The organism is Helicobacter mustelae, from assembly GCF_900476215.1.
In the GTDB taxonomy this organism is placed as follows: Bacteria; Campylobacterota; Campylobacteria; order Campylobacterales; family Helicobacteraceae; genus Helicobacter_H; species Helicobacter_H mustelae.
In genome coordinates, this window is record NZ_LS483446.1 from 692,055 (window position 1) to 807,397 (window position 115,343).

Consider the following 115,343-nt stretch of genomic DNA (forward strand, 5'->3'; position numbering starts at 1 on the left):
CTATCAAAGACATCGCTGACCAAACCAACCTCCTAGCACTCAATGCCGCCATCGAGGCAGCACGTGCAGGCGAGCATGGCAGGGGTTTTGCAGTGGTCGCTGATGAGGTGAGAAAGCTCGCAGAGCGCACAGGCAAATCTATCACAGAAATCACCACTACGATTAATTCTATCAGAGATGTGACATCTCAAGTCGTAGAATCCATCAACGTTTCCATCAGCGAAGTGGAGGATAGCGTGAAGCTTGCAAGTGAAGCAAAGGAATTCATGGATAAGATTCGTGCAAGCTCTGAAGAAGTCGCTGGCGCAATTGCAATGCAGTAGTAAAATCTGAAGAAGTCGCTGGCGCAAGCTCTAAAGAGGTCGCCAGTGTAAATAGATAAAAACAAAAAGTCCTCCAACAATCCCCATAAAGACAGGGATAGAAAGTTTACTAGTCATTTCTTTAGGTAATAAGAGATGCAAGAAGTGTGTAGAGCAGCAGGGCTTAAAACTTCGTGTGGTGTAGCAACAATTCCCTTTTATTCTCCCAGCTTATTGATAGAGTCCTAGCAGACCTGCTTTTTTGGCCTTTCCCAAAATGGCTTTTGAGATTTTTGAAGCCTATGGGTTTTTAAAATTTTTCGCCATTTTTGTGAAGAGGGTTCTTTCTGGTGACTTTTTTGAGCAAAATTTTTGGGTGTGGATTTCCAAGGCAAAAGTATTTTTTTTTGAGTTTTTTCTAGCCATGGTTAATAGGAGTGAGATTGCAAAAAACCTGGCACCAAATTCCTGGCCAAGTTCTAGTTAAAAAACTCATAGGCTTGGCCAAAAAACTAGCCCAAGTCGCGCGTTAAAAATTTGGAGCAAAGCCCAGGACAAAAATTCTGGTTTGATGCTAGCTATGAGGCTGCAAAAAACAACAAAACCCATCAATTAAGGAGAAAAACTCTCTAAATGTTGCACAATGTTTACGAATCTTGTGCAACATTTAGAGAGTTGTGTAAACAGCAGGGACATCTATAAGTAAGGAGTAAAGCGTGTTAGATCGAGTGATATATAAGATGTATGAAGAGGATTTTGAAGAAGATGAGGCTTTGTATGATGGCGATTTTGAAGATGAAGAAGATGGGAATTATTACAATGGCTATGATGATGATGACTATCAAAATCCTGATTTTGATTATGAAGAGGAATGATGAAGGTTGCGCTTATCCAACATGCTTTTCAAGGTAGCCGCGAAAAAACCTGCGAGTATCTTGCTAGACAGATTTCACAGGCCTCTAAAAATGCAGATCTCATTGTTTTGCAGGAGCTGCATAATACGCAGTATTTTTGTCAGAGTGAGGAAGTGGATGCTTTTGAATTGGGTGCCTTTTTTGAGGAGGATATAGAGTTTTATAGTGCCATTGCAAAGAGGCAGGGAGTCGTGCTTGTGACTTCTCTTTTTGAGCGGCGGACTGCTGGACTTTATCACAATACTGCGGTGGTATTTGATAAGGATGGCTTGGTTGCTGGAAAATATCGCAAAATGCATATTCCAGAGGATCCAAACTTTTATGAAAAATTTTATTTTACTCCTGGAGATTTGGGTTTTGCTCCCATTCAGACGACTATAGGAAAGCTTGGCGTGCTTGTGTGCTGGGATCAGTGGTATCCTGAAGCTGCACGCATTATGGCGTTAAAGGGGGCAGAGATTTTGATCTATCCCACTGCCATCGGTTGGTTTGAAGGAGACTCAAAAGCAGAAAAACAAAGGCAGCTTGAGGCCTGGATTGCTGTGCAGAGAGGGCATGCCATTGCCAATGGTCTACCTGTTGTTGCTGTCAATCGCGTAGGATTTGAAAAGGATACAAGTGGTGTGAGCGATGGGATTTTGTTTTGGGGATCTTCTTTTGTCTTTGGTCCTCAGGGCGAACTTTTAGCACAGGCCAGCCCTCAAGAAGAGATGATTTTGTATGCAGAGATTGATTTGTCGCGCTGTGAGTATGTGCGCAGAATTTGGCCTTTTTTGCGAGATCGACGTATCGATTCCTATGCAGAAATTCTCAAAAGATTTTGTGATTCATGATTGCACTTTTGACTAATCCTATGGCAGTTGCCATTTTTATCATGATGGTTTTGTGTCTTCTGCGCTTTAATGTCTTCCTTTCCATCGTTGTGGCTGCACTTGTTGGTGGATTGATGTCGCATATGAATATTTTAGAGACCCTCAAACTCATGATTCATGGCATGAATGGCAATATGGAAACAGCGCTAAGCTATGTGTTTTTGGGGATCTTGGCTGTGGCAGTGAGTAGGGGCAATCTTACAAAAATCCTCGTTTACAAAGTCATGCTGCTCGTGCAGCAAAAAAAGACCTTTTTTGTTCTCTTTATTGCCTTTATCGCCTGTTTTTCCCAAAACCTCATCCCCATTCACATTGCCTTCATTCCCATCCTTATCCCTCCCTTGCTTTCCTTGATGAATCTTATGAAAATCGACAGACGTGCTGTGGCCTGTGCGCTCGCCTTTGGCCTAGAGGCACCCTACATCTGCATCCCTGTGGGCTTTGGTCTTATCTACCAGACTATTTTGCGCGATCAAATGCTAGCAAATCATATCAATGTGAGCATCAAAGACATTGCGAGTGTGATGTGGATTGGCGGACTGGCGATGCTCGTGGGGCTTTTGGTCGCAGTGTTTTTGCTCTATCGCAGGCCTAGGGAATATGAGGGTGATTGCCTAGAGGAGAAAATTAAGCATCTCAAAAATGCAAAATTAGAGCGCAGTGATTATTTTGCATTATGTGGCGCGTTGCTTGCTTTTGGCGTGCAGATTCTAAGCAATTCCCTTCCCCTTGGTGCGTTTGTGGGCGTGATTTTTTTGGTGTTTTCTGGCGTGATTCCATGGAAGAAAATGGATGCTGTGGTGGATGAGGGGATCAAATCCATGGCATTCATTGCCTTTGTAATGCTGCTTGCCTCAGGATTTGCTGAAGTGATCAAAGCTGGTAATGGAGTCAAAGATTTAGTAGAGATCACCATGGGCCTTGTAGGGGGCAAATTTGGTGCCATTGTTTTGATGCTTTCTGCAGGGCTTTTGGTCACGCTTGGAATTGGTACTTCCTTTGGGACCATCCCCGTGATTGCGACTTTTTATTGTCCGCTGTCTCTTGCACTTGGTTTTAGCATACCTGCGACCATCTTGCTTTTGGGGATTGCTGGGGCACTGGGAGATGCGGGATCGCCTGCATCAGATACCACCATCGGTCCCACTATGGGGCTCAATGCCGATGGATTGCATGATCATATTCGGGATACTTGCATCCCGACCTTTTTGGTCTACAATACTTCCCTGCTAGTTTTTGGTCTTTTTGGCGCCCTGATTCTCTGCTAGATTGTTGTATTTTTCTTGGAATTTTTTAAGCTGTGCAAAGATGATGGCTACCGCCTCAAAAAGCTCGCGAGGAATGGGTTCTTCGAGATCGACTTGCTTATAAAGCGCGCGTGCAAGCTTGGGATTTTCCACAATCTCGATTTCATTCTCTCTAGCGATACCTTTGATGCGAATGGCTAGATGATCGATCCCTTTGGCCACTACGATTGGAGCAGGGTCATTTGGCGCAAAGCGCAAGGCAATGGCATAGTGGGTGGGATTTGTCACCACCACATCAGCATTTGGAATTGCTTGCATCATTTTTCCCATGGTATTTTTCATCATGATTTGGCGGATTTTTGCCTTGACTTCAGGATTTCCCTCTTGTTGTTTGTATTCATCCTTAAGCTCTTGCTTGCTCATTCTTAGGGATTTTGTGTATTGAAATTTCTTGATGAGAAAATCTATGATTGCCATGACAAAAAAAAGCACCAATAAGCTTGCGATGAGGATGAGTGCCTTGTCTCGCACCCAAATGGCTTGAGAAAAGACATTGAGCATGGCCACATTAGGGATTTGGCGCAAAAAATGAATCAAAATCGCTCCACCCAAAAGAAACGCGACAAAAACCTTGAGTGTGATGAGTAGACCCTCTAGCAATTTTTTGAAGGAAAAGAGGTTTTTTAGGCCCGCTATAGGATTGAGCTTGCCAAGCTTTGGCTGTAATACCTTTGGGGCTAGCAAAAATCCTACTTGGATGATGTTGCCAAAGACTCCAGCAAAGAGCAATGCGCCCAAAACTGGAAGAATAATGAGTAATGTCTGCCACAATAACTTCAAAAATAAATCAAAAAAATTCCCCAGGCTAAATTCCATAGAAAAAAATTGCAAACAGGTGATGTAGATGCCCTTGATGTTTTGCAACCAAAAGGGAAAGATGCCAAAAACTGCAAAAATGCCTATCACAAAACTGACAAATGCCACCAGTTCAGGGCTCTTTGCGACATTTCCCTCCTCGCGAGCTTTTTGGATTTTGCGCGCAGAGGGGGCTTCTTGTTTTTCTTGCTCATCAGCCATTCTATCCCCTTAGGATGCTTTCATATTCTTCTGGAGTATTGAGATTGCTAAAATCTTTTTCGTTATTGTAGGATAAAACTTGACTTTTGCAGGCATGGATAAGATTTTTGAGTGCAAACTCTTGAGAGTTTAGAGCATTTTCTATTGCTTTTAATGTGCTTTTGTCCCAGATGGAGGTGAGATAATGATTTTTTTGTGGAGTTTGTATATAGGTGATTTGTGCGGTTGTTTGTAGGGAAAGCTCCAAAAGAGAATCTATGACTTCTAGGGGTATAAGTGGCGTATCTACGCAAATGAAAAAAACTTTTTGGCAGGGTAGCTTTTGGAGGGCATTTTGTATGCCAATGAGTGGAGTGAAGAGATGGGATTCATCAAGCAAGGTAGGGAGGCCATGATAGGGGGTCTTGCTTGCAAGATAAACATGAGAGAAAATTTTTTGCATTTTTTGGAATTGAAATTCCACAAGACTTTTGCCACAAAAGGGTAGCAGCGCCTTGTCCCTTCCCATTCTCAAGCTCTTTCCGCCACAGAGTATTACGCAATAGATATGGGTTATTCTCTTCATAGCACCCCTTTTTGAAATTAAAAAACAATTGTATGATTACGGAGTTTAAAACAGCATTAAGTTGAAAATCTAGGGGTCATAAATGTTGAGGGATACTTTTGGAAGGAAGATTGACACCATCCGCGTCTCTGTCACCAAGCAATGCAATTTCCGCTGCCAATATTGTATGCCAAATACCCCATTTGATATGCCAGATAAAGAAGAATATGTGCCACTAGAAAATGTCCTAGAGTTCTTGAAAGTAGGGATTAATCAAGGAATCAAGAAAATTCGCATCACAGGTGGTGAACCCTTGTTGCGCCAGGATTTGCCAGACTTCATCGCAGCTTTGAGGGCATATTCCAAAGAGGTGGAGCTTGCACTCACTACCAATGCCTTTTTGCTCGCTAAAAGTGCAAAGACTCTCAAAGAAGCAGGGTTAGATCGCATCAATATTTCCCTAGATTCTCTAAAGCAAGAAAGGGTGATGCAGATTTCTAAAAGAGATGGCTTGCATAATGTTGTGCATGGCATTGATGAAGCTATTGCCTGTGGGTTTAGGGTGAAAATCAATAGCGTGATCCTAAGGGGGGTGAATGATGGAGAAATATTGGATTTATTAGAATATGCAAAAAACAAAGGGATTTCTATCCGCTATATCGAATACATGGAAAATGTCCATGCTAATGCCCAAATCGCAGGAATTTCAGAAAAAGAGATTTTGGAGCGCATTGCCAAAAAATACCCCTTCACTCCATTGCAAGAGCAAATCATTGGCCCTGCCAAGCTCTATCAATGCCAGGATGGCTATGTTTTTGGGATCATTGCGCCTCATAATGATGATTTTTGTAAGTCCTGCAATCGCATTCGCCTCACTGCAGATGGGATCCTTTGCCCCTGCTTGTATTACCAAGATAGCGTGGATGCCAAAGAGGCGCTGCTCTCAAAAAATCCGAAGAAAATGCAAAAAATATTAGAACAAGCCATATATAATAAGCCGGAAAAAAATCAATGGGATGGCAGGATGGAGGAGGATAAGATTTCTCCTCGAGCTTTTTATCACACAGGAGGTTAGGAATGGATTTGTTGCAAAAGGCCTTGAATAAAGAGAATCTAAGCCCTAGGGAATTGAGCGGCTTGTATGATTATGATATTTTTACGCTGGGTGGGGCAGCAGATGAAATCCGCAAGAAATATTATGGCAGCAAGGTTTTTTTCAATGTCAATCGCCATATCAATCCCACAAATATCTGCGCGGATGTTTGCAGATTTTGTGCATTTTCGGCAAGTCGCAAAAATCCCAACCCCTATGAAATGAGCATTGATGAGATTGTCTCCCAGGTGATTGCTTGCAGCAATCGTGGTGTGAAGGAAGTGCATATTGTCTCAGCCCATAGTCCCAATTATTCCTATGAGTGGTATTTGGATATGTTTAGCGCGGTAAAAAAGGCAGTTCCACAAATTCATCTCAAAGCCATGACCGCTGCAGAGGTGGATTATCTAGATAGGAAGTTTGGCAAGGGTTATCAGAGGGTGCTAGAAGACATGGTGAAATACGGGGTAGATTCGATGCCAGGCGGGGGTGCGGAGATTTTTGATGAAAAGATTCGCCAATACATTTGCAAGGGCAAGGTTTCCTCACAGAGGTGGCTAGAGATCCATCATTATTGGCACCAACTTGGAAAAATGAGCAATGCCACCATGCTATTTGGTCATGTGGAAAATCGCGAGCACAGGATTGATCATATGCTGCGCCTGCGAGATATACAGCAGGATAGAAATATCATAGAACGCAAGCAAGGAGGCTTTAATGCCTTCATCCCGCTGCTCTATCAAAATCAAAATAATTTTCTCAATATCAAAAACACATTAAGCGGCCAGGAGGTGCTAAAGACAATTAGCATCGCTAGGATCCTGCTAGAGAATATCCCTCATATCAAGGCGTATTGGGCGAGTTTGTCGCTCAATCTTGCATTGGTTGCGCAGGAATTTGGCGCGGATGACATCGATGGAACGATTGAAAAAGAATCCATCCAGTCTGCTGGAGGTGCTGGGAGCAAGGATGGCATCGACAAGGAAATGATGATTTTCCAGATTCAAGATGCGGGTTTTAGGGCCATTGAGCGCGATGCCCTCTATAATGAATTGCAAGAATATCACAAGGAGACAAAATGAAGCATTTTAGAAAGATTCGAGATTTTGCCATGATCGGGGGGATGAGCGCGATGGTTGTGTTTGCGCTGCAGGGTTGTGATAATAGCAGCAATCAAAATCACCAAGCTGCCCAAAGCATCAAAAAAGGTGCATTTGTACTCTTAGAAGAGCAAAAGGATGGGACTTACAAGATCTTGGAAGAATATCCCAGCGGCACCACGCATGTGGTCGTGCGAGATAAAAATGGTGTGGAGCGAGTGCTAAGTCAAGAGGAGATTGACAAACTTCTCAAAGAAGAGGAAAGAAAGATTGATAACAATACCAGCGCATTGACCTCTGCAAATGGTGGCGGCCTGGGCCTAGGAGGGGCGCTACTAGCAAGCGCTGCGGGGGCGATTTTGGGCAGCTATATTGGCAATAAACTTTTCAACAATCCCACCTATCAGCAAAATCAACAGCGTAGCTACAAATCCCCCCAAGCCTACGAGCGCAGCCAAAATAGTTTTAAAAATACCCCTGTGACATCTGGCACAAAAACTCCCAGCAATGCTAGGAGTGGATTTTTTGGAAACAATTCCAGTCAAAGCCTGGGAGGCTGATTCTCTCTCCCGTGGTTTTGTGATTGATTTTGCCTGATATGTTTTTATTAGCACGCTGCTTGAATTGATACTAGGATCTGCAGCAAGGTGTTAGAAATCAAGCAAATGTTCAGTCAATGTGATAAAGGCCAATCCACCAAGACAATACTCAAACCCATGATTGATACCAAACCAAGGAGATAGAATGCAAATACAAAAACTCAAACCCCTAGATGAAAAGACTTTGGAGCAAATTGGCTTGCAGTGGCATAGCGATGAGGATCAAACTCCCTATATTTCTGATGAATTGATTGTGGTGAGTGAGGAAGAGGCAGAGGCGTTTTATGAGGCAGGCAATACGCTCTATGATATGTTTGTGGAAGCAGCAGAGTATGTGATTGAAAAAGAGCTTTTTTTTGAGCTAGATATCCCCAATTCCATCATCCCCATGATAAAGCAGAGTTTTGAGGAGGAGATTCATTGGCATTTGTATGGGCGCTTTGATTTTGCAGGGGGGCTAGATGGCAAGCCTATCAAGCTTTTGGAATTCAATGCTGATACTCCCACCATGCTTTATGAGAGCGCGCTTGTGCAATGGGCTTTGCTGAAGGCAAATGGCCTAGATGAAAACAAGCAATTCAATAATATCCATGAGGCCATCGGGGAGAATTTCAAGCGCATGATTACCCTTGGCGGGGATACTGCTGCATTTTCTGAACTCTATGAGGGTTGGAAGATTTTGTTTTCTAGTGTGCGTGGGAATATCGAAGAGGAGCGCACGACTAGATTTTTGCAAGAAATTGCCCAAAGCGTGGGATTTGCCACAGCCTATGCGCCCATGGATGCAGTGCAGTTTTCTGCAGAAGAGGGGGTGTTTTTTGAGGAGGAGAATTATGAATTTCTCTTCAAGCTCATTCCCTGGGAAAATATCGCCATCGATGAGCCAGAGTTAGCGCTTATCATGCAATCCATGATGGAAAATAAAAACACCATTTTCCTCAATCCCGCCTATACCTTGCTTTTTCAAAGCAAGCGCATGCTAAAGATTTTGTGGGATCTTTTCCCCAATCACCCGCTGTTATTAGAGAGTTCTTTCACGCCGTTAAAATCCAAAAAACAGGTGAAAAAAACTGCCTTTGGCAGAGAGGGGGCGAATGTGGAGATTTTGGATGCCTTGGGTGGGGTGATTGCCAAAAATGATGGGATCTATGCCAACCACAAGCCTATTTTTCAGGAATTTTATGAACTCAATCATCAAGATGGATTTTATTATCAACCCAATGTATTTTTTGCTTATGAGTCCTGTGCGCTGGGATTTCGCAAGGGAGGGCTTGTGATTGATAATTATTCCAAATTTGTAAGCCACTGCCTAGCCTAAAGCTTAGGATTTGTAGGCTACCCTAGCTTGTACTTGAGCTATCAAGCTATGCATTTGCAATCTTTTTTGGATTAAGACCTAAAGCCAACCCAAGCTTGTCCATCAAAGCGCTCTTAAGCAGCTCTTTCCTATTGCTGCTTAAGCCTCTTTGCAAAAGACACAAAAAGCATATCTTTGAAACATAAGCTTAATTCTAAGCATTAGGATTTTCAACATATTTGCTACTTGCAATGATCTTGATTTTATGTAAGAGTATTTTAATCTATAGTATTTTATTTCGTATCCCAGTTTATACATAGCAAGCCTTGTAATCATGCTTTTAAAAAAACTATGCAAATAGGATTTGAGATCTTGATTGCTTAGAAATTTTGATAGAGTCTCAATTACCGCGCTGTGTTCTTGTAGATATTTTTCTATCTTTGTTATATCATTTGTTCCCAGTGAGCTGGAATCATTGTGGCAGTAATGATAGATATGTTTTGAACTGGTGATGATTTTTGAAGAATGCAAAACTAGGAAAAAATAAATCAGAGCATCTTCTGCCATGGTCAAATGCCTATCTTTTTCAATGGAAGAAAAAGCCTTCAAATAAGTGCTTTTCTTGATGATTTTAGAGCAAAGATTCCAGGGGCATTTCCCCAGGGCCAAAACATGCTTGCAGTATTCAAAATTGCTAAAGTTTTGATCTCGCAAAAAATCATCTTTCATTATCTCCCCTGAGATGTGATGTAAAAAACCAAACCAGATAAAATCCCCCTCCCCCTCTTTATGTAAAATTCTCACACATTCTTCACAAGCTTGAGGCTCTAAAAAATCATCAGGATCTAAAAAGAGTATGTACTTGCCTTGGCTATGCCTTACCCCCTGGTATCTAGCCATCAAAAGGCCTAAATTGTGTGTATTGTGGATGATTTTTATCCTCTCATCTTTTTTGGCAAATTCTTTTGCTATTTTTATGCTCTCATCGCTGCCACAGTCATCCACAATGATGATTTCAATATCCCTAAAGCTCTGATCAATACAGCTTTGCAAAGCCCTTGCTATGTAGTTTTGTACATTGTAGGTGGGTAAAACAATGGAGATTAAAGAATTTTTCAAATCACACCTGGCGCAAGTTTTAAAAGCTGCAATTATAATTTGGAAAAATTAATGAGAATTTTTCTTATAAGCCATTGATAGGACAGTGGTGGTGGCGTATATAAGGGCTAGAAAATTTGAGACTTGTTACCCCATCTAGATAATCCAGGGCTTAGCAATTCGTATATGCCATATCTATCCAGTAAGTGCAGCTACAATCGCTGGATATTCTTGTGTTTTTTGCTCCTCCAACGCAGGGCGTTGCAGATCCCACGCATCCATTCATCCGCACAAAATCCAATCCAAACCCCCAAAATCCCTAATCCAAAATAAAAGCATAGGATATAACCCACGGGCAGAGATACGCCAAACATGAAGATGCACCCGCTAAAAAATGGGAATTTCGCATCCCCACTGGCGCGCAGAGCGCTCACCATGACGATATTAAAAGTTCTCCCCGTCTCTAGCACAAGAGAGAGGGCAAAAAGTGGAAGCATGATGGCTTCAAAATTGCTAGTGGCATGCAATTTCTCCAGCGTAAAATCTCTGTACAAGAAATTCACAAGGGCTACAATGAAGCTAGAAAAAACACTGATGTATAGCGCAATCCAAGTGTGCTTATAAGCGACTTTGAAGGCATTTGCCCCTATCAATTTTCCCACAATAATTTCATTTGCCATGCTGATTGCTTGCCCGATGAGCATGATAAGAAGCGAAATTTGAAAATAAATGGTTTGCACGCTTGTGTGCGTGGGGCCAAGCTCATTAACAAAAGAAAAAGCAATGGTGTATTGCACGATCCACAAGAGATTTTCTCCAGCGCTAAATCCTCCGATGTTGAGGATTTTTTTGAGGATTTGGCCCTGAAAATAGAAGAGTTTTTTGAGATTTAGCAGGATTTTTGTTTGATAAAACAATACCCACAGAAGCAGGGCAAGAAACACGATGCGGCCAATGATGGTAGCCACCCCGATGCCTAGGAGTTCAAGACTTGTATGATAGAGGACAAAATAATTGAGCAAAATCTGCAAAAGATTCATCAAAAGTGAGGTTAGACTCACAAGATAGGCCTGATTGTATACGCGCAGCACAGAGGCTAGGATGATGCCAGTGGATTCCAAAAAAATGCAAATAGCAAGGGATTTGAGATAGATTGAAGCTTGGGAAAAAAGCTCTTGGGAAGTGTGTAGTGCTAATAAAAGCTCACTAGCAAAAAAATAGATAACCCCACCACAAACTGCCCCTACCAAGAAATTAAGCCCTAGGCTTTGATGTAGCGCGCTATTTGCAAGATTTAAGTCTCTAGCGCCGATGCTTTGAGCGATGAATACGCTGCAGCCAATGGAGAGGAAATTGAAAATCGTGATAAAGAGATCAAAGATTTGATTTCCCACCCCCATGGAACCTACTAAAAAATTGGAATGCCCCGCCACCATGTAGGTATTAATCATCAAGGAGGCGTAATGCAGGAAAATTTCCAAAAAAATGGGAATGGATAGGGCTTTGAGAGAGAGTTTTTTCATGGATTCCTTTAGGGCTAAGCTATTTTGGAAGATTATTATATAGAAATTAAAAAAAGGATTGAGAATCCAAACATAACTCCTTGCTAGAATCTTTTTCTTTAGCGCAGGGGTTTAGTGGGATTTTGGCGGGGAGGCTTTAAAAAGGACGGGGTTTTAAGAGAGGTGGGGTTGTCTAAAAAAGCGCAGGCAAGGATTGGCATCGATGGGTCATAAAGAGGGTAAATGAAGAGGAAAAATGGATGCAAAAGTGTGATTGATATGTCATTGATTCAAAAAACTGTAACAAAATGGTGCATTTTTGGCAAAAAGAGAGTATTTTTGATATTTTTTCAGATTTGAATTGGTATTTTTTAAGAAAAGAAAGGATTTTATAGTGTCAGATCGATATTTTTTGGGGCAGCCAAAGCCCCTTTTTAGTTTGTCATGGGTGGAGCTTTGGGAGAGGTTTTCTTTTTATGGTATTCGCCCTTTGTTGATTTTGTTTATGATTGCCACGATTCAAAATGGCGGGCTTGCATTTGATAGGGCAGATGCTGCTGCGATTGTGGGGATCTTTGCGGGATTCATCTATTTGGTGGCGCTGCCTGGAGGATGGTTGGCAGATTGTTGGCTGGGTCAAAAAAATGCAATTTTATTTGGTGCTCTAATCATGTCTCTTGGGCATCTATTCATCGGGTTATCAGTCTTTTGGCATTTTATGTTTTTCTTGGGACTTGTATTCATTGTGCTGGGATCTGGACTTTTTAAGACCTGTGCATCGGTTATGGTGGGCATGCTCTATAAAGATGGGGATGCTAGAAGAGATTCAGGATTTATTATTTTTTATATGGGGATTAATTTGGGTGCATTTGTCGCTCCTTTGCTCTGTGGTCTTGTGCAAAAGCAATATGGCTGGCACTGGGGTTTTGGGATTGGCGGGCTTGGAATGTTGATTTCTTTGATTATTTTTTATTTCAAGGCGATCCCAGATTTTAATGATTTTGATAGAAAATTTGGCCTAGATAAAAGTTGGTCAAGTCCAAATACCAAGGTCAAAAACATAGGCCTTTATGTGGGTATTGCACTTGCGCTTTTATTCGCATTTATTTTTGCCTGTGGTGTGGGTTGGGTCAAAATTAATCCTGTTTGGGTTGCCAAGAACATGGTTTTTTTGATTAGTGCCTGCGCCATTTTATATTTTATCTATTTGTATTTTTTCAATACCCACATCCAAAAGCATGAGAAAAAAAATCTCATTGTTTTTGTTGTTTGTTTTGTGGCTGCAGTCTTTTTCTGGTCAAACCTGGAGCAGAGCCCCACATCCTTCAATCTCTTTGCTGCAGATTTCACTAATCGCATGGTTTTTGGTTGGGAGATTCCTATAACTTGGTTCCAATCCCTAAACCCACTTTTTATTATCATCTTTGCTCCCATAATCAGCATGATCTGGATTTTTTTGGCAAACAAAGGATGGGAGATCCATAGCCTTAGCAAATTCACTCTAGGCATGATTGGGGCAGGGATTGGTTTTGGCGTAATGTTTTTTGCCGCAAGGCTTGTCATTTCTGCGGGCATGGTTTCTCCTTGGTGGCTTGTGGTGGGTATTTGGTTTATGACCATGGGAGAGCTTTGCCTAAGTCCTGTAGGGCTTTCTATCATGACACAGATTGCACCAAAGGCAATCAAAGGACAGGTCATGGGTCTTTGGTTTGTCGCATCATCTTTGGGAAATGTAGTTGCTGGGCTTATTGGAGGTGGTGTGAAGGTGGATAAAATTGAGGCATTGCCTGATCTTTTTGCTCAATGCGCATATATGCTTTTTGGAATCGCCTTGCTTTTATTCCTAATCAAAGGGCCTATTATTAGAATGCTAAAAAATTCCTAGGCACTCTAAAATCTTTTAGATTCCCTGGCATTTCTCAAATTTTTCGAGCATCTGGTGTGAGAATTTTTCCAGGCTTGAAAGAGGCTTGAAGGATGGGAAAGTTTATAAAAACCAAAGAGGCAAGAGCGCAGCTCTTCTTGCTTGGTCTGCCCTCCTTTCTGGGATTTTCCCTTAAATTTCGCCCCTAATTTTTTAATTTATTTTAAGAAAAAAGAATTAAAATGTTGCGAGATTTTGTGAAATAACAGAGGAAACTACAAGGAGAGAAGAATGGAAGTTTTGGCACAAAGATTGCAACAACAAATTGAAAAAATACAAGATCATGGGGAAATCTTCCATAAAGAAGTGAACAGGGGCTTTGTGGAAGCTTTTATGAAGGCTTTTAAGCTACCTGCGAACTTTTTAGATCCCATTACTAAATTTTTGTCTCTCAAAAAACCAACAAGCATTATATGGCTTAGCCTTTCAGAATGCACGGGTTGCACAGAGAGTTTTTTACGCAATGAAATCCCTGGTATTGATTCCTTGCTTTTGGAGCAGATTAGCCTAGATTATCATGAGGTTTTAATGGGAGGGGCGGGTTTTGAGGCAAGAAAAAATCTGCAAAATCTTGATAAGGGGAAATATATCTTGGTGGTGGAGGGGAGTGTGTGTATAAAAGAGCCTTTTTTTGCGACATTTGGCATAGAGGGAGTGAGTGGCGCAGAAGAGCTTAGGCATTTGGCAGAAAATGCATTGATGGTTTTTGGTGTAGGGACTTGTGCGAGTTTTGGAGGTGTGCAAGCAGCAAATCCCAATCCCACAAATACACAAAGCATTCATGAACTAATTTCTAGACAAGTAGTAAACATCCCTGGGTGTCCGCCCAGTGATATTAATATTGTTTATTCTCTGATGTATGGGATTTTATTTGGTGAAGCACCCAGCATGGATTCTCTCAATCGTCCCCTGTGGGCATATGGCAAAACCGTGCATGAAGCTTGCGAGCGCAAGGCAAAATTTGAATCAGGGGATTTTGTCCAGAGCTTTGATGAGGAAAGTATGAAGATGGGTTATTGCCTTTATAAAGTTGGATGCAAGGGGCCCTATGCCTATAATAATTGCCCGAAAGTGAAATTCAATAGCAAAACAAGCTGGCCCATCCAAGCAGGGCATGGCTGCATCGCCTGCAGTGAGCCTAATTTTTGGGATGACTTTGGTGTATTTGAGACCCCGATGCTAAAAGACCACCGCTCTTTTGCTAGCAAAGAATGGATTACAAAAGAAGAGTCCTGCCAAAATCTGCAAGATTTTCGCACTAGCATTGAGGAGGATTGTATCGGGATTTTTTTGGATTCGCAAAATACCCAAATCCTATGGAAGGGGCAGAATATCTTGGAGGGAAACTTGGAGGTAAATCCTAGGGTATTTTTGCAGACACTCGCTAATAAAAGCAAGCTAACCGCAAGGTTGGTGGAGAATTATAAGAACTATTTTTCTGCCCTGTATCAAAAAAACATGCAAGAATCTGAAGAGAGCTTGATTTCTAAGAATATCGCTGATGTGCTCAAGCTTATGCATTTTTTACTTAGTTTAGAGAGGGAGAAGAATTTCCATCATTATGCCCTAGATGAGGCGATGAGCTTTGCATTTAAAAAAATTAGTGATATGGATTTTGGCGTAAAAATCGCGGGAGATAAAATCCTCATTGATGCCAATAAGGGCATGCGTTTGGTACTCTGCTATGCATTAGGGGGACTAGAATATGATGGAATTGCTTATGGAATGATGGCAAGCTTATGCAGGGCATTGCGTGAGGGCGTAGGGAAATTTATGGAATCTCAAGAGAGGAGTTTCTCTGTGCTTGTGGGTGGAGATTTGGTCCAAAATTCCTTAGTGAAGCGATGGATTTTGAGGGATGAATAAAAGGGCTGTAGTCATTGCTGGTAATGGTCCATCACTGGCACAAATAGATTATTCTCTTTTGCCTAGGGATTTTGATGTTTTTCGTTGTAATCAATTTTATTTTGAAGATAAATATTTTTTAGGAAAAAAGATTCAGGCGGTATTCTTTAATCCTGGTGTATTTTTTGAACAGTATTATACGCTTAAGCAATTAGAGGAGCGTGGAGAGTATTGCTATGAGGAAGTCTATAGTAGCATGATGCATTGGGCAGGAGAGAGGGATTATGAGGAACTGGATTTCAAGAGACTCTATCCAGAAGTAAAGATTGCTCATGATGAGGCGCTCAAATGCCCTAGGCTTGCATCACATTTCAAATACCAAGATATGTATTTCAAAAAACGCATCACAAGTGGAATGTTGATGTTATTTGTGGCTGCAATCAAGGGCTATAGAGAAATTTACCTTGCAGGGATTGATTTTTATGAAACAGGGAATTATGCATTTGAGCACAAAAGCACCAATGCAAATTCCTTAATTGGTTATGAGGAGGGTGTTGTGACAGAGCAGCATTCCAAAGAAGTTGATTTAGAAGCATTGGATTTGATTAGAGATTTTTTTGATTTGCACATCTATGCATTATGCCCCCAAAGTCCCATTGCTTCTTATTTGTCTATTCCTTTTCCTTCTCCTGCAAACTTTTTTCCACCAAAGAAAAAGGAGGGTTATATCTGTGATATTCTAATTCCCCAAGTGCGCAATCCTTTGTTAAAGGAAATCCCTCCTGGAATTGCTAGAAGAATTTTAAACAGATTGCAGAGGTATTTTGGCTTTCTTTTCCCATTTGTAACAAAAAAATAAATCCCGTGTTTTTTGCTTTTCTTTGTTTTTTACACTTTGAGTCCTTTTGTTTTTGGCATCTCTGTTTTAAGCGCATCTCGCTCTTATTTTATTTGGTGTTGTGCCATCTCCCTCGCGCTATACACCTCCTTGTCTCACCTCTATTTGCGCTACCAACCCAGCACCCCACCCTTTTATTGAGGCGTTTTCCCACTCCCTCCACATCATCTACATTCTTTTGTGTTATTCCACTTTTTAGATGTTTTGCATAAAGCCCGAAACTTCAAACCAAGCAAGCCTCAAGCGCACAAAAGGCTTAGACCCCCCCCTCTTGTTTTCAAATCAACATCTGCCAATGCAGGAAAAAATCTGCCTCACCCTCTCATCCATTTCACATCCTAAATCTCTGTACCCATACGCCACACCCCACCTATTTTTTTTCCACCTCTCGCACTAGTCTTTTTCCTCAAAATCTTTTATGCAATCAATATCTAAAGAATCTTTTTGCTCCATGACATAGCCGATGGGATTATCATTGAAGCTGGTTTCAAGACTAAGCATAGAAATAGGGTTGATGTAGATTGCTCCATTGATGCGATAGATTTTTGGAAGATCTTGGCGGGGGATTGTGCTATTTGTCTTTAGGATGGGAGAGAGTGCATCATTTTGCATTTCCCGCATAAAAATAGGATGTTCTTTTATCTCACACACGCTTGCTACGGCTTTTTTGTGTTTGAGATAGAGGGCATAGGCTTCCTCTATGTGCTTTGCTGTGCGGAGAGGGGAGGTGGGTTGCAAAAGAATTAGGGTTGTGAAGCTTTTGCCAAGGGATTGGTAGTTTTTTAAAGCTTCCAAAACGCATTCGATGGTTTTGCTAGAATCCTGCGCAGTGGCCATAGAGCGTAAAAATGGCACATTGGCTCCAAATTTTTGTGCGATATATGCATAATCCTTGCTGTCTGTGCACACAAAGATTTCTTTGCAGATTCCACTTTGCTTTGCAGCATGGATGCTATGAGCAAGCAGGGGCAAGCCTCTAAAATCTCTGATATTTTTGTCTTTTACCCCCTTGCTTCCGCTCCTAGCAGGGATGAGCGCAATCACTCCCACAAAATCACCCTCATGAGAGATCTATAAACTTTTTTTGGAGTTTTGTTTTCCAAATTTTTTTGTCTTTTAGGATTTGGAGGAAGAGCTTTGCGCTATCCCCCCTGCCAAAATCAAGCTTTGGAGGAAATCTAGGGAGATTTTGCACATCCTGGATGGCGCGCAAAATCTCTTCTTTTTGCGCAGGAACTGAGAAAATATGAGGAGTGTTTTTGTCATATCTGCCTTCTTGTCTTGTACCAATATTGATTGCAGGGACCCCATAGATGGGGGCCTCGCGGATCCCAGCAGAACTATTGCCAATGAGGAATTTTGCATGTTTTAGCAGTGTCAAGAAACATTCAAATTTGATGGAGGGAAATACCGCAAATTGCTCTGGATCCTGCAGGGTATGAATGTGCTTGATGATGGTTTGGGATCCTGGGTCATTGTTGGGGTAGATGATGATATAGGGGATTTTGGAGGCCTTTAGTGCTTGCAGGCAGGAAGAGATGTCAGATTCAAGATTTTCTAGTTCTGTGGTCACGGAGTGGTAGAGAAAGATCCCATATCCCTCTCCTTTGAGCTGCTTAATCTGGTAGTAATGTTCCTTGATGGATTCCAGGCTGGGGAGATTTTTGCTAAGCATGGTATCGATGTCTGGAGAGCCGATGACAAAAATGTGATTTTCTTTCTCTCCGAGCTGCAAGAGGCGTGTTTTTGCTTCTTCTTTGGCGACAAAATGCAGATGCGCGATTTTGCTAATGCTATGGCGCAGGGATTCATCCACGCTCCCGCTGACTTCCCCTCCCTCGATATGAGAAACGATGATATTTTGAAATGCCCCCACGATGCTCCCAGCCAGCGCCTCCAAGCGATCGCCATGTACCACGATCATATCAGGTTTGTAGTTTTGCACGAAGGTGGAGAAATGCTCAATTGTATGAGAAAGTGCCAGATCCATGGCCTTAGCATTCGTATAGGGCTTGCCAAGTACCACAGATTCAAAGCCATCTTTGAAAATCTCTAGATACGTATTGCCATAGGATTCTAGCAGATGCATGCCGCAGGCAAAGATTTTGTACTCAAAAAGTAGAGAATTCTTCACTTCTTGGATGAGGCTTTTGATTTTGCCCCAGTCAGCGCGAGTTCCAGTGAGAAAGACGATTTTTTTCTTCACTCCTACTCCCATGCTCGTTTCTCTCTCTCTCTCTTTGCCCTCAATCATCTCCCATGTGAGATGTGTATCACTGGGGATGTCACAGATTGCAGTCTTGCCTAAGATCTCCTCAAAATCTCTGGCTTTGATCTCCCCAATGCCAGGGCGCTTGACCCAGAGATTTTGCATGCTAAATTTCTCTCCTTTTTTGATTGGCGCGATGCTCACACAAGTTGCAAAGGCAAAGTCCATGGTTACTTGCTCTTCTTTGGCAGGCTCTTTTTCCCCGCCACGCATGGCAAAAATCTCTTTGGCACTGATGATGAGATCTCTTGCTTCTTCCTCATCCATCGAGCAGGGGATATCAGGACCGGTGCGATTTTTGTGATCCGTGAAATGGCGCTCGATGATGCATGCACCAAGAGCGATGGCACTTTTGCACGCATTGTTATTTTGTGTATGATCACTTAGACCAATGGGGATGTCAGGAAAGGCTTGCATGAGGCTTTGCATCGCGCCTAAGCGGACTAAATGAGGAGGAGTGGGATAGAGATTGGTGGTATGCAGAAGCGCAAAGCTCACACCACTTTCTTTCAAAATTGCTACGGTTTTTTTTACGCTTTTGAGATCATTCATGCCTGTGGATACAATCATAGGCTTGCCAAAACTTGCGATATGCTTAATCAAGGGAGTGTTATTCATCTCTCCAGAGCCGATCTTATAGGCACTTACTCCCATTTTTTCCAGGCGGTCGGCACCCGCACGCGAAAAGGGAGTGGAGAGGAAAATCATGCCTTGGGATTCTATGTATTCTTTCAGCGCAATTTCATCTTTTTCACTTAGAGCACAAGATCGCATAATCTCATAAATGCTTTTGTCACTATTGCCTGGAATGACATGTTTTGCCAGAGAGCTCATTTCATCTTGGATGATATGGGTTTGATGCTTGATAAGCTCCACTCCTGCTCTTTTTGCAGCATCTACCATTTGCTTTGCAATCTCTAAACTGCCATTGTGATTAATTCCAAGTTCTGCAATCACAAGTGGTGGAAAGTCTTTACCAATTTTTCGGTGTTGTATTTTGAGGGTTTGCATGGTTATAGAATTCTTTGTGGTTTGGATGAATTGTAGCAAAAAATTTTTATCATTTATAGCTGCAAAATAGCGCCACCCCACCGCTTATGCTGCAATTGTGCCAGAGAGTTTAGGGGCTGTAAAATTCACACAAACAAACGAGACCCAACACGCGCTATTCACGCAGGACAAAGTGGCATTCCTCTGGTAAAATTGCAAAAATCCAAGCGCTGCAAAAAGCAAAAAGCAAATGAGTGGATTAGCATCTTTGTGCGACCAGATAAATAGGGTGGTAGGTGAGGGTGTTGTGGTATTTGTTTTCTAGATCTTGGAGGGTTTTTTTGGTGATTTTGGCATCTTTTGCCAGGGCATTGGTGCCAGTGCTCTGTAAATGAGAAAAGACCTCTAGCGCCCTGCCAAAAGAAAGACACACGCGCTCTTCAAAAAGATGCAGAATCTTCCAGTTTTGTTTTAAAAATTTCTCATAGCAAGCAAGTTCCAAATAAGGCAGGCCAAAGCCCGTGAGCTCCCTGATTTCATAGAGATTTTCTTTGCCAAAGCAAGTGATGGCCAGGATGCTGTCTTTTTTGCTAAAAAGATCCAAATTCTTAAAAAATAATTCTTGATTTAGCCACTGCATGCAGGCATTGGAGAGAATCAGATCAAAGGTTTTTGAAGCAAGATGGAGATTTGCCTCATTCATATCAAAAGAGAAAAATTCTATCTGGGGGGGGAAATGATGGGCATAATCAATGATGTCATTGCATAAAAATCGTTCATATTGCAAGCAATGAGTGATTTTTTGAGTGAAGCCCCCAGTCCCAGCACCAAATTCAAAAATGCTATCAAAAGATTTTTTGGGCAGCAAGGAGAGGAGTTTGTCTTGCATCTGATTTTGGATGATGGCATGGGCATTGTAGCTATGCTCTGCGCGCAAAAATCGCTTTTTAATCAAATCTTTCATACATCCTAACCTCATTTTTTGTGTCTGATTGCTTTTTTGCTTGAGTGAAATTTTGCGCCAAATTCTACCCGACTTTTCCTCAAATTTGCATCAATTTTTTATCCGCATCTAGGCTAGATTTTTCACCCAAAACGCTCGCCCAAAACCCCAGTGCTAATTTTGCATCATGCCTCAAAAAAATCCTCCCATCTTTGCACATCAAAAAATACAAAATGTGGCGCTTGCAGGATTTTATAATGCTCCCAAGTACTTTTTTGGATCTTGCTTGCAAAGATTGCATCCTCCTGACTGATATACACATCATCCCATGCAAAGGAGCGCGGTGGAATGGTGCATAGGGTATGATAGAGCCAGGATAGCTCCTCTGTGAGATTTGTGGGAAAGGTGAAATCTCTAGCCTTTGGGAAATGCCATCCAAATACCCCCTGGTAGAAATCCAGGGGAGAGAAATGCTTGATGGTATGGGCAAAGATTCTAGGCGGAATGCCAAATGTTTTGTGGATGCCATAATCTGTGCCATTGATGGCAATGGATTTTTTTATGTGGAGTGTGGGAGGAGTGAAGCGATTGGCCATTGCCACGCCCATAGACCAGGCGAGCAAAAAAATCTCTTTTCCCTCCAAAAAATCTAGATTCAAAGCATCCTCGCGATAATCATAAACCAACACGACACCACATTGTGCATGCAAGTGCTTAAAAAAGTTAGGGTCTGTGCCAAAGCCTCCAAAGCAGAGAGTCACTCTTTTGGTAGTGATGGGATGGAGGATTGTTACTTGCATAATGCCTGGGCGATTTGTGTAATTTCTTCTTTGTCTAGTCCTGCGTGCAGGGAGATTCGGATCCTTGCTTGATTGCTTGGCACTGTTGGGGGGCGAATGGCAGGGGCATAGAATCCTCTTTCTTCTAGTCTTTGGGAGAGCTCTAGGGTTTTTTGATTGTCATGGGTCATGATGCAAAAAATCTGTGCCCTTCCAAGGAAATGGATTCCAGAATCTTGGAGATGAGATTTTAGCAATGCGCAGAGTTTTTGCAAATGCTTTTGGCGAGATTTGAGTTTGGAAAGATTTTCAAAGACATAGAGGGTAAAAGCGATGTTGATTGGCGGGAGCATGGTGGAATAAATCAGGCTTCTGGCCTTGTTGATGAAATATTGCTTAAAAGTTGGGGAGCATAAAACACATCCCCCCACAGAGCCTATGGCCTTGCCAAAGGCAAGTACGACAAAATCAATGGACTCTAACAGGGCAAACTCTTTTGCAAGGCCTAGCATCTCCTGCCCACACACACCCAAAGAATGCGCTTCATCCAGATAGATGGAGAGATTTTTATAAAGGCTTTTGAATCGCACAAACTCCACAAGCGGGGCAAAATCCCCATCCATGCTAAAAATCCCCTCGCTTACAAGGATGACATGCTCATATTTGTGGGCATGGGTTTGGAGGATTTTCTCTACTTCTTCTAGATGATTATGCTTGAAGCGGAGAAATCTAGCGCGCGAGATTTTGATCCCATCAAAGATGCTAGCATGCGCAGCACTATCAATGACAAAGAGCACGCCTCCAAGCTGATGGAGTGAGTCAATGCAGCCAATATTGGCATGATAGCCGCTATTAAAAAGCAGCGCAGATTTGGGTGCATAAAGCAAGGAGAGCAGGGACTCTAGGCGGGCAAAAATCTCAAAATTCCCACTTAAGATACGAGAAGAAGAGCTAGAAAAAGGAGTGAGTGCAGGGTCATGTTGGGCTAGAAATTCTCCTTGCAAGGAGGGGTCTTGCGCGATCCCTAGATAATCATTTGTTGCAAGATTGAGCAGGGGTTTTTCTCCCTTGTAGAGTAGTTTTCCCTGGTGGGAGAGGGGAGAAAGTGCTCGAAAGTTTGTATTTTCCCTCAAAGCATCCAAAATTTTTTGTGCCTTATGTTGCATTGGGTATTCCTAGGTGGTTATAATCAAATTTTATCAAAATTCCTAGGAGAAGCCATGCAGAGTTTAATCAGCCAGGACCTGGCACATATTTGGCATCCTTGCACGCAGATGCAGGATCATGAAAAAATCCCCCTCATCCCTATCCAAAGAGGCGAGGGGGTGTTTTTATTTGATTTTGAGGGGAGGGCTTATATTGATGGGATTAGTAGCTGGTGGGTCAATCTTTTTGGGCATTGCAATCCAACCATCAATCAAAAACTCAAAGAGCAGATTGATAGTCTTGAGCATGTGCTTTTAGCAGGCTTTACTCATGAACCAATTATTACGCTATCTAGGCGATTGTGTGCTCTTTTGCCAAAATCTTTGCAGAAATGCTTTTATGCGGATAATGGCTCTTCAGCTATTGAAGTGGCATTAAAAATGAGCTTCCACAAACATAGGCTAGAAGGGCGGATGAAGACAAAATTTCTCGCCCTAACCCATAGCTATCATGGCGAGACTCTTGGTGCTTTAAGTGTGGGAAATGTGGCGCTCTACAAAGAGACCTATGGCCCATTGCTGCTAGATTGCATGTTTGCTCCCTCCCCTGTGGGGGAGGATTTTGCCAAAGAGCTTGAGATTTTTCAATCCCTTATCAAAAACCATCACAAGGAGCTCTGCGCATTTATCTTGGAGCCTTTGGTGCAGTGCGCGGGAAATATGAATATGTATAGCAGGGATTTTGTGCACGAGGCTTGCAAATTTGCCCAAAGCTATGGGGTCAGCGTGATTTTTGATGAGATTGCTGTGGGATTTGGGCGAGTGGGCAGTATGTTTGCTCTCTTGCAATGCGGGGTGGTGCCAGATTTTCTCTGTCTTTCAAAAGGCATCACAGGTGGGTATTTGCCCCTATCTGTGGTGGTGACTAGTGATGAGGTGTATCAGAGTTTTTATGCACCCTATGAGGAGGGTAGGGCGTTTTTGCATTCCCATAGCTATACGGGCAATCCACTGGCCTGTGCGTGTGCTAATGCGGTGTTAGATCTTTTTGAAAAGCAGAACGTGATTGAGAAAAATCAAGAGCTTGCTAGCTATATTTTGCAGCGCTTTATCTCTTTTGGTGCGTTTAAAAATGTCACAAATATCCGCTCATGTGGTATGATCTTTGCCTTTGATCTTATTAGCAATCAAAAGCGCGCAGGCCTAGTGTTTTTTACCAAGGCTCTGCAATGGGGGATGATCTTGCGTCCGCTTGGCAATACGATTTATTTCATGCCGCCCTATGTGATCACAAAAGAGCAGGTGGATTTTGTCTGTGATGGGATTGAGGGAATCTTAAAAGAATTTAAGTGATTTTTTGAGGGGGTGGAATCGCCATGTTTGGGAATTGTTGTGTGTTTGATGGGATTTTTGGGATGTGCAGAAGTCTGTGCTGCCCAAAGCACACAAGTAGGGAAAAAGCATACAAAAACCAAGCTAAACACGCAAAAGCGCAAGGATTTAGAGAGAGTGCAAATGTATTAGCGGCTTGAATTGCGCGTGAAAAATCTCTTGTGCAATTGCAAAATTCTCTCTGTCAAAAAAAGGCAGATGCAAGAGGGGGAGATTTGTATGTGCCCTCACAAAAGAGCTGATGCTTAAATCCTCCTCCCCACACAGCAAAATCCCTAAAATCTGAATTTTTCGCTTTTGCAATGCCTCTAGACTCAAAAAAAGATGACTGATTGCACCAAGATAATATTTCCCCACCAAAAAGGTGGGTAGCTTGTGGTGAGCGAGAAAATCTATGACGAAATTTTGCTCATCTAGTGGGCAGAAGAGCCCGCCTGGAGTTTCGATGATGAGGTTTTTTGCAGAGGGGATGGGGAGGGAGAGGCCATGGTATTTTGCATTTTCTTTTTGTTTGCCGATGTGGGGGGAGGCGGGGGTTTTTAGGAAGTAGCCTTCTTTGTGGATGGTGGTTTGTGGGGAAAACTGCAAGATTTTTTGACTGTCTTTTGGATTGCCTGCTTGAATGAGTTTGTAATAATCATATTTTAGGATTTTGCAGAGCATGGCACTGGCATGGGTTTTGCCTGTGTTGGTGTGGATTCCGCTGATGCAAATTTGCATTTTTTCTCCTTTGTGAGATTTGCCTCTCATTTTATGGGATTTTTGCAGAATTTTATAGGTTGTTGGAATGCTTTGGGCTTTTGAGAGATTTTATGAGATTTTGAGTGGGTTTTGAGGGGCTTTTGAGAGAGCATCATATCTCATTATCACAAAGAGTCCCAAAAGCTCTCAAGGGGTGCTACAAAACACACCGCCACAAAGAAAAAACCCCATGGGTGTTCCAAAGATCCAAGACTCCAAAGCTTTGTGAGACAAAGATCTAAAAATCCCAAAGACCCCTCAAGGGAGTTTATTTTTTGTAGGCCTTGATTGCAGCATCTAGGATTTCTTTGGCTTTTTCTTTGCCTTCATATTCCTTTACCTTCACCCATTTGTTGGGCTCTAGCATTTTGTAAGTTTCAAAGAAATTTTTGATGCGTGCCAATGTGATTTTGGGAAGATCCTCATAGCTTTTGATCCCATCAAAGCGCGGATCGATCTTGCTGATGGGCACAGCGAGTAGCTTTTCATCCATCCCGCTCTCATCCTCCATGAGCAGCGCGCCAATGAGGCGGCATTTGATGAGACTGCCTGCTTGCAGGGGGTATTTGTTAAGCACAAGCACATCTACTGGATCTCCATCATCGCTCAATGTATTGGGGATAAAGCCATAATTTGCTGGATAAAACATCGCGCTATACATGACGCGATCTACTTCTATGGCGCCGCTTTCTTTGTCAATCTCATATTTGATGTTGGACATGTAGGGAACTTCGATTACTACATTGACTTTTTCTGGATTTTCTCCCACGGGGATTTTTTCTAATTGCATTTTTACTCCTTTGTTTGAATATTAAATTTTTGACTGAATAAATTCCTGCATTTCTTTGACAATTTCCTCAATACTGCGCTCACCATTGATTTTTTTCAGAATGTCTTGATAAAAGTTTTGGATTGCAGGAAGGGGTTCTAGAAAAACCTTCATGCGATTATGAAATACCTCTGCATTATCATCCTCCCCCCTAGCTCTTCCTAACACCCTATCCCTTGCGGTTTCTTGGCTTACCTCTACCTCAATTACGCTCTCTAGCTTGACCTTATCCTGAGCCTTTAGCACCGCATCAAATGCCTCCATTTGCTCAACACTTCTGGGGTATCCATCAATCAAAATCACATCTCTTGGTGCGTGAGTGATGGCATTTAAGATGGTGTCTACCACGATCTCTAGGGGCACCAGATTACCCTTTGAGGTGAAGCCCTCAATAATCCTTCCTCTCTCTGTGCCCTTGGCAGTCTCTGCGCGCAGCAAATCTCCTGTGGAATAATGTACGATTTTGTCACTATGATTTTTTGCAATCCATTCTGCATCTGTGGTTTTGCCGCTGCCAGGAGCGCCGATGATTAAAAATAACTTCTTCATTCCTTTTCCTTATTTGGTATTTCTCAAACGAATGTGCAATTCCCTAAGCTGCTGCTCGCTGATAGCACTTGGTGCATCTGTGAGTGGGCAGGTGGCTTTTTGAGTTTTGGGGAATGCGATGACATCGCGGATGCTAGGAGAATGGGTAAGTAGCATCACAAGCCTATCTAACCCAATGGCAAAACCCCCATGAGGAGGCGCACCAAAGCTCAAGGCCTCTAGCAAGAAGCCAAATTTCTCCTCTGCTTCTTCCTTGCTGATCCCCAAAATCTCAAAGACTTTTTGCTGAATCTCTTCTTTGTGGATCCTAATGCTCCCCCCGCCTAGCTCCACGCCATTGAGCACGATGTCATAGGCAATGGATTTGATGGTCTCAATGTCTGGATTGTCGATGTCTTTTGGCATGGTAAAGGGATGGTGGAGTGCGGAGAATTTCCCTTCTGTCTTCTCAAACATAGGAAAATCCACCACCCATAAAAATTCATAGCGATCGCTTTGTATCAGCCCCATATCCTGAGCGATTTTGAGTCGTAGTCTGCCCATATAATCCCATACTAGAGACTTCTCTCCCGCACCAAAAAATATAATATCCCCGCTGCTAGCTCCAACGCGCTCTAGTATTTTTCCTAGATTTTCCTGGCTGATGAATTTCACCAATGGCCCCTTGGGACCTTCTTCTTTGATTTGTAGATAGGCAAGTCCTTGGGCTCCAAATTTGCGCACAAATTCCTCTGCCTCCCCCAGGGTTTTGCGTGTAAAAAAATGATCCCCATTTTTGACCACAAGGGCTTTGAAGCGGTTTTTTTTGACATCTTTTGCGATGCTTTGAAAGATCGCATTGCTGGAGTCTTGCATCAGATCTGAGATTTCAAAAAGTGGCATTTCAAAGCGCAAATCTGGCTTATCTGAGCCGTATTTTTCCATGGCTTCTTGATAATCCATGCGCCTAAAGGGAGTCTGTACTTCAATATTTTTGCTTCGAAAAATATTTTTTATTAAAATCTCTGCTACTTCCATCACATCTTCTTGTGTGCAAAAACTCATCTCCACATCAATCTGACTAAATTCTGGCTGCCTATCTGCACGCAAATCCTCATCTCTAAAACATTTGGCAATCTGAAAATAGCGATCCAATCCACTCACCATCAAGAGCTGCTTGAAGATCTGAGGGCTTTGGGGCAGGGCGAAAAATTCTCCATCATGCACGCGGCTGGGTACAACATAATCGCGCGCACCCTCTGGAGTGGCTTTGGTAAGGATGGGGGTTTCTACTTCGATGAAATCAAGCGCATGGAGGGTGTCTCTGATAAGCTTGCAAACCTCAGAGCGCATCTTAAAAATCTCAAAAGACTTGGCAGAGCGCAGATCTAAATAGCGATATTTGAGCTTGAGCTCCTCGCTTACACCTTCATCTCCGATGCTAATTGGCGGCGTTTTGCTAGGATTTTCGATGATGAGAGAATCCACCACCACCTCGATGTTTCCAGTCTTTAGCTTGGGATTTTGCAATCCTTCTCCTCTGGCTCGCACTTTGCCAGAGATGAGCAAGACGTATTCATCTCGAATGCTTGAGGCTAGAGAATAGGCCTTTGAGCTAGGATCACAAACTAGCTGAATTAAGCCGCTTTTGTCACGCAAATCAATGAAAACCACCCCACCATGATCCCGATAGGTATTGCACCAGCCAGCTAGTCTAACTTCCTCTCCGATGTTTGTTTCATCAAGATTGGCGCATAAATGTGTTCTTAACATTTCACTCCTTTTTATATTTTTAGGATTCTTCTAAAATCAAATGCAGATATTTGTAGATTTCGCTGGGTTCAGATTTGGTGATGAAGGCAAATGCTCCAAAATCCCTCGCTGCATCCACATTGGCATCATTATGCATGGAGGAATTCACAATGACAGGCAGCGCGTGGAAAACTTCACTGTTTTTGATTTGCTTGAGGACTTCAAAGCCAGAGGTAACTGGCATCTCAAGATCTGTGATCACTGCGCCAATGCTCTCTGGAAATTCGCAGTTTTTTAGGTATTGTAAAAGCAAATCCCCATTGCCAAAGCAGATGCATTTTAGCCCCATGCGCTCAAGGATGATTTCTAGAGATTTTGTGGCGCTTTTAGAATCTTCTGCGATGAGGATGAGTTTGTTGCTGCGGATGGTTTTGAGCCCCTGCATTTGAAATTCATTTCTCTCGTTAAAAAGAGAAAACGCATTGTAGAGCATCTTTTCTGCATCTAAAATATGCACGATAGAATCATCATCATAGCGTGTGGTAGCAATGATTTTGTCATCTTCTTTTATGCCATTTTCACTGCCTGCTTGTACCTGCTCCCAATTGCGCTGGATGATATGCTTGACATGCGCGATTTTTAGTCCCACAGTGCAGCGTGAAAAGCTACACACCACCACAAGGCTTTTGGGGACATTGATGGAGAAGGGGCGCAGATCTCTTTCGATCTCTTGGGAATTGTAGTGCAGCCATCTGCCCACATCAATGATGGGAATGATTTCATTTCTGATGGTGAGGGATCCTAGGATAATGCTATTTTCTAAGCCCTCAGTGAGTGTGAGAGGATCTTCTTGATAGATGACTTCACGAATTTTAAATACATTGATGCCATAGAGTTGCGCACCAGGCTCATCTTCATCTACCAAAAAACATAAAAACTGCGCTTCATTTTTTGTATGAAGCATGGTCTCAATTTCTGCCATTCTCCCTTAAGTCCTTTTTCCTTGCAAATTTTGCTTTCATTGCGAAATTATAAAACCTCGATTCTACCAAAAATTTAAAAAATTTAAAATGCAAAAGACTTTATTTTTTCTGAGATTTTTTGATCCTTAGGCTATTGCCAATGACAAGCAAGGAGCTAAGGCTCATGCTTAGTGCAGCAAAAAGCGGGATGATAAAACCACACACCGCCAGCGGGATGAGCGCGAGATTGTAGCAAATGCTAAGGGCGAGATTTTGGCGAATGGTTTTGTAGGTTTTTTTTGCGATGTAAAAGGTGTTTTCTAGATTTTCTAGGCTGGGATTAAGCAAAATAATATCTGAGGTGAGGGAGATGAAATGATTTTGACTATGAAATGCAATCCCTACATTGCTTTGCTGCAGGGCAGCTGCATCATTGAAACCATCTCCTACCATAATGATGATTTGATCCTGGTGCTTTTTTATGAATTCTGCTTTTTGCAGAGGCAAAAGATTGGCATAAAACTCCTTGATTCCTAGCATCTCTGCTGTGAGAGCCACGCTTTTTTGATGATCCCCGCTTAGCAGCACGATGCGGGGGATTTGGGTTTGCATCCGCGCAATAAATTCCCTTGCATGCTCCTTTGGCTCATCTTGCAAGAAAAACACCCCACAAAGATTTCCATTAATGCTATATCCAAATGCAATGGGATTTCCTAGGCCAATTTCCTTGGTATCTACCTGATTTTCCTGCAAAAATGCCAGGCTCCCCCCTAGGATTTTTCTACCCCTTGCATCCACTGCACTCATCCCCTTTCCTAGGAATTCTTGAAAATCTTCCAGCCTGCCTGCTTGCAAAAAAGGTGAATTTTCTTGCAAATAGGATTTGATGCTTTGGGCTATTACATGTTTGCTTGGATCTAGGAGGGAGATGAGGATTTGAGGATCGTGGTTTTGGAATGTTTTGGCCTCTAGTACTTTGGGTTTTCCCTTCGTGAGGGTGCCGGTTTTATCTAGGCAGAGTATGTTTGCGCGCGCGATGGTTTCTAGGAATTTGGTTTCTTTGAAGATGATTTTTTGCTTCAATGCCTCAGAGATGCCGACAATGGAGGCAATGGGCGTGGCAAGGGCCAGCGCACAGGGGCAGGAGATGATGATCACAGAAATGGCTATCATGAGGCTGTACTCAAAGCTTGCATGTTCCAAAAAATGCCAATAAAAAAAGCTAAGACCTGCGATGAGAAGAACACATTTGGAAAAAATTTGGGAGAGGGAATTGGCTAGATTTTGGATCTGAGGTTTTTGGGAGAGGGAATTCTCTAGGATATTTACAAGTCTAAAGAGAAGGGAGTCACAAAAGGCCTTGGTGGTCTGATAGCGCAATGTGCTTTGGGTGTTGATGCTTCCAGATAGCAGCTCATCGCCAGTATGTTTGAGGATGGGGAAGGATTCCCCGCTGATATTTTGGGTATTTAATAGGGCTTCTTTGCAGGTTAGGATGCCATCAATAGCTAGGATTTCATTGGGCAGGACTTCAATGATGCTACCAATCTCCACCTCATGGGGTGAGCGCATCACGCGCATTCCCTCTTCTATCACACCAACTTGCGTGGGGAGCATGTTGCTTAGGCTATCAAGATTATCCCCAGCATTTTTTTTGGCCTGCACTTCCAAAAACTTCCCCACAAACACAAAGGTGATAATCATGCTTACAGCCTCAAAATATGTCTCACCCTGTTTGCTTAGTGCTGCATAAATGGAATAAAAATAGGTCAAAAACGCCCCCGTACTCACTAGCAAATCCATGCCAATGATGCGATTTTTGAGCTGATGATAAGCACTCACATAAAAAAACTTCCCCGTCCAAAAAAGCACGGGTGTGGCCAGCAGGAAAGAAGCGAGATTTAGCACATTTTTCATTGTGGGGGAAATATCTGAGAAATACCCTGCATATTGTGCCACTGCAATCCACATGATATTCATAGTGCAAAAAATGGCAATCATCATGGCAAAATAATAACTCTGCCTTTGTTTTGTGTGTGTGTTTTCTGAGATTTTTGGATCATAGACCTTGGCATCATAGCCAAGGATTTGGATGATTTTTATGATCTCTTTAAGCGTGATTTCCTCGGGATTGTAGGTGATTTTTAGTTTGTTGTTGGTGTAATTGAGAGAGAGGGTGTGGATGCCATTTTGGTTTTGTAGGCTTTGTTCAATAAGCCAGGTGCAAGCAAGGCAGTGAATCCCTTCTAGCACCAAGGAGATGTGGTATCTGCCCTCTGCATCTTTGTGGGCATAGCGCGAAAGAAAGCTTGGCGTATCAAAAATTGCCAGTGCCTCGCTATCTGGGGTTTTTGGAGGGGTTAGGGTCTGGGATTTGAGTTTGCCATAAAAACTCTCTAGATTCTTTTCATGCAGCAAAAAATAAACATTTTCACAGCCCTTGCAGCAAAAATGCAAGAGCCTTCCTTGATAGGAGATGTCATGCAGCGCAGAGTCTGGATATTCTAGCCTGCAGTGATCGCACTTTGTCATGGATTTGCCTGTGGGATTTTGGTGATTTTTGGATGAGCGACTTCTGTGATATCACTAGCATAGACCTTGATGCTGTGGGTGCGACAAAGCGCATAAATTTCGCCCACTTCCTTGGTGTGATCGATCTGCCTTGTGCTATTGTGGGTGATGAGAGGGGGCAGGATTTTGAGGCTGTTTTTGGTATGGATTTTAGCCTGCAAAAGCAAGAGGCTTGCGTTTTTGTCAATCCTGGGATAGACAAAGCGGCAAATCTCAGCATTAAAGCCGCAATTTTGCAAAGTCTGAAAGATATGATGAGATTCCTTGGCATCATAGCAAAAGATAAAATTTCCCTTCGGAGATAAAAGCTGCTTTGCTTTTTTGCACAATGCCTCAAAGGGCAGAAATCTCGCATTTCTAGCTGTTTGGATTCTCTTATTTTGAGAATCCAAAATCTCACTGCGATAAAAGGGAGGATTGCTAAGGATCACATCATAGCGCTCTGATGAGCAAAAATCCAAAAAATCCCCCTGATAAACCTCTGCTTCTAGTTGATTGGTGGCAGCATTTTGCTGGGCTAAGAAGGCATTATGAGCATCTTTTTCTACCAATGTAGCAGAGATGGCAAAATCCCTTGCGCACAAAAGGCCCAAAATCCCGCTACCAGCACCAACGTCTAATAGGCTGAATTTTTTGCGCAAAAAATTCCTTGCAAAGGCATAGAGGAAGAGACTATCGCTGTTGTAGCAATATCCATCCTGGAGTTGATAGATTCTTAGGAGTTTTTGATCCAAAGCAGTGCGTCCTCGCCCAATTTTTGTGTATGCAATAATTCCCCGCTAAAGTCTTCCATTCCCTGCAAAAGCCCCTGCTCTGAAAATGGAGGGTTTTTGGCTGATAGGGTGGGGGAGATATGCACTAAAAGCATATCAATTTGATCTCTAAGTGCAAGAAAAAGCTTCCACCCCCCCTCAATGATATTAAATCCCTTGGGAAGGGATTTCTTTGTAGAATAAAAATCCACCTCCCTTTTGTGGGAAAAAATGCGCGCATCTGCATCAAGGGTTTTGGGATTGCGGCTAAAGATGCCTACATCTGGAGCGCCAAAGACAAAGGGTTCTTGGCAAAATCTTGCATCTAGCAGGGGATTATCATTTCTTAGGGTATTTTGACTCACAAAGATTTTGTCACAGACGCTGCGCTGATTGTGCGTAAAAATTTTGGCTTCAGAGCAGGAAATGCTCCCGCTTTTATAATCCCCATCCAGGCGTGTGGCGAGTTTAAAAAGACTAAAGCGCTGCTTTTTTTGGTAGCAAAGAAAGGGCAGTAGCAAATCTTGGCATTCTTTTTCTAGTATCCTGGCAGTGACTCTAGCCCCGCTTTTTTCTAGCATCTCTTTGCCGCCTTGATTCTTTGTGGATTCTAGTGCACCAATAATCACGGATTTTATCCCTATGCTTTGCAAAATCTCTGCGCAGGGTGGGGTTTTGCCATAGCAGGTACAGGGTTCAAGAGTGACATAAATACTGCAGTCTTTAAAGAGGTTTTGGTGATGATTGCGCAGGATTTGGTGGAGTTCCTGAGAATTTGTGATGTTTTTGATGTTCTCGTCTTTGGTGAGTTTGTAATAGGCCTCTTTGAGTGAGAGGACTTCAGCATGGGGGGCACCGCTTTTTTGATGTGCACAGAGGGACAAAATCTCGCCCTCCCCACTGACTACCATCGCTGCGACTGCAGGATTTGGGAGGGTGAGGGTTTGGAATTCCCATGCTTTTTTGATGCAAAGAGACATGAGGAGTTGGTGGCTTAGCATTTCATCCCCTTTTTGTTTGGTGCATTATAATGTGTTTTTGATGGATTTCCACAGGCTCATCTGCATCAAAGCGATATTATGATAGAATTACGCGATTTTTGAAAGCTGGGGTTTGGAAATGATGAAAAAAATACTATTGTGTTTAGGGTTATTTGCTTTTGTGGTAGCACAGGATGCGCAGGCCTTAAGTGATGCGAATGACCAAGGTCAGGGGGTAAAAACAGGAGAAAAAAAGAGATTTTATCCTGCTGAGGTGCAGGGTCATAGCTATGGGGTTTTTAGTGTGGGCTATGCCTATCAGTACCAGAGTGCTGGTCAAATCACCAATACACACACTGGCAACACAATCCGCTATAAGGGGTCATTTAATAATGTCTATTTCAGCATCGAGCGGGGCTGGATTGGAGGAAAGAACAATATGTTCATGCTAGGGGGGTATTTGGATGGTGTTGCGGGGCAGACATTTTTTATCTCTGTTGGAGTTAAGGGGGGTCTACGTCTGCTAAATGGCTGGGTGATTCCTCATTTTGCTGTTGGTTATCAACTTGAGCATCTTCAATTTCCCAAAGACATCAGGCGATACAACATGCAGGGGGCAGTTTTTAGTATTGGGACTTTTGTGAATGTCACCAAGGGCTTTGGGATTGACTTCACCCTGCGGGCTGGGACACCTTTTCATATGCTCAATCGCAATCATGCAAAGACTTATGGCAACAAAGGCATCAATAATGTCGGTATCATGCTAAGCTTCACATTCTATGATTTTTCTATCTAAAAATCTCCCCTTTCAAACTCTTGGTGTAATTCTCTTCTCTCAGATGCTGGCATTTGCCTGTAGTGGAGATTGTGCCAGCTGCCACTATAGACTTGATTATGAAAATGACAAGCGCCACTCCCCCATGCTAGAATGCAAAAAATGTCACACCAAAGAAAAGATGGAAAAAATTAACATGGGCCCCACTTGTGGGCAGGATTGTTTTGTCTGCCATGATGTAAACAAGCTTAATGACAAGAAGCATGCTGCTGCCCACCGCGTGATTATGGAGTCTTGTATGTCCTGTCACAAAGATCTGGCAAAAGAAACCCTCCAAAAAAGCATCTTCAATCAAGGTGTCATCCAGCATAATTTTTTTCATCCTAAAGAAAAAAATAAACGCATCGAAAAAGGCCAGAGGGATTGATTTTTTGCTTGGAGGGGGTTTGAGCAGTGCGCAGAGTGAAGGGGTTGGTGGGTTTGAGAAATGCTGCAAATCTTGGAATTTGGAAGGAAATTGCGCGCGGGGTTTCTTTGGAATTTCTTTGGAGTGTGGTGGATTTTTGGGATTTGGCCGGAGGGCAGAAGAATCGAACTCCTCAATGACTAAACACCTAGCCATTCTGTGGGTTTGAAGCCCAAGGTGCCCACCAGGGACACTTGCCCCCCAAGAAGGGAATTATAATCAAATTTTGGCATTTTCACCCCAAAGAAAATCCTCCTCTGATCTGATTGCACAGAGGATGCTATAATGACGCGCAATTTTTCTCAAAAATCCAAGGAGAGTTGAATGTCTATTGTGCAAACCCTCAAAGAGTCTCTATTTTCCTCCATGAATCATTGTCAAAATCTCGCCACAAATCCTGCGCAAAAACTCCAAAATCTATGCTTTCTGTACTTAGATTGTCTGAAGAGAGTTTTCTCCTGCCCCCCCCCTGGCAGCTTTTTTCTCAATCTCGCTATCTTGGCTCTCTAGTTTTGCTTGGAGGGCTATATGTTTAGCAAATTCAGAAGACTTGCATACTATGGGAGGATGTTCCTTGAGAATGTCAGGGCCCAAAAAAAGCAGATGCGCCATGCAGAGAGTCGCTTCCTCTATGAAGCCAATCGCAGGATTTTAACTACCGATTATCAGAGCGAGGAGATTGAGCAAAATGACATCATCATTAGTTTTACCACGCATAGGGAGCGTATCCACTATGTGCATTATGTGCTAGATTCTCTTTTTTTCCAGACAATTAGACCCCAAGAAGTGCGCCTTTATCTCACGCAGGGAGAATACCAAAGTCTCCCCAAGGTGCTCAAAAAATTTGGCTCTTGGCTTAAGATTATTGAAGTAGAAGACCTAGGGACATTCAAAAAATTCATCCCTGCCCTGCAAGATGTCTCACGCCATCAGACTCTAATTAGCCTAGATGATGATCTCATCTATCCCCCAGACTTTGTACAAAAGCTAGTAGATCTCAAAGCAAGGCATAGGAATGCGATGGTGAGCTTTATTTCTTCTAGGGATAAAAAGACAGGTCGCTTTGGTGGAGTGAGTGGTTGTGGTGTTTTATGGAATCTAGAGATCTTTAATCCAAAATCTTTGCCTTATTTTTTTAAAAAAGAATGCTTTATTGATGCAATGGGTATTCGTAATAATGATGATTCTTGGATATCGAATTCTTGCCTAGAGTTAGGAGTGCCCATAGAGGCAGTTTATGAAAATTTTTTGGATGCATTTAGGGAGGGACTCATCTCCTTGCCTAGTGGAAAAATCCATGCAGTCACCTCAGCCCCTTCAGAATTTAACATCACGGGTGCACGCATCAAAAACGAACATGTGCGAAAGATCATCAGAGATGCGCTGCAAGAGCGCTCCCTCAAAGAATTAAAATCCCAAGGGCAGTAGAATGTTGTATTTGTGTATCTCCTTTGTTTTTTGGCTGTTTTTTAGTTTTTTGGTGATTTTTTCAATTTTCCTAGCATTGTCAAGCCATGGGGTTGCCACTTAGAGGCGAGTGCAGCGTGTCTATCAAGAGCTAGGGGTGTTTTGATAGAGAAGAGTGGGGGGGTGAGTAGCTTGAGCCACAGGGAATTTTTATGAGAATTTTGATGAGTGATGTTTTTCTGAAGATGCTGCAGATTTTGGTGAGCAACATAAGAAACCTAGCTGCAGAAATGCAAAAATATGGGAACAAATTTGTGAATGTGTGAATAAATTTGTGAGAGAAGAGAGAAAAAGATGGGAAAAAGACTATGAGTGAAACTTCCCTACAAGTTAGGTCGGGGAGACCATTCCTCTTTTGGGATTTTAGAAGGAGGGTGTAAAAATGTGTGAAAAAAACATAAAAGAAAGATAGGAAAAAGAGCAGGGTGCAGGCTCTTTTTCGGAGGAATTAGATTTTTGGCTTGAGTTATTGCATCTTGGTGTGGATTTTTAGGATGGTTTCATAGCCCTGATTGATGGCGATGGCGATGGAAGCACCATTTTTGGACAAAATGTCTCCGATGGCAAAAATATTTTCCACAGAGGTTTCATAGTCTTTGGTGATGGGGAGATCGTTTGAGTCGAGCTCTAGCCCGCATTTTTTGAGGAAATCCACGGGCGTGGATCCGCCGATGGCATAGACAATCTTGTCAAATGCCTCACTGGTGCCATCATCAAAAAATGCCACTGCCCTGCCTTCTTTTTCTTCGAGTTTTTCGATGTTGAGGCCAAGTTTGGTTTTGAGATTTTTGCTCATGGAATCTTTCAGATTCTTGGCGTTGATTTCATTGATTCGATTGAATTCTTTGCGTCGATAGTTGAGCGTGGTGTCTGTGATATCAGCCAAGGCTGTGGCATATTCCACTGCTGAATTTCCGCCCCCGACTACTAGCACCTTTTCTCCCTCAGCGATACTATTGACATTGTAGGTGACTTTTTTGAGCAAGGTTGGCGGGATTTTGTAATCTGGCTTATTGGGTTGGCCCATTTTTCCAATCGCAATGATGACAAATTTGGCCAAAAATGTCTCGTTGCCAGTAGAGGTGAGCTCAAAATACTGGTCTTTTTTCACAACTTTTTCGATGTCTGTACCATATTTGGGAGCGATGGAATATTGCTCTAGCAGCGCATCAAATAACCCAAGAGAGCTTTCCTTATCCCCATCGCCAAATGCAATGGAGCCTTTGAGATCTACGACTTGACCTTTATAATCTTTGTCCACCCTCTTGCCATCTTTGTAAAATTTTCGGATTGTGGCAGAATGCTCATGGGTTTTTTCAAATAAAATGATATTTTCAATGCCCAGTACCTTAGCCTCGATGCTCGCAGCAATCCCACCAGGACCTGCGCCAATAATTGCAATATCATAAATTTTTTCCATTTTTTTCCTTTCCGTTTTTATTTTTTTGCTCTTGTTTTATGGCTTGATTGAGATCCTCTGTGCTATCAAAAAGCACAATTCCCTGGAGCATTTTTTTTTCATCATCAAACTGCCCGGTTTTGAGTCCCCATAAAAATACAAGAAACCCAAGCAGACCAATTAACAAAGACACAAAAAGCATAACGATTAAAAGTGTTGTGTTCATATTATCTCAAAAAAAGGTAAAAATTTCTCTACGCTTAGACCCATTGCTGTGGAGAGCAGGCCATTTTGCTTCAAGATATATTTTTTGTGAAATCCCTCTACCATCACACCTCCTGCCTTGCCATTCCACAATCCAGAATCTAGGTATTTTTGTAGGTCTTTTTCTTTAAAATCCCCTAGCCAAAGCCTTGTCTTAGAGACATCGCAAACCTCCAAATTTTTGGATTTGAGGATCTGGGCTGTGATGATGGTAATCTCCCTGCCACTTTGAAGCTCTAGCATGGCTTTTGCCTGCTCTTTTGTCTGTGCTTTGCGCTGGAGTTTCCCCTCTACCTCAATCACGCTATCTGCCACCAGGATGGCATTTTGTTTGAGTTCTTTGATTTCCTTGAGTACGCTCTCTAGCTTGAGTCTGCAGGCTTGATAGGCAAAGGATTTAGGCGTGATGGTAGAAATTTTTTCTTCTTCAAATGCTAGGGGATACTGCTCAAATACCACACCAAAATCCTCTAGCAAGGTCTTGCGGGTGGGAGAGCTTGATGCAAGCAGCAGCATTTAGAGCTTTTCCTTGGCATAAAGGATTGCACTCTGCAGCGCTGCTTTTATCTTGCTATGCTCCTTCCCGCCAGCAGTGGCAAAATCATCCCTCCCTCCGCCATTTCCTCCAAGGATTTGGGCTGTCTTTTTCACCCAGTCATCCGCTTTGATGTTGGTGTTTTTGCTTCCCGCAGCAATCGCTAGATTTTTCTCATTGATGAGCAGAATCGCCACCTTGTCATAATGATTTTTTGCCTCATCAATGAGTTTCTTAATCTCTGTGCTTTCTGTGATTTGCACGATGAGGGAGATACCATTGATTTGCTGGACTTGCAAGGAGGTGTCTTTTTTTGGGTTTTGCAGCTGCTTTTCCAGGGTTTTGATTTTTTCTTTGAGTTTTGCAACGCCTAGCATCATGTCTTGATTTTTTAGGATTTCTTTGATTTGCTGATTGTGCAGCAGGGATTCCTTGGCATGGAGGTATCCTGCATTTCCGCACACCGCCTCGATGCGACGCACTCCACTAGAAACGCCATTCTCTTTGGTGATGTAAAAATTCCCAATGAATCCTGTGTTTTGGACATGGATCCCACCACAAAGCTCGCAACTCTCTTCTCCAAAGCTCACCACTCGCACATTCTCTCCATATTTTTCTCCAAATAATGCGATAGCTCCCCGCGTCTTTGCTTGCCCTATCTCCATATGCTCCACCCTTGCAGGCAGATTCTTGGCAATGAGTGCATTGACGCTATCTTGGATTTCTAATAATTCCTCTTTGGTGATGGGGCGAGGGAAGCTAAAATCAAAACGCAGGCGATTTGCCTCTACCAAACTTCCTGCTTGGGCCACCTGTGAGCCAAATTTTTCGCGCAAAATAGCATGCAAAAGATGTGTGGCAGAGTGATGTTTTGCGATTTCTTGGCGACTATGATCTACTAGCACTTCATAGATTTCCCCAACTTTGAGGGGTTTTTTTGGAGAAATTTGACTAATATTTAGTCCAAAATATTTTTTTGTATCCAAGATTTTAGCGATGCATTCCCCATTCTCAAGCAAGACTCCCCTATCTCCGATAGCCCCGCCACTCTCTGGATAGAGTGGAGTGGTGTCTAAGAGGATGTAACCCTCTTTTTGCAGGATTTCTTGACGCTCTAAATTCTCATCAAAAAGCGCTAAAATCTTGCTGTGATGTCGGTCATGTGTGTAGCCATTAAAAATATTGCTACCAAATTCCTGCAGGACTTGTTTAAAATCTCCTTTGATGAGAGGATCTCCACTGCCCTTCCAAGAGCTTTTTGCGAGTTGTTTTTGTTTTTGCATGCTGGATTCAAAGCCAGCAAGATCAAGCTCTAGATTTTCTTCTTTGAGCATGTCTTGGGTGAGATCTAGTGGGAAACCAAAGGTATCATAGAGCCTAAAGGCTATATTGCCATCAAATACTTTCTCTCCCATTTCTCGCATGCGCTCTAGCTCTTTTTTGAAAAGATGGATGCCCTGCTCAATGGTCTCAAAAAATCTTTCTTCTTCCATCTTTGTTTGCATGCTAATGAAGTTTTTTTGCTCTAACAAATAAGTATAAAATCCTCCCATTTCCTCGCAGACTTTTTCCACAATACGATAAAAAAATGCCCCCTCAAATCCTAGTAAATACCCATGTCGAACGGCACGACGCAAGATCCTGCGTAGGACATATCCGCGCCCCTCTTTGTCAAAATTGCTGCCTTGAGCAAGTAAAAATGCCACAGCCCTGGCGTGATCGGCGATCACGCGGTAACTCGCTCCACTCTCATAATGATAGGGTTTGCCGCAGAGTTTTTCGACTTCTTTGATGAGCGGCATGAATAAATGCGAATCAAAATTGCTCTCCTTCCCCTCTAGCAGCGCACTCACACGCTCAAGCCCCATGCCTGTGTCGATGCTGGGTTTTGGCAGTGGGATGAGTGTGCCATCGCTCTTGCGCTCATATTGCATGAAGACAAGATTCCAGATTTCCAAAAATCTATCTCCATCCCCTCCAAAATAATCTTCAGAGCTAGCAAAACTAGAGCCTTGATCTACAAAAATCTCGCTGCATGGTCCACATGCCCCAGTATCACCCATTTGCCAAAAATTATCCTTATCACCCATGCGTTTGATTCTATCTGGATTTACATATTTGCTCCAGATCTCAAAAGCCTCATCATCACTCTCATGGATGCTGATATAAAGTACCTCTTTGTCAAAGCCTAACACCTCTGTGACAAATTCCCAGGCATAGGCGATTGCTTCTTTTTTGAAATAATCTCCAAAGGAAAAATTTCCAAGCATCTCAAAAAGTGTGTGATGGCGGCGTGTAAAGCCAACATTTTCTAGATCATTATGCTTGCCTCCAGCACGGATGCACAGCTGCGAGCTTGTGGCACGCGGGATGCTTGGAGTGGGGATTTTGCCCGTAAAAATATCCTTGAATTGCACCATACCCGCATTGGTAAAAAGCAGGCTTGCATCCTCTGGCACAAGGGGCATGCTTGCATAGACTTGATGACCTTTGCTCTGAAAAAAATCCAAAAATTTTTTACGAATATCTAACATAAAAACTCCATTGCTATTGGTCTAGAAAAATCGCTTAATTATATAGAAAAACTGCCAAAAAGTCCCCAAAAACCTGCGTGATTTTAGACTGGCAGCAAGACTTTGGTAAATGCAGAATTTCTGAATATTAAAAAGAAAATTCGCATTTTCTGCTAGAATTTGCCAAAATCAAACAAGGGAGGAAGGATGTTTCCTTTTGGAGATGAGGAATTGCAAAAACCCGTTGAAATGAGTATAGAAAAAACTCGCCCCCATCTTTTGGCTGATGGCGGGGATATTGCGATTTTGGGGATTCGTGGCCCTTGTGTGTATGTGCGATTAAAGGGTGCATGTGTGGGTTGTGCGCATTCTCATATCACGCTTAAAAATGCCATTGAACGTCAGCTCAAAATCGACATCCATCCAGACATGAAGGTTGTGCATGTGCCAGATGGTCGGGATTGGAAGGAATTTATTCAGAATTAAAGGAAGTATTTTGGCAATCAATAATCCCAAAAAGCGCATTTTACTCCGCAAGGGTTTCACGTTTTTTGAAACCAGGAACTACAAGGATGCTATGTCTTACTTCACTGAGGCGCTAGAGCTTGACAAGGAGGATCTAGAGGCAAGGATTGGGGTTTTGCTCACGGATCTGGCAGCAGATTTCCCTAATGAGGCGCATGGGTTTTATGAGCTCTATCAGACCATGCTAAGCAGCAATCCTCGTAGTCTGAGAGAAAAAATCCAGCAAAATATTTTGGATGGGATCAAGTCTTTTGACAATGGGTTAGAGAAGCTCTCAGCGGTATTTTTTGATGCACAAAAAGATCTTAAAGCAGAGCAGATTGATGGGATCTTATACAAGGATTTCAAAGAAATGTATGAATGCAAGGGCTTCAAAGAGACTTTTGAGAACTTGCTCTTTAGCACCAAAATTGTTTTTACCAACAAGGAAGATTTTTATGAATTTTTAAACACGCTGCTAGATTATGGATATTCGGAATTTTGTTTGCAATATATCGAAAGCATGCGCAGTGCAATCTTTTATGATGCGTATTTGGAGCAGATTTTAAGACGATTGGCGGAGGGGGTATGAAGATAGAGCGCAGCATAGAATTTCGAGGCAAAAAATATGCATTTTTGAGTGATGATAGCAGGGAAGCGCAAAGCGATGAAGCAGTGTTGTTTGTGGAAACAAGCAGGAATGCTTTTTTTGCAGAGCAGATGCGCAAAGAGGGTAGGGATATTTTGCATTATAGGGACTTGAAGGAATATTTCACCTTCCCTGCCCAAATCATTGGTATCACTGGAACCAATGGTAAAACCACTACTGCAAATTTGATTTATCATGTTTTGCTAAAAAATGGCAAAAAATGCGCAATGCTGGGCACCCAGGGGCTGTTTTTTGGAGGCAAGCAGATAAAACCCAAGGGCCTTACCACCCCTGGCATTTTGGAATTGTATGAAGATTTAGCACTGCTTCATGAACTAGGTTGTGAGGTTTTGGTCATGGAGGTGAGCTCGCATGCCATTTCTCAAGATCGCATTTTTGGGCTAGATTTTGCAGCAAAAATTCTCACAAATATTACAAGCGATCATCTGGATTATCACAAGACTTTAGCGTCTTATATCGCAACGAAAAATGCATTTTTGAGTGATGGTGGGCTAAAAATCATTAACAAAGATGAAGAGAATGCCAATTTTTCTCCAAAAAATACCAAGAGTTATGGGGTGAAAAACCCTTGTGATTTACAGGCAAAAAATTTTGATAAAAATCACGCGACCTTGCAATATCAGGGCAGGGAATATATGCTAAAAATGCCCCTATATGGTCTACACAATCTCTACAATATCATGGCTTGTGTGCTTTGTGTGCGCGAGCTTTTTGGGCTAGAGATGGAGCAAATCCTCTCGTCTTTGCAAGATTTTGGTGGCGTGAGTGGTCGCATGGAAGTGGTCTGTCAAAATCCCATGGTGATCGTGGATTTTGCCCATACACATGATGGAATCGAGAAAATTTTGCAGGGGTTTTTAGGGCAGAGTCTGAGCGTGGTTTTTGGTGCAGGAGGGGATAGAGATAGGAGCAAGCGTCCGTTAATGGGTGGAGTGGTGAGAAAATATGCCAAAAAGATCTATGTCACTAGTGACAATCCTCGCAGCGAAGATCCTATGAGCATCATCAGGGATATTTTGGAAGGCATTGAGGATAGGGAGGGTGTGGTGGTGCTGCCTGATAGATATGAGGCCATAAAAAAAGCATTAGATCATCAAGAGCCTGGGGAGATTTTGTTTGTACTTGGAAAGGGGGATGAGACTCATCAGATCCTAGCAGATCGGGTGGTGGATTTTGATGATCGGATGGTGATTAGGGAGTTGTTATCTTGTAGATTGGTTTGAATCCTAGTTTGACATGGTGTTGTGATTGGGTTTTTTCAAGGGGGATTTGATGTGGGGTTTGCACGGGATTGTATGAGTGATTTTTTCTGTGCATTGAATTCTTGTTGCGCTTTTTAGACGTAGTTTTTTTTGCGATTAGGATGCTCAGTGCACACGTTTGTGTGGAATCCTGTCTGGTTGAATTTAGGGCTTATGGGATCTGTTGCGTTTGGATTGTTGATTGAATAAAAAATGACTTTTTATCAAAGCTTGATTGATAAGAAGCTGAATTTTCCAAGAAAGCGGACGGTTTGAGTATGAAGCCTTTGGGAAAGTAGGCCCGCTAGAATTCTTCTGGGGATTTGTGGTTTTTAAGGGGGGAATCTTTGGGACTCAATCCCAAAGATTCCCTTGGTTTTTATTTCTTAGGCGGAATGCCCACTTCAAATTTGAATGTATGGGTGTCTGATCCCACTTGCACTCTCAACTGCAAGGGAGATTCGTTTGTAAGCTTTCGAAGGGCCACTGCGACAAATCCACTAGTGAAGCCTGTTTTATGTAGTGTGCTCTTTCTGAAATAATGTGCTGCCAAGATTCTTCTGCTGTATTCAGCCTCGCGATAATAGTTTCCATTCATATTGAAACCACCACCATAAAACCCTCCAAGAGGAGCCATGAAAGGTGAATATGTGAAGAATATCGGGTAGGGATTGGGGAAATATTGAGGATTGTTCATTGGCGGCATACTGATGTTGAAATTCTGTAGGAGTGCCTGGAAATCGTAGTTGCTTGCAATCACTTCCTTGCTGGTTAGCACATGGAATGTTTGCACATTTTGGAAAAATTGAAGATTTGCAACATCAAAGATGATGGGTTCATCTGACTTGACCTGCACATAGAACAACAATGGCACACTGCTATTGAAATCGATTTGACCAAGCTTGATCTGCACTGTGGAGTGCTCCTTCTTAGATGTGAGAATTTTTTCCCCATCGTTGAAGTGGTATTTTGCTTCCGGAGTAATCTCATAAACGGTACCGCATCCCACGAAGAGAAAGGTTAGCAATAACAAAAAGCGTTTCATTTTGGTATCCTCATATTTTTTTATAATACAATTACACTACAATACTACCATAAAAAATCAAAATTGATTGAAAAAAGTGAAAGATGAGGTGGCTATGCAAACCATTCAGTTATCCCATGGTAGTGGAGGGGCTCAGACAAATGAGCTGATTGAGCGAGTGTTTCAAAAATACTTGAGGGAATTTCTGTGCGATGTCGGGGAAGATGCAGGGGTGTTTGGAGCAGCCAGTGAATGCAAATATGCCACAAGCACGGATTCCTATGTCATCAGTCCTTTGTTTTTCAGTGGTGGAGATATTGGCAAGCTTAGCATCTGTGGCAGTAGCAATGACGTGGCTATGCGTGGTGCTAAGCCCAAGTATTTCAACATTGGCTTTATTTTGGAGGAGGGGTTAGAGATTGGAGTGCTTGAGGGGATTCTAGCATCCATGGCCAAAGAACTCAAAAAAACAGATCTCAAAATTTTATCCGCAGATACCAAGGTCGTAGGACGCGGGCATGTGGACAAAATCTTTGTTAACACTACTGCAATTGGCGAGGTCATCCGGGATGTTGGTATCAAGCAATTGAGGGAGGGTGATGTGATTTTACTCAGCGGAGGTATTGGCGCACATCATGGTGTGATTTTTTGTGCACGTAATGAAATTAGTCTGCATTCTAGCCTCCAAAGTGATTGCAAGCAGCTCTATCCCCTGCTAGAGCCTTTGTTTCGCAGCGAGATTCCTCTGCATACGCTGCGGGATGCCACGCGCGGGGGCATTGCTTCTGTGCTAAATGAATGGGCCCAGAGTGCAGATCTTGATATCTTGATAGAGGAGGAAAAAATTCCTATCTGCCAGGAGGTGCAGGGGATTTGCGAGATGCTGGGGTTAGATGTGTATGCGCTGGCCAATGAGGGTGCTTGCGTGCTAGCAGTGCCAAAAGATTTTGCCATGCAGGCTTTAGATCTTTTGCGTAGGCATGAGGATGGCAAAGATGCAAGCATCATTGGTGAGGTGCGTGCTAAGTCTGGTAGCATCGCGCGTGTGGTGCTGCAAAATGCCTGGGGAAGCAAGAGGTTTTTGGACTATCCCCAGGGGGAATTACTGCCAAGGATTTGCTAGTATTTCCTTTATGCTGGCATGGGTTTTTCTAAGTTTTGTTTTTCTGTGATTTTTTGAAAATTTGTCAGTGTGGCTTGCATTTGCGAAGTTCTTCCTGCGTCGCACAAACCCGCTCAAAACTAACCAAAGCAAACAAGATTGGTAAGCAAAGAAGCGCCAAGTAAATCCAGCTAGGTTTTATTTTTCTATCTTTTGCATGTCATAAATAGCACATGAATCTTCTTTATATGAGTCTAGTTAGCCACTTGTGATTGATTTATCCATAGCTCCGCCAAGCTTTTGTCTCTTATACCCTACTCCATGGGAGGGATTTCTCTGCGTGTAGAGGGATGATTTCCCCATCCTTTGTTTTGACTGCTTTGGGGATGGTGCAGGGAGTTTTTTGAAAATCAAAAATTCTCTCCTTTTCCAAAGTGATTTGATAATTTTTGATGGCATTATCACTCACAAAGGCCTGCAGATTTTCCAGTGCGCCATGCTCTTCAAAGAGTGTGATGAGAGATTCTAAAAGACAGGGAGCAGAAAAAATCCCCGCCGCACCATTTTGTAGTTTGCTTTGGAGCAAATGAGGTGCGCTATCTGAGCCAAAGCAAACCTTTGGATGTGCGCTTAAGGCGAGCTCTAGGAGTTTTTCTTTGTCTTTTTTGGTTTTGAGGATGGGTTTGCAAAAATGATGGGGGGAGAGATTTTTTCCCAAGAGATCATCTAAATCCATCGTGATATGATGCAGCGTCAATGTCGCAAAAATATTTTCAAAATCTTCCAAAAGTCTGATGCTGCGATGATCGCTCATGTGTTCTATGATGATTTTTAGCTTCGGATAGCACTTGGCCAGTGTTGTAAAAACGCTTGCAAATTCATATTCCCGATCCATGCTAAAGCCATTGCTTTCCCCATGGATGCTGAGGATGAAGCCTAGTTCCTGGGCGATTTCTAATACCTCCAAAACCTGTGCATCTAGAATGTTTTGGATCCCATCACTAGAATTTGTGGTCGCACCCTTGGGATAGAGCTTTAAGATTTTATAGCTTGAGGCTCTGGCAACTTCGAGCTCTTTTGCATGTAGGCCTTGGGTGATATAAAGTGTCATGAGTGGCTGAAAATCTGGGGCTAGTGCGCGGATTTGGGATTCATAATTTTTTGCATCCTTTGTCGTGCACACAGGAGTTTTGAGGTTTGGCATGATGACTCCTGCGGCAAAACTCTTTGAAGTGTAGGGGAGCACGCTTGCTAGCATATCGCCCTCTCGCAGGTGCAAATGCATATCCAGGGGATTTTTGAGAGAAAAATTTTGCATGAAATTCCTTTTTTGCCTTTTTGTTATTATAGTGCAAGCTTTGCAATTTTTCTAATTCCAAGCAATGCAGATGTGGGAGGAATTCGGTCAAAATCGCACGCTCAAAGTAAAAACGAGGTACCCACAAAAAATGCACCAAAAATGTGGAGGAGGAGAGGTGAAATGTGAGAGGGGTTAGGGATTGAGATTAGAGTGTAAAAAGGCAAAAATAGCCTGCAATTCTGTATCAGTGAGATGATATTTTGGCATGACGCCCTTATCCATAAGTGTTCTTTTTTTGAAGGTTTCAAAATCCAGCACAGTGATGTCTGGGGCTTTGAGGATTTTGGGGATATTTTTATGCTTATAGCTTGCAATCACCCCACCACGTCCATCGCTGCCATGACAGTGGATGCAGCCGATTCCACGGGGGTTTTTGTAGAGTTCTTTGCCATACTCTTCGATGGTAATGAAGCTTTCTTCTTTTGCAAAAAGCGCTGCAAAAAACAAAACCCCAAGAGTTTTTTTCTTCATTTGGTTGCCACCTTTTTCTTCTTTGCTATAACTTTTATTCTTGCTATAATTATAGTAAAAATATCCTAAAGGGAAAGAATGATTTTATTGGATGGAAGGGCGGTGGCAGAGGAAAAAGAAAAAGAGCTGATGCAAGAAGTAGAGGAGCTGCATCAAAAAAATATTATTCCCACATTGGCTGTGATTTTGGTAGGCAATGACTCTGCGAGTGCCTCCTATGTGAATATGAAGACAAGGGCATGTCACCGCATCGGGATTGATTCTGTGACGCAAAAATATCATACAAATATCACGCAGCACCAAGTGCTTGATGCCATTAAGAAGCTCAATGATGACTTCAATGTTGATGGGATTTTGGTGCAGCTGCCCTTGCCAGGACATATCAACACTCAAGAGATTTTAGAGGCCATTGATCCTGCTAAGGATGTAGATGGATTCCATCCTTATAACATTGGCAGGATGCACGCAGGGATTCCTGCATTTGTGCCTGCCACTCCTATGGGCGTCATGCAATTGCTCAAATATTATAAGATTGAGATTTTGGGCAAAAATGTCGTCATCATTGGGGCTAGCAATATCGTGGGCAAACCCCTGGCTGCCTTGATGCTCCAAGAGGGCGCTACCATTAGCCTGTGCCACATCCACACCAAAGACATTGCATTGCATGCAAAAGAGGCAGATATTGTGTGCGTGGGAGTGGGTAAGGCAGGGCTACTCAAAAAAGAGATGATTAAAGAGGGTGCAGTGGTTATAGATATTGGCATCAATCGCCTAGAAGATGGGAGATTGGTGGGGGATGTGGATGCGCTTGTTGCCAAAAAAAGCTCTTATTTTACCCCTGTTCCTGGCGGTGTAGGACCCATGACAATTTCTGCGCTTTTGCAAAATACAATCCAAGCTGCAAAAAATAGAAAAGGAAAATAATGAAAAATTTTTTTAGTAAGTTGAGTGCTTTTTCATCAAGCTGGATAGGGACGATCATCATTGTCTTGTTTGTCATATTTTTCATTGCGCAGGCTTTTGTAATCCCTTCGCGATCCATGGTGGGCACACTCTATGAGGGTGACATGCTATTGGTAAAAAAATACGCCTATGGCATCCCTCTGCCGCGCCTGCCCTGGGTGAATTGGGTGATATTCCCAGATTTTTCTAATAATGGGCATTTGATAGCAGGGGAACATCCTAAGCGAGGAGATATTGTGATTTTTGTCCCTCCGCATGAGAAAAAAACCTATTATGTGAAGCGCAATTTTGCAATCGGTGGGGATGAGATTCTTTTCACAAAAGAGGGCTTGTATCTGCATTGCAAGGAAGGCAATGACTTCATAAAAGAGCATTATGCTGATAAAAAAAGCTTAGAGTTTGCTGGAAAAATTTTTGTGCTCAATCCCTATATGAGCGAGCATAGAGGCATTCATTATGCCAAAAATAATGAGACTTTTTATTTTATGCAGATGCTTGCAAGTGGTAAAATTATCTCTCAAGATCCTAGCATGCAAAAGATTTCCATGCAGCCCATTGTTTTGGATGGAGAGCTGGTGTTTTATAAGCAGATTCCTGAGAATGAATTTTTTATGATTGGAGATAATCGCGACAATAGTAATGATTCTAGGTTTTGGGGAAGCGTTCCTTATGCAGATATTGTAGGCAAACCTTGGGTGATTTGGCTGAGTGTAAATCTGCGCAATAGCCAAGAGGCTGATGTAATCAATCATCCTAAAAAATTCTTTAGCATTCGCTGGAATAGGATGTTTAAAAGTATGCATACTTTGGAATCAGAAATCAAGTAGGAAATATGGATTTTGATTCTACGAGTGTTTTAAAAGTTTCCCTCTCAATTCTGGCGTTTTTGTGTGCCATTATTGGGCATGAGATCATGCATGGATATGTCGCCAAGCATTATGGCGATCCCACTGCTAGCATGGCAGGGAGGCTTAGCATCAATCCCATCAAACACATCGATTTGATGGGCTCCATCATCGTGCCATTGATGCTGCTTTTTGCTCAAGCTCCCTTTATGTTTGGATGGGCTAAGCCCGTGCCCATTGATATCCGATCTATCATCGCTAGACATGGCTTCATGCCTGCAGTATATGTGAGCTTGGCTGGGATTTTTTATAATCTCTCCATCGCTCTTGTAGTCAGCACGGCCTTAAAATATGGTTTTTCTCTGGATGGAAAAAACATTCTAGAGGAGATTTTTGTATTTTTCTGCCTGCAACTTGTCGTCTATAATGTGATTTTGGGGGTGTTTAATCTCTTCCCCATCCCTCCGCTTGATGGCTCCCAGGCTTTGATGTTCCTTTGCCTGCATTTTGGATATGAGACTCTACCTCGATGGTTTATGAAAATCCAGGGCTATGGGTTTATCATTATTTTGGTGATTTTGGCTACCCCATTATCCAAAATCCTTTTTCAACCAGTAGAATTTTTGATAAAATTTCTGCTGTCTTGAGGACCCAAAAAGACCAAGAAAAAGATTGTAGGACTAACAAAACACAGCGGACAAAAGTCTATAAATCCAAAAAATCCCGAGGAAAAATGAAAAACAAAAACACAAAAGAAGAAAAACAAGGACGGATGAAATATTTTCTAGGCGCAGATCATGCGGGATTGAAGCTTGGGGAATTTGTGAGAAATTTTTTGCAAATTCATGGATATGAGGTGCAGTGCTTTTTCCCTACAGAATCCAAGGTGGATTATCCTGATTATGCCAAGAAAGTTTGCTGTGCAGTGCTCAAAAATCCTCCTAGTAGAGGGATTCTTATCTGTGGAACTGGGATTGGGATGAGTATGAGTGCCAATCGCTTTCAGGGCATCCGTGCAGCCATTTGCACGGATGCTTATATGGCAAAAATGACACGCATGCATAATGATTGCAATGTCTTGTGCCTGGGCGCTCGCCTCTTAGGAGAGGGCGTGGTGGAATCGATTTTGGAGGTGTTTTTGCAGACAGAATTTGAAGGAGGGCGGCATATAGCGCGTATAGAGAAGATGGATAAGGATTGCTATGTGGGACAATAATTTGATTCAATGGTTTCTCATCACTGTTTTTTTGATTTTTGTATTGTTTGTGGTCATTCGGGCGTTTTTTTATAAATCCATCGCAGAGCGTGAAGAGCGTAATTCTGCATCCATGAAGCTGACTTTGCGCGAGGCAGAGATCTTGATTCAAAAGCATCAATTGCAATTACAGAGGGCGCTTGGGAACATCGACTTGCTCACCCAAGAACTCAACAATCTCAAAAATGAATTAAAAATTGTCAAACAGCGCAATACTCAATATCGCATGGAAACAGATAAATACAAGGCACGTATCAAGGATTTGGAACAAAAAATCGAGGCATTGTTATGAGTGATTTTTGTTTTGATAGGGCATTTCAAGAAGCTCTCTTGCAGGAAATTAAGATTGTTAGAGACTATCCAAAAAAAGGAATTTTATTTCGTGATATCACCTCTTTGCTAAGTCATGGAAAATTGTTTTGTGAGCTGATTGCAGGACTTGCCAAGCGCTATGAAAAAAAAGAGATTGAGTTTGTAGCTGGCATTGAATCTAGAGGTTTTATTTTTGGTTCTGCACTTGCTTGTGCTTTGCATGCGGGATTTGTTCCCATTCGCAAAAAGGGAAAATTGCCGCGAGAAGTTTATCAGAGGGAATATCTTTTGGAATATGGGAGTGATGTGGTGGAGATTCACAAGGATGCATTTTGTGGCAGGCAAAATGCAAAAGTGCTTTTGATTGATGATATTATCGCCACAGGTGGGACAGCGCGCGCGAGTGTGGAACTCATCGCAGAGGCAGGTGGGGAATGCCTTGAGGCTTGTTTCTTGATAAATTTTAAGGAATTGAATTCGCAGGCAAATTTACAGACAAAAATTTTTAGTGTTTTGGAGCTTTGAATGAAGAAGAAACTATTGCTATTTGGAGTTTCAGTCATTGTCTTGGTAGTGCTATTTTTTTTGTATGTGAAGGATGTGGATTTTTCTTTGGAAAAGACCATTATCCAGTTGTGGGATAAATATGTCGCGACTTGGGGATATTTGATTTTGTTTTTGTGGAGTGTTTTGGAGGGCGAGCTGGGGCTCATTTTTGCGGGAATTGCTGCGCACATGGGGCATTTGAATGTGTGGTTAGCAATTTTTATTGCGGGCCTTGGTGGATTTGCAGGAGATCAGATTTATTTTTACATTGGGCGCTACAACAAGGCCTATATCCAAAAAAAGCTCGTTTCTCAGCGTAGAAAACTAGCACTCGCGCACTTATTGCTACAAAAATATGGTTGGATGATTATTTTTATCCAGCGCTATATGTATGGAATGAGGACAATCATTCCTATTAGCATTGGTCTTACTCGCTATAGTGCTTTGAAATTTGCGCTTATCAATCTCATTAGTGCCTGGATTTGGTCTGCCATTACCATTTTGCTTGCCTGGGTATTAGGAGATCAAATTTTGGAAATTTTGAAATTATTCAAACAAAATCCCTTTATTATTGTAATTTTTGCAGTAATATTTTTTGGAGGCGTGATTTGGTATTTCAATCGTCACACCAAGAGGCTCAAAAGCCAAGAAGTTGAGGTAATGAGTCAAAATATTCAAGAAAGACTGGAGAAAGAGGAAGGAATATGAATATTTTATTAAAGGATGAAAAATTTGGTAAGAATAAGGCAGAAGCAAGGGTTGTTTTTGTCGTCAATAAGGAGCTCAAACACCCCTGGAATCCAGAGAAAAAATTCAAAGAATTCCACTATAAAGGTGAGGGAAATTTTTTTGATCAAGAGAGCAAGACGCTCTATCTTGGCATCCCAAAGCTCGATAGCGATTCCCTACGCGAGGGGGGATATAATGCGGTGCGTTTTTTTGAAAATTATGGCTTTGAAAGCCTAGAGGTTGGTGCATATGGTAATCAAGAAAACATGTATGCGCTGGTGCTAGGAATGCTTTTTGGTGTGTATCGTTTTGATGCCTACAAAAGCAACAAAAAGCAAAATCCTATCAAAGAGGTTTTTATTGCAAATGAGGGGTATGAGGGGGATTTTTCCCTACCAGGGAGTGCAGAGATCAAAAAAGCAAAGATTATTACAGAGGCAGTGTTTGCTGTGCGAGATAAGATTAACACCTGCCCTGCAGACGCGACTCCAGAAGATCTGGCCAAATGGGCTAGGGAAGTGGCAAATGCGCATAGACTTGAATGCGTGATTTTGGATGAAAAAGATTTGGAAAAAGAAAAAATGGGTGCATTTTTGGCTGTGAATCGCGCTTCCATACATCCCCCCCGTCTCATCCATCTTTCCTACAAACATAAAAATCCTAAGGCAAAAATCGTGATTGTGGGCAAAGGTTTGACCTATGATTGCGGAGGACTGTCTTTGAAACCCTCAGATTTCATGGTGACCATGAAGGCGGATAAAAGTGGCGGATGCGCGGCGATTGGGATCATGCAGGTGGTGGCCAGCCTTGAGTTGGAAGTGGAATTGCACACAATCGTGGGTGCCACAGAAAATATGATCGGGGGTGATGCTTATAAGCCTGATGATGTTTTGCGTTCCCGCGAGGGTAAAAGCATTGAAGTTCGCAACACTGATGCTGAGGGGCGCTTGGTGTTGGCAGATTGCTTGAGCTATGCGCAGGATTTGAAGCCAGATTTTTTGCTAGATTTTGCGACCTTGACGGGCGCTTGTGTTTTAGGTTTGGGGGAATATACAAGCGGAATCATGGGATACAATGAAGCGCTCAAGGCACGCTTTGAAGAACAGGCGCTTAAGAGCGGGGAACTCATGGCGCGACTGCCCTTCAATCGGCATCTAGAAAAACTCATTGAATCCAAAGTAGCAGATATTTGCAACATCTCTTCCTCCCGCTATGGTGGCGCGATTACTGCTGGTCTCTTCCTTGGGGCATTCATCCGCGAGGAATACAAAGATAAGTGGCTGCATATTGATATCGCCGGGCCTGCTTATGTCGAAAAAGACTGGGACATCAATCCCCATGGGGGTAGCGGGGCTGGTGTGCGCGCATGTGTGGAATTTCTTTGTGACATTATTAAAAAGGCTTAAGAATGGGATTATCAATTGGAATCGTGGGGCTGCCAAATGTGGGGAAGTCTAGCACCTTTAATGCATTGACAAAGACGCAAAATGCACAATCTGCTAACTATCCCTTTTGCACGATCGAGCCCAACAAAGCTATCGTGGAGGTGCCAGATTCTCGGTTGAAAAATCTTGCTAAGATTATAAATCCAGAGAGGGTGCTGCATTCTATGGTGGAATTTGTGGACATCGCGGGGCTTGTGAGGGGGGCTAATAAGGGCGAGGGTCTGGGTAATCAGTTTTTGGCAAATATCAAAGAAACTGACGTGATTTTGCATTTGGTGCGCTGCTTTGAGGATGAGAATATCACCCATGTGGAGGGGAGCGTCGACCCTCTGCGCGATATTGAGGTCATTGATTTGGAATTGATTTTAGCAGATCTTGCAAGCTTGCAAAAGCGTATTGAAAAACTCACAAGACAGGCCAAAGCAGATAAGGATGCAAAATCCATGCTCGATTTGAGTTTGGAGCTTTGCAAGCATTTAGAAGAGGGAAATCCCGCTAGAACTTTCGCACAAAAAGATCATCAGGATTTTCTTATGCTCAATAGAGAACTGCGATTTTTGAGCAACAAAGAGGTGATTTTTGGGGCAAATGTCGCTGAGGAAGATTTGAGTCAAGACAATATGCATGTGAAAAATCTTAGACAATACGCTCAGAAACATGGTTGTGAGATGATTAAGCTTTGTGCCAAACTTGAAGAAGACATGGTGGGCATGGAGGATGAGGAAAAAAGTGAATTTTTAGAGAGTTTAGGAAGCAAGGAAAGCGGGCTAGAGCAAATCATTCGCACGGGATTTTATAAACTTGGTTTGATTAGCTACTTCACTGCAGGTATCAAAGAGGTGCGCTCCTGGACTATTAGGCGCGGAGATAGCGCGCCAGTGGCTGCTGGTGTGATTCACAAAGATTTTGAAAAAGGCTTCATTCGTGCAGAAACCATTAGCTATGAAGATTTTGTAAAATATGGTGGTGAAGCAAAATGCAAGGAGGCTGGTGTGCTGCGTGTAGAGGGAAGGGACTACATCGTGCAAGATGGCGATGTCATGCATTTTCGCTTCAATGTTTGATTGTGTTTTAGCGTTTTTTCATCTCGCCTGGATAAAGATTCATCGATTCACTCGCGTTAAAATCATAGCCACGACTTTAATCTAGTCAAATTCATTTAGGCCTTGTGCTAGAAGCATCGCTTGTAAAATCTTCGCATTCTTGATGCAAAGTTTTTAAAGATTCTCCAAAATCACTTCTTTCACATCTTTGGGCGTGATTTCATGGATATTTAGTGTACTTTGTTGCAAAAAGTTAGAAAAAATGGCATAGGCATTAGGATTTTTTCGGATGATAGGATGGTAAATTCCATAGTATTCCCCCCCTAGACCTTTGGGATAGGGGGTAAATCTATGGAAGTGATTGCCATTGTACACGACAAATATCTTGTCGTGTCCAATGGCCTTAGCAATGTGGACACAAGATGTTTCATTGCTAAGCAAGTGATTGCCATTGTACACGATTTTGGCAACTTCACAGAGTGAAGTTGCTCCACAAAGATTATAGGCTTTGGAATGTTGTAAATTGTGAGTGATAAAATCTGCATTGGCTTTATCTTCCATTCCTCCACAAACTACAATATTGAATCCTTGTTTTGATAAAAATTCTGCAATTTCCAAGAAAGATTCCTTACTCCATTTGCGATACGTTGTCGATGCACCGATGAAAAGAACAGCATAGGGAGTTTGTATGTTGAATTTTTCCAACACATCTTGAGGATTTTTGAGCTGCATTTCCAGCATGGTATCAAGTTTTTTTTCCAAAAGATTTTCAAAAAATTCCAAGTTTCTAAAAAATTCAAATAGGATCTTTGGATTTGAAGGTAGGATTTTCGTGTAATAAGAATTGAAATAACTTTCCAATCTTGAAGAAAGATTGGAAACATCTCCTTCACAGGTAATTTTTTGTGTAGCAATTGCAAACCGTGCGATTTGTTCGCTAACAAGATCCCGACTAAAAAGTGGATTGATAAGCAAGGCATAACTTTTTTGGCGGATTTTTTTCAAAAAAGTGAAATGATAGAAGGGGTTATTTAGAAAAGCTTTTCTTTGTAAGGGGATAAAGGTATCAATATATGGCATATCAAAGCTTTCTATCAAGTCTTTATTTGCAATATTTGCCACAAGAGTGATCTTGCCATAGTGCTCATAAAGGGGTTTGAGAAAATTTCGAAATAGCACATAATCCCCGATAGCATCTGTCCTGATGACCAAAATTCCCTGTGGACGTGTTGGAGTTTTGCGGAAAAATAGGATAAGCAATCGATCCAAAAATTCCAAGCTTATAAAACGCAAACTTTTCATAAGAAATTTGATCAGGGATTGTGAAGGAGGGTCATAAAAAAGAATTTTGTGCTTTTTACAGAGAATTTTTTCTTGTTGATTTGGCAAAAAGACAAAATCAGAATGCAAGAGAGTTGCTTGTCTGCTATCTAAGATATAGGGAATATTTTGCATAGCAAAATAAGAGATAAAAGATTTTTTTGTGCCAATAAATTTTAGTGGAGTGTCGCCAAGTTTTTGCAATAAATTTTGCAGGGCTTTTTTATTTGTCTTTGCACCAAGATAAATTTGCATTAAGAAGCCTTGAGAAAATTACTAGGATAGAGGTTTTTCTTTTTGGCTCTGTTATGTTGTGGAGTTTTGTGCTGGGGTCTTTGGCGGGGCTTATCGACCCTGAAGTGCCAAGTATCAAGGATTTTAAGACACTGGGCTCTAGGATATTGGATCTGCGGGTTTGAACAACGCACAAGTACTATCATCTCGCCCCCCCCCCATTATTTTTGTATACATCAAAAGATATTCTTTGGCAACCCTTGGTGCAGCAAATCTCTCCACGCTTTTTCTGGCATTTTGGCTTAAATCCTTTCGGCCTTGCACAAATAAAATCCCATTTTTGAGATCAGAAACATCTTTGGCAAGATAGCCATTATATTTGTGAGTGATCATATCTCCATTTCCTCCGATGGCAAAGGCTACCACAGGTGTTCCGCAGGCAAGAGACTCCATGATGGTGTTGCTGAGATTTTCTTCAAGGCTTGAGGTGATGTAGAGATCGAGGCAATTATAGAGTAGGGTGAGGCTCACATCATCAAAAAGATGGCCTAAGAAATGCGTTTGCAAGCCAGGGATGGCCTTCCCGCTGCTTGCACCAAAAACTACTAGTAAATAGCGCTCTTTATTTTCCAAGAGAGAAAGAGCGGCAATTAGCTCTTGATATCCCTTTCTTGGGACGCTGGTGGCCTCTTTTGCACCAAAGCCAATGAGGATTTTTTCTTGAGAAAATCCAAAAATCTCCCGCGCGGTTTTTTTTGCAATGGGATGAAAGATTTTTGTGTCAATGGGATTGGGTAAATTGATAATGGGGGCATTTTTCAGCAGGGCGGAATGTTTTGCCTGCGCGGCAATCCAGGTAGAAAGCCCATTGATTGTGAGATTGAGCTTTGGGTAGATTTTTTGCTTTTGTTTGAAGGTTTTGTAACTGAGATCCCTTTTGGAATCTGAGCCAAGTTTTGGGCAAGATTGACACTGCGTCTGAAAATTTTTGCATCCCATTGTATAGTGGCAGCCCCCAGTGTAGGGATTTTCATCATGCAGACTCCATAGAATTGGCTTTTTTAGAGCTAAAAGATCTTTGAGATGGAGAAATCCTGCATTGATCCAGTGCAGATGGATGATATCAGGATTTAGGGCTTTGATTTTTTTTATCAAAGAGGGATTGCGCAATGCAAAATGCGAGGAAAATACATCTTTTTGGCGATTTTTATAAAAAAAACTAGGAAGCTGTGCATAGCCTTTGCGAACAAAGGATGTTAGCATTTGGAATTTGCTAGAATCCACATTTTGCACGCTAGAAAGGTCAGAAGTCTTATGTAAAGTAAAGATATAAGAGTGAATGTTTTGTTCTAACAAGGCTTTATGAAGCCGCAGGGTAGCCCTTCCCGCGCCCCCACTATCCTGCGTGGTGAGGTGAAGAATCTTCATAAATCATCCCTTTTTGTTTTTCCTAATTTTTCTGGTGTTTTTCATGCTTTCCCATGCCTGCTGTTGTATGGGGAATTATAACGGATTTTCTTAGCAATCGCATATGCCACACAGATCTATGGAGGCGTAGTCATCGCGCATCTGTGCAAATTATCATTATGTTTTTGTGCTAAATCTTTGTGGAATTTAAGTCATAGAGGGTTCTTTGAGTTTGACGCAGAGTTCTGGGTAATGTTTGATGACATTGTTAAACTGGATTTGCCCCTTTCCCAATGTTCCATTTTGTTCGCTGAGAGTGGGGGTTTCGTGGTGGAGAATGGAGGGATTTTCGTGTCGTTTTCTGGCATTTTCTACAAGCAAAGTAGGTGTGTCAACTAGCACTGCCATTGCCCAAAAATACAAATCATCATCAATGGGCGCGAGAGAGAAGATCTTTTCTAAATCAAAAATATCAGGATGCAAACAATTTGGTGGATAAAGCACCCCCGCAGATCCAATGGCAAAATTACAAAGTCTAGGTGCGCAGGACTCTTCTGTCTCCTTCCAGGTATTTCTAGGTTTTAGACTTGCGACATAGCTCCAGTGCGTGCAGATGGCATTAGGGTAGAGGAGATGACCCTGCCAAAGCTCTAAAAGCCAAGTAGGGTGGTAGTACATATCATCATCAGCAATCACGATGGTCTCATCAGGATAGCGCTTTAGTGTAGGGAGAAGTTTTTTGTAGGATTTGATGTCCTCGCACCATGTAATCTCAAAATTTTCAAATCTTGTGAGTTTTTGCAGTGATTTTGGGATCTTTTTGCCGGGGAATTGGGATTCTGCCAGATAGAGAATGATCTTTTTTGGAGGGGATTTTTGGAGCAAAAGAGAAAAGATTGTAAATTTCACAAAAGGAATCCTTTGGGGAAAAGAAGTCAGCGAAACGATGCAGGGCAGGGGAGTTGTGCAGAGATGCTTGGCGCGATAGGAAAAATGTAGAGTCCAAAAAAGCCGCTTGAAAAACATTGAATTTCCATAGCGGATAAGGCGATAGGGCTTGGTGATTATGGGATAGTTTCTTAGTTTTTTTCGAAGTTTTGTTAGCAAGTGATTCCTTTTTGTGAATTTTTTAACCTCTTTGGTTTTTTCTTTTTTTTAATCCTTTTGTTTTTCTGCTTTTATCTGGCCAAATTTCTCAAGTTTTTTTTGGGTCATCCTTTCATGGAATTTCTTTGTTTTTGTTTATTTGTCCTAACACTCTTTTTTGTTGTTTGGTTTTGAGTTTTTTGATGGGAAGTAGTGTGGATTTTACTAAGCAAGAGGAGTGGAAAAAATATTCATCAAAGGAACAGGGGAATTTGGCTAGCAATTTGCATGGGACACAGATGTGGGTATTTGAAAAAAGGAGGTTTTGAAAGAGTTTAGAGAATTTTGCTCCTGCCCCCCCCCCCTAGTAGCTTTTTAGAATTTTTTATGAACTCTATGCCAGGGTTGCAAGGATTTTGTAGCCTGGAGGGGCTTTGCAAAAATCTTTGGTAAGTCTGCAATACTCTAGGGGCCTTTTGCACCAAAATCCTTTTGATTTTTCTGGGGATTATAGCAGTTTTTAAACAATCAAAATGGCTGCTGCCTTAGATGTGGCTTTGTTGTGAGAGCGTGTTTTTTCTATGCGGGCGTTGTGATTGAATGTATTCATGCTGTGCTAGTGCAAGAGACTCTGTGATCGTGTCTTATGCGGGGGATTCTCTTTGGATTGAAATTCCCTCATGGGATGGGCCCATTTGGATGGGCCCCAGGCGATGGTTGGGGGTTATTCTACTTCTGCATCGATGATGTCATCATCTTTTTTGGCCTGAGTGTTGTCCTGACTTGGATTGTTATTTTTGGCATACATTGCTTCAGCAAGTTTATGACTGACTTCTGTAAGCTTTTTGATTTTTTCATCGATTTGCTCTTTGCTGGCATTTTCTTCTTTCAATATTGCCTTGAGATCCTCAATAGCTTCTTCTATTTTTGTCACCTCTGTGCTATCGAGCTTATCTTTGAATTCACCCAGAGATTTTTCTGTTTGATAGATAAGATTATCTGCCGTGTTTCTAGACTCTATGGCTGCTTTTCTTTTGGAATCTTCTTCTTTGTGAAGTTCTGCATCTTTTACCATTTTTTCAATTTCACTATCACTTAAACCACTAGATCCGCTAATTTTGATTTCTTGAGATTTACCACTAGCTTTGTCTTGTGCGCTAACAGTTAGGATACCATTGGCATCAATATCAAAGGTAACTTCAATTTGTGGGATGCCTCTTGGTGCTGGTGGAATTCCTTGCAAATCAAATCTTCCTAGGGATTTATTGTCTTTTGCCATTTCTCTTTCTCCCTGTAGTACAGAAATGGAGACTGCTGGTTGATTATCCTCAGCGGTAGAAAAGGTTTGTGTTTTTTTGGCTGGGATGGTAGTGCCTCTATCAATCACTTTTGTCATTACCCCACCAAGAGTCTCAATCCCTAAACTCAATGGTGTGACATCAAGCAATAAGACATCTTTTACATCCCCCTTTAGCACTCCTCCTTGAATTGCAGCACCAATTGCCACGACTTCATCAGGGTTTACGGATTTATTTAAATCTTTCCCGATAAAATCTTTCACTCTCTCTTGCACGCGCGGGATTCTTGTGGAGCCACCTACCATCACCACTTCGCTAATATCGCTTTTGCTAAGACCTGCATCTTTGATGACAAAATCAATTTTTTTAATGGTTTCTTCAATGAGATCATTGATCAGACTTTCAAATTTTGCACGGGTGAGTTTTTTTACCAAGTGCTTGGGGCCACTTGCATCAGCTGTGATAAAGGGCAGATTGATCTCAGTTTCTTGCGCACTGGAGAGTTCTTTTTTTGCATTTTCTGCAGCGTCTTTGATTCTCTGGAGTGCCATCACATCTTTTTTGATATCAATGCCTGTTTCATCTTTGAATTCTTGGGCGACCCAGTCAATGATTTTATTATCAAAGTCATCCCCACCCAAGAAAGCATCTCCGCCAGTTGCCAAAACTTCTACGACATTATCTCCAGTTTCTAGCACGGTGACATCAAATGTTCCTCCACCAAGATCATAGACCATGATCTTTTCTGATTCTTTTTTATCAAGCCCATAGGCGAGCGCTGCAGAAGTGGGCTCATTGATGATTCTAAGTACATTGAGACCTGCAATGGTTCCTGCTTCTTTTGTTGCCTTTCTTTGTGCATCATTGAAATATGCAGGGACGGTGATCACAGCCTCTGTGACTTCGCTTCCAAGATAGCTTTCTGCATCTTCTTTGATTTTCATCAAGATTTTTGCTGAGATCTCTTGAGGTGTATAGACTTTATCAGCGATCTCGATGGCACAAGCCCCATTTCTATCTACGATTTTATAGGGTAGTCTTTTTTCTGCTTCCTTTGCCTTATCTTCATTGAACATCAATCCCATGATTCTTTTAATAGAATAGATTGTTTTTTGTGGATTGGTGATAGCTTGGCGCTTTGCAGGCTCACCTACTAAGATCTCTCCCTTATCTGTGAAAGCCACGATAGAGGGGGTAGTATTTTTCCCTTCTTTATTTGCAATGATTTTTGCCTCATTGCCTTCATATACTGCCATTGCAGAGTTGGTTGTTCCTAAGTCAATTCCGATTACTTTTCCCATTTTTTATCCTTTTTTACGAGATGAATTTAGTTTTTTACAATTGCTACCATTGCAGGTCGCAGAGTTCTTTCTTTGTATTTATAGCCTTTTTGCATGACTTGTGCGATCGCTCCCTCATCTAGTTCTGCGTGTGGCACTTGCATAATACAATCATGGAAGTTTGGATCAAAATCTCCATCTGTGGGGATCTCCTCGATCCCGTATTTGGCAAGCGTTTTGATGAGATTTTCTACCACAAAGATAATCCCCTCTAAGATGGCAGGATTCTCTTTGGATACTTCTTTGGCATTATGCAATGCATCCAAAATTGGTAATAAATCTTTTGCAAACTTCTCATATGCATATTCCAGCGCCTGGACTTTATCTTTTTCCAAGCGTTTTTTGCTATTTTCAAAGTCTGCAAATACTCTTAGATATTCATTTTTTAGTTCATTATACTTTTGTTCATAATCCTCCTGTTGTTGGGTTTCTTGCACAGGATCGCTGCTATTTTGCTGGTCTTTGTGTTCATGGGAATGTTCCAACCCTTCCAGTGCCAAAGAAACTTTTTCATATTCCTCTTTCTTTTTTTCGTACTCTTGTTTTGCAAGCTCAAGCTCTGCTAAGAGTTCTTCTTTTGTGAGTTCACTCATTTCTTACTCCTTTTTTGAGATTTAAGCAGCAATTTGCTCATAAAAGTTTTGATAATCCACCATCAAGGTGCCGATGCAAAGCATCTTGTATTCTTGGCGATTTTGGATGACATTTTGCAAAATCCCCATGTAGCCCTCTGGAAAAATAGGATCAAACAAAATGCTACTCTGTACCTTGTCAAAGATCCTTCCTTCCAAAATCTCAAAAAACAATTCATGATAATGCGGGGATTGGATGAGAAAATCGATATTTTCTAGTCCAAAATAGCGCAATTCCTCATTTTGCAAATGATTCATCTTTTTTAGCGCGCCATGTGCCATTACCTGGTAGGCGATGTTTTTAATTTCATCGATATCCAGCCCGATGAGTTCAGAGAGAAAGCGCTCTAGCCTTGAATTATAGGGGAGCAAAATCTCGCCTTTTTCAAAAATGAGGATGAGGTATCTATCTTGCACATTTTGGATTTCTGTGAGCTTTTGAGAAATCTTTTTTTTGAATAGCAAAAACACTTCATGCTGTTTGCAAATCTGCATGATAGTCTCATCATCATCATGGATGACAAGGATTTGAGATTTGAAATCTATCCTTTGTCGCCAGTAATTCTTCATCGCAAAATGCGTAGGGATTCTCCCCCCACTAATATGAGGTTGCACCAAAATCCCTTCTTCCATGAGCAATTTGAAATAATTACGGATGGTTGCTGAGCTTATCTTTAGTGACAATGTGTTTTTTAGCATTTCAGAACCGATGGGCTCCTTGAGCCGTAAATATTCTTGTATGACTTGTTCTAACAACATTGTTTTATTGTAACCCATACACATCCTTTGCTTAGATTGCTTGGCATTATGCCTCAAAAAAGTAAATAATTTTAGCATTCTAATAAAAATATTGCTAAAAATTATAAATTTTTAGCCTAATGATATAAAGTAATATTAGCTCATATCACTAAATGTATTTGAAACAATCCCTGACTTTTGCCGCCAAATGTTGCAAAATCCCCGCATCGTGGTGCTAAAGCATTGTGATGGGATTGCTTTTTGGGAGGCGGGAGCTATTGTGGGTGATCGCGGCGCGGGAGCTAAAACCACCCCTTTATCCCAAGATTGAACCCTAACCCCATCGCGGTGCGGGAGGGGGAAGCATGTTTGAAAATCCCAGCGGACTACCACCGCTTGCGAAAAAACAATAAAAAAGCACTGAGATCGGGGTAGGGGGTTTGAGGGGTGAGTGTGTTTGAAATCTATACAGAATAGAACCTGACCGGGGTGGGGGATCTATAAGGCGTGCAAGCGCGTATGCGGTGCTAGGATGCGACTTTGCGCACGAGCGAATCTCTTGCCCACACTTGCACATATAAGCCCCTCCCCCTTTATGAAAAGAAAAAGAGGGGCCCCTCGAGCGAACGAGAGAACTGCCCTAGTTATGGAGAAAGAAACAAAGTATTTTGGAGTTATGATTAAAAACGCGACTTGAAAATAAAAAAAGAGACTCCAAAAAAATACAACCTAAAAACTGAGAAATGTGGAATCTTAAAAATGGAAAGAATCAAAATGGAGTAAAAATGAAGATTTTATGTGGCTCCGGATGTAGGATTCGAACCTACGACCAAGCGGTTAACAGCCGCCTACTCTACCGCTGAGCTAATCCGGAATATGCTTAAAAAAGCGGTGTAATTATAGACAAAAAAATCATCGTGTGTCAAGGGATTTCTAAAGTTTATAGAGATTTTTGGTTTTTTTCTTCAGGACTCCTTTGATGTCAAAAATGAAGCCATTTTCAGCAAGATGCCCTGCATAATCAAAATCTAAAAATTCCTCATGAGGAATCGCGATGATCAATGCCTCATATTTTCCTTGCAGTTTGTCAAGTTTCTGCACCTCTATGCCATAGTGGCTTTGGGCCTCTTTCACATCGATTAAAGAATCAAAGATTTCCACACATACACCATATTCCTTGAGTTCTTTATAAACCTCAAATACCTTTGCGTTGCGAATATCTTTGCAATTCTCTTTGAAGCTCGCGCCAAAAATGCCTATCTTTGCACTTAGGGGATTAGATTTGTGTTGGGTCAGGAGCTTGATGGTTTTTTGTGCGATGAAGCTTGGGATCGCATCATTGATGAGACGCCCTGAAGTGATGATTTTGGGATGGTAGCCATATTCATGGGCGATGTGCATGAGATAATAGGGATCCACGCTGATACAGTGCCCCCCCACAAGCCCCGGGGTAAAGGGCAGAAAATTCCATTTGGTTTTTGCAGCATTTAGCACTTCTTGGGTATCAACGCCAATTTTGTCAAAAATCAGACTCAATTCATTGACAAAAGCGATGTTGAGATCCCTTTGTGCATTCTCGATGGCTTTAGCAGCCTCTGCGATCTCGATACTTGGGGCTAGATAGGTATCTTGCACGATGCTTTGATAAAGAGTATTGATTTTTTTTGCAGATTCCTTGGTGCTGCCAGAGGTGATTTTGGTGATATTTTCTAGCGTATGGAGACTGTCTCCTGGGTTGATCCGCTCTGGAGAATATCCCACGAAAAAGTCCTCATTGAAGACAAGCCCACTTGCATCCTCCAAAACTGGCACACATTGCTTTTTTGTGCAAGTGGGGTAGGTGGTGGATTCATAGATCACGATGTCTCCTTTTTGCAAGAATTCTCCTACCAGCCTTGAGGCTCCTAGCAGCAGCGAGATGTCTGGTCTTTTGTGCGCATCAATAGGCGTGGGTACAGTGATGATGTAGATATTGCAATCTTTGAGAGAGTCCCTATCCTTGCAAAATGAAAGCTTTTTTGATGAGGCAAAATCCTCCACTTGTCCATTTCTATCAAAATTTTCCTGCAGTTCCTTGATGCGAGTCTCATTGATGTCATAGCCGATGGTGGGGTAGTGTCTCCCAAATGCGATGGCAAGGGGTAGTCCCACATAGCCCAGTCCAATAATTGCGATTTTATCCATAAAATTCCTTGATGCTTTGGCAGATAGTGAGAATCTGCGTGGGGGTGAGATAGGGATGGAGGGGTAGGCTTAAAATCTCTCTGGCACATTGTTCTGCAAAGGGTGCTTTTGTGCTGGGAAGATAGCCAAAGGCTTTTTGTTGATGCAGGGCGATGGGATAATGCACAGCCGTAGGGATGGCTCTTTTTTGCAAAAATTCTCTGAGACTCTCTCTAAGCTTACACAAAATGCTAAATTGTGCAAAAGAGCTTTTTGCCTTTCTATCAATAAAGGGCAGGGTGATTTTGGCATCCTTGAGATGTTTGCAATAAAGCCTGGCATTTTCCTGTCTCTTTGCTAGATTTTGTTCATAATAGCCAAGCTTTGTTTGCAAGATCGCTGCTTGCAAGCTATCTAGACGCGCATTCATTCCGATGATTTCATGCTGATAGCGCATGCTTTGTCCATGTGTGCGCAAAAGCTTGAGTTTGTGATAAATCCCCTCATCATTACAAAATATTGCACCTCCATCACCAAAGCAGCCTAGCGGCTTTGCGGGGAAAAAACTTGTCGTGCTGACATGCGCAATAGACCCGCTTTTTTTGCCCTCATAGCTAGCGCCAAAGCTCTGGGCTCCATCTTCAATCAGCCATAAATTCTCCTGCTTTGCTAGCTCTAGCAAGGCAGGGAGATTCCCCATCTGCCCAAAGAGACTCACTGCAAGGATGGCCCTAGTCTTTTTGGTGATGAGGGGTCTAATTTTTGAAATATCTAGGTTATAGCTCTCATCAATATCTACAAAAACCGGTCTAGCTCCCACTATCGCGATAGCTTCCGCACTCGCAAAAAAGCTAAAACTTGAGGTGATGACCTCATCATCTTTGCCTATGCCTAGGGCTAGGAGGCAGAGGATGAGTGCACTTGTGCCACTTGAGCAGGAGAGTGCATGCCTTACCCCGACAAATTTAGAAAGCTTTTTTTCTAGTGCCTCTATTTCTTCTCCCATGATGAATTGCCCGCTTGCAATCACGCGCGCAATGGCAGCATCGATCTCTTTTTGGTGCGCTTGATAATCTTGCTTGATCCCAGAAAAATCAATCATTGCCACACTTCACTCTTCCATCTTGCAAAAAATATGCACATCCCTCCTCTTGACTCCATGCCCTTCCTTGGGTGAAATTTAGCCTTTGTGCAGTTTTGTCCACCCAGCCAATGATGCGCGCAGGATTGCCCACCACAAGCGCGTAATCTGGCACATCCCTGCTCACCACCGCACCCGCGCCAATGAGTGCATATTTTCCGATGCTATGCCCACAGATAATCGTGGCATTGGCTCCGATGGAGCAGCCTTTTTTGAGCAATGTGGGGAGGAATTCGCCTCTACGATTGATAAAGGCACGGGGATTGATGACATTGCTAAAAACTACAGAGGGCCCGATGAAGACATCCTCCTCGCAGCTCACTCCCTCATAAATGCTGACATTATTTTGCACCTTGCATCCATTGCCGATGAAGACACCCGGACCAATGACGCAATTTTGTCCAAAGGAGCAGCGCGCGCCAATGTGGGTATGTGGCAGGATATGACAAAAATGCCAGATTTTGGTGCCCTCTCCGATCTTGCAGGGCTGCTCGATGATGCTTGTGGGATGTACAAAGAAATTTACCCCATCCTGCAAGCTATTTTGCGCTTCATTTTGCGCTCTGGGTTGGGGTGTTGGTTGCATCCCATTTTGCGAAGGATTTTGTAAGCTGGGCTGCAGGGCTTGTGGCGCGAGAATTTCGCAAGTTTCTAGAGCATTTCCACGGGCTTTTAGGGTATTTTTTTTCATATATCCTCCATGCTTATTTTGGGTTTGATGCGCGGGCTTTTTTCCACGAGTTTTCATAGCATTTTTTGCAGGGATTTTTTTCATATATCCTCCACTTGCATGCACATAGGGTGATACTCCCCTCTGATCCCTAGCACGGGAGCATTGCGAATCTGATGCACAAGAGAGATGGATGGGCTTGCTTCTTTGAGGCCAAAGCCCCTGCCTTTTAGGATTTCCTCATAGCTTTTGGTATGCAGATTTTCAAATCCATCGCTAAATTCGATTTCTTCATTTTCTACGAGGATGGAGCGATATGTGCGCATTTTTGGGTTGGGGAGGTATTTGGCATTGATGGAGAGGAACCAGTGGACATCTGCATGTTCTAGCTGCAGGTTGCCACTAGCAGTGTCAGGTGTCTGGACATGTACCTGCAGGGCTTTATTTGCTCCAAAAATATACTGGAGCATATCAAAAAAATGCACCCCGATATTTGTAGCGATCCCCCCACTTTTGTTGAGATCTCCCTTCCAAGAGGCAAAATACCAATTCCCCCGTGCAGTGATATAAGTGAGATTCACACTAAAGCGCTTTTTTGGGTTTTGCTGCAAGTTTTGCTCTATTGTATGTTTGAGCTTGATGATGCTGGGATGCAGGCGTAGTTGCAGGATGTTATAGACTTTTTTGTTTCCTTTTTTTTCGAGTTCTTGCAAGGCCTCTAGATTCCAGGGGTTGAGGACGAGGGGTTTTTCACAAATCGCATCGGCATTATTTTTGAGTGCATAGCGGATGTGACTATCATGAAGATAATTGGGTGAGCAAATGCTAATAAAATCTATGTTTATATTTTTGTTTTGGAGTTTATTGATATGGCGATCAAAGCGTTCAAATTCCGTGAAAAAATGTGTTTGTGGAAAAGTTGAGTCCAAAATTCCTACAGAATCTTTTGGGTCCAATGCACATAAAAGTGTATTTTGCGTATCTGCAATAGCGCGTAGATGACGTGGGGCGATATAGCCTGCCACACCAATGATGGCAAAATTTTTCATAAATACTCCTTTAACACTGATAAGATTTGCATGGCACAATCTCCATTGCCATAAAAATTCTCACCAAAATCCCCTGATGCTTGGCTTGCAATGTGAACAAAACTTTGCAGAATTTTGTGTGCGTTGTTCCCTGCTAGGACATTATAATGAGAGTCCACGAGCTCCATCCACTCGCTATTTTCTCGCAATACAATGCAGGGTTTTTGAAAGAAATACGATTCTTTTTGCAGCCCCCCGCTATCTGTGATGACTAGTTTTGAATGCCCCAGCACATAGAGCATCTCTAGATAGCTTAGTGGCTCGCAGAACAAAATCCCAGGGTAGTCTTTGGGGTGGATAAATCTCGCTGTACTTGGGTGGAGGGGCAAAAGCAGCGGCAGGGATTTGGCGATCTCACAGAGTGCGGCAAAAATCTCACTCAAAGCCTCTTTGGTGAGATTTTCTTGGCGGTGGATGGTGCAGAGCCCAAAGGATTTGGGCAGTGTGAGGTCTGGGGCCTTTGCATATTTTGCAAAAAGCAAGCTTGCATCTTTCATGATGTCTCCAACCTGATAGATTTTATATTGGGGTGCCATGATTCCTTCATTGTGCAAGTTGTTTACTGCGATTTGTGAGGGAGCAAAGAGCAGGCTTGAGAGGCGATCGGCTAGGACTCGGTTTTGCTCTTCTGGCATAGAGAGTTGGAAGCTGCGTAAGCCTGCTTCTACATGGATGAGTGGGATTTGTAGCTTGGCGCTGGCAAGTGCACCTGCAAGGCTAGAGGTCGTATCCCCAAAGACAAGCACAAAATCTGGCTGCTCAGATAATAGGATGGATTCTAGACTTTTGAGCATATCTGCGAGCATGCAAAGCTGCGTCTTGCCGCCGTGAGGGAGCTTGTAGGAAGGAGGGGAGAGCTTGAGTGTGTCAAAAAACACTGCACTCATCTTAGGATCATAATGCTGCCCTGTGTGGACTAGAATTTGTTTGATGGGGGAGTTGTTGAGTGCGAGTTGCAGGGGAGCGAGTTTGATGAATTGGGGTCTTGCTCCTACAATAATCAGGAGTTTTAGCATGTTTGTGATCTTTTGGCGTATTGTTTTTGATACGTAGCTTCAAAAGCATGAATCATGGTCTGCAGTTGGAAATTTTCTAGATAGCGTTTTTTTGCATTGCTGCTATAAAAATCATAGTTTTTCTCTATCTCTAGGATGGCTTTTGCGATGGCCTTGGGATCCTTTGGCTCTATTACTAGGCCTGTGCTTTGGTGTTGATTGATAAAATCACTGCCAGAAGGCTTAAGCTTGGTAGAGACACAGGGAAGCCCAAAACTTAGCGCTTCTACCAAAACAATGCCATAGGATTCCTGCAAAGAGGGCAGGACGAAATACTTTGATTTGGCATAAAATTCTAACAACTCCTCTTTTTTCTTTGGTCCCACCAAAAAGACGCGATGCTCTAGCTGCAGGCTTTGGATGAGGTTTTGTAGCTTGGCTTTGTAGCGCTCATCCCCACCCCCAGCGATATGGATCTCAAAATCCTCTGGCAAAAACTGCGCGCTTGCAATGAGGCTCTCAAAGCCCTTGATGGGCACAAGCCTGCCCACAGAGCAAATGATATTTTGATTTTTGGATGTGTCAATATCACTTTTTGGCATGTCCACACCGATAGGAATGGCGATGCATTTTTGTGCAAAATCGCGCAGATAGGGAGATTCGTTGATATATTTTTGGCTGGTTGTGATAATGAGATCTGAGCGCTTGAGGATGGCTTTTTGCAAAGGTGCAAAGGGGCCAAAGTAAAATCTATTTTTAAAAATATCGGAGTGATAATGCGTAAGGATGATTTTGTCACTAGGAGTGAGGAGAAGTGCGAGTACCGCGATGGGATCGGGGTAGTGCAGATGGATAATGTCATAGTTTTTGATGATTTCTCTCAATTTAAAAATCATTTGCGGGGTGATGGAAGTGGATGCAAGGATCCCAAGGCTGGCTGTGCGGAAAATCCTGCCACCATAGGGAGTGATGTTTTCTTGATAGGCTAGGGATTTGTTGGATACCAGACAATCACATAGGATGCCCCTTTTGTTCATTCCATCACAAATATCTTGCATGACAGTCTCAATCCCTCCCAAATGCGGAGGATAAAATTTACCAAGTTGCAGAATTTTCATCCAGGAAACTTTCTCTAAGATTTTTGCAATTTTAGCAGATTGATGCAAAATCCCTAGCCCTATTATTTGGCAAAATCTACATGATAGCCCACTTGGATTTTTGTGCAGGATGCCGCTCCTTCTTGGCTCTGCTTGGCTTCCTGAGAGTAGCCCCGCAAGAGCCCATAAAAAGCCTGCATCGGATTGAAATCTCAAATTTGTGATTTTCCTATGGGAGTCTTGAGGGTTTTTTTGAAGTTTTTGCAGCATTTTACTAGCGCGCCAAAATTTAAAATCTCGTGAATTTTTGTAAAAAATACAGCCTTGATAACCTTGATAATGTGTAAAAAGCACAAGGAAGGCATTCCAATAGCAAGCGCATAGCTTCTATCACGGTGCATGTAAAAATTCAAATTTGTGTAATTTTTGCGAAGTTTGGATGGTTTGGATTTAAAATTTGGGAAGATTTAGGAAGGACTCTAAAGGATTTTGGTAAAGCTTTAGTAAACATTATTAAATAAGAAAGGTTTATTATGCAACACAAAAATTATTTATCCAAAACACTCATCAATCTAACCCCATGTTCTTTAGAGAAGGGCAGTCAGTCTTTAGAAAATCATTCTTTAAAAAACAAGAATAGAGTCCAAGGAAGCTTCCTGTCTTTAGAAAGTGCCAAACATGTGCAGCATGCAGAGAAAATAAAAAGGGATGCGGTATTGAGGGAGAACACAAGAGGATTTTTCCCCTTCAAAACACTCACAAAAAATAAAATCTTTGGCAGTATGATCCTAGCAATGCTAGGCTCTCTTAGCCCATCTTTTGCAGACACTGCAAATGTCAATATTACGGATTCTGTTTATAAATTATGGGGTCGGAGTAGTCCTGCGAGCGGAAAATTTTTTGCTGGTAGCATGAATACATGGAGCAGTGCTGGTGCAAGCTTTTCTCAGAGTTATCTCAATGGGACACTAATCTTTGGCAATAGCGGAGAGGTTGCAAATACCAGTGGAGGAGGGATTTGGTTTGGAAGGGGAGGAGATGTAGGCTATATCACTGCAAGTTTCAATGCAAAAAATATTTATCTTACGAGCACACTAGGAGCAGGAAATAGCTGGAGGACTGGGGGTGGTGCAAGCCTTAATTTTAGTGCGACACAAAAAGCAAATCTACAAAGTTTGACACTTGAATTTTATAAAGCAGGCACACAGAATAGTAATTTCTCTGTCACTGCAAATGAAATTGAAGCAAACAATACAAGAATACAGGATAATTCTGGTGGAACCACTAGTTTTTCTGCAAATACTTACAATATACAAAATCTCAGCATTCAAAAATCTGGTGGAAAGGTTGTCTTTAACAATAAGACATCTGCTGCTGATAGTGGGAAGGGAAGTGTCGCACTCTCATCTCTAAGTATAGAGAATGGATATTTTATAGCCCCTAACCTCAAGGCAACACTTAGCATCAAATCTCTTAATGTCACAAATACCACATTCCAGACTAAAGACATCAATGCCTATGCACTCACCACAGGCAATAATGCAAGCTATACCCAAAGCAATGGCACCACCACCATCACAGGGGATTGGAATCTACCCACAAATGCAGGAACTACGCATAATTCTATTGCTATCAGCAATGTGGATAATTTTGTATCTACAGGTGGCATTGCAATACAAACCTGGGGTGCATATAGTGCGAGTTTTACAGTCAATAATGTAAAGAACCTCACACTAAATTCTGTTCATCTAGATGTCTTTACTGGTGGAGATACAGGAGTGAATACCTTTAATTTTAGTGGTGTGAGTGGAAAAGCCACTATTACCAATCTTGTTGCTACTGGTGGGGGTATCCATGTAAATAAAGATGTCAACATCACAAATCTCACCATCAGGACCGCGGATTTCAACCCTACAACAAACTTTTATGGAGAGGTTAAGGGTACTTTTATACCAAGTGATACCACCTACAACATCACCAATCTAGAAATCTTTGGAGGCTGGGGAGCAACCACAAAGGCTACAGCAAAATTCAATTCTGGCAAAAGCCTCACCATTGGAACTGCAAAGATCTCTAATTGGAGCACACTAGATGCAGCAGCGATTAATAATGTAAAAATCACTACCCTAGAATCCTCCTATGCCACAATCAAAGCAGGAGCAAATCTAGAAATTGACAATGCCACTTTTAGCAATAATCAGACTTTTCTAGATTCCAGTGGAAAGATTACGATTGGCAATATTACTTTCAACAATGGTGCAGAGCTCCAGATTAAAAGCGGACAAACCCTAGAGGCAAAAAATCTAGTCATGCACAATGGCACTCTGATAGCTCAAGCGGGATTTAACATTACTAGCAATCTCACGGGTGATACGACGATTAATAAGATCACATTGGATCGTTCCGCAATCTATGTAAATAATCTCACCACACAAGAGATTACGATTCAAAATAACGCACAGATTTGGCTGAAAAACAACCTTAATGGTGTTTACAAAAATAATGGAAATCTCAATATCGCAGATGGATCCAACCTTACTGTCCATGGAAATATGGAAAACATTGGCTCTTTGAACTTCACGCTAAATCCCAACAACACAGAGCTTATCAATGTCAGTGGGTATTTTCAATTCAACATGGATGCAGGAACCAAGAAGGAAAGCATTGCAAACACAGCGGCGAATGGAAAAAAAGAAGGGCAAACCATCGCTCAAGGCATTCCAGAGTCTAGAATCAATATCTACACAAGCACCCAAGATCTCATCACAGGGCAGACCTATATATTGATTCATGCTGGTGGAGGATTTCAATTCCTGCAAAACGGACAAGTCTACACCAGTCTCTCAGAAAACACAAAATACGGGGAGCTCAGCCAGGTTTTTGCGCAAAATATTTATTTTTATGATAACGCAAACAAAAATAAGCCCATGAGTGTGGATTTTGTCTCAAGCACGAATAATAATACCTTGAGTTTTTATGTCACACCACTTGCTGAGTATGTCGACATCATGCCTTTTATTAGACCTGGGACATGGCCATTGTTTGGTGGGAATGCGGTCTTTGGTGCTATGAGTGCTCCTGGGGGGCTGCGCAATGACTACACCCTGACCCTCAATCCGCAGATATCCACCCATCCCTACTCCAAGGGAAAGCCCATCATCTATTATCTGCAAAACTATGTCTATAACAATAGCGACAATCCCAATGCGGTTTTTACCGTTAATGCGATTGGCTCAAAGTTTGTCTTGGGTAAAAATCGTGAGACTGCAGGAAATACAGGGACCATCCGCATCGGAGATCAGTTGGCCCGATCTACCATGAAGGTCAATGCTGATGATATCTATCTTGGTGGAAATATTGTGCTAGGAGATGGCGCCCTTATTAGCGGCAATCTCATACTCAATGCAGCAAATAAAAACGGTCAGCTAGGTTTTATTGGATCTAATGACAACAATCAACAAGCTAATATCTGGATAAAAAATCACTCCAGCCTAACAGCTATAGGTAGTGAATTTAACTATCAGGGCACGATTCATCTCATAGGAAATGGGAATGATGGTACCAATGGTGCTAATGGCACTGTGAGTAATGAGGTCACGCTAAATCTCAATGGCATCACCGGCGGTGTGAATGGTAGCACGGGAAATGCCAAAAAAATCACTGTAGGAAATCAAGACTATGACATCTATATCCGCAGCCTTGTGGTGCGGAGCGCTAAAGGTGCCAATGGTGGGGGAATCTATGCCAAAAATTTCTACATCAATACCATGCAGGTAAATCCTGGGAACTACTCTCCCAATGATTTTATGACAAATATTGGAAATTCTACCATCAACACATTGGTATTTAATGGTGGCACGAGTGGTGTAGATAATGCAGTGCTAAATTTCAAGCAGGGTGGGAGTCTAAGTGTGGGCACATTGGAGCTCCAAAACTATGGAACACTCAATGCAAGCACGCTCTCAAAGCTTGATGTGAGTGGGTCACTAAGCTCCAATAATTCCACGATCATTTTTTCTAAAGGATCCCAGGAGATTAACATCAAAAATATCGTGAAATTTGTGAATTCCACCCTTTCGACTTCACATTTCTCCTCCTATGGGGTCACCATCACGCCAAATACCTCTGGGCTTAGCATCGGGCCAAATGCCTCTTTTTACCAATCCGCCAATAATGAAAGTGGCTATGCAACCATGGTGCTTCATGGCACTTATCAGGCCATTTCTAAATTAACTCCATTAATCAATAATTCCAATCTGACATTTACAAAGCTCACTAGCCTTACTGCAGGTACACTAGAAGCAAGCCCTGCAGGTGCCTATGGCAGTTCTATCAAATTAATCGATGTGCAAAAAGCTACCATCCAAAAAATCATCTTGAGTGCACCTAGTGCAATCACAAATTACCCAACATTTGATGCAAGAAGTAGCACAAATCTCAATCTCAATGTACGTGATATCCAATCTAATAGCGGCTATTTCTATGCGAATAATGGTGGCACTACAACCATCAGTGGCCAGGCGACTTTTAACAACTCTGTAGCATCTTTCACAAACCTAGACATCGCACAAAATGCTGCGCTAAACTATGATTCTCCTACAAAAATCACCATTGCTGGAAATTTCAACCTAAATGGTAGTCTAAACCTCAATCTAACAGGCAATAATCTCAATACCATCACCATCCAAGGCCAAACCAATATCTATCTCAATAATAAAAACCTTCCTGTTTTGAGTGTGCACAATATTGAACAGCTTAAAAATCTCAAGGTGGGCACAGAGTATATTTTGATTCATTCTATAGGGGGGATCAATTATCATTATAATGGCACTTCTGGCAACACACAGATGTATCAAGATCAAATGATTAAGGAATTTGGCTTTTATGGCAATTCCAATAAGCGCCTTGATTCTGTAAATGATGATGCGAAATTGGGTGGATTTTTTCTAGCAAAGATTATTCGAAACAATCGCATTGGCTTTAAGATCTCCACAGCGCCTACTAGCACCTTCAACCCTTTTAATCCTAACCAGATTGAATATTATTTCTTCAAAAAGGGTGGCCAAGACTGGATCTATGCACTAAGGAATATCAATCCCCAGCAAACTGAGAGACTCACCAAGCTCTATGATGCGATCTTAAAAACTCAAAGTTCCACAGCTGAGGCTAGTGCAGTCAAAGAATGGCTAAATGCGCTAGATTCTAGCAGCAATGTGACTATTGATAATTTTCAAGTCTTGATGATTGATAAACACAATCCTATCTGGGCCTGGGATGTGGTAAAGGAAAATAATCTGCAATACTTCCAAACTGTTGCTAAAAAGATTGACAATGCCATAGGCCAGCTAGGTTCAGTAAACAACAAAGCTAGCAGTGCAAACATCCTGCGTCTTGCTACAGATACCAATAGAGAAAGCCGCCTTGTACAGCTCTCTAGCACCAAGGCACCAGAGGATTTTGCTTCCATCACTGAGTCTCTCAAGCATACTCGTTTTGCTAGCAAAAATCTTGATCTTGCCTCCATCTATCGCCAAGAAATGCGTCAAAGACATAAGAATAATCTTTGGGGCAAGGCTGTTGGTGCAGCCAATTTCGTCAATGGTGGCAGTGGCACGCTTTATGGAATCAATGTAGGTTATGATCGCTATGTCAAAAATGCCATCATAGGTGGTTATGCTGCCTATGCATATAGTGATTATAGAGATCGTTTCGGAGGCTTTGTACAAAATCGTGCCAATAACTTTAACTTTGGTGCATATTCACGCATCTTTATTGAGCATGGAGAAATTGATATTAATGCTAGTACCACAGTGGGATGGAATAGGGGCTTTATCAATTCTAAAGAGCCTATTACCATGAGTCTCAATCAGAACTATCATTACAATAGCTACATAGAAAATGTGAATTTCACCTATGGCTATATTTTCTATCTCCAAGAAAAGAGCCTGGTTCTAAAGCCACTGGTGGGTATCTCGCAATATTTTGTGGCAAGCTCTAAGATCCAGGGCAAGGCAGATAATGCCTTCAATCAAGATCTAGCCATCCTAGCTAGTGCAGTCAATAAATTTGCCCTAGCATTTGATGCAGGATTAGAAATGCGAAAATACATGAGTGCTACTTCTTATTGGTATGCACATCTTGGAGTCTCTCAAGATATTTTTGTAATGTCAGGGGGTGGAAGAACCGTCACATTTGTAGGCAATGACACATTGCGCTTTTTCAATAACAGTCGAAGAAATCTGCGCTTTACTTTGCTTATTGGTGGTGAGATGAAGGTTTATAAACGCACCTTTGTCAACCTAGGTCTAGGATCTAAGGCTGGTGTGTTTTACAAAGACATAGGAGTCAGTGGCAATGTCGGGGTGAGATATGTATTTTAGGGATTTTTTAATCCCTTCCCTCTTTGTGGGGGAGATAGCGCCACAAATTTCAAAAGTAAAAACATCACTAATTTTAAAGATACTCATACCACGCACCTTGCATGAAAGACATGCTAGTTTGATGAAATGGTATGAAAAGCACGCTATCTTATTTTGCTCCATCAAACCCAGCCCCGCATAGATCCCGCTAATCCCTCACGCACTAGCCCCCAATATTTTTCACTGCAAAGATGAACAAAAATTAAGTGCCCAAGTACGACCCAAAAATATCCAGCGCAAGTTTTTTATTTTTTGAAGTTATCTGCTGCGTGCAAAAATTCTTCTATCCCTTTTTCTTTGAGCATTCTTGCAATGAGTAAAAATTCCCTTTCTGGGGGAGAGGATGTGTAGGATGGTTCTATGTGATTGGAGTTTTTTTCTGCTAGTGCTTGCGTGTCATTTCTTGGGGCAAAGTATTGCGTGTCAATGCCCTCACTATCTAGGATTTTGCATTTTTTCTCACATAGGATTTTTTGCGCGAGAAATTCGTCTCTGTCATCTTGGTTTAGGAACCATACTTCCCTTGCATGGCGCAGCGAAATTCTGTAAAGCCAGCAAACTAGTAGTTTGAGTGCTTTTCTTAGGGGATTGTTTGCTAGGAACGCATGGCCAAGTCCTGTGGTAATGGCAATATTTGGGATATCCTTGGCCGCAAGTGAGCCATAAATAATAGGCTTGATGGTGTAGTGAAAAATAAAATCTGGGTGATGTTTTTGGAAGATTTTTCTGAGGCAAAAATAGGTTTTGAGATCTTTGAGGGGATTTAGGCTATGGCTAGAGATGGGGAGATGCACGCTCTCAAAGCCCAGTGCATAAAATTTGTGTGTGTACTCATCCTTTGGTGCAATGATGAGGATTTTATATCCCATACTTTGCAATTCTTGCAATATTGCCAGGCGAAAATTATACATACCAAAGGCGCTATTGCACACAAATGCCAGAGTGCTTTTTTGCCCGCGGGGGGGGGGGGGCTAAAAAGTGTCTAATAGCATCTTTATAGGCTTGTTTGATAAAAGAAATTTCAAAGCGTTGTATTGCATAGACTCGGGATTGTTTGGCCATTTTCTGATAGCTTGTTAGAGGAAGTGCTAATAAATAGCGCATTGCAGATTCCAATGCGGAAGCATCTTGTGGGGGGATGAGGATGCCATTTTGAGCAAGTGTAAAATCTTTTTTTGGTAAAAATGGAGGCTTAAGACACTCCCTGCAGCCACTGACATTTGTGGTAATAATGGGCTTTTCCATACTCATAGCTTCAAGTAAAACACGTGGCACTCCTTCTTTGTAGTAGCTTGGCAAAACCACGCAAAAACTCCTAGCGATGAAGTCTCGTACATCGCTGCATTCACCCAGATAGGTAACATTGTGTTTTTGCAAAAATTCCTTTGTGATGGTGCTATTTTTTTGGAGCGGGCCAAGTAGGAGGAAGCCCAGAGTGGAGGTATTTTGTGGCACAGAAAATCCTTAAAATTTATGGATTATGGTAGCAAAAAACTGGGATTTTTTCTCAGAGGAAATGGGAAAAAGGAAGGATAGAAAGGGGGTGGGGTGGCTAGTGTGCAGGGTTATCTCAGGGATTTGAGTAAGAAATTTGTGAGGGGTTTTGGGAAATAGAGTTTGATGGTTTTTTTGAGCAGTGCAAAGAGATAGTAGAGATAGATTTTTGCGCGCATTGAGGGAGAATTTTGATTATAAAAAAGCGCGATATGCAAGGCTTCTTTGAGGCTTTTGTATCCATGCACATCGCTAGCACCACCGCTAGAAAAGGTGCTGATAACGCAGTCGCTGAAATAAAATTCATAACCTTGTTTATAGATTCTGTAAATGAGGTCATAATCTCCTGCTAGATGATAGCGCGTGTCATAAAGGATGTTTTTGTGTAGGGTGGTGGCAATGAAGCAGTTGGAATGGCCAAAATCATAAAAGAGTGTATAGAGATCCTCTAGATTGTGCGAGGTTTTTTTGAGGAAATGATGATTGTCATGGGAGATTTCTAGATCTCCATAAATGATGGGTGCATTTGTAGGGAGCTTGGCGATGGTTTCTAGGGTGTTTCTTTGGTGTAGTCTATCCCCGCAATTCACAAAATTGATGTAGTCTTTTTGGCTGAGCAAAACTCCCTTATTCATCGCATCAAAAATGCCCCCATCCCTCTGGCTTAGAAAGACAAAAGAAAAGCTAGGACACTCGCGATGCATGGCTTCATAATAATCACAGGGCTGCTTGAGATAATTGCGAATTTCGCTGTGGATTTCCCTGTAGACTTGGGGGGGGGGTGGTAGAATGGTGGGTGATGGTGGCATGCATTTCTAGGATTTCTAGGATTTTTTCTTTGGTGCCATCGGTGCTATTTCCATCAATGAGTATGTATTGGATATTTTTGTAAGTTTGGTGAATAACAGACTGCATGGTTTGGGCAATATGGGCCACATCATTATAGACCACAGTGATAATAGAAAAGCTTTTCATCCCATGCCCCCTGGTGTTTTAAAATCTGTGAAGTTTTTCAAATCCTAGCGCGTTTATGGCGCTCTTAGCTTAAGTGCGTTCAAATTCCCTCAATGCGCACTTTCTGCAGTGGTATGAGTATCTTTAAAATTAGTGATGTTTTTACTTTTGAAATTTGTGGCGCTATCTCCCCCACAAAGAGGGAAGGGATTAAAAAATCCCTAAAATACATATCTCACCCCGACATTGCCACTGACTCCTATGTCTTTGTAAAACACACCAGCCTTAGATCCTAGACCTAGGTTGACAAAGGTGCGTTTATAAACCTTCATCTCACCACCAATAAGCAAAGTAAAGCGCAGATTTCTTCGACTGTTATTGAAAAAGCGCAATGTGTCATTGCCTACAAATGTGACGGTTCTTCCACCCCCTGACATTACAAAAATATCTTGAGAGACTCCAAGATGTGCATACCAATAAGAAGTAGCACTCATGTATTTTCGCATTTCTAATCCTGCATCAAATGCTAGGGCAAATTTATTGACTGCACTAGCTAGGATGGCTAGATCTTGATTGAAGGCATTATCTGCCTTGCCCTGGATCTTAGAGCTTGCCACAAAATATTGCGAGATACCCACCAGTGGCTTTAGAACCAGGCTCTTTTCTTGGAGATAGAAAATATAGCCATAGGTGAAATTCACATTTTCTATGTAGCTATTGTAATGATAGTTCTGATTGAGACTCATGGTAATAGGCTCTTTAGAATTGATAAAGCCCCTATTCCATCCCACTGTGGTACTAGCATTAATATCAATTTCTCCATGCTCAATAAAGATGCGTGAATATGCACCAAAGTTAAAGTTATTGGCACGATTTTGTACAAGACCGCCAAAATAATCACTATATGCATAGGCAGCATAACCACCTATGATGGCATTTTTGACATAGCGATCATAACCTACATTGATTCCATAAAGCGTGCCACTGCCACCATTGACGAAATTGGCTGCACCAACAGCCTTGCCCCAAAGATTATTCTTATGTCTTTGACGCATTTCTTGGCGATAGATGGAGGCAAGATCAAGATTTTTGCTAGCAAAACGAGTATGCTTGAGAGACTCAGTGATGGAAGCAAAATCCTCTGGTGCCTTGGTGCTAGAGAGCTGTACAAGGCGGCTTTCTCTATTGGTATCTGTAGCAAGACGCAGGATGTTTGCACTGCTAGCTTTGTTGTTTACTGAACCTAGCTGGCCTATGGCATTGTCAATCTTTTTAGCAACAGTTTGGAAGTATTGCAGATTATTTTCCTTTACCACATCCCAGGCCCAGATAGGATTGTGTTTATCAATCATCAAGACTTGAAAATTATCAATAGTCACATTGCTGCTAGAATCTAGCGCATTTAGCCATTCTTTGACTGCACTAGCCTCAGCTGTGGAACTTTGAGTTTTTAAGATCGCATCATAGAGCTTGGTGAGTCTCTCAGTTTGCTGGGGATTGATATTCCTTAGTGCATAGATCCAGTCTTGGCCACCCTTTTTGAAGAAATAATATTCAATCTGGTTAGGATTAAAAGGGTTGAAGGTGCTAGTAGGCGCTGTGGAGATCTTAAAGCCAATGCGATTGTTTCGAATAATCTTTGCTAGAAAAAATCCACCCAATTTCGCATCATCATTTACAGAATCAAGGCGCTTATTGGAATTGCCATAAAAGCCAAATTCCTTAATCATTTGATCTTGATACATCTGTGTGTTGCCAGAAGTGCCATTATAATGATAATTGATCCCCCCTATAGAATGAATCAAAATATACTCTGTGCCCACCTTGAGATTTTTAAGCTGTTCAATATTGTGCACACTCAAAACAGGAAGGTTTTTATTATTGAGATAGATATTGGTTTGGCCTTGGATGGTGATGGTATTGAGATTATTGCCTGTTAGATTGAGGTTTAGACTACCATTTAGGTTGAAATTTCCAGCAATGGTGATTTTTGTAGGAGAATCATAGTTTAGCGCAGCATTTTGTGCGATGTCTAGGTTTGTGAAAGATGCTACAGAGTTGTTAAAAGTCGCCTGGCCACTGATGGTTGTAGTGCCACCATTATTCGCATAGAAATAGCCGCTATTAGATTGGATATCACGTACATTGAGATTGAGATTTGTGCTACTTCTTGCATCAAATGTTGGGTAATTTGTGATTGCACTAGGTGCACTCAAGATGATTTTTTGGATGGTAGCTTTTTGCACATCGATTAATTTGATAGAACTGCCATAGGCACCTGCAGGGCTTGCTTCTAGTGTACCTGCAGTAAGGCTAGTGAGCTTTGTAAATGTCAGATTGGAATTATTGATTAATGGAGTTAATTTAGAAATGGCCTGATAAGTGCCATGAAGCACCATGGTTGCATAGCCACTTTCATTATTGGCGGATTGATAGAACATTACAGGCTTAGTGCCATTGCTTGCAGCAGGCCCTGTGGTATTGAGCCCAACTGCAGAGAAATGCGTGGCAGAAAAGGTCGCATCTACTGCGCCAATGTTTTTGATGGTGAGCTCCATTCCTGAGGTATTGGTAGCGTTGAAGATTGGCAGGGCAGTATCACCACTTGAGTTATGTGTCAGCACGAGGTTGGCAATGGTTGCTTTTTGCACATTACTAAGGGTGATGGAGCTGCCATAGGTCCCAATGCTTCTAGCTTCTAGTGTATCTGCAGTAAGTTCACTTAGTTTAGAAAAAGCCAGCTTGGTATTGTTGATTAATGGGACGAGCTTAGAAATGGCTTGATAAGTGCCATGAAGCACCATACTCGCATAGCCATTTGTATCATTTGAAGATTGATAAAACATCGCAGGCTTAGTGCCATTGCTTGCAGCAGGCCCTGTGGTATTGAGCCCATATGCAGAGAAATGCGTGGTAGAAAAGACCGCATCCACTGCGCCAATGTTTTTGATGGTAAGCTGTATATTTGGACTTTTTGTTGCACTAAACACGGGATAGGTGGCATCGAGATTGGAGTTATGTGTCAGCACGAGGTTGGCAATGGTTGCTTGCTTGACTTCAACCAGAGTGATAGAACTGCCATAGAGCCCGATGCTGCGATCTCCTAGTGTGTCGGCTGTGAGGCTAGTGAGCTTAGTAAAAACCATATTGGAATTATTGATAATTGGCACAAGTTGGGAGGCCACTTTATAGCTTCCCTTGAGCACCATGGTTGCATAGCCTTGTGCATCATCTGTGGATTGGTAAAAAGAGGCATTTGGCCCGATGCTAAGCCCATAGGAGGAGAAATGTGAAGTCGAAAGGGTGGAATTCACAAATTTCACGATATTTTTGATGTTAATCTCCTGGGATCCTTTAGAAAAAATGATCGTGGAATTATTGGAGCTTAGTGACCCACTCACATCAAGCTTTGAGAGCGTGCTTGCATTGAGTGTTCCATAGTTTTGGAGCTCCAATGTGCCCACACTTAGACTCCCACCCTGCTTGAAATTTAGCACTGCATTATCTACACCACTCGTGCCACCATTAAATACCAATGTGTTGATGGTAGAATTTCCAATATTTGTCATAAAATCATTGGGAGAGTAGTTCCCAGGATTTACCTGCATGGTATTGATGTAGAAATTTTTGGCATAGATTCCCCCACCATTGGCACCTTTAGCGCTCCGCACCACAAGGCTGCGGATATAGATGTCATAGTTTTTCCCATTCATAGTGATTTTGCCAGTACTGCCGCCGGTGATGCCATTGAGATTTAGCTGGACTGTATCACTCACAGTGCCATTTCCTGTGAGGTAGATCGTGCCCTGATAGTTAAATTCACTACCTATAGCTGTTAGGCTGGAGTGATTTTTTATCCAGATATTAGCTTGTTGATTGTTGTCATTAGATCCAATAAAACCTAGCTGACCGTTTTTATTTGCTGCATTGAGTATGAGATTGCCGCTAATAAGGGCGCCATCTCCTAGCACAATATTTCCACCAAGATAGATATCATCAGCATTGACCTTCATGGTAGATCGGGCCAACTGATCTCCGATGCGGATGGTCCCTGTATTTCCTGCAGTCTCACGATTTTTACCCAAGACAAACTTTGAGCCAATCGCATTAACAGTAAAAACCGCATTAGGGTTGCCACTATTGTGATAGGTGTAGTTTTGTAGATAATAGATGACAGGCCTGCCTTTGGTAGCTGGTTGACTTGATACCTGTGGCTGTAGGGTCAGGGTGTAGTCTTTAGCCAGTCCTCCTGCGCCATTCATAATGCCAAAGACTGCGCGCCCATCTCCAAATGGCCATACCCCAGGTTTGATATAGGGAGTGATGTCTACATATTGGGCAAGTGTTGGGATATAAAAACTCAAGGTATTATTATTCGTGCTTGAGACAAAATCCACACTCATGGGCTTATTTTTGTTTGCGTTATCATAAAAATAAATATTTTGCGCAAAAACCTGGCTGAGCTCCCCGTATTTTGTGTTTTCTGAGAGACTGGTGTAGACTTGTCCGTTTTGCAGGAATTGAAATCCTCCACCAGCATGAATCAATATATAGGTCTGCCCTGTGATGAGATCTTGGGTGCTTGTGTAGATATTGATTCTAGATTTTGGAATCCCTACAGAAATCTTTTGCTGCTCCTCATGACCATTGGCCCCAATATTTGTAATCGTAAAATCTTTTTTTTGGCTTGAGGCATCCATGTTGAATTGAAAATACCCACTGACATTGATAAGCTCTGTGTTGTTGGGGTTTAGCGTGAAGTTCAAAGAGCCAATGTTTTCCATATTTCCATGGACAGTAAGGTTGGATCCATCTGAGATATTGAGGGTTCCTTCATTTTTATAAAGACCGCTGTTATTGTTTTTCAGCCAAATCTGTGCGTTATTTTGAATCGTAATCTCTTGTGTGGTGAGATTATTGGCATAGATTCTAGAATTATCAAAAGTGATTTTACTAATCGTCGTATCACCTGAGAGATTGCTATTGGGATTTCCTGCTTGAGCCACCAGAGCAGAGCCATTGTGCATGATGAGATTTTTTGCCTCTAGGGTTTGTCCGCTTTTAATCTGGAGCTCTGCGCCATTGTTGAAAGTAATATTGCCAATCGTAATCTTTCCACTGGAATCTAGAAAAGTCTGATTATTGCTAAAAGTGGCATTGTCAATTTCTAGATTTGCTCCTGCTTTGATTGTGGCATAGGAGGATTCTAGGGTAGTGATTTTTACATTATTAATCGCTGCTGCATCTAGTGTGCTCCAATTAGAGATCTTTGCAGTTCCAATGGTGAGGCTTTTGCCAGAATTGAATTTTGCTGTAGCCTTTGTGGTTGCTCCCCAGCCTCCAAAGATTTCTAGATTGGTGATGTTGTAGGTGGTATCTGCATTTTTGCCCCAAAAATTTGTCGTAGGATTAAAGTCTGTGGTTCTAATAATGAGATTTGTGATATCGACATTTTGATTGGTGGTGATATTTCCGCGGGTGGCCATGAGGGTGTTGATGCTAGCTTTTCCACTCACACCACTAAAATTAAAGGTATTCACTCCTGTATCTCCACCAGTAAAGACATCTAGATGAACAGAATTTAGTGTGAGGTTCTTTACATTATTGACTGTAAAACTCGCACTATATGCACCCCAGGTTTGTATTGCAATGCCACCTGTAGATACAAAATTATCCACATTGCTGATAGCAATAGAATTATGCGTAGTTCCTGCATTTGTGGGTAGATTCCAATCCCCTGTGATGGTGGTGGTGCCATTGCTTTGGGTATAGCTTGCATTATTGCCTGTGGTGAGTGCATAGGCATTGATGTCTTTAGTCTGGAATGTGGTATTTGTGACATTAAGAGATTTGATGCTAAGTGTTGCCTTGAGGTTAGGGGCTATAAAATATCCATTCTCTATACTTAGAGATGAGAGTGCGACACTTCCCTTCCCACTATCAGCAGCAGATGTCTTATTGTTAAAGACAACCTTTCCACCAGATTTTTGAATGCTGAGATTTTGTATATTGTAAGTATTTGCAGAAAAACTAGTGGTTCCACCAGAATTATCCTGTATTCTTGTATTGTTTGCTTCAATTTCATTTGCAGTGACAGAGAAATTACTATTCTGTGTGCCTGCTTTATAAAATTCAAGTGTCAAACTTTGTAGATTTGCTTTTTGTGTCGCACTAAAATTAAGGCTTGCACCACCCCCAGTCCTCCAGCTATTTCCTGCTCCTAGTGTGCTCGTAAGATAAATATTTTTTGCATTGAAACTTGCAGTGATATAGCCTACATCTCCTCCCCTTCCAAACCAAATCCCTCCTCCACTGGTATTTGCAACCTCTCCGCTATTGCCAAAGATTAGTGTCCCATTGAGATAACTCTGAGAAAAGCTTGCACCCCAAGTGCTCCATGTGGTTGTATTGCCAGCGATGAAAGGGCCAGCCCCGTAATTATTCACGTTCTGTAAACTCCAGATGGAATTGGTGATATTTTCTTTTGCAAAAGATGGGCTAAGAGAGCCTAGCATTGCTAGGATCATACTGCCAAAGATTTTATTTTTTGTGAGTGTTTTGGATAAATAATTTTTGTCTCTCATAATAAACTCTTTTTGTTTGTTAAAATTTATTCAATTTTTTTTAACTTTTCCCAAATATCGTTGAATTTCAAGAAATTTTGAAATGCCAGCACAAGCTAGCAAAATGCAAAATTTCAAGACCCTCCTTGATTTGTTGCTTACTTCTTTTCTCAAGTGCTTTTCTATCTTATAGCCCATAGCCCCGCTACTTCTTAAACATTGTAATTTTTTTAAAACACTTTTATCAATCCACCCACCTAGTCAAGATGGCTATGCCCCTCGTGGCAAAAATCTCAAGCATTTTGAGGATTAGTTGCCATATAGCCTTGGCAGCGGCCTTGCATTGGCCCCCTCTAGCGTCTTTCTGGGCACCTTCATGGGGCGGATTTCTTGATGTTCTAGAGACTGATCCTCGCGCGCGCTCCTCTTTCTAGAGCCACGACTGGATGCGAAATCCCCAAAGCTTATGCGCACACCAAAGCTAAAGACATAGTCGGTATTGAGATGGCTGAAAAATGTGCGATAAAAGTTCGCATAGAGCTTGATGAAATTATTCAGTGAGGCATTGGCGCTAAAAAAAATCTTCATCCTGTGGTCAGCGGGTGTGGCTATGGTGAAGTTGTTTTGCGTGTTGACATCGATAAAAGTAATATTCCCACCGGTGTTGTTATTGTAACCATAACCAATCCCAGCACGAAGATCTACATAATTATCCGCATCAAAGAAGCGCTTGCCCACTGCGAGATTGACATCCAGTGCCATGATGGAGGCACTAGCTTGCTTGCCCCCAAAATTTGCCTGTGTGATTTGATCTACGATGTTGATATATCCCCCAGATATGAAGCCGATGCCCGCATTCCCACTAGGCTCCAAAAACCAAGTATTGCCACGATCAAGATTAATCTTGCTGCCAAGCCTTGCCCCCATGAAAAAGAGATGATAGGATTTGACGAAATTTGCACCTGCAAGATTGTTTTTTGGTGTGAAGGAATTTCGTGAATAATTGTATTTCATTTTCAAATCAAGGTTGATGCTGGCTTTTTGGCTCATGGTGAGATCCGATTGCGCATAGGCACCTATGCCGAAATTATTGACAGTGCCATCAAAATCCGTATCTCTGTCTTTCATGCCTACATAATCCACCATCACGCCTACTAGCTGGCGCAGTGCCCCAAGATTGAGACCATAGTCATAACCCCCCTGCATGGCCTGAAAATTGTCCCGCGAGCTTTTGTAAGACTGCTTGCCTATGTAATAATTGGCCCAAAAATTATGGTGCGCCTTTGTTTGCACCAACTCGTCAATATGGTGATTGATGCTCTCAGATTGTATACGGAAGATCCGATACTGCAGTGTCATGAGGCGATAGATGGCATTTTGGACATTGTTATTTGGTGTCATCTTGGGGGGAACATTGGCATCGATCACCCATTTAAATCCATTGCCCTGTGGTTTTTTGATGATTTTGGCTGTGTAGTCATAGAGGCCAATTTTTGCAGGTAGCGCGTTGAATGTGAGATTTTGCCCCCCGTCCATGATCTCAGCCACTTTGATTTCTCCATTTCCTGGGGGTTTTACGCCAGGTTTTTCAAAGAGCTGGAGATAGAATGTGCCAGAGCTATTCTTATTGATTTTGACTAGGTCTGCTTGGAGGCCTGGGATGTCTACCATAGTGCGAAATACGCCATTATTTCCACTTAGGGTGTTGATTGTGATGGTTTGCATGGTGAAGGGCTTGTTGAATTGAGGTGTGGCAAGATCGATCATGGAAAGGCCATTATGGAAGCCCTGTGTCTGCAAAAAGGGATTATTGTTGGGATCGCCTTGGTTGCTGATAAAAAGATTGTTGATTACAGGATTCCCCTCTGTGACGATCCATTTTCCGCCATTATTAAGGCTTAGATTGAATTGCCCACTGGTATAGTCTTCTCGCCCCACCAAAAAAGAATCGGGATTATTGAGATACATATTGAGCACGGCATCCTGGCCATTGAGCTTGATATTTCCTTGGAGTTGGATAAGATTGACGGGATTGACTGCATTGCCGCCATTATAATTTACATCAATCACAGCTTTTTTTTGGCTGAGGTTGAAGATATAGCCACCAGAATTTTGTGCGACATTGCTGGCATTAATCATGACATTTCTATTAAAGATAAATTTCCCCGTTTGGTCATTCCCCTGCGGGTCGAGGATCCCACCAGGAGCGACATAGGGCGCGCTTAGAAATATTCCCTGTCCGATATTGCTCCCATTTGTAAAATTGATGGTGAGGTTGGAGTTGAAGGTTATGGTAGCATTATTATTTCCAGCAAAAAACATAGACCCACCATCTCCTGTAAGTTGTGTGGTGTTGATGGCAAAACTAAAGGCATTTTTGCCACTAAAGATTTGGTTTTGCTGATTGATGGCATCATAAATAAAGCCTCTTTGTGTATAGTTGCTCTGAGGAGCGAATGCCCCTGTGCCAAAGACAGTCACTTGCACGGTGGGGTAGATAATAATTTGATTGGAATGGGTTTGCAAAAAATTATTATCACCGGGTGCGCTGGCCTGCACGGTGATGATTTGGTTTGCATCTGTGATAGTGATGGAGTGTGCTAGAGGTGTGAAAATTAAGGGTGTGAAAAGAAAAAAAGAGAGATGGAATTTATTCTTTTGGGCAAATAAAGATCTGCAAATTTTTTTCAAAATCTTCCATCTCCAAAGCGAAGTGCATTTAGCCAAAATTCTATCCAATTAAGAGAAACCTTGTGGGAGGAGCCTTAAGAAAACCTTTCTCTGCTATAATTTTGGCTTATTTTTGCAATGTGAGGGTCTTATGAAAAAATACAATGTAGCAGTGGTTGGTGCCAGCGGCGCGGTAGGCGAAGAGATTTTCTGCGTTTTGCAGGAGCAAAAATTCCCAATTGCCAAAATCATCCCCCTAGCGAGTAAAAGAAGCAGCGGGGAAGAGATAAAAATCTTTGGCCAAAAGCACAGAATAAAAGAAACCACTCCTGAAATTTTTGCAAAAGAAGAGGTGGAGATTGCCTTTTTTTCCGCGGGTGGGGAGGTGAGTAAGGAGTATGCACCCCATGCAGTGGGCGCTGGTTGCCTTGTGATTGATAACACTAGTCATTTTCGCATGGACCCATCCATCCCGCTGGTGGTGCCAGGTGTGAATGATGAGGACATCGCGCAATGCAATGGCCCTGGCATCATCGCAAATCCCAATTGTTCCACCATCCAAATGGTCCAGGTGCTCGCCCCGCTACACAAAGCCTTTGGCATCAAGAGGGTGGATGTGAGCACCTATCAGGCCGTGAGTGGTGCAGGGAAAAGGGGCATGGAAGAGCTTGTGCATCAGATGCAAAAATTCTTTGCCTTTGAGCTTGAAGACGCAAGCCCTCAGGCCTTCCCGCATCGCATCGCACTCAATCTCATCCCCCAGATTGATAAATTCCTGCCTAATGACTTCACCAAAGAAGAGATGAAAATGATACAGGAGACTAACAAAATCCTGCATTCTCAGATTGCCATTAGCGCTACTTGCGTGCGAGTGCCAGTTTTGCGCAGTCATAGCGAATCTATCAGCATTACTTTTGAGCGAGAGGTCCCTGCCTTGGAAGCGCGTAAGATCCTAGAGCAGGCCAAATACATCAAGGTTTGTGATGCTCCAAAAGATCTCTTCTATCCCATGCCAATGAACGCCACAGACACCGATGAGACCTATGTGGGCAGGATTAGAAACGATCTCTATGATAGGAAAATCCTGCATCTGTGGTGCGTAGCAGACCAGCTGCGAGTGGGTGCGGCCACCAATGCCGTGCGCATCGCAGAGCTCTGGATCCAGAAAAACTAGAGTTTTTTGCTAGGGATTTTGCTAGCGGGGGCATTAGGGGCCATATATCCGCTGCGCTCTTTGTTTTCGCTTGTGCATGCACATCAAAGAGGTTTTATTCCCCTTAGGTCATTGAGAAAAATGTGTGAAGGCGCGCAGATTCACATGAGGTGTAGCGCAGGATTTAGCATAAGCTAAACGAGAAAAACAAGTAGCCTAGAGTTTTAGCTTTAGGAGTTCTTTTGGGACTTTGACTACGGTTTTGTGCACGCGCATCTGCTCCTCCAAACCCTCTAATGCCAGGCCGCCTGCGTGCACATCATCCTCAAAAAATATGGCCAAACTCCGAGGACTTAGCAGAATTTTTGAGAAATTCTCACAGGGTTCATAAAAGATGAGATCTCTTGCTTCATCAATTTTTTGGATGGTGAAATCCTCTTTATTTCCCAGTGCAAAAAATTCTTGCCCAAAGACCACCAGCTGAAAATCTACAAAGCGCAGATGCGTCTCATATACCGCGCAGTTCAAATCTTTGAGGCAATAGCTTTGCTCGATAGCAAACATCCCGTGTTGCAGCGGGATTTTTTCCTCTGCATTTTGGGAAAGAATGCGCTTGTGTATCGCGCTATTTGAGTCTATGGCGTCCAAGAGATAGGCGCAGAGACTTTGCATTGGTTCAGTTTTGTAAAAAAGATGTTTGAGGGAGGGAATTTTGCCAAGAAGTGCCATGATTTTTTGCCTTATATGATTTATTTTTTGTCGTTATAATCGCCGAATTGATTAAGCCAAGTTTTAAGGATTTTAATGATAGCAGAATTTTCCAATGTTGCGAATTTGCCCACAAAATTTGGCAAATTCAAAATCCAGAGCGTCAGGGAAAAAGTGCAAAATGGGAGCTTTGAGCACTGTGTTGTATTTAGTGAAAATCTAGGCGACATCCCGCTAGTGCGCGTGCATTCAGAATGTATGACTGGCGATGTGTTTGGCTCTTTGAAATGTGATTGTGGCAATGAATTGAATCTGGCCATGGAAAAGATTTCCCAAGATCCCATGGGTGGGATGCTGATTTATCTGCGCCAAGAGGGTAGGGGGATTGGGCTTTTGAACAAGATTAATGCTTATGCGCTGCAAGATCGAGGCTATGATACGTTGGAAGCCAATCGAGCTCTGGGATTAGAGGATGATGCACGCAATTATGATGTGGTGGGGGAGATTTTCCAGCATTTTGGGATCAAAAAACTGCGCCTACTTACTAACAATCCTGCAAAAATAAAGTCACTTAAAAAATTTGCAGAGATTGAGCGCAGCAGCATCATCATCCCAAGCAATTGCTACAATGAGCATTATCTCAAAGTCAAAAGAGATAAAATGGGGCATCTGCTCTAAGGAATGAAGATGCAGAAGATGATTGAATTTGCCCATGCCATAGAGCTTATTCAGCAGGAAGAAATCCCAGAGATGGGGAGTGAAAGGGTGAATTTTATCAGTAGCATAGATAGAGTGCTAAGTGAGGATATTTTTGCAAAAGAGAATCTCCCACAAGTCCCACTCTCTAGCATGGATGGCTATGCCTTTGCCTATGGTGATGCAGAGCTTTTGGGCTCAGTTGGCCTGCGAGTAATGGGGGATAATCCCGCTGGGAAGGAGATGCCCACCTGCCAAAAGGGATGTGCGATCAAGACATTCACTGGCTCAGTGATGCCCAAAAATACTGATACCATGATCCTGGTGGAGGATGTAGAATTTCGTGATGATAGGATTTTTTCGCGCGCTCACTCCAAGCTCCCCAAAAAGGGCCAATGGGTGCGGGATGTGGGTAGTAATTATCAAAAAGGCGAATTGCTCCTGCCAAAATCCAGCAAGATTACGCCCTATGAAATTGGCTTGTTAGCTGAGCTTAATTGTAATTTTGTTTCCGTGTATCAAAAGCCCCGCGTGGGTGTGCTTGTGAGTGGAAATGAGATCATTGAAGTGGGAGAAGAGCAAAAACATCCCGGGGAGGTGCGCAGCGTGAATAATCACCTATTGCGTGCCATGATAGAAAAAATGGGCGCGCAGGCCACCATCTACCAGACTCTGGGGGATGATTTTGTGGCATTAGAATCTTGCTTTATCCAGATGCTTAGGGAATGTGATTTGGTGCTCACTACAGGGGGCATGAGCAAGGGGGATTATGATTTTACCCAGGATGTGGTTTTGGAGCATTGCGAGGGGGTTTTTAAGGGAGTGAGGATGAAGCCTGGCAAGCCACTGCTCTTTGCTCGTGCGCATGGATCCAAAAAGCCTGTTTTAGGCCTGCCTGGCAATCCTAATGCTGTGGCAGTGACCTTCTATCTCTTTGGAAGAATGCTGCTTGCAAAGATGTTTGCTCAAAGATGTGAGCCTATTATCCTTAGGGCAGAATTGCAGGAGGATTTGATACGTACGGATGCTAGGCTAGAATTTCGTGCCTGCGCTCTGTCTGTCTGTGATGGGCGCTACTGCGTGTCTGGCCTTGCAAAGGCAAATTTTAGCGCACTTATCAATAATCTCTGTGGCAATCGCGCGTTGGTAATCTTGGAAGAAAATGGAAGTGATCTTAAAAAGGGTAGCCAAGTGCCCATCATCTTGTTCAAGGAGTTTTCATGATAAAAGTAGAATTCTTGGGCCCCATCGGACTTCCACCGCAGGATTTTGATGTCAAGGATTTCCACTCACTCAAAAAAGAATTACAAAAAATCCCCGAGCTTGAGCCTTGGCTTGCAACCTGTGCTGTTGCATGCAATGATGAATTGCTTACTTCATTGGATGTGGAATTTTGCGATGGTGATAGGATTGTGCTTTTGCCCCCAGTTTGTGGTGGTTAAAAAATGCTAGAAATTTATCAAAATGCTCTATGCACTGCTAAGCTCTATGAAAAATATGAGAGCCTTGCTAGGGAAAAAAATCTCGGAGCCTGCTGCGTGTTTTGTGGGATCGTGCGCGATGAGGGTGGGATAGAGGGCCTAAGCTTTGATATTTATCTGCCTCTTTTGCAGAGTTGGTTTGAGAGATGGCAATCTCGTTTGCAAAAGAATGGTGCTACTCTTTGCATGGCGCATTCTGTGGGAGATGTTGGGATTGGGGAGAGTTCTTTTATGTGTGCGATTCTCTCTTCTCAGAGAAAGGTTGCTCTAGGTGCTTATGAGGAATTTATTGAGGATTTCAAGCAAAATGCGCCCATTTGGAAATATGATCTCATTAACAAAAAGCGCATCTATGCCAAGGAGCGATCTCATGCGCTGCCCCAAAGCGGGCTGCTTGCATGATGATTTTGACGTATTTGCAAAGAGTCTTAAAAGAGATTTTTTAGAGGAGTTAGGATGGAAGGGATAAAAATTGGCATTGTTACAGCCAGCGATCGGGCTTTTGATGGGATTTATGAGGATATTTCTGGCAAGGCGATAGAGCAAGTGCTAAGATCTTATATTTTGAACCCCTGTGAGTTTTTTTATCATCTCATCAAAGATGAGCAGAGCCTGATTGAAGCAGCATTGAGAGAGCTTGTGGAGCAAAAATGCGATCTCATTGTGACCACCGGTGGCACGGGCCCTGCACCCAGAGATGTGACACCTGAGGCTACGCAGAATGTCTGCGAGAAGATGCTGCCAGGTTTTGGCGAGCTCATGCGTCAAAATAGCCTGCAATACGTGCCCACAGCCATCCTCTCTAGACAGAGTGCGGGGATCTGTCAAAATAGCCTCATCATCAATCTCCCTGGCAAGCCAAAGAGTATACAAGAATGTCTTGAAGCGGTCTTTCCTGCAATTCCTTATTGCATCGATCTTATCGGCGGGAGATACATCCATGCCAATGAGGCAAATATCACTGCATTTCGTCCCAAAAAATAGCCAAGGAATCTCATGCAGCTTACGCATATCAATGAGAAAAATCAACCCAAAATGGTGGATGTAGGACAGAAGGAAGAGAGCATGCGCATCGCGCTGGCAAGCGGTAGAATCCACATGAGCAAGGAAGCCTATGATGCGATCTTGGCTCAAAGAGTCAAAAAAGGTGCGGTGCTGCAAACTGCGGTGGTTGCAGCAATCATGGGAGCCAAAAAAACCAGTGACATCATCCCAATGTGCCATCCTTTGTGCCTTAGTGCAGTAGATATTGAGATCACCCAGGATGATGAGACGCATACTTTTGTACTCACAGCGTGTGTAAAAACCCAGGGAAAAACTGGAGTGGAAATGGAGGCGCTGAGTGCTGTGAGTATCGGGCTGCTAACAATCTATGACATGGTCAAAGCTATTGACAAATCCATGGTGATTTCTCAAATCCGATTAGAAGAAAAACGCGGCGGGAAAAGCGGAGATTTTCACCGCTTATAATCCTAGTTATGGGATTTTGTCGTAGTTTTTGGTTTTTTGGAGTGGTGCTAAGCGTGTTTATCCCAAGTGCTGGGGTAATAACAAAGCTGACAAGGTGATGCTCCTTCAAACTCCTAGAATTTTTCACAACCCCAAAGACTCAGTGGTGCTTTTTCTCCTGCCAAAATCCCCAGTCATCTATTTTGGGCCATTTTTCAACTCTTAGAATTGTGGATTTCAAAAACCTTTAGCGCATGATCATCCTCCTAAATCCCTTAAAAGAGTGCTTTAAGCTTTCTTGGAATTTTTAACTCTTCAACTACCCCCCCATTGACCTAGACCCGCACTATTGGCCCTTCAAAGACTCTTGGGATTTTTTCATGATGGTATTAGACTTCGCACTTTCTTGAGCTAGATTTTTACTAGCGTTTTTGCATTTTGTCTCTTCTCTGCTTTTCCTTGCAGTATCGACATCAAAATTCCCAGAATATGCGTTTTATGTTTTTAGCCCGTATGCAGACAGAATTGAAAGCATAAAGCTTGCAAAAAGCAGTTTTTCAAGCAAAAAATTCTAGCCTTGGGTTTTTTTGCTGGGTTTGTTTCTTAGTACTTGGGAGATTTCTTGCGCGCTGGCAGATTGGAGTTTGGCAAAGTCTCCAAAATATTGCAAAAGTCGCTTTTGTTCTGCGGTGGTGTAGGGTAGATTTTTGGTGAGATTTTTGGTCTTTTGACTGCGATGGAATTTTATAGCAAAACGGTGGGATTCATCGCGCAGTTTTTGCAAAAATTGCAGCCTCTTATCACTGGGATCAAGCCTCAAATCCCTTTCTTTGGTATAAATCCTATCCCTTGCATATCCCTTGGCGCGATAAGCCTTGTGGTCTCTTTTTTCTTTGGAGATGGCTAGGATATCGATGTCATATCCTGCACTCTCTAGGAGATTTTGAGCTAGATTCAATTGCGCTCTGCCTCCATCAATGACCCAGAGATTGGGCGGGGGTGATTTGACAAAGCTCTCAATGCGATGTAGGAGCATTTCACGCATTTGGGCGTATTCATCTTTGGATTGGAGATTGTAGTGCCGATAGGAGGAGGGGTCAAAATTTTGCATGTCATAGACGATCATGCCCCCTACATTGAAGCTCATGGCATGATGACTCGTGTCAAAAACCTCGATGCGAAAGGGAGTTTGAGAGAGAGCAAAGGATTCTTTGATTTGGATGAGAATATCGCTAGCACAGAGATTTGCCTCCTGGCGTAGGAGCTCTCTTGCATTTTTGATGCCAATGTGAATGAGATTTTTTTTGAAGCCTGATTTTGGCACGGAGATAGGGATTTTTCTGCCCTGGGTATCTTGGAGGAAATTTTGCAAACCCTGCACATCTTCTAGCTCTTCAGAGACTAAAATTGCTTGCGGGAGTAGGGGGAGCTTGTGTTTGTAATGCGAGAGTAGGTATTGGGTGAAGAGGGATTGGATATCAATGTCATAATCACTGCGCACACGCTTGGAATCTGCGGCGATGATTTTGCCATTGCGCATGAAAAGCTTCACTAGGATCGCGATGTAGCCATTTTTGTGTGGCTCTTTGATTGCGCTAATGATGTCAAGATCATAGGGCTTTTGGGCAGAAATCTCAGAAAAGCTGCTTAATTCTTTGATTTTTTGCAGGCGGTTTTTGTAAATCTGGGCTTCTTCAAAGAGGAGATTTTGTGACAAAGAAAGCATTTTTTGCTCGATTAAAGACAGTAGGAGTTTTTTGTTTTGCAGTATCTTTATGGCCTGCTTGATAGTCAGCGCGTAGGCATCTTTGCTGATTTTATTTTCACAAGGGGCTGGGCATTTTTGGATCTGATAAAAAAGACAGGCTTTTTTGCCCTTGACACAGGATTTTTTTTGTACCAGAGGCAGGAGATCCTGCAGACTGTCCAAAATATCGCGCCCACCGCTGGGATAGGGGCCAAAATAGCGCAGGGATTTTTGATCTTGGATCTTGCGCGTGATGGAGATGCTGGGGAAATCTTCCTCAAGATCTATGACAATGTAGGGATAGGTTTTGTCATCGCGAAGGAGAATATTGTATTTGGGTTTGAGCTGTTTAATCATGGAATTTTCTAAGAGCAGTGCGTCTTGCTCGCTAGATACCACCATGGTATGGATGTGTGAGACTTGGGAGAGCATGAGCTTGATGCGCGTGCTTGCGGTGGGATTGGGGATGAGGGTGTTTTCAAAAATGCGAAAATAGCTCTTCACGCGTTTTTTGATATTTTTTGCCTTGCCTACATACAGTAGCTTGCCATTGGCATCAAAATACTGATAGACCCCAAAGGTGGTGGGGAGATTTTGCAGGATTTTGGGATCTAGCATTGTTGCTCTAGGATCACTTGGCGCAGGGCTTCAAATTTTGCGTGCAGGCTAGGTGTGGTGGCATGATTGATGAAATGTCCTCTAGCAGGCTCATGAAAAGAGGTGATAAAGATGGGCTCCTCCTCTCTAGTATAGGACTTGAGTTTGTTTAGTGGAACATAGCCACAGATTTTCAAATCCTCTGGCAAAAACCCAAAAACTTCCTGATAGCATTTCAAATCCTGTGCAAGTTTTTTGGTATGATATTTGTTAAACTCATTACAGATGATGGGATTGTCAAAGGCCATGAGTAGGCGGTTTTGCTTGAGATGGATGAACAATAAAGAATCCTTCATGGTTTTAGAAAGAAAGATTTTGATTTTTTCTAATTCTTTGCGTTGCTTGACTTTGGCTGTGATGGGAAGTTGATTGAACAAATGGGAGATGAGGACATGCGATGGTTTCATGTTGGCATTGTAGCATATTTGCTATTAATGGGTTATGGTTGCGGGTTTAAGGCGGATCCAAGCTTTGGCTCTTATTTGAGCTTGGCTTTGTTGGGGTAAAAAGAACAGTGATTTTTCGGCGTTTTTTTGCGTCTGTCTTTGGTCTCAAAGAGCGTTTTAGGCATTTTATTGGCTTGTATGATCCGGGTTATATTAGCTTTATTTATGCGCAAAAAGCACTCTTTGCCTCCATTCTTAGTGCGTTGCTAGCGGTTTTGATTTTTGGCGTCAATCTTGGCATATGGGGCGCACTCATCCCCATTCATCTTTATTTTTTGAATGTGATTTTGGTGGAACAAAAGCAAACCATCTGGTATTTTGTTTTGTTTCTCATTCTTGCAGCACTGTTTTGCTATTTGTTTTATTTGGTTTTTCTCTTTCCCAATCCCTTTTTGTTTGCGATTTTGCTCATGGGCATTGGGTTTATCGCAGGGATTTTGGGGAGCTATCAGATGGATTTGCAGCGCGTGGTTAATATGAGTCTTGTGGATGGGCTCATTGCCTATGTTTATATGAAATCTGGCATTCCCATTGGCATCAAGGAGCAGATTATCGTGCTTTTTCTGGGTGGGGGCATTGGGATTTTTACGCATTTTTTCATGTCATTCAAAAAATATGGAAAAATCTCACGCAAATATTTTCCTGACCTGCTCATTAAGTTAGAATTCATGGTTGAGCATCTCAACAAGCCAAAAGACTTCATTCATCTGCGTTACCAGGTATTTCAGCAAATTGAATTCATCAAAAGGATTTTGAATTCCAAAGCAATAAGCATGAAAGACCCTCACACCATCAAAAATACCAAGCGCGCTTTGTTTTCGCTTTATCGCATCGAAGAGATTTATCAATGCATCAACGCCATTCATGAGGATGCATGCATCACCTCCAAAAACTTCCTCCCCATCCGCAGAGAAATCATCTTTAATATTCGAGAGCTTAGGAAGATTTTTGATGGGCATATCGCGCATTTGCGGGAAAATGCTATGCAAAAAATGCGCCCAGAAGATTTTGGTCATTCTTTGTTAAACATCATCAAAATCATCTATAGCAAATGCCACTCTCTGCGCAGGGGAGGGCAGGAAGAGGATTATTTTTTGGAAGCCAGAAACAAGAAAAAACCCAAAGCAATCTGGCAGAGCATCAAAAATCGCGATCCTTATTTTTATTTTTCCATCAAATATTCTTTGGTATTGGGGATTTCGGTTTTTGTCTCAGACCTCTTTGATATGAGCCATGGTGCCTGGATTGCGATGGCTTGTGTGGCGGTGATGCGGCCTAATCTTGGTGGGGTGAAAAATATCGGCAAGGAATATCTCATTGGGGTTTTGATGGGGCTAGTTATTGGGGTTTTAATCATTATGCTGACGCAGGGTAGCGTGTTGTTTTATTTCTTTTTTATGCTGGTGATTTTTGGCTTTATTTATTTTCGCGCATTTCCCTATAGGCTGTGGGCAAGCTTTATGATGATGTCTTTTATTATGATGTTTTCTCTGGTGTATAGCTTTTCTTATGCGCTGATTTTGGATCGATTTATGGATATTTTTCTGGCATTTGGGATTGTGTTTTGTGTATTTTTGTTTTTTTGGCCTCGCTATAGTGCTAGTGAAATCCTGCCAAATATTAAGGCTAGCTTTTCTTTTTTCCAGGATTTTTATGAGACCATCATAAAGAATTTTGAGAATTTGGGGTATTTGCAAAACCCCATCCGATCCTATCAGCAGAGATTTCTAGATATTTATAATCTCCTAGAGACTCATCTTCGCGAAGCAAAAAAAGAAAAAAAATCCCTCCAGGATGTGCGGTTTAGCTACCAGGGTTTGAAATATTTGGATTTGTTGTGTCAGAATACTTTCAAAATCTATTACATGCTTTTGGAAATGCCCAGAGACAAAATCCTGGAGCAAAAAGAACTCTATATTAATGATTTGAAGTTATTAAAAGTCCGCTATGAAATGATGAATCGCTCTCTAGAAAATCATAGCTTTTATTTCAAGCAGCATCAAGATGATCGTTTTCTCTCTCAAGATGTTGTATTTAGTGAGGTGGTGAAGATGATTTTTGAAACGCAAAATAAGATTTTTCAAAGCATGCAGGAGAAAGGAGAATGAATGGACAAAGAAAGAAAGATTGCATTATTTTTGGATTGTGAGAATGTCGCCGCCAAGTGGGCAAGGGAGATTTTTGAGAGATTGGAAAGCATCGGGGATGTGTGCATCAAGAAAGCCTATGGAGACTGGCGCAATGATGCGCTAAATCCTTGGAATGCCGAGCTCATTCAATATGCCATCGAGCCCATCCACATCATCACAGGCAATCATTACAAAAACAATCAGGGTTCGGGGAAAAATTCCTGTGATATCAAAATCAGCATTGATATTATGAACTGCCTCTATGACAAGATTGTAGATTGCATTGTGATTGTCAGCAGTGATAGTGATTTTGCGCCACTGGCTCAAGAAATCCGCTCCAAGGGGCTGCAGGTGATTGGCTTTGGTGAAAATAAAGCTCGCGATGACTATAGGAAATCCTTCACAAGCTTTGAGATTTTGCAAAAGCAAGAAGAGGGTGAGGAAAAAATCAAAAATAATCGCGCCTTGGTGCGCATGCTAAAAAAAGCCATCAATGAAACCGCAAATCAAAATGGCGTTGCATTGGTTTCGCAGGTGGGAAGCTGGATTCGCTACAACTATTCCCAAACCGCAAAAAGCTATGGCAAAAATAGCTGGGGGGATGTGTTTAAATCTTTGAAAGAGGATTTTTCTATCACTTATGATGGAAATGTCATGAAGGTGGAATACTCCTGCTGGTAAATCAACGCAGAATGTTTGAGAATGTTTGAGAATGTTTGAGAATGTTTGAGAATGTTTGAGAATGTTTGAGAATGTTTGAGAATGTTTGAGAATGTTTGAGAATGTTTGAGAATGTTTGAGAATGTTTGAGAATGTTTGAGAATGTTTGCGCGGTGGCTTGGTGCTAGGTGTGTTTTTTGAGAGGTTTTATTTTTTGGCTAGAGTTTTGTACCACGGGACTGTGTGAGGCTTGAAAAAATCCTCATGGCACTGTTCAAGGCCCGTGGGGAAGCTTCACATAGGCATAAGAAAATCAGAACTATGTGAATTAGAGATAGTTTACTAGCGACATTTGATTGATTTTGCTAGTGGAGGAGAGCACGGCATTATAATTGGTGTTGAGATTTGAGAATTTATTATAGGTCTCTGCGATGTCTACTCCGATGTTTTCGGCCTTTTGGGACTCTATCTGGGTTTTTAGAATTTCATTGCGCTGGACGATGTCATCTAAGATCCTGCTATGTGAGCCATTCAAAACAATCATCTTTTCTATATGGTCACTGAGATGATCTAAGACGGTGATGCCATTTTGGATACCGATGTTGCGCATGTCAGGAGAGTAACCCTCGATGCTATCGGGACGATAGATGTTTTTTTGTACTGCTTCAATCATCGCATCCATTTGCTTGAAAAAATCAATATGAGGATCGTCAATGGTAAGGGCATTATTTGCATTGAGTGTGATGCCACCAATGGCATTTTTGATTCCCTCAGCAGAAAAATCATTGCTAGATTGATTGGCAAACAAAACCTTCATGGCTGTGCGCGATGTGGTTTTGTCCTGGACTAGGACACGGCTTTGATTATCAAAGCTTAGCTCCACTACTCCATTAGCCCGCTCTAGCAGATTCTCATAAGCCTCCTTACTCTCTTGGCTGATGTTTTTTTGAGATGCAAGCTCTAGGGTTTGGGAATTTTGATTGCTATAGCTTAGCGCGATACCCATGGCGTCCATGAGCTGACGATAGGTGACATTGTTGGCCGTGGTCACACTAACTGCTGGTGGCTCATCATGAGGGTTATAAAGGGGGATCTCATAGGGAGCTTCATTGGGATTTTTGTTGGGCAAGATGAGATAGGAGCCCTTGGAACCTAGGAAAATATGCGCATCCACGCGCACGCCATTGGTATCTGCGAGCTCAAGATTATAGATCTGATTATTGAGATCGCCATTTGCCACTTCAGAGAGCTTGGTGTTTTCTTTGGCAAAGCCCTTGAGATCGGGCAAGACTTGAGAGACATTGCCTATGAGCTTAGAACCCTCATTGGTGAAATAAGTCCGATCGTATTCCACACCATAATTTGTGGGAATCCCCTCTATTTCTGTGCCTTCTTTATCTAGAGTCGTGAAAGAAAAGGAAAAATCAGAGACTGCCCTCTCTTCTTGTGCTTCTTTATCAATGAAGCTAAGTTTTCCATTAATGAGTTCCACTCCTAGATTTTCTCCATAGCGTGCTTTCATAAGCTCTGCGAGATCATTGATGTTCTTGCCGCGAATATCAATTCTCCATTCGCTTTCTTCGTTTTTTGGATCATCGACAATCCTAATTTTGAGATATCTTACGCTGGAGTCAAAGATGTCGCTAAGTGCGGTTTGTCTATCGGCCATGAGATTGTTTTTTGTAATGAGCTGGGTGGGTAGATCCATGCGCCAGGGCTGGAAGGTATCTGGCTGGGTTTCTATTTCGCTGAGGCCCTTTTGTGTCATGAAGGGACTTTTGTTATAGATTGTGATTCTAGCATCCTCTGCATAGAGATCTGTTATGTCATCGACATCCTTGTCGCTAGAGACCATGTGAAATTCTATCGTGGAGTTGCCAGCCTTAAGATCTCGGATTTCAATCTGACCCCAATCATTGAGACTCACATCTACGACTCTGCTTTGGGAGGTGTTGCCATAGGCCTCACCAATTTTTGTGAGCAAGTCCTGCACTGTGGTGGGATTTTCTGGATTGACATAGCTTTTGCCTAGAGAGAATTTTGTCTTAAATGCCTTGCCATTGGTGCCCACACCGCGCACATAAAAATATTCCTTGCCATCATTAGAGGGGTCATCATCATCATCACCAACAAGATCACGCAGAGAATCTGTGGCTTTGATATAGACCTCTTTGGGGATTTCAGATTTGTTGATGGGATCCATGACATCGGGGTGAAGTTTTGTTTGATTAAACATCTTTACATTGGAGGTGATAACGCGATGCTTGTCAGAATCTGTACTAAAAAACAACTGCTTCCCAGTGATATTATAGGGCACGGTGTTATCAGAGCCAACAAGTGCATAGAGGGTCTCATCATTGCCATAATATCTCCCATTTTGATCAAATGGCGGCCGATCCACCTTGCTGCCTCCAAAGATATATTCCCCGCCAATGGAGGTGTTTGCCATGTTGATGATATGGTTTTTGATGGCTTTGAGATCTAGTGCTATGGCCTCTCTTGAGGTTTCAGAATGCACGTTATTGGCAGCTTGGATCATCTTGGTTTTGAATTGCACAAGGGCTTTGGACATTTCGCTGAGTGTTTTGTCGGCATTGAGGGTTTTTGTATGCGCAGATTTGGCAACATCAATTCCCTGAGAGAGGGTGTTGCTTAGATATCCGAGCTTGAGATCTTGGTTATATACGCTGCTGTCTTGGTAGCCATGTTTGATCTTGAGACCAGAGGCGATTTTGTTGTTGGTTTCATTGAGCTTGTCTTGCAGGGTATTTTGGTGATAATTCATCTGGTTGTATTTCGTGCCAAAAGTGATTCTCATGAGCTGCTGCCTTTAACCTTTGATTTTCATGATGGAAGCAAAAACAATTCCATAAAATTGCATTTTTATTGACATTTTTATGCGAGGAATATCGAGAAATTTTTCTAAATATTGAAGGAAAAAACGATAAAATTTCCAAAAATCCAAACATTAGGAGTAAAAATGAAAATCATTGCGACCAATCATGCACCTCAGGCCATTGGCCCTTATTCTCAGGCGATCCTTCAGGATCGCATGCTCTATACCTCAGGGCAGATTCCCTTGGATGCGGAGGGGAATTTCATAAACGGAGACATTCGCACACAGACCAAGCAGGTCTTGAAAAATCTCTCCGCAGTCCTCAAAGAGGCAGGCACAAATCCTGGCAATGTCATCAAAACCACAGTATTTTTGGCAAATATGGAGGATTTTGCAGCATTTAATGAAGTCTATGCAGAATTTTTTGGCGCACATAAGCCAGCAAGAAGCACCATCGCGGTCAAAACTCTCCCAAAAAATGCCCTTGTAGAGATAGAATGCATCGCAAAAATCGACTAAGTTATGCTATAATTTCGCTTTGTTTCGCGAATGCGTCTCAAAGAATAGTAATTTCATTGTTCCAAGGAAAGCAAGATGTATGCAATATTTAAGAATGGAGGCAAGCAATACAAGGTCGAGGAAAACAGTGTTGTTTTACTGGATAAAATGAACCTTGAGCCAAAGTCAAAAATCACTTTTGAAGAGGTTTTAGCAATTTGTTCAGAAGGTGGTAACAAAGTGGGCACTCCCTTCGTGGCGGGTGCTAAGATTGAGGCAGAGGTGATTAATGAAGGTAGAGGAAAAAAAGTCATCACCTTCAAAAAAAGAAGAAGAAAAGATAGCAAAACCAAAAGAGGTTTTCGCCGCGATTTTACAAGAGTAAGAGTTCTCAAAATTGTAGGTTAAGGAGCAAAATATGGCACACAAAAAAGGTCAGGGTAGCACCCAGAATAATCGAGATTCTGCAGGAAGACGCCTAGGTATCAAGAAATTTGGTTCTCAATTTGTGCGTGCGGGAAATATCATCGTGCGTCAGAGGGGCACCAAGGTGCATCCTGGAGAAAATGTAGGCATGGGCAAGGATCATACGATTTTTGCACTGGTTGATGGCGTAGTGAAATTCCAACAAAAAACAAAAGATAGAAAAAAGGTTTCTATCATCCCTGCTTGATCATCTAGCATCTAGCCATACTCCCTATTTGGGGAGTTTTCCTATGACAAATCAAAGTTTATTATCTCAGAGATGGCAGGTCTTCAAGCGCAATAAGCGCGCAACCTTCTCCCTTTTGATTTTTTTATTTTTGCTAGTGACTTCGAGTTTGGCCAAATTTATTGCCAATGACAAACCCCTCCTCATTTATGAAAATTCCAAATTTTACTTTCCCATTTTTGTTTCCTACCCCGAAAAAATCTTTGGCGGAGATTTTGATACAGAGGCAGATTTTAGCGATCCTTATGTGCGTAGATTGCTCAAAGAAAAAGGAGCCTTTGTAATCTATCCTCCCATTCCCTATAGCTATGACACCATCATCCCAGATCTCAAGACACCAGCACCCCTTGGCATCAGTTGGAAAAACATCCTAGGCGTGGACGACCAGGCACGTGATGTTTTTGCGCGACTCATCTATGCCTATCAGATTTCGATTTATTTTGGACTTTTGCTTTGTCTTTTTAGCGTGATTATTGGGGTTTGCGTGGGGGCACTGCAGGGATTTTATGGCGGCAAGATTGATTTATTGGGTCAGCGTTTTGTAGAAATCTGGAGCGGGATTCCGTTATTGTTTTTGATGATCATTCTTTCAAGTTTTGTAAAGCCTAGCTTTTGGTGGATTCGTGTTATCGTGCTGCTCTTTAGTTGGATGAGTTTAGTGGGGGTGGTGCGGGCAGAATTTTTGCGTGGGCGTAATATGGATTATGTTAAGGTGGCGCGCATGCTGGGAACTAGAGATATGGGCATTATTTTTAGGCATTTGCTGCCCAATGCGATGGTGGCCACCATTACCTACATTCCCTTCATCATTACTGGCAGTATTGCAACTTTGGTGAGTTTGGATTTTTTGGGTTTTGGCATGCCAGTTGGAAGCCCCTCTCTTGGCGAATTGCTCCAACAGGGCAAAAATAATCTTACAAGCCCTCATCTTGCCATTGTGGGCTTTTGTGCGACAGCGCTCCTGCTTGGGGTATTGGTGTTTATTGGCGAGGGGGTGCGCGATGCGTTTCATCCTAAAAAGAGCGTGAAATGCTAGATATTTGCTCCTTAAATGCTGGTTTTATTGGTGGATTTTCCCTTAAAGACATCACATTGCACTTAAAGCAGGGAGAACATGTGGGCATCGTTGGAGAATCTGGCAGTGGAAAAAGCTTGCTCTCTAGTCTTATTTTGGGATTGGGTGATTCTCTAGGCTGCAGGATTTTCTCTGGGAAAATCTCTATTGAGGGGGAGGATCTCTTTGCAAAATCACAAAAGCAATTGCAAAGTCTTCGCAAAAAAACCCTGGGCTACATTCCCCAAAATCCCCTAAATGCGCTCAATCCCCTGCATAAGATTGGAAAACAATTGCATGAGGGTTTGAGGCTTGCATTTCCCTTGATGCCCCTCAAAGATCGATCGCAGAAAATCCTGGAATATTTAGATGCTGCCAAGCTCAAAGATATCCTATTAGATCGCTATCCTCATGAGCTGAGTGGAGGGCAGAATCAGCGTATTTTGATTGTGCAAAATCTCTTAAAAGAGCCAAAGATTTTGATTTGTGATGAACCTACTACCGCGCTTGATTCCAGTGTGCAAAAACAGATTTTAGAATTTTTATTTCAGATCACCAAAGAAAAAAATATCAGCGTGATTTTCATCACCCATGATTTGTCCATTGCCCATCACTTTGTTGAGAATATCATCGTGATGCAAGAGGGGCGGATCCTTGAGCAGCAAGAGAGCAAAAGTCTCTTTGAAAATCCCAAGAATGCCTATACCAAGTCTTTGCTTGATGCTCTGCAATTACCTATCAAAGAATGCAAAAAAACAAAAGAGGTGGTGTTAGAAGTCAAGGATTTTGGGGTTTTTGTTAGGAAAAGTAGTTTTTTTACAAAGAAAAAAATCCAGCTTGTAGATGCGCTGGATTTTTGCCTGCACCAAAAAGAGAATCTTGCGATATTGGGAGAATCTGGCAGTGGAAAAACAAGCCTTGGCACCGCGCTCATGGAGTTGATGCCCTCCACTGGAAGTAAGCTGCTCTTTGGCCAGTCCCTGCATGCTAGGGAGTTTTATTTGCAGGTGCAGATGGTGATGCAAAACCCCTTTGCTTCACTCAATCCTAGATGGCGGATAGGGGAGATTTTGAAAGAGGCATTGTCCCTACGGAATGCAACCAAAGAGAGATTGGAAGTAAAAGAGGCTTTGGAATTGGTGGGGCTTAATGAGAAATTTGAGGATTTTTATCCCCATGAGCTTAGCGGGGGACAGAATCAGCGAGTGGCAATTGCGCGTGCTCTGCTGGTTTGGCCAAAGATTTTAATTCTTGATGAGCCTACTTCTGGATTGGATAAAAATACCCAGAAAAAGATTTTATCTCTCCTGCTTGATTTACAAAAAAATCTTGATATGGCCTATATTTTTATCACTCATGATCTAGACATAGTGGAGAGTTTTTGCGATCGTGTGTTGATGCTGCAAAATGGCAAAAAGATTTTTTATGATGAGAGAGATGCGTTTTTTTCTAGCAAAGATTCTTATATTCAAGATTTTTTAGCTACGAGATTATGAGATATTCCCTCTTTTTTGTTTTCCTTTTTTCCTGCTTTGGCTATGAGATCAAAAGTTTTCATGCATATGTCTCATTGGGAGGAGAAGAGAAAAAAGTCAGGAATGAACTGGTGCTAAAACCATCTTTTAGCACAAAGACATTCCAATGGAGCTTCCCCATCATCGACACCGAGCAGATCCATCCTCTGCAATTTAGCGTCAAAAAGAAATTCTATAAAGTCTATCTGAAAAATAAGCGTGTGTTTTTTAGTATTTTTGATGTCAAAAAAGGCGAGAATCTAGAGATTAGCATCTCTTACAAAACAAGCAATGCTGAGAAATTCTTGCAGCGCCAAGCCATCGCTATCCCAAGCTTGCAAAAGAAATTCCAAGCCTTTATCCAAGTGGAAATCGATAAGAATTGGGAGGTTTTTTCTTATCATCCCGATTTCTTTTTTCAAAATCAAAAATATGGCTTCTATGGCATCATAGACAAAAAAAATTTTTTGGATTATTTTTGGATTAGTCTTAAAAGCGCTGATTGGAAGATTAGCCTCAAGCATTTTTTGCACAGTCCACAAGAGATTCGTGACATCAATATTTTGATCCCAAAATATTTCAAAGACAGCAATCTCAAAATCAAAAAAGATACTTTAGAAACCAATCTCTCATCTGCTCAGATTATCCAAAAAGTCAACAACACCTCCATAGTGTTTCGCGGTAAAAAATCTCAAGATTTTATGGTGGGGCTTGATGCCATTGTCAATAATAGTATTGATGCTGCAACATATAAAAACCTCAATCCCAACAACTTCCCCACAAAAAGCAATCCCAGCCTCAAAAATCTCGCGCAAGAAATCATCTCCAAAAGCCCAAATCTCCCTCCCTATCTAGCCATTGCAAAATGGGTGCATGAAAATATCAAATACGATGAAAAGATGATAAATAAACATCTTGGCAGCAGCCAGATTTTGCAGGTTAAATGCGGTGTTTGTGAGCATTATGCCCAGCTCTATGGTGATATCATGCAAGCCATTGATGTGCCAAGTGTGATGATTACTGGAGTGGGATTTAATCCTTTTAAAAAAAAGTTTGAATATCATGCCTGGAATATTGTATTCATAGAAGGGAGATGGATTTCTATGGACACCACTTGGGGGATTTTTAGCGGAAAGCTCCCCATCTCACATATCTTTTTTTATCTAGGATATCAGCCCTTGATGATGTATGAGACTTATGATGTACCCATTCATCAGATTCATACTGAGGTGATTTATGACATCCAATTGCTACAATAAGGCCAGATTTTTAATCAAAAATAAAGCAAAAAAAGAATAAAATCCCAAGAAATTTTTTTGAAAGGTTAAATGATGAAAAAAGGCATCCATCCTCAATATGTTCCCTGCAAAGTTACTTGCGTCACTAGTGGCAAAGAGATCGAAGTCATGAGCACAAAAAGCGATTTGAGGATCGATATTTCTAGCTTCTGCCATCCTTTTTATACAGGGAGTGACAAAATCGCTGATGCTACAGGTAGAGTAGAGCGCTTTAAGCAAAAATACAATATGAAATAATGATCACTTTGTTGCCAACGCCTATTGGGAATCTTGGCGATGTCTCCCTTAGGATGTTGGAAGCCCTGGCACAGAGCGAAGTCGTGCTCTGTGAAGATACTCGGGTCACCAAAAAACTCATTGCTCTTCTCCAAAAAAACCCCCTCATCACTCAAAACTTCCCTGGCATTTTTGCTCCTAAGATTTTTCATGCATTTCATTCCCATAATCAAGAGGAATTTTTGGATTCCTTGGAAAAAAATGCTCTGGATCTGCGCGTAAGGAATGTCGTATTTTTGAGTGATGCGGGCATGCCCTGCATCAATGATCCTGGCGCGTTGCTGGTATCCTATGCCCAGAGAGAGGGCATTGCTTATGATGTATTGCCAGGGAGCAATGCCTGTGTGTTGGCCTATTGCATGAGCGGCATTGTGGATGATGGATTTATCTTTGGTGGATTTTTGCCTCATAAGCAAGGGGAGCGCAAAAAGATTTTGGAGACTTTTTTGACCCAGCAGGCCTCTTCACCCAAAAAAATGAGTGTAATTTTTTATGAGAGTCCGCATCGTATTTTGGATTCTTTGCGGGATTTATGCGACATAGAGGAGGATTGTGGAGTCTTTGCTATCAAAGAAATGAGCAAGAAAAATCAAAAATTTTTTGCAGGAAGTGCTAGGGAGGTGTGGAAAATCTTGCAAAATCAAAATATCCAAGGAGAATGGGTGCTCCTCCTTAGTACCACAAAAAAGCCAAAAAGCTCCCTAGGGGCAGAGGAAATCAAGCTTATGGATCTCCCCCCCAAAATTAAGGCCAAGCTCCTCTCAAGACTCGGCCTTGGGGATGTCAAAAGCATTTATGCAAATTTGATGGAAAAATAAGGCAAAATATGAAAAAACAACTTCGCCATGACCAAAAACCCACTCACAATCCTGCGCAACCAAAGCAAGAGGATTTGATCGTCTATGGTAAACAAACTAGCCTCTACATCCTAGAGCAGATGCCCCAAATCATCAAAGAGGTGTATTTCTCTAAAGAAATGGAAAGGGGGGTTTTCCATCAATTTGCCAAGATTCACAAACCAATTTTGAAAATTGACAACAAAAAAGCCCAGGCCCTCAGCAAAAATGGCAATCATCAGGGTGTATTTTTAAAGATCTCTGCGCTAGAATACACGCCATTTAAGATCCTCAAAAAATCTGAGAAATTGCTCATTTTGCATGGCATCACAGATACGGGAAATATTGGTAGCATTTTTAGGAGCGCGTATTGCTTGGGTGTGGATGGGATTGTGCTTTGTGGAGTGAGGGGTTTTAGTATTGAGGGAGTTTTGCGCACCAGTGTGGGAGCGATTTTGCAGATGCCCTTTTGCGTGGTAGAAAATATCCTAGATGTAATCCATGAGCTAAAAAATGAAAAAACCCTCTGCCTTGGTGCAGATGCGCGTGGAGAGGAGGAGGGAAGGATAGCAGGAGTGCAGAAATGGGCATTATTTTTGGGCAGTGAAAATACAGGTTTGCCCTCACAGGTTTTGTCAAAACTTGATAGAATATTGGCCATAAAAATGCATCGGGGTTTTAACTCACTCAATGTGGGGGTTGCTGCAGGGATTTTAATCAGTAGGATACAAGAATGGAAGCTTTAGACAAACTCAAACAAATTGGCATCAAAAAAATCAATCAAGATACCAAAATCTCTGTTGGCGTGATTGAAAATATTTTAGAGAAGCGTTTTGATAAGATTCAAAAGGTCTGGATCGTGGGGTTTTTACCAATCATCGAGAGGGAATATCAGGTTGATTTGAGTCCGTGGCTAGAGGAGTACAATGCCTATTTGCAAGAAAGTGCACAGGAGCAAAAGGAAGATACTTATAAGATTAGAGAGTTGGATCTAGACACTCAAAAGCAGTATTATGATCGCTACAAAAATAAGTATTTAAGCAGGATTTGGTATGGGATCATCGGTGCCTTGGTGGTGATTTTGTTTTTGTTTTATCGATTTTTCATGGCTTCAGATAAGATTGAAATCGAAAAACAAAATCCCTCCTCCACTCAAGAGAAAAAAGAGCAAAAGCCCCATGAAGAGGGGATTTATTCCAAAATCCCAAAGCAAATTACCCAACCTACACAAAGCCAACCTACACAATCCACACCAGATCCAGAGACTCAAGCCACCCAGCCTGCACAAACAACCAAAGCCACTGCAGCCCCACACACCCAACCCACTCCAGAAGCCTCAAAAGACAGTGGAGTTTATCGTTTGCCAGAAGAGGGGGTTATGATCATTGAGCCAAAAAAACAGCTTTGGTTTCAGATTTGGAATCTTGAGGATAACACAAAGCTAGAAAAAGTCATCAAAGAATCCCACCGCGTGGAGATTCCAAAACAAAAATCCTTAATTGTCTTTGGGCACAAGTCTTTTAAGCTGCGCTATGGAAAGGAATTTCTAGATTATGAAGGAGGGAAAACCATCCGTTTCCTCTCTGAAAATGGCAAGGTTCGCATCATCCATCATGCAGACTACATGAAGCTTGTCAATGCCACAAAAAAGAAATTTGAACCTAGGACCAAGCTTAAAAGAGAGATTCCACACAGCAGTACAGACGCGCAAAACCCTGCTGAAAATCCCAACCCAAACCCTGATAGCCCCTCTTCTGCCAATCCTGCTAGTAAGCAAGAGCATAAAATTCAGTGATGGGACCCTGCTTGTTTTTTCGATATTTTTTTTGCAGCATATTCTTGCTTCAGGGGCTTTTTGCAGATTTTTTGCTTGATAAGGTGCAAAATTTTGCAGGGGAGAGTGTATTTCAGGTCAATCGCAATTTCATTGATAGGCTCTTTGAAAATCGCGAGGCATTCTTTCGCGATGGAGTTTTGGACAATAAAAAAATCCTAGAAACACTTAAAAATAACGGTCTATTAAATCTCAAATTTGATGCTCCCAAAGAGGTGAGCATCATGTTTTCTTCTCACACAAGCCCCATATTTTTGCTACGCAGCGTCAATAGTACACTAGCCTCTATGGGGTATTCTTATTTTGAGGTCAAAAAGGCAGAATATAATGAGGGAGTGGCGCGCATTGTCTTTAGCTTCATGAGTGAGTATATGATCGATCCTTTGATTGTGATTGATGAGATGAATAAGCGAGGCTATATTTTCAACAATATCTCGCGCATCAATATGCAGGCCTGGGAATATGATGTAAATCTTTTGGATTCCAAGCTTCCCAATGCGCATAATGTCGAAATTGGAGACAATTTTGAGATTAAGGAGGTGAGTGGGGAGTATTGGCTGCAGACCCCAGATGTCTCTGGCAATATGAACATCATTGCCAACACCACAGAATGGCATCCTAAAATCATCTTTTTTGATAAAAATCTCCATATCATTGACATTCTCAAAAAAGAAGAAAGTCTTAATAATCTCACCTTCAACATCCTCAAAGAAGTGCGCTTCATTTTGGTTTCAGACAATCAAAATCCCATTGTGCTCAAAAATGGCATCAAGGTGATGTTTTCAAGCTTCAAATAATTTGCTGGATTAAATGATGAGCAATCTATAGAGATGATGGATTTATGCGCAAAAACTACAAGGATTGGATTTGGTACAAGGATTCCATGTTAAGGGTGGAGATGGCAAGGGGGATTAAAATCTAGAGCATGAGGTCTAGTATTTTTCTGATCTTAAAATCCTCTTTCCAGACAAAAAACCCCTCAAAGTCATTTTTATGAATTGTATCAAGTAGGGATGGCAAAGGGGATGATGCTAATGAGTAACAGCACCCATGTCCCTAGATGCAATCTCTCCCATTTACGCTGGATGATGTTGAGAAATGTATACATGACAAATCCCGCAGCAAGTCCGATGGTGATGGAGGAGGTGAGTGGCATGAGGATGATGGTGAAAAATGTCGCAACCCCAATGGGCAGATCCCTAAAGTCAATGTGCCGAACTTCCAAAAACATCAAAGATCCCACGACAACCAAAGTAGGATAAATAGCAAAGCTGGGGATGGCAGAAAAAACAGGCAAAAAGAAAATGCTAAGGAAGAAGAAAAATGCAACAAACACTGCAGTAAGTCCCGTCCTACCCCCTGCATTCACCCCTGTGGCGCTTTCTAGAAATGCGGTGGTGGTGGAGAGGCCAAATATAGGTCCTGCAGTGGTGGCAAGCGCATCCACTTGTAGAGTTTTTTCTAATTGCTTATCTTTGCCTGTGGTGTCTTGAAATAAATTAGCCTTGATGCCGATGCCAGATAATGTACCCAGGGAATCAAAGAGATCTGTGATGAGCAAGGAGACGATGGCAGGGATCATTGCGATGTTTAAAATTCCCAAAATATCCATTTTCCAAAAAATATTTTCTATGGAAGAGGGCGCAGAGAGTAGCTCTCTTGGCATTTCCTGATAGCCAAACGCCCAGCCAATGATACTTAGGATGAAGATGCTTAGGATGAAACTCCCCGTGATATTGAGTGCATGCAGCAACAAAAGCAAAAAAATCCCAAAAATGCTAATGAGGATTTGGGGTTGGGTTAGACTGCCTAGACCTAGATGATCGCCATGGGTGGTGATGATGCCAATGCTTTTGAGTCCGATGGTGGCAATGAATGCCCCAAGTCCACAGCATAGGGCGATGCGTAAATCCTTTGGGATGCTTTGCATAATCCATGCGCGAAGATTTGTAAAAGAGATCACAAGAAAAATAAGGCCTGAGAGAAAGACTGCTCCTAGTGCCTGCTGCCAAGAAAGTCCCATGGTCTGCACCATGCCAAAGGTGAAAAATATATTTAGCCCCATTCCAGCACTCATCGCCACTGGGACATTAGCCCAGATTCCTGTGAGTAGCGTGGTAATAGCAGTGACTAGGGAAACAGAGGTAATCAAAGAATCTTTTGGCATACCAGCTTGTGAGAGGATATCTGCGCCCACGGGGATGATGTAGAGCATCGCCAAAAATGTCGTACAGGCAGCAAAAAATTCTTTTTTTATAGAGGTGGAATTTTCTTTGAGTTTGAAAAATTTATCAAGCAATTGCATGTTTACTCCTGTGGTTTGAGTGTGATGAAGGTGATTTCTGAGCGAGTGAAAAGACGCATGGGCGGCCCCCAAAATCCTGTGCCCTGGTTGATGTAGATTAGGGAATGGGAATCATAGTGATGTAATCCTTTGAGATAGGGCTGCTTTAGCAGGACTAGGAAGTTAAAGGGGAAGATCTGCCCACCGTGGGTATGGCCTGATAGGATTAAATCTACTTTTTTGTCTTCTAGATGGGAGATGACTGCGGGCTGGTGGGAGAGGAGGATGCTTGGGATGTTGGGATTTCTCTTTAAGATGGCCTGATTGATATCAGGAGAGAAAAACCCCATTTTATTGCCACTAAGATCGGTGATGCCAATGATGTTGAGCAGGGGTTTTTGATCTTTTATAATGATGGTGCTGCTATTATTTAGCACCATGATGCCAAGATTTTTGATCGCCTCTAAGATGGCATGGGTGTCGTGATAATATTCATGATTACCTAGGACATAGTAGATGCCATAACGTGCCTTGAGATCTCCTAGCAAGGGGAGTTTCTCTCTGATTTTAGAAAGAGGGGCATCGATGATGTCGCCTGTGAGCATGATGGCATCAGGGTGGAGTGCATTGATTTTCCAGATGAGATCTTTGAGATCTTTGCTTTTTGTGAGGGCATTGAGGTGCAAGTCACTGATTTGGGCGATGGAAAAGGGTTCTTTTAGCTTGGCAATGGGGATTTCTAGCGTTTTGACCATGGGTTTTTTTCCAAGGCCATTATAGAGACTAAAGACAATGCCAAGAACTGAGAGTATGACGCAAAAAGTCTTGATATAGGGTAGAGCAAGGAAACATTGCTCTTTGCTTGCGAATAAAAAAAATGGCGAGATGAGAATGTAAAAAAGCACCGCCCCCACGAAGAGAAAGAAACTAATTCCAGTGCAGATGGAAAAGAGGAATTCTAGCTTTGGAGGCAAGGAAAGATGGTGGTGGAGAATATAGGCGCAATTGCACAAAAATAAAACTCCCACCCCATAAAAAGCATAGCGGCCGGGGATTTTGTGGAAAAAGGTGTAGTAGATGAGAAGATGCACGCCAAAAATGATAAAAACTATGACAAGCATCCAGGGGAGATTAAAATGCTGATTTTCCATAGATTTGAGAGCCATCCCTTGCAATTTCAATATTGAGTTATAATTATAGCAAAACTGAAGGGAATCACGAAAAAGGGTATGCAATGGCAAAGAAAATTTTGTTTGTGTGTTTAGGAAATATTTGCAGATCTCCGCTAGCAGAAGGCATGGCTAGGGAATATGTGCGTCAAAGGGGATTGGATTGGGAGATTGATTCAGCAGGCACTTCTGGCTATCACAGTGGGGAGCCTCCACATGTGTATTCCATCCAAGTGGCAGCAGAATATGGCATAGACATCAGCAATTTGCGTAGCGCAAAAATCACACCCTATACCAGAGCAGATCTCTTCATTGTCATGGATGATTCCAACGCACAAGATCTTATTTCTATGGGCATCCCTAAGCATAAGGTTTGCAAAATGGGAGATTTTGGACTCGGGGGGATGGACATTCCTGACCCCTATTACAAGGGCTTGGAGGGATTTTATGAGGTCTATGAATTATTAGAAAAATCCCTGCCCCTATGCATCGATAAACTCGCTAAAAAAGAGGCATTTTCAGAAGATATTCACAGACTCTATGCTGAGATTGAGTATAGAGATAGGGAGATTTTTGGGCTCTATGATGCGCTTCCTGATTCTGCTTTTGGCCTGCTTTTGCAAGACATTTGCAAGCGCGCAAAACTGCCCAAAAATGCAAATATTACCCATGCGCTCAAAGATCGATTCATCCAGCTCAAAGAGGGGCCCATCCTCCAAGAGCTCAAAAATCTAGGAAAAAACCAAGAAGAGATTTTGCAAATTCAGGCTTTGCTTTTTGAGGAAGTGGAAAAATTCACTCAAGAACGCCATCAAAAAATCTTGGATTTCATAGAAAAAGAGGAGTTGCTCAGTGGGTTTTATCGTGCATTGCTAGTAGGAGTAGATCGCGTGGGAGTGGCCATGAATGCCTTTGCAAAGGCATGGCAAAAAGCACTGTTTGCAGAGATTTATCCCATGCTTGAGAAAAGTTATAGCCAAGAGCAAATTTTTTCAAATTTGCAAAAGACTATGGAGAGAGAGTTTGATGGCAAAAAATGGATCTTTAGCGATCGGAGCTATTCCATCCCTAAAATCAAAAAAGACATCCCAAAAGACAGAAAAGAGCATTTTCCTGATTTAGAAATCTTGCCCTATGCAAGTGCTTTTGAGAAGGAAGGTCAAGAGGTGATTTTGCACCTAGAGGATTTGATCTCTTCCTTGCGTGAGGAAAATGATGAAATTTATGGCCAAAAAGAGCAATACATCGCTTATTTTAAAGCACTAAAAAAAGCCTTTGGCACAAAGGATAGAGAGAGCTTGATTGCCAATTGGCAGGAGGTAGATGCGCTCTGGATGGAGATTAAAACTCCCATACAAATTGGCCATCCTTTTGAATATTATGAAGATAAATACCGCCATGCCACTGCCCCAGAATGGGATGTGAGGCTAGCACGAACCCAAAAAGAAGACACAGTTTCTACATCCCTCAAACATTGCTTTGAATTTTTTGCCCAAAAGATTGATGCTTCAGAGAGTTTGTGTGCTTTTACAAGAAGCGCACTAGAAAAAGTGCAGAGCTATCATGCCATCCCAGCGCTCTTTTATGGGAGCAATTATAATGGCCTTTTTTCTGCACAGGTGGTACCAAATGATGAAAAAATCACCAAAAGCTATGGCAAAAAGATTTTTGCATTCCCAGATCGCATCTTGGAGATGATGCGCAACAAACCCAAGATGCAAATTAGCTTTGAGACCTTTGGAAAGGCACGCATGCAGCGCTATTATGAGCTTATTTTACATCAAGAAAAGCTTTGGTATGAAATCTATAAAATCACGACTAATGGACATGAATATGGGCATATTTTGTGGATGGAGGAAGATACGCAGGTCAAAATGAATGCTTCTGGGATGTTTAAAAATATCGAAGAATTTAAAGCAACCTCAGGCGGGCTCTGTGGATTTTTCTTGAGTAATAGGGGGGAGGGGGCATTATTCCAAGAAGTGCTATTTGATACCCTAATGCGCGCAGTAGGGCTTATTGCCTGGAGGGAGCAAGATGAGGTATTGCCTTATTATTATGAGGGCTTGATGCATCTTTGCGGGGGATTTGATAGTGGGGTGCTAGATTTTGATAGAGATAGAAAAGAGACGCGCTTGCAAATCCACTCCCAGGAGTTTCCAAGGCTTAGAGAATGGTATCTGGAGTATTATCAAAAGCTTGCCAAACATTATGCTGACAAAAAAGACGCCAAGATTTATGTAGATTTTTTTATCGAAGGAAAAGATCCCATTTCTAGGAAGTGCAGGGAATTTGTGCAATGGTATTGGGAGCAATATCAAAGCATGGGCAGAGAATTGTGGCAAGGGGAATTTTTGAATCAGGGAGGGTTTTGATGAAAAATCTTGCTAGAGGAGTTGTGGTGGGGAGAATTTGTGCACTGCTTTTGTTTTTTGGGATCTTGCTGGCTGAGGATGGTCAGAATTTCCCAAATATCATGCTAGAGCTTGATAAGAGTAGCAAAAACATGCAGGATGCCTTTTTGAAGGATAATTATGAGCTCATAGAGATCCGTCAGCGTCAGATGAAGGCTGCGATAAAAGATCTCAAGTCCATACCTGTGCATTATTATCTCAATAGCAAGACCAAGGAATTTGAAAACATCGTGAATTTGCGCATCGTGCGCATCGATGAGGCCCTGGATCTCATGGGAAAGCAGCTGCAAAAAAGAAAAACCCAAGATG

100 protein-coding genes, 2 tRNA genes and 1 pseudogene (2 of these 103 cut by a window edge) are annotated in these 115,343 nt (G+C 42.1%); 52 read left to right on the forward strand and 51 right to left on the reverse strand.

Annotation, left to right across the window (positions count from 1 at the left end):
* The 4 genes from DQN48_RS03260 to DQN48_RS03275 form a co-directional block, all read left to right on the forward strand.
* Window positions 1-323, forward strand: partial view of a methyl-accepting chemotaxis protein gene (locus DQN48_RS03260; protein WP_013022944.1) — the final stretch only. 967 nt of this gene lie to the left of the window's left edge; 323 of the gene's 1,290 nt are visible here — the last part of the coding sequence; its start codon lies beyond the left edge, outside the window; its stop codon occupies window positions 321-323.
* A gap of 695 nt (window positions 324-1,018) precedes the next feature.
* Window positions 1,019-1,177 (forward strand): hypothetical protein, encoded by a 159-nt coding sequence (locus tag DQN48_RS07645; RefSeq protein ID WP_013022945.1) that lies wholly within the window; start codon window positions 1,019-1,021, stop codon window positions 1,175-1,177.
* Window positions 1,177-2,049, forward strand: a complete 873-nt coding sequence (locus tag DQN48_RS03270) for a carbon-nitrogen hydrolase (protein ID WP_013022946.1) — start codon at window positions 1,177-1,179, stop codon at window positions 2,047-2,049. The genes DQN48_RS07645 and DQN48_RS03270 overlap by 1 nt, the downstream gene beginning before the upstream one ends.
* A 20-nt stretch (window positions 2,050-2,069) precedes the next feature.
* On the forward strand, window positions 2,070-3,356 hold the full coding sequence (locus DQN48_RS03275) for a Na+/H+ antiporter family protein (protein ID WP_231902625.1): 1,287 nt from the start codon (window positions 2,070-2,072) through the stop codon (window positions 3,354-3,356).
* Here the strand turns inward: DQN48_RS03275 and flhB are convergent.
* Window positions 3,318-4,412: a flagellar biosynthesis protein FlhB gene (gene flhB / locus DQN48_RS03280; protein WP_013022948.1), complete on the reverse strand. Its 1,095-nt coding sequence runs from the start codon at window positions 4,410-4,412 to the stop codon at window positions 3,318-3,320. The genes DQN48_RS03275 and flhB overlap by 39 nt on opposite strands.
* 1 nt (window position 4,413) lies before the next feature.
* Window positions 4,414-4,977 (reverse strand): NTP transferase domain-containing protein, encoded by a 564-nt coding sequence (locus tag DQN48_RS03285; protein WP_013022949.1) that lies wholly within the window; start codon window positions 4,975-4,977, stop codon window positions 4,414-4,416.
* Window positions 4,978-5,059: 82 nt separating this feature from the next.
* Between DQN48_RS03285 and moaA the strand changes: the two genes are divergently transcribed.
* The 4 genes from moaA to DQN48_RS03305 all read left to right on the forward strand — a co-directional run bounded on the left by moaA (window position 5,060) and on the right by DQN48_RS03305 (window position 9,066).
* Window positions 5,060-6,031, forward strand: coding sequence for a GTP 3',8-cyclase MoaA (moaA, locus tag DQN48_RS03290; RefSeq protein WP_013022950.1), 972 nt, complete (start codon window positions 5,060-5,062; stop codon window positions 6,029-6,031).
* 2 nt (window positions 6,032-6,033) lie between these two features.
* Window positions 6,034-7,131: an aminofutalosine synthase MqnE gene (gene mqnE / locus DQN48_RS03295; protein ID WP_013022951.1), complete on the forward strand. Its 1,098-nt coding sequence runs from the start codon at window positions 6,034-6,036 to the stop codon at window positions 7,129-7,131.
* A complete protein-coding gene (locus tag DQN48_RS03300) occupies window positions 7,128-7,709 on the forward strand; it encodes a UPF0323 family lipoprotein (RefSeq protein ID WP_013022952.1) in 582 nt (193 codons plus the stop codon). The genes mqnE and DQN48_RS03300 overlap by 4 nt, the downstream gene beginning before the upstream one ends.
* Window positions 7,710-7,893: 184 nt before the next feature.
* Window positions 7,894-9,066: a glutathionylspermidine synthase family protein gene (locus DQN48_RS03305; protein WP_013022953.1), complete on the forward strand. Its 1,173-nt coding sequence runs from the start codon at window positions 7,894-7,896 to the stop codon at window positions 9,064-9,066.
* Between the two features lie 138 nt (window positions 9,067-9,204).
* Here DQN48_RS03305 and DQN48_RS03310 read toward each other — a convergent pair whose 3' ends face one another.
* Together DQN48_RS03310 and DQN48_RS03315 are read right to left on the reverse strand one after the other, a co-directional pair.
* The gene (locus DQN48_RS03310) at window positions 9,205-10,164 is read right to left on the reverse strand and encodes a glycosyltransferase family 2 protein (protein ID WP_013022954.1); all 960 of its coding nucleotides are present in this window, start codon (window positions 10,162-10,164) and stop codon (window positions 9,205-9,207) included.
* A 191-nt stretch (window positions 10,165-10,355) separates the two neighbouring features.
* The gene (locus DQN48_RS03315) at window positions 10,356-11,666 is read right to left on the reverse strand and encodes an MATE family efflux transporter (protein ID WP_013022955.1); all 1,311 of its coding nucleotides are present in this window, start codon (window positions 11,664-11,666) and stop codon (window positions 10,356-10,358) included.
* 373 nt (window positions 11,667-12,039) lie between these two features.
* Here DQN48_RS03315 and DQN48_RS03320 point away from each other — a divergent pair, with 373 nt between their 5' ends.
* The 3 genes from DQN48_RS03320 (at window position 12,040) to DQN48_RS03330 (ending at window position 16,273) form a co-directional block, all read left to right on the forward strand.
* Entirely contained in the window at window positions 12,040-13,530 is a 1,491-nt protein-coding gene (locus DQN48_RS03320; protein ID WP_013022956.1) for a peptide MFS transporter, read from the forward strand.
* A gap of 270 nt (window positions 13,531-13,800) precedes the next feature.
* Window positions 13,801-15,435 (forward strand): hydrogenase small subunit, encoded by a 1,635-nt coding sequence (locus DQN48_RS03325; RefSeq protein WP_013022957.1) that lies wholly within the window; start codon window positions 13,801-13,803, stop codon window positions 15,433-15,435.
* On the forward strand, window positions 15,428-16,273 hold the full coding sequence (locus DQN48_RS03330; protein WP_013022958.1) for an alpha-2,3-sialyltransferase: 846 nt from the start codon (window positions 15,428-15,430) through the stop codon (window positions 16,271-16,273). The genes DQN48_RS03325 and DQN48_RS03330 overlap by 8 nt, the downstream gene beginning before the upstream one ends.
* Window positions 16,274-16,705: 432 nt before the next feature.
* On the opposite strand, the gene DQN48_RS03335 is transcribed toward DQN48_RS03330, so the two are convergent.
* From DQN48_RS03335 to DQN48_RS03360, 6 genes and pseudogenes are all read right to left on the reverse strand, one after another.
* Complete coding sequence (locus DQN48_RS03335; protein ID WP_013022959.1) at window positions 16,706-17,362, reverse strand: acylneuraminate cytidylyltransferase family protein; 657 nt, start codon at window positions 17,360-17,362, stop codon at window positions 16,706-16,708.
* A 10-nt stretch (window positions 17,363-17,372) separates the two neighbouring features.
* Window positions 17,373-18,566: a UDP-N-acetylglucosamine 2-epimerase gene (neuC, locus tag DQN48_RS03340; protein WP_322787927.1), complete on the reverse strand. Its 1,194-nt coding sequence runs from the start codon at window positions 18,564-18,566 to the stop codon at window positions 17,373-17,375.
* Window positions 18,549-19,592: pseudogene (locus tag DQN48_RS03345) on the reverse strand (N-acetylneuraminate synthase family protein); the annotation flags it as partial. The pseudogene DQN48_RS03345 and the gene neuC, both read right to left, overlap by 18 nt.
* A gap of 238 nt (window positions 19,593-19,830) precedes the next feature.
* Window positions 19,831-20,535, reverse strand: coding sequence for a methyltransferase domain-containing protein (locus DQN48_RS03350; RefSeq protein ID WP_013022961.1), 705 nt, complete (start codon window positions 20,533-20,535; stop codon window positions 19,831-19,833).
* 164 nt (window positions 20,536-20,699) lie between these two features.
* Window positions 20,700-21,314 carry a pimeloyl-ACP methyl esterase BioG family protein gene (locus DQN48_RS03355; RefSeq protein ID WP_013022962.1) on the reverse strand — a complete coding sequence of 205 codons (615 nt, stop codon included), beginning with the start codon at window positions 21,312-21,314 and terminating at the stop codon, window positions 20,700-20,702.
* A complete protein-coding gene (locus DQN48_RS03360; protein ID WP_111713503.1) occupies window positions 21,305-22,459 on the reverse strand; it encodes an aminotransferase class I/II-fold pyridoxal phosphate-dependent enzyme in 1,155 nt (384 codons plus the stop codon). The genes DQN48_RS03355 and DQN48_RS03360 overlap by 10 nt, the downstream gene beginning before the upstream one ends.
* Window positions 22,460-22,513: 54 nt before the next feature.
* On the opposite strand from DQN48_RS03360, the gene DQN48_RS03365 reads away from it, so the two are divergent.
* The gene (locus DQN48_RS03365; protein WP_013022963.1) at window positions 22,514-23,791 is read left to right on the forward strand and encodes an adenosylmethionine--8-amino-7-oxononanoate transaminase; all 1,278 of its coding nucleotides are present in this window, start codon (window positions 22,514-22,516) and stop codon (window positions 23,789-23,791) included.
* 147 nt (window positions 23,792-23,938) lie between these two features.
* On the opposite strand, the gene bioD is transcribed toward DQN48_RS03365, so the two are convergent.
* The 8 genes from bioD to ribD all read right to left on the reverse strand — a co-directional run bounded on the left by bioD (window position 23,939) and on the right by ribD (window position 32,966).
* Window positions 23,939-24,550, reverse strand: coding sequence for an ATP-dependent dethiobiotin synthetase BioD (bioD, locus tag DQN48_RS03370; protein ID WP_013022964.1), 612 nt, complete (start codon window positions 24,548-24,550; stop codon window positions 23,939-23,941).
* 289 nt (window positions 24,551-24,839) lie between these two features.
* Complete coding sequence (ppa, locus tag DQN48_RS03375) at window positions 24,840-25,361, reverse strand: inorganic diphosphatase (protein ID WP_013022965.1); 522 nt, start codon at window positions 25,359-25,361, stop codon at window positions 24,840-24,842.
* 21 nt (window positions 25,362-25,382) lie between these two features.
* On the reverse strand, window positions 25,383-25,949 hold the full coding sequence (locus tag DQN48_RS03380; RefSeq protein ID WP_013022966.1) for an adenylate kinase: 567 nt from the start codon (window positions 25,947-25,949) through the stop codon (window positions 25,383-25,385).
* 9 nt (window positions 25,950-25,958) lie between these two features.
* A complete protein-coding gene (gene aspS, locus DQN48_RS03385; protein ID WP_013022967.1) occupies window positions 25,959-27,701 on the reverse strand; it encodes an aspartate--tRNA ligase in 1,743 nt (580 codons plus the stop codon).
* Between the two features lie 19 nt (window positions 27,702-27,720).
* Entirely contained in the window at window positions 27,721-28,662 is a 942-nt protein-coding gene (locus tag DQN48_RS03390; RefSeq protein ID WP_013022968.1) for a chemotaxis protein CheW, read from the reverse strand.
* Window positions 28,663-28,762: 100 nt separating this feature from the next.
* The gene (locus DQN48_RS03395) at window positions 28,763-31,174 is read right to left on the reverse strand and encodes a heavy metal translocating P-type ATPase (RefSeq protein ID WP_013022969.1); all 2,412 of its coding nucleotides are present in this window, start codon (window positions 31,172-31,174) and stop codon (window positions 28,763-28,765) included.
* Window positions 31,171-31,947, reverse strand: a complete 777-nt coding sequence (locus DQN48_RS03400) for a tRNA1(Val) (adenine(37)-N6)-methyltransferase (protein WP_013022970.1) — start codon at window positions 31,945-31,947, stop codon at window positions 31,171-31,173. The genes DQN48_RS03395 and DQN48_RS03400 overlap by 4 nt, the downstream gene beginning before the upstream one ends.
* Window positions 31,929-32,966 (reverse strand): bifunctional diaminohydroxyphosphoribosylaminopyrimidine deaminase/5-amino-6-(5-phosphoribosylamino)uracil reductase RibD, encoded by a 1,038-nt coding sequence (ribD, locus tag DQN48_RS03405; RefSeq protein WP_013022971.1) that lies wholly within the window; start codon window positions 32,964-32,966, stop codon window positions 31,929-31,931. Before ribD ends, DQN48_RS03400 begins: the two co-directional genes overlap by 19 nt.
* 118 nt (window positions 32,967-33,084) lie before the next feature.
* Here ribD and DQN48_RS03410 point away from each other — a divergent pair, with 118 nt between their 5' ends.
* Genes DQN48_RS03410 through DQN48_RS07650 form a run of 3 tightly spaced genes read left to right on the forward strand, consistent with a single transcriptional unit; the run spans window position 33,085 to window position 34,326 of the window.
* Window positions 33,085-33,741: a hypothetical protein gene (locus tag DQN48_RS03410; RefSeq protein WP_145980429.1), complete on the forward strand. Its 657-nt coding sequence runs from the start codon at window positions 33,085-33,087 to the stop codon at window positions 33,739-33,741.
* Window positions 33,725-34,147 (forward strand): cytochrome c3 family protein, encoded by a 423-nt coding sequence (locus DQN48_RS03415; protein WP_013022973.1) that lies wholly within the window; start codon window positions 33,725-33,727, stop codon window positions 34,145-34,147. The genes DQN48_RS03410 and DQN48_RS03415 overlap by 17 nt, the downstream gene beginning before the upstream one ends.
* A gap of 26 nt (window positions 34,148-34,173) precedes the next feature.
* Window positions 34,174-34,326: a hypothetical protein gene (locus DQN48_RS07650; protein WP_170118055.1), complete on the forward strand. Its 153-nt coding sequence runs from the start codon at window positions 34,174-34,176 to the stop codon at window positions 34,324-34,326.
* Here the strand turns inward: DQN48_RS07650 and DQN48_RS07655 are convergent.
* Window positions 34,292-34,390, reverse strand: a tRNA-Sec gene (locus tag DQN48_RS07655). The two genes, DQN48_RS07650 and DQN48_RS07655, sit on opposite strands and share 35 nt — an antisense overlap.
* A gap of 324 nt (window positions 34,391-34,714) precedes the next feature.
* On the opposite strand from DQN48_RS07655, the gene DQN48_RS03425 reads away from it, so the two are divergent.
* Window positions 34,715-35,614, forward strand: a complete 900-nt coding sequence (locus tag DQN48_RS03425) for a hypothetical protein (protein WP_013022974.1) — start codon at window positions 34,715-34,717, stop codon at window positions 35,612-35,614.
* 505 nt (window positions 35,615-36,119) lie between these two features.
* On the opposite strand, the gene DQN48_RS03430 is transcribed toward DQN48_RS03425, so the two are convergent.
* The 4 genes from DQN48_RS03430 to alaS are packed head-to-tail and all read right to left on the reverse strand — an operon-like array spanning window position 36,120 to window position 40,385.
* On the reverse strand, window positions 36,120-37,073 hold the full coding sequence (locus DQN48_RS03430; protein ID WP_013022975.1) for an NAD(P)-binding domain-containing protein: 954 nt from the start codon (window positions 37,071-37,073) through the stop codon (window positions 36,120-36,122).
* Complete coding sequence (gene ccoS, locus DQN48_RS03435) at window positions 37,057-37,278, reverse strand: cbb3-type cytochrome oxidase assembly protein CcoS (protein ID WP_041913105.1); 222 nt, start codon at window positions 37,276-37,278, stop codon at window positions 37,057-37,059. Before ccoS ends, DQN48_RS03430 begins: the two co-directional genes overlap by 17 nt.
* The gene (gene maf, locus DQN48_RS03440) at window positions 37,275-37,832 is read right to left on the reverse strand and encodes a septum formation inhibitor Maf (RefSeq protein ID WP_013022977.1); all 558 of its coding nucleotides are present in this window, start codon (window positions 37,830-37,832) and stop codon (window positions 37,275-37,277) included. The genes ccoS and maf overlap by 4 nt, the downstream gene beginning before the upstream one ends.
* On the reverse strand, window positions 37,833-40,385 hold the full coding sequence (alaS, locus tag DQN48_RS03445) for an alanine--tRNA ligase (RefSeq protein ID WP_013022978.1): 2,553 nt from the start codon (window positions 40,383-40,385) through the stop codon (window positions 37,833-37,835). It lies immediately after the preceding gene.
* Window positions 40,386-40,571: 186 nt separating this feature from the next.
* Between alaS and DQN48_RS03450 the strand changes: the two genes are divergently transcribed.
* From DQN48_RS03450 to DQN48_RS03460, 3 genes are all read left to right on the forward strand, one after another.
* On the forward strand, window positions 40,572-40,850 hold the full coding sequence (locus DQN48_RS03450; RefSeq protein WP_013022979.1) for a NifU family protein: 279 nt from the start codon (window positions 40,572-40,574) through the stop codon (window positions 40,848-40,850).
* A gap of 91 nt (window positions 40,851-40,941) precedes the next feature.
* Entirely contained in the window at window positions 40,942-41,460 is a 519-nt protein-coding gene (locus DQN48_RS03455) for a histidine kinase (RefSeq protein WP_231843996.1), read from the forward strand.
* Complete coding sequence (locus DQN48_RS03460) at window positions 41,457-42,761, forward strand: UDP-N-acetylmuramoyl-L-alanyl-D-glutamate--2,6-diaminopimelate ligase (protein ID WP_013022981.1); 1,305 nt, start codon at window positions 41,457-41,459, stop codon at window positions 42,759-42,761. Before DQN48_RS03455 ends, DQN48_RS03460 begins: the two co-directional genes overlap by 4 nt.
* Window positions 42,762-43,158: 397 nt before the next feature.
* Here the strand turns inward: DQN48_RS03460 and DQN48_RS03465 are convergent, their stop codons facing one another.
* On the reverse strand, window positions 43,159-43,824 hold the full coding sequence (locus DQN48_RS03465) for a hypothetical protein (RefSeq protein ID WP_049762184.1): 666 nt from the start codon (window positions 43,822-43,824) through the stop codon (window positions 43,159-43,161).
* Window positions 43,825-43,918: 94 nt separating this feature from the next.
* On the opposite strand from DQN48_RS03465, the gene hypE reads away from it, so the two are divergent.
* Window positions 43,919-44,926: a hydrogenase expression/formation protein HypE gene (hypE, locus tag DQN48_RS03470; protein ID WP_013022983.1), complete on the forward strand. Its 1,008-nt coding sequence runs from the start codon at window positions 43,919-43,921 to the stop codon at window positions 44,924-44,926.
* A gap of 286 nt (window positions 44,927-45,212) precedes the next feature.
* Here hypE and pyrC read toward each other — a convergent pair whose 3' ends face one another.
* Both pyrC and DQN48_RS03485 read right to left on the reverse strand, forming a co-directional pair.
* Window positions 45,213-46,223: a dihydroorotase gene (gene pyrC / locus DQN48_RS03475; RefSeq protein WP_013022984.1), complete on the reverse strand. Its 1,011-nt coding sequence runs from the start codon at window positions 46,221-46,223 to the stop codon at window positions 45,213-45,215.
* 174 nt (window positions 46,224-46,397) lie between these two features.
* Complete coding sequence (locus DQN48_RS03485) at window positions 46,398-46,736, reverse strand: c-type cytochrome (protein ID WP_013022985.1); 339 nt, start codon at window positions 46,734-46,736, stop codon at window positions 46,398-46,400.
* 78 nt (window positions 46,737-46,814) lie between these two features.
* On the opposite strand from DQN48_RS03485, the gene folD reads away from it, so the two are divergent.
* The 9 genes from folD (at window position 46,815) to ychF (ending at window position 53,895) form a co-directional block, all read left to right on the forward strand.
* On the forward strand, window positions 46,815-47,660 hold the full coding sequence (gene folD, locus DQN48_RS03490) for a bifunctional methylenetetrahydrofolate dehydrogenase/methenyltetrahydrofolate cyclohydrolase FolD (protein ID WP_013022986.1): 846 nt from the start codon (window positions 46,815-46,817) through the stop codon (window positions 47,658-47,660).
* The gene (gene lepB / locus DQN48_RS03495) at window positions 47,660-48,526 is read left to right on the forward strand and encodes a signal peptidase I (RefSeq protein WP_013022987.1); all 867 of its coding nucleotides are present in this window, start codon (window positions 47,660-47,662) and stop codon (window positions 48,524-48,526) included. Before folD ends, lepB begins: the two co-directional genes overlap by 1 nt.
* A gap of 5 nt (window positions 48,527-48,531) precedes the next feature.
* Window positions 48,532-49,191: a site-2 protease family protein gene (locus DQN48_RS03500; protein ID WP_013022988.1), complete on the forward strand. Its 660-nt coding sequence runs from the start codon at window positions 48,532-48,534 to the stop codon at window positions 49,189-49,191.
* A gap of 86 nt (window positions 49,192-49,277) precedes the next feature.
* On the forward strand, window positions 49,278-49,760 hold the full coding sequence (gene rpiB / locus DQN48_RS03505; protein WP_013022989.1) for a ribose 5-phosphate isomerase B: 483 nt from the start codon (window positions 49,278-49,280) through the stop codon (window positions 49,758-49,760).
* Complete coding sequence (locus tag DQN48_RS03510) at window positions 49,747-50,091, forward strand: hypothetical protein (RefSeq protein WP_013022990.1); 345 nt, start codon at window positions 49,747-49,749, stop codon at window positions 50,089-50,091. Before rpiB ends, DQN48_RS03510 begins: the two co-directional genes overlap by 14 nt.
* Window positions 50,088-50,636 (forward strand): adenine phosphoribosyltransferase, encoded by a 549-nt coding sequence (gene apt / locus DQN48_RS03515; protein ID WP_013022991.1) that lies wholly within the window; start codon window positions 50,088-50,090, stop codon window positions 50,634-50,636. Before DQN48_RS03510 ends, apt begins: the two co-directional genes overlap by 4 nt.
* Before the next feature lie 87 nt (window positions 50,637-50,723).
* A complete protein-coding gene (locus tag DQN48_RS03520) occupies window positions 50,724-51,365 on the forward strand; it encodes a DedA family protein (protein WP_173051817.1) in 642 nt (213 codons plus the stop codon).
* A complete protein-coding gene (locus DQN48_RS03525; RefSeq protein ID WP_013022993.1) occupies window positions 51,362-52,792 on the forward strand; it encodes a leucyl aminopeptidase in 1,431 nt (476 codons plus the stop codon). Before DQN48_RS03520 ends, DQN48_RS03525 begins: the two co-directional genes overlap by 4 nt.
* Before the next feature lie 2 nt (window positions 52,793-52,794).
* Complete coding sequence (gene ychF, locus DQN48_RS03530; RefSeq protein WP_013022994.1) at window positions 52,795-53,895, forward strand: redox-regulated ATPase YchF; 1,101 nt, start codon at window positions 52,795-52,797, stop codon at window positions 53,893-53,895.
* Window positions 53,896-54,048: 153 nt separating this feature from the next.
* Here the strand turns inward: ychF and DQN48_RS03535 are convergent, their stop codons facing one another.
* The 13 genes from DQN48_RS03535 to DQN48_RS03600 form a co-directional block, all read right to left on the reverse strand.
* Complete coding sequence (locus tag DQN48_RS03535) at window positions 54,049-55,449, reverse strand: glycosyltransferase family 9 protein (protein ID WP_013022995.1); 1,401 nt, start codon at window positions 55,447-55,449, stop codon at window positions 54,049-54,051.
* A gap of 138 nt (window positions 55,450-55,587) precedes the next feature.
* Complete coding sequence (locus tag DQN48_RS03540) at window positions 55,588-56,856, reverse strand: glycosyltransferase family 4 protein (protein WP_013022996.1); 1,269 nt, start codon at window positions 56,854-56,856, stop codon at window positions 55,588-55,590.
* 186 nt (window positions 56,857-57,042) lie between these two features.
* Window positions 57,043-57,744 carry a glycosyltransferase family A protein gene (locus DQN48_RS03545; RefSeq protein WP_145980430.1) on the reverse strand — a complete coding sequence of 234 codons (702 nt, stop codon included), beginning with the start codon at window positions 57,742-57,744 and terminating at the stop codon, window positions 57,043-57,045.
* 901 nt (window positions 57,745-58,645) lie between these two features.
* Window positions 58,646-60,520, reverse strand: a complete 1,875-nt coding sequence (dnaK, locus tag DQN48_RS03555; protein ID WP_013022998.1) for a molecular chaperone DnaK — start codon at window positions 60,518-60,520, stop codon at window positions 58,646-58,648.
* Between the two features lie 26 nt (window positions 60,521-60,546).
* Window positions 60,547-61,152 (reverse strand): nucleotide exchange factor GrpE, encoded by a 606-nt coding sequence (grpE, locus tag DQN48_RS03560; protein ID WP_013022999.1) that lies wholly within the window; start codon window positions 61,150-61,152, stop codon window positions 60,547-60,549.
* 21 nt (window positions 61,153-61,173) lie between these two features.
* The gene (locus DQN48_RS03565; protein ID WP_081441284.1) at window positions 61,174-62,028 is read right to left on the reverse strand and encodes an HrcA family transcriptional regulator; all 855 of its coding nucleotides are present in this window, start codon (window positions 62,026-62,028) and stop codon (window positions 61,174-61,176) included.
* A 700-nt stretch (window positions 62,029-62,728) separates the two neighbouring features.
* A tRNA-Asn gene (locus DQN48_RS03570) sits at window positions 62,729-62,803 on the reverse strand.
* 59 nt (window positions 62,804-62,862) lie between these two features.
* Window positions 62,863-64,113, reverse strand: a complete 1,251-nt coding sequence (locus DQN48_RS03575; protein WP_013023001.1) for a nucleotide sugar dehydrogenase — start codon at window positions 64,111-64,113, stop codon at window positions 62,863-62,865.
* Window positions 64,106-65,191, reverse strand: coding sequence for a DegT/DnrJ/EryC1/StrS family aminotransferase (locus tag DQN48_RS03580; protein ID WP_049762229.1), 1,086 nt, complete (start codon window positions 65,189-65,191; stop codon window positions 64,106-64,108). The genes DQN48_RS03575 and DQN48_RS03580 overlap by 8 nt, the downstream gene beginning before the upstream one ends.
* Complete coding sequence (locus DQN48_RS03585) at window positions 65,187-65,819, reverse strand: acyltransferase (protein WP_173051819.1); 633 nt, start codon at window positions 65,817-65,819, stop codon at window positions 65,187-65,189. The genes DQN48_RS03580 and DQN48_RS03585 overlap by 5 nt, the downstream gene beginning before the upstream one ends.
* A 185-nt stretch (window positions 65,820-66,004) precedes the next feature.
* Window positions 66,005-66,952 (reverse strand): Gfo/Idh/MocA family protein, encoded by a 948-nt coding sequence (locus DQN48_RS03590; protein WP_013023004.1) that lies wholly within the window; start codon window positions 66,950-66,952, stop codon window positions 66,005-66,007.
* Window positions 66,949-68,007 carry a non-hydrolyzing UDP-N-acetylglucosamine 2-epimerase gene (wecB, locus tag DQN48_RS03595; RefSeq protein ID WP_013023005.1) on the reverse strand — a complete coding sequence of 353 codons (1,059 nt, stop codon included), beginning with the start codon at window positions 68,005-68,007 and terminating at the stop codon, window positions 66,949-66,951. The genes DQN48_RS03590 and wecB overlap by 4 nt, the downstream gene beginning before the upstream one ends.
* Window positions 68,001-69,104, reverse strand: a complete 1,104-nt coding sequence (locus DQN48_RS03600) for a glycosyltransferase (protein WP_041913309.1) — start codon at window positions 69,102-69,104, stop codon at window positions 68,001-68,003. Before DQN48_RS03600 ends, wecB begins: the two co-directional genes overlap by 7 nt.
* 512 nt (window positions 69,105-69,616) lie before the next feature.
* Between DQN48_RS03600 and DQN48_RS03605 the strand changes: the two genes are divergently transcribed.
* On the forward strand, window positions 69,617-75,463 hold the full coding sequence (locus tag DQN48_RS03605) for a vacuolating cytotoxin domain-containing protein (protein ID WP_013023009.1): 5,847 nt from the start codon (window positions 69,617-69,619) through the stop codon (window positions 75,461-75,463).
* Between the two features lie 284 nt (window positions 75,464-75,747).
* Here the strand turns inward: DQN48_RS03605 and DQN48_RS03615 are convergent, their stop codons facing one another.
* The 6 genes from DQN48_RS03615 to DQN48_RS03645 all read right to left on the reverse strand — a co-directional run bounded on the left by DQN48_RS03615 (window position 75,748) and on the right by DQN48_RS03645 (window position 87,204).
* Window positions 75,748-76,413 carry a glycosyltransferase gene (locus DQN48_RS03615; RefSeq protein ID WP_081441285.1) on the reverse strand — a complete coding sequence of 222 codons (666 nt, stop codon included), beginning with the start codon at window positions 76,411-76,413 and terminating at the stop codon, window positions 75,748-75,750.
* 10 nt (window positions 76,414-76,423) lie between these two features.
* Entirely contained in the window at window positions 76,424-76,957 is a 534-nt protein-coding gene (locus DQN48_RS03620; RefSeq protein ID WP_111713504.1) for a glycosyltransferase, read from the reverse strand.
* Between the two features lie 110 nt (window positions 76,958-77,067).
* On the reverse strand, window positions 77,068-77,631 hold the full coding sequence (locus DQN48_RS03625) for a glycosyltransferase family protein (protein ID WP_231902626.1): 564 nt from the start codon (window positions 77,629-77,631) through the stop codon (window positions 77,068-77,070).
* A gap of 82 nt (window positions 77,632-77,713) precedes the next feature.
* Entirely contained in the window at window positions 77,714-77,971 is a 258-nt protein-coding gene (locus DQN48_RS03630; protein WP_041913113.1) for a glycosyltransferase, read from the reverse strand.
* 200 nt (window positions 77,972-78,171) lie between these two features.
* Window positions 78,172-84,534 carry a vacuolating cytotoxin domain-containing protein gene (locus tag DQN48_RS07810; RefSeq protein ID WP_013023010.1) on the reverse strand — a complete coding sequence of 2,121 codons (6,363 nt, stop codon included), beginning with the start codon at window positions 84,532-84,534 and terminating at the stop codon, window positions 78,172-78,174.
* Window positions 84,535-84,822: 288 nt separating this feature from the next.
* Window positions 84,823-87,204: a pertactin-like passenger domain-containing protein gene (locus DQN48_RS03645; protein WP_041913114.1), complete on the reverse strand. Its 2,382-nt coding sequence runs from the start codon at window positions 87,202-87,204 to the stop codon at window positions 84,823-84,825.
* A 130-nt stretch (window positions 87,205-87,334) separates the two neighbouring features.
* Between DQN48_RS03645 and DQN48_RS03650 the strand changes: the two genes are divergently transcribed.
* Window positions 87,335-88,357 carry an aspartate-semialdehyde dehydrogenase gene (locus DQN48_RS03650; protein ID WP_013023012.1) on the forward strand — a complete coding sequence of 341 codons (1,023 nt, stop codon included), beginning with the start codon at window positions 87,335-87,337 and terminating at the stop codon, window positions 88,355-88,357.
* A gap of 195 nt (window positions 88,358-88,552) precedes the next feature.
* On the opposite strand, the gene DQN48_RS03655 is transcribed toward DQN48_RS03650, so the two are convergent.
* Window positions 88,553-89,008: a YhcH/YjgK/YiaL family protein gene (locus tag DQN48_RS03655; protein WP_231902627.1), complete on the reverse strand. Its 456-nt coding sequence runs from the start codon at window positions 89,006-89,008 to the stop codon at window positions 88,553-88,555.
* Window positions 89,009-89,140: 132 nt separating this feature from the next.
* On the opposite strand from DQN48_RS03655, the gene ribA reads away from it, so the two are divergent.
* From ribA to moaC, 6 genes are read left to right on the forward strand one after another with little or no spacing between them, the layout of a single operon-like run.
* Window positions 89,141-89,722 (forward strand): GTP cyclohydrolase II, encoded by a 582-nt coding sequence (gene ribA, locus DQN48_RS03660; RefSeq protein ID WP_013023014.1) that lies wholly within the window; start codon window positions 89,141-89,143, stop codon window positions 89,720-89,722.
* A gap of 9 nt (window positions 89,723-89,731) precedes the next feature.
* The gene (locus tag DQN48_RS03665) at window positions 89,732-90,964 is read left to right on the forward strand and encodes a molybdopterin molybdotransferase MoeA (protein ID WP_013023015.1); all 1,233 of its coding nucleotides are present in this window, start codon (window positions 89,732-89,734) and stop codon (window positions 90,962-90,964) included.
* The gene (locus tag DQN48_RS03670; protein WP_013023016.1) at window positions 90,961-91,182 is read left to right on the forward strand and encodes a MoaD/ThiS family protein; all 222 of its coding nucleotides are present in this window, start codon (window positions 90,961-90,963) and stop codon (window positions 91,180-91,182) included. The genes DQN48_RS03665 and DQN48_RS03670 overlap by 4 nt, the downstream gene beginning before the upstream one ends.
* A 3-nt stretch (window positions 91,183-91,185) precedes the next feature.
* Window positions 91,186-91,623 carry a molybdopterin synthase catalytic subunit gene (locus DQN48_RS03675; protein ID WP_013023017.1) on the forward strand — a complete coding sequence of 146 codons (438 nt, stop codon included), beginning with the start codon at window positions 91,186-91,188 and terminating at the stop codon, window positions 91,621-91,623.
* Between the two features lie 54 nt (window positions 91,624-91,677).
* The gene (mog, locus tag DQN48_RS03680; RefSeq protein ID WP_013023018.1) at window positions 91,678-92,205 is read left to right on the forward strand and encodes a molybdopterin adenylyltransferase; all 528 of its coding nucleotides are present in this window, start codon (window positions 91,678-91,680) and stop codon (window positions 92,203-92,205) included.
* Between the two features lie 12 nt (window positions 92,206-92,217).
* Window positions 92,218-92,691 (forward strand): cyclic pyranopterin monophosphate synthase MoaC, encoded by a 474-nt coding sequence (gene moaC, locus DQN48_RS03685; protein WP_013023019.1) that lies wholly within the window; start codon window positions 92,218-92,220, stop codon window positions 92,689-92,691.
* A 550-nt stretch (window positions 92,692-93,241) separates the two neighbouring features.
* Here moaC and uvrC read toward each other — a convergent pair.
* A complete protein-coding gene (gene uvrC / locus DQN48_RS03690; RefSeq protein ID WP_013023020.1) occupies window positions 93,242-95,035 on the reverse strand; it encodes an excinuclease ABC subunit UvrC in 1,794 nt (597 codons plus the stop codon).
* On the reverse strand, window positions 95,029-95,481 hold the full coding sequence (locus DQN48_RS03695; RefSeq protein ID WP_013023021.1) for a hypothetical protein: 453 nt from the start codon (window positions 95,479-95,481) through the stop codon (window positions 95,029-95,031). The genes uvrC and DQN48_RS03695 overlap by 7 nt, the downstream gene beginning before the upstream one ends.
* Window positions 95,482-95,588: 107 nt before the next feature.
* On the opposite strand from DQN48_RS03695, the gene DQN48_RS03700 reads away from it, so the two are divergent.
* The gene (locus DQN48_RS03700) at window positions 95,589-97,628 is read left to right on the forward strand and encodes an FUSC family protein (protein ID WP_013023022.1); all 2,040 of its coding nucleotides are present in this window, start codon (window positions 95,589-95,591) and stop codon (window positions 97,626-97,628) included.
* Window positions 97,629-98,330 (forward strand): NYN domain-containing protein, encoded by a 702-nt coding sequence (locus DQN48_RS03705; protein ID WP_013023023.1) that lies wholly within the window; start codon window positions 97,629-97,631, stop codon window positions 98,328-98,330.
* Between the two features lie 307 nt (window positions 98,331-98,637).
* On the opposite strand, the gene flgL is transcribed toward DQN48_RS03705, so the two are convergent.
* The gene (flgL, locus tag DQN48_RS03710; protein ID WP_013023024.1) at window positions 98,638-101,127 is read right to left on the reverse strand and encodes a flagellar hook-associated protein FlgL; all 2,490 of its coding nucleotides are present in this window, start codon (window positions 101,125-101,127) and stop codon (window positions 98,638-98,640) included.
* 162 nt (window positions 101,128-101,289) lie between these two features.
* Here flgL and DQN48_RS03715 point away from each other — a divergent pair, with 162 nt between their 5' ends.
* The 11 genes from DQN48_RS03715 (at window position 101,290) to DQN48_RS03765 (ending at window position 109,964) form a co-directional block, all read left to right on the forward strand.
* Window positions 101,290-101,664 carry a RidA family protein gene (locus tag DQN48_RS03715; protein ID WP_013023025.1) on the forward strand — a complete coding sequence of 125 codons (375 nt, stop codon included), beginning with the start codon at window positions 101,290-101,292 and terminating at the stop codon, window positions 101,662-101,664.
* A gap of 75 nt (window positions 101,665-101,739) precedes the next feature.
* Entirely contained in the window at window positions 101,740-102,051 is a 312-nt protein-coding gene (gene rplU / locus DQN48_RS03720; RefSeq protein WP_013023026.1) for a 50S ribosomal protein L21, read from the forward strand.
* A gap of 10 nt (window positions 102,052-102,061) precedes the next feature.
* Complete coding sequence (gene rpmA / locus DQN48_RS03725; protein WP_013023027.1) at window positions 102,062-102,316, forward strand: 50S ribosomal protein L27; 255 nt, start codon at window positions 102,062-102,064, stop codon at window positions 102,314-102,316.
* A gap of 43 nt (window positions 102,317-102,359) precedes the next feature.
* Window positions 102,360-103,391: an ABC transporter permease gene (locus DQN48_RS03730; RefSeq protein ID WP_013023028.1), complete on the forward strand. Its 1,032-nt coding sequence runs from the start codon at window positions 102,360-102,362 to the stop codon at window positions 103,389-103,391.
* Window positions 103,385-104,905, forward strand: coding sequence for an ATP-binding cassette domain-containing protein (locus tag DQN48_RS03735; RefSeq protein WP_013023029.1), 1,521 nt, complete (start codon window positions 103,385-103,387; stop codon window positions 104,903-104,905). The genes DQN48_RS03730 and DQN48_RS03735 overlap by 7 nt, the downstream gene beginning before the upstream one ends.
* Before the next feature lie 110 nt (window positions 104,906-105,015).
* Window positions 105,016-106,182 carry a transglutaminase-like domain-containing protein gene (locus tag DQN48_RS03740; protein ID WP_158303466.1) on the forward strand — a complete coding sequence of 389 codons (1,167 nt, stop codon included), beginning with the start codon at window positions 105,016-105,018 and terminating at the stop codon, window positions 106,180-106,182.
* A gap of 72 nt (window positions 106,183-106,254) precedes the next feature.
* Complete coding sequence (gene rpmE / locus DQN48_RS03745; RefSeq protein ID WP_041913115.1) at window positions 106,255-106,458, forward strand: 50S ribosomal protein L31; 204 nt, start codon at window positions 106,255-106,257, stop codon at window positions 106,456-106,458.
* Complete coding sequence (rsmI, locus tag DQN48_RS03750; protein WP_013023031.1) at window positions 106,458-107,315, forward strand: 16S rRNA (cytidine(1402)-2'-O)-methyltransferase; 858 nt, start codon at window positions 106,458-106,460, stop codon at window positions 107,313-107,315. Before rpmE ends, rsmI begins: the two co-directional genes overlap by 1 nt.
* An 8-nt stretch (window positions 107,316-107,323) precedes the next feature.
* Window positions 107,324-108,079, forward strand: a complete 756-nt coding sequence (gene rlmB, locus DQN48_RS03755; protein ID WP_013023032.1) for a 23S rRNA (guanosine(2251)-2'-O)-methyltransferase RlmB — start codon at window positions 107,324-107,326, stop codon at window positions 108,077-108,079.
* Complete coding sequence (locus tag DQN48_RS03760; RefSeq protein WP_013023033.1) at window positions 108,067-109,128, forward strand: hypothetical protein; 1,062 nt, start codon at window positions 108,067-108,069, stop codon at window positions 109,126-109,128. Before rlmB ends, DQN48_RS03760 begins: the two co-directional genes overlap by 13 nt.
* An 83-nt stretch (window positions 109,129-109,211) precedes the next feature.
* Window positions 109,212-109,964, forward strand: coding sequence for a hypothetical protein (locus DQN48_RS03765; RefSeq protein ID WP_170118057.1), 753 nt, complete (start codon window positions 109,212-109,214; stop codon window positions 109,962-109,964).
* A gap of 206 nt (window positions 109,965-110,170) precedes the next feature.
* On the opposite strand, the gene DQN48_RS03770 is transcribed toward DQN48_RS03765, so the two are convergent.
* Complete coding sequence (locus tag DQN48_RS03770; protein ID WP_013023035.1) at window positions 110,171-111,472, reverse strand: NCS2 family permease; 1,302 nt, start codon at window positions 111,470-111,472, stop codon at window positions 110,171-110,173.
* 2 nt (window positions 111,473-111,474) lie between these two features.
* Window positions 111,475-112,602 (reverse strand): metallophosphoesterase, encoded by a 1,128-nt coding sequence (locus DQN48_RS03775; RefSeq protein ID WP_049762190.1) that lies wholly within the window; start codon window positions 112,600-112,602, stop codon window positions 111,475-111,477.
* Window positions 112,603-112,685: 83 nt separating this feature from the next.
* On the opposite strand from DQN48_RS03775, the gene ciaB reads away from it, so the two are divergent.
* Together ciaB and DQN48_RS03785 are read left to right on the forward strand one after the other, a co-directional pair.
* Window positions 112,686-114,995, forward strand: a complete 2,310-nt coding sequence (ciaB, locus tag DQN48_RS07660) for an invasion protein CiaB (RefSeq protein ID WP_013023037.1) — start codon at window positions 112,686-112,688, stop codon at window positions 114,993-114,995.
* Window positions 114,995-115,343, forward strand: the 5' portion of a protein-coding gene (locus DQN48_RS03785) for a periplasmic protein (protein ID WP_013023038.1). It continues 77 nt past the right edge of the window; only the first 349 of its 426 coding nucleotides appear in the window; its start codon is at window positions 114,995-114,997; the stop codon falls past the right edge of the window. Before ciaB ends, DQN48_RS03785 begins: the two co-directional genes overlap by 1 nt.

Excerpts from the sequence above, each read along its gene's own strand:
- DQN48_RS03270 (WP_013022946.1), top strand. The coding sequence starts at position 1,177 with ATGAAGGTTGCGCTTATCCAACATGCTTTTCAAGGTAGCCGCGAAAAA.
- DQN48_RS03275 (WP_231902625.1), top strand. The coding sequence starts at position 2,070 with ATGGCAGTTGCCATTTTTATCATGATGGTTTTGTGTCTTCTGCGCTTT.
- flhB (WP_013022948.1), bottom strand. The coding sequence starts at position 4,412 with ATGGCTGATGAGCAAGAAAAACAAGAAGCCCCCTCTGCGCGCAAAATC.
- DQN48_RS03285 (WP_013022949.1), bottom strand. The coding sequence starts at position 4,977 with ATGAAGAGAATAACCCATATCTATTGCGTAATACTCTGTGGCGGAAAG.
- moaA (WP_013022950.1), top strand. The coding sequence starts at position 5,060 with ATGTTGAGGGATACTTTTGGAAGGAAGATTGACACCATCCGCGTCTCT.
- mqnE (WP_013022951.1), top strand. The coding sequence starts at position 6,034 with ATGGATTTGTTGCAAAAGGCCTTGAATAAAGAGAATCTAAGCCCTAGG.
- DQN48_RS03300 (WP_013022952.1), top strand. The coding sequence starts at position 7,128 with ATGAAGCATTTTAGAAAGATTCGAGATTTTGCCATGATCGGGGGGATG.
- DQN48_RS03305 (WP_013022953.1), top strand. The coding sequence starts at position 7,894 with ATGCAAATACAAAAACTCAAACCCCTAGATGAAAAGACTTTGGAGCAA.
- DQN48_RS03315 (WP_013022955.1), bottom strand. The coding sequence starts at position 11,666 with ATGAAAAAACTCTCTCTCAAAGCCCTATCCATTCCCATTTTTTTGGAA.
- DQN48_RS03325 (WP_013022957.1), top strand. The coding sequence starts at position 13,801 with ATGGAAGTTTTGGCACAAAGATTGCAACAACAAATTGAAAAAATACAA.
- DQN48_RS03330 (WP_013022958.1), top strand. The coding sequence starts at position 15,428 with ATGAATAAAAGGGCTGTAGTCATTGCTGGTAATGGTCCATCACTGGCA.
- neuC (WP_322787927.1), bottom strand. The coding sequence starts at position 18,566 with ATGATTGAGGGCAAAGAGAGAGAGAGAGAAACGAGCATGGGAGTAGGA.
- DQN48_RS03350 (WP_013022961.1), bottom strand. The coding sequence starts at position 20,535 with ATGAAAGATTTGATTAAAAAGCGATTTTTGCGCGCAGAGCATAGCTAC.
- DQN48_RS03355 (WP_013022962.1), bottom strand. The coding sequence starts at position 21,314 with ATGCAAGTAACAATCCTCCATCCCATCACTACCAAAAGAGTGACTCTC.
- DQN48_RS03360 (WP_111713503.1), bottom strand. The coding sequence starts at position 22,459 with ATGCAACATAAGGCACAAAAAATTTTGGATGCTTTGAGGGAAAATACA.
- DQN48_RS03365 (WP_013022963.1), top strand. The coding sequence starts at position 22,514 with ATGCAGAGTTTAATCAGCCAGGACCTGGCACATATTTGGCATCCTTGC.
- bioD (WP_013022964.1), bottom strand. The coding sequence starts at position 24,550 with ATGCAAATTTGCATCAGCGGAATCCACACCAACACAGGCAAAACCCAT.
- ppa (WP_013022965.1), bottom strand. The coding sequence starts at position 25,361 with ATGCAATTAGAAAAAATCCCCGTGGGAGAAAATCCAGAAAAAGTCAAT.
- DQN48_RS03380 (WP_013022966.1), bottom strand. The coding sequence starts at position 25,949 with ATGAAGAAGTTATTTTTAATCATCGGCGCTCCTGGCAGCGGCAAAACC.
- aspS (WP_013022967.1), bottom strand. The coding sequence starts at position 27,701 with ATGTTAAGAACACATTTATGCGCCAATCTTGATGAAACAAACATCGGA.
- DQN48_RS03390 (WP_013022968.1), bottom strand. The coding sequence starts at position 28,662 with ATGGCAGAAATTGAGACCATGCTTCATACAAAAAATGAAGCGCAGTTT.
- DQN48_RS03395 (WP_013022969.1), bottom strand. The coding sequence starts at position 31,174 with ATGACAAAGTGCGATCACTGCAGGCTAGAATATCCAGACTCTGCGCTG.
- ribD (WP_013022971.1), bottom strand. The coding sequence starts at position 32,966 with ATGCTAAGCCACCAACTCCTCATGTCTCTTTGCATCAAAAAAGCATGG.
- DQN48_RS03410 (WP_145980429.1), top strand. The coding sequence starts at position 33,085 with ATGATGAAAAAAATACTATTGTGTTTAGGGTTATTTGCTTTTGTGGTA.
- DQN48_RS03415 (WP_013022973.1), top strand. The coding sequence starts at position 33,725 with ATGATTTTTCTATCTAAAAATCTCCCCTTTCAAACTCTTGGTGTAATT.
- DQN48_RS03425 (WP_013022974.1), top strand. The coding sequence starts at position 34,715 with ATGTTTAGCAAATTCAGAAGACTTGCATACTATGGGAGGATGTTCCTT.
- DQN48_RS03430 (WP_013022975.1), bottom strand. The coding sequence starts at position 37,073 with ATGGAAAAAATTTATGATATTGCAATTATTGGCGCAGGTCCTGGTGGG.
- ccoS (WP_041913105.1), bottom strand. The coding sequence starts at position 37,278 with ATGAACACAACACTTTTAATCGTTATGCTTTTTGTGTCTTTGTTAATT.
- maf (WP_013022977.1), bottom strand. The coding sequence starts at position 37,832 with ATGCTGCTGCTTGCATCAAGCTCTCCCACCCGCAAGACCTTGCTAGAG.
- alaS (WP_013022978.1), bottom strand. The coding sequence starts at position 40,385 with ATGTTAGATATTCGTAAAAAATTTTTGGATTTTTTTCAGAGCAAAGGT.
- DQN48_RS03450 (WP_013022979.1), top strand. The coding sequence starts at position 40,572 with ATGTTTCCTTTTGGAGATGAGGAATTGCAAAAACCCGTTGAAATGAGT.
- DQN48_RS03455 (WP_231843996.1), top strand. The coding sequence starts at position 40,942 with ATGTCTTACTTCACTGAGGCGCTAGAGCTTGACAAGGAGGATCTAGAG.
- DQN48_RS03460 (WP_013022981.1), top strand. The coding sequence starts at position 41,457 with ATGAAGATAGAGCGCAGCATAGAATTTCGAGGCAAAAAATATGCATTT.
- DQN48_RS03465 (WP_049762184.1), bottom strand. The coding sequence starts at position 43,824 with ATGAAACGCTTTTTGTTATTGCTAACCTTTCTCTTCGTGGGATGCGGT.
- hypE (WP_013022983.1), top strand. The coding sequence starts at position 43,919 with ATGCAAACCATTCAGTTATCCCATGGTAGTGGAGGGGCTCAGACAAAT.
- pyrC (WP_013022984.1), bottom strand. The coding sequence starts at position 46,223 with ATGCAAAATTTTTCTCTCAAAAATCCCCTGGATATGCATTTGCACCTG.
- DQN48_RS03485 (WP_013022985.1), bottom strand. The coding sequence starts at position 46,736 with ATGAAGAAAAAAACTCTTGGGGTTTTGTTTTTTGCAGCGCTTTTTGCA.
- folD (WP_013022986.1), top strand. The coding sequence starts at position 46,815 with ATGATTTTATTGGATGGAAGGGCGGTGGCAGAGGAAAAAGAAAAAGAG.
- lepB (WP_013022987.1), top strand. The coding sequence starts at position 47,660 with ATGAAAAATTTTTTTAGTAAGTTGAGTGCTTTTTCATCAAGCTGGATA.
- DQN48_RS03500 (WP_013022988.1), top strand. The coding sequence starts at position 48,532 with ATGGATTTTGATTCTACGAGTGTTTTAAAAGTTTCCCTCTCAATTCTG.
- rpiB (WP_013022989.1), top strand. The coding sequence starts at position 49,278 with ATGAAAAACAAAAACACAAAAGAAGAAAAACAAGGACGGATGAAATAT.
- DQN48_RS03510 (WP_013022990.1), top strand. The coding sequence starts at position 49,747 with ATGTGGGACAATAATTTGATTCAATGGTTTCTCATCACTGTTTTTTTG.
- apt (WP_013022991.1), top strand. The coding sequence starts at position 50,088 with ATGAGTGATTTTTGTTTTGATAGGGCATTTCAAGAAGCTCTCTTGCAG.
- DQN48_RS03525 (WP_013022993.1), top strand. The coding sequence starts at position 51,362 with ATGAATATTTTATTAAAGGATGAAAAATTTGGTAAGAATAAGGCAGAA.
- ychF (WP_013022994.1), top strand. The coding sequence starts at position 52,795 with ATGGGATTATCAATTGGAATCGTGGGGCTGCCAAATGTGGGGAAGTCT.
- DQN48_RS03535 (WP_013022995.1), bottom strand. The coding sequence starts at position 55,449 with ATGCAAATTTATCTTGGTGCAAAGACAAATAAAAAAGCCCTGCAAAAT.
- DQN48_RS03540 (WP_013022996.1), bottom strand. The coding sequence starts at position 56,856 with ATGAAGATTCTTCACCTCACCACGCAGGATAGTGGGGGCGCGGGAAGG.
- dnaK (WP_013022998.1), bottom strand. The coding sequence starts at position 60,520 with ATGGGAAAAGTAATCGGAATTGACTTAGGAACAACCAACTCTGCAATG.
- grpE (WP_013022999.1), bottom strand. The coding sequence starts at position 61,152 with ATGAGTGAACTCACAAAAGAAGAACTCTTAGCAGAGCTTGAGCTTGCA.
- DQN48_RS03565 (WP_081441284.1), bottom strand. The coding sequence starts at position 62,028 with ATGCTAAAATTATTTACTTTTTTGAGGCATAATGCCAAGCAATCTAAG.
- DQN48_RS03575 (WP_013023001.1), bottom strand. The coding sequence starts at position 64,113 with ATGGATAAAATCGCAATTATTGGACTGGGCTATGTGGGACTACCCCTT.
- DQN48_RS03585 (WP_173051819.1), bottom strand. The coding sequence starts at position 65,819 with ATGCAACCAACACCCCAACCCAGAGCGCAAAATGAAGCGCAAAATAGC.
- DQN48_RS03590 (WP_013023004.1), bottom strand. The coding sequence starts at position 66,952 with ATGAAAAATTTTGCCATCATTGGTGTGGCAGGCTATATCGCCCCACGT.
- wecB (WP_013023005.1), bottom strand. The coding sequence starts at position 68,007 with ATGCTAAAACTCCTGATTATTGTAGGAGCAAGACCCCAATTCATCAAA.
- DQN48_RS03600 (WP_041913309.1), bottom strand. The coding sequence starts at position 69,104 with ATGAAAATTCTGCAACTTGGTAAATTTTATCCTCCGCATTTGGGAGGG.
- DQN48_RS03605 (WP_013023009.1), top strand. The coding sequence starts at position 69,617 with ATGCAACACAAAAATTATTTATCCAAAACACTCATCAATCTAACCCCA.
- DQN48_RS03615 (WP_081441285.1), bottom strand. The coding sequence starts at position 76,413 with ATGTATAATTTTCGCCTGGCAATATTGCAAGAATTGCAAAGTATGGGA.
- DQN48_RS03625 (WP_231902626.1), bottom strand. The coding sequence starts at position 77,631 with ATGAATAAGGGAGTTTTGCTCAGCCAAAAAGACTACATCAATTTTGTG.
- DQN48_RS03630 (WP_041913113.1), bottom strand. The coding sequence starts at position 77,971 with ATGAAAAGCTTTTCTATTATCACTGTGGTCTATAATGATGTGGCCCAT.
- DQN48_RS07810 (WP_013023010.1), bottom strand. The coding sequence starts at position 84,534 with ATGAGAGACAAAAATTATTTATCCAAAACACTCACAAAAAATAAAATC.
- DQN48_RS03650 (WP_013023012.1), top strand. The coding sequence starts at position 87,335 with ATGAAAAAATACAATGTAGCAGTGGTTGGTGCCAGCGGCGCGGTAGGC.
- DQN48_RS03655 (WP_231902627.1), bottom strand. The coding sequence starts at position 89,008 with ATGCAAAGTCTCTGCGCCTATCTCTTGGACGCCATAGACTCAAATAGC.
- ribA (WP_013023014.1), top strand. The coding sequence starts at position 89,141 with ATGATAGCAGAATTTTCCAATGTTGCGAATTTGCCCACAAAATTTGGC.
- DQN48_RS03665 (WP_013023015.1), top strand. The coding sequence starts at position 89,732 with ATGCAGAAGATGATTGAATTTGCCCATGCCATAGAGCTTATTCAGCAG.
- DQN48_RS03670 (WP_013023016.1), top strand. The coding sequence starts at position 90,961 with ATGATAAAAGTAGAATTCTTGGGCCCCATCGGACTTCCACCGCAGGAT.
- DQN48_RS03675 (WP_013023017.1), top strand. The coding sequence starts at position 91,186 with ATGCTAGAAATTTATCAAAATGCTCTATGCACTGCTAAGCTCTATGAA.
- mog (WP_013023018.1), top strand. The coding sequence starts at position 91,678 with ATGGAAGGGATAAAAATTGGCATTGTTACAGCCAGCGATCGGGCTTTT.
- moaC (WP_013023019.1), top strand. The coding sequence starts at position 92,218 with ATGCAGCTTACGCATATCAATGAGAAAAATCAACCCAAAATGGTGGAT.
- uvrC (WP_013023020.1), bottom strand. The coding sequence starts at position 95,035 with ATGCTAGATCCCAAAATCCTGCAAAATCTCCCCACCACCTTTGGGGTC.
- DQN48_RS03695 (WP_013023021.1), bottom strand. The coding sequence starts at position 95,481 with ATGAAACCATCGCATGTCCTCATCTCCCATTTGTTCAATCAACTTCCC.
- DQN48_RS03705 (WP_013023023.1), top strand. The coding sequence starts at position 97,629 with ATGGACAAAGAAAGAAAGATTGCATTATTTTTGGATTGTGAGAATGTC.
- flgL (WP_013023024.1), bottom strand. The coding sequence starts at position 101,127 with ATGAGAATCACTTTTGGCACGAAATACAACCAGATGAATTATCACCAA.
- DQN48_RS03715 (WP_013023025.1), top strand. The coding sequence starts at position 101,290 with ATGAAAATCATTGCGACCAATCATGCACCTCAGGCCATTGGCCCTTAT.
- rplU (WP_013023026.1), top strand. The coding sequence starts at position 101,740 with ATGTATGCAATATTTAAGAATGGAGGCAAGCAATACAAGGTCGAGGAA.
- rpmA (WP_013023027.1), top strand. The coding sequence starts at position 102,062 with ATGGCACACAAAAAAGGTCAGGGTAGCACCCAGAATAATCGAGATTCT.
- DQN48_RS03730 (WP_013023028.1), top strand. The coding sequence starts at position 102,360 with ATGACAAATCAAAGTTTATTATCTCAGAGATGGCAGGTCTTCAAGCGC.
- DQN48_RS03735 (WP_013023029.1), top strand. The coding sequence starts at position 103,385 with ATGCTAGATATTTGCTCCTTAAATGCTGGTTTTATTGGTGGATTTTCC.
- rpmE (WP_041913115.1), top strand. The coding sequence starts at position 106,255 with ATGAAAAAAGGCATCCATCCTCAATATGTTCCCTGCAAAGTTACTTGC.
- rsmI (WP_013023031.1), top strand. The coding sequence starts at position 106,458 with ATGATCACTTTGTTGCCAACGCCTATTGGGAATCTTGGCGATGTCTCC.
- rlmB (WP_013023032.1), top strand. The coding sequence starts at position 107,324 with ATGAAAAAACAACTTCGCCATGACCAAAAACCCACTCACAATCCTGCG.
- DQN48_RS03760 (WP_013023033.1), top strand. The coding sequence starts at position 108,067 with ATGGAAGCTTTAGACAAACTCAAACAAATTGGCATCAAAAAAATCAAT.
- DQN48_RS03770 (WP_013023035.1), bottom strand. The coding sequence starts at position 111,472 with ATGCAATTGCTTGATAAATTTTTCAAACTCAAAGAAAATTCCACCTCT.
- DQN48_RS03775 (WP_049762190.1), bottom strand. The coding sequence starts at position 112,602 with ATGGAAAATCAGCATTTTAATCTCCCCTGGATGCTTGTCATAGTTTTT.
- ciaB (WP_013023037.1), top strand. The coding sequence starts at position 112,686 with ATGGCAAAGAAAATTTTGTTTGTGTGTTTAGGAAATATTTGCAGATCT.